Source organism: Sanguibacter sp. Z41_6, assembly GCF_059621145.1.
Window position 1 is genome coordinate 450,656 of the sequence record NZ_JCAQIF010000001.1, and the last position, 111,321, is coordinate 561,976.

At 71.4% G+C, this 111,321-nt stretch carries 113 protein-coding genes and 2 pseudogenes (2 of these 115 only partly in view); 65 read left to right on the top strand and 50 right to left on the bottom strand.

What is annotated here, in order from left to right; genetic code table 11:
- From AC54T1_RS02110 to AC54T1_RS02125, 4 genes are all read left to right on the top strand, one after another.
- A protein-coding gene (locus AC54T1_RS02110; protein WP_496910863.1) for a LacI family DNA-binding transcriptional regulator crosses the window boundary here: on the top strand, positions 1 to 712 show its 3' portion. Its footprint begins 374 nt before the window's first position; the window shows 712 of its 1,086 coding nt (coding positions 375-1,086); its start codon lies off the left edge, out of view; its stop codon occupies positions 710 to 712.
- Positions 713 to 808: 96 nt separating this feature from the next.
- On the top strand, positions 809 to 1,333 hold the full coding sequence (locus tag AC54T1_RS02115) for a hypothetical protein (RefSeq protein WP_496910864.1): 525 nt from the start codon (positions 809 to 811) through the stop codon (positions 1,331 to 1,333).
- Positions 1,334 to 1,644: 311 nt separating this feature from the next.
- Complete coding sequence (locus AC54T1_RS02120) at positions 1,645 to 2,610, top strand: methyltransferase (RefSeq protein ID WP_496910865.1); 966 nt, start codon at positions 1,645 to 1,647, stop codon at positions 2,608 to 2,610.
- Positions 2,611 to 2,619: 9 nt separating this feature from the next.
- Positions 2,620 to 3,012: a nucleoside triphosphate pyrophosphohydrolase family protein gene (locus tag AC54T1_RS02125; protein ID WP_496910866.1), complete on the top strand. Its 393-nt coding sequence runs from the start codon at positions 2,620 to 2,622 to the stop codon at positions 3,010 to 3,012.
- Between the two features lie 68 nt (positions 3,013 to 3,080).
- On the opposite strand, the gene AC54T1_RS02130 is transcribed toward AC54T1_RS02125, so the two are convergent.
- The 7 genes from AC54T1_RS02130 to glsA form a co-directional block, all read right to left on the bottom strand.
- The gene (locus AC54T1_RS02130; protein ID WP_484343695.1) at positions 3,081 to 3,680 is read right to left on the bottom strand and encodes a TetR/AcrR family transcriptional regulator; all 600 of its coding nucleotides are present in this window, start codon (positions 3,678 to 3,680) and stop codon (positions 3,081 to 3,083) included.
- Between the two features lie 18 nt (positions 3,681 to 3,698).
- Positions 3,699 to 4,388 carry an ABC transporter ATP-binding protein gene (locus AC54T1_RS02135; RefSeq protein WP_484343696.1) on the bottom strand — a complete coding sequence of 230 codons (690 nt, stop codon included), beginning with the start codon at positions 4,386 to 4,388 and terminating at the stop codon, positions 3,699 to 3,701.
- Positions 4,385 to 5,515, bottom strand: coding sequence for an ABC transporter permease (locus AC54T1_RS02140; protein ID WP_496910867.1), 1,131 nt, complete (start codon positions 5,513 to 5,515; stop codon positions 4,385 to 4,387). Before AC54T1_RS02140 ends, AC54T1_RS02135 begins: the two co-directional genes overlap by 4 nt.
- A 135-nt stretch (positions 5,516 to 5,650) precedes the next feature.
- Positions 5,651 to 6,265, bottom strand: coding sequence for an RNA 2',3'-cyclic phosphodiesterase (gene thpR, locus AC54T1_RS02145; RefSeq protein ID WP_496910868.1), 615 nt, complete (start codon positions 6,263 to 6,265; stop codon positions 5,651 to 5,653).
- Positions 6,266 to 6,341: 76 nt separating this feature from the next.
- Positions 6,342 to 6,770 (bottom strand): organic hydroperoxide resistance protein, encoded by a 429-nt coding sequence (locus AC54T1_RS02150; RefSeq protein ID WP_484343699.1) that lies wholly within the window; start codon positions 6,768 to 6,770, stop codon positions 6,342 to 6,344.
- A gap of 78 nt (positions 6,771 to 6,848) precedes the next feature.
- Positions 6,849 to 7,292 carry a hypothetical protein gene (locus tag AC54T1_RS02155; protein ID WP_496910869.1) on the bottom strand — a complete coding sequence of 148 codons (444 nt, stop codon included), beginning with the start codon at positions 7,290 to 7,292 and terminating at the stop codon, positions 6,849 to 6,851.
- 1 nt (position 7,293) lies between these two features.
- On the bottom strand, positions 7,294 to 8,226 hold the full coding sequence (gene glsA / locus AC54T1_RS02160; protein ID WP_496910870.1) for a glutaminase A: 933 nt from the start codon (positions 8,224 to 8,226) through the stop codon (positions 7,294 to 7,296).
- Positions 8,227 to 8,576: 350 nt separating this feature from the next.
- Here glsA and nhaA point away from each other — a divergent pair, with 350 nt between their 5' ends.
- The 14 genes from nhaA to hemL all read left to right on the top strand — a co-directional run bounded on the left by nhaA (position 8,577) and on the right by hemL (position 20,724).
- Complete coding sequence (gene nhaA, locus AC54T1_RS02165; protein ID WP_496910871.1) at positions 8,577 to 9,854, top strand: Na+/H+ antiporter NhaA; 1,278 nt, start codon at positions 8,577 to 8,579, stop codon at positions 9,852 to 9,854.
- Positions 9,855 to 9,948: 94 nt separating this feature from the next.
- The gene (locus tag AC54T1_RS02170; RefSeq protein WP_496910872.1) at positions 9,949 to 10,521 is read left to right on the top strand and encodes a dienelactone hydrolase family protein; all 573 of its coding nucleotides are present in this window, start codon (positions 9,949 to 9,951) and stop codon (positions 10,519 to 10,521) included.
- A gap of 120 nt (positions 10,522 to 10,641) precedes the next feature.
- Positions 10,642 to 11,376 (top strand): hypothetical protein, encoded by a 735-nt coding sequence (locus AC54T1_RS02175; protein ID WP_496910873.1) that lies wholly within the window; start codon positions 10,642 to 10,644, stop codon positions 11,374 to 11,376.
- Positions 11,377 to 11,424: 48 nt separating this feature from the next.
- Entirely contained in the window at positions 11,425 to 12,294 is an 870-nt protein-coding gene (locus AC54T1_RS02180) for a uroporphyrinogen-III synthase (protein WP_496910874.1), read from the top strand.
- Positions 12,295 to 12,508: 214 nt separating this feature from the next.
- A complete protein-coding gene (locus tag AC54T1_RS02185; RefSeq protein WP_496910875.1) occupies positions 12,509 to 12,763 on the top strand; it encodes a hypothetical protein in 255 nt (84 codons plus the stop codon).
- Between the two features lie 253 nt (positions 12,764 to 13,016).
- Positions 13,017 to 13,421 carry a hypothetical protein gene (locus AC54T1_RS02190; protein WP_496910876.1) on the top strand — a complete coding sequence of 135 codons (405 nt, stop codon included), beginning with the start codon at positions 13,017 to 13,019 and terminating at the stop codon, positions 13,419 to 13,421.
- Between the two features lie 35 nt (positions 13,422 to 13,456).
- Positions 13,457 to 13,861, top strand: a complete 405-nt coding sequence (locus AC54T1_RS02195) for a hypothetical protein (protein ID WP_496910877.1) — start codon at positions 13,457 to 13,459, stop codon at positions 13,859 to 13,861.
- Positions 13,862 to 13,950: 89 nt separating this feature from the next.
- Entirely contained in the window at positions 13,951 to 14,247 is a 297-nt protein-coding gene (locus tag AC54T1_RS02200; RefSeq protein WP_496910878.1) for a hypothetical protein, read from the top strand.
- Between the two features lie 104 nt (positions 14,248 to 14,351).
- Positions 14,352 to 15,779, top strand: coding sequence for a hypothetical protein (locus AC54T1_RS02205; RefSeq protein WP_496910879.1), 1,428 nt, complete (start codon positions 14,352 to 14,354; stop codon positions 15,777 to 15,779).
- On the top strand, positions 15,776 to 16,471 hold the full coding sequence (locus AC54T1_RS02210; protein ID WP_496910880.1) for an ABC transporter ATP-binding protein: 696 nt from the start codon (positions 15,776 to 15,778) through the stop codon (positions 16,469 to 16,471). Before AC54T1_RS02205 ends, AC54T1_RS02210 begins: the two co-directional genes overlap by 4 nt.
- On the top strand, positions 16,468 to 17,424 hold the full coding sequence (locus tag AC54T1_RS02215) for an ABC transporter ATP-binding protein (RefSeq protein WP_496910881.1): 957 nt from the start codon (positions 16,468 to 16,470) through the stop codon (positions 17,422 to 17,424). The genes AC54T1_RS02210 and AC54T1_RS02215 overlap by 4 nt, the downstream gene beginning before the upstream one ends.
- Entirely contained in the window at positions 17,421 to 18,227 is an 807-nt protein-coding gene (locus tag AC54T1_RS02220; RefSeq protein WP_496910882.1) for a hypothetical protein, read from the top strand. The genes AC54T1_RS02215 and AC54T1_RS02220 overlap by 4 nt, the downstream gene beginning before the upstream one ends.
- 144 nt (positions 18,228 to 18,371) lie before the next feature.
- Positions 18,372 to 19,343 carry a porphobilinogen synthase gene (hemB, locus tag AC54T1_RS02225; protein WP_496910883.1) on the top strand — a complete coding sequence of 324 codons (972 nt, stop codon included), beginning with the start codon at positions 18,372 to 18,374 and terminating at the stop codon, positions 19,341 to 19,343.
- A 46-nt stretch (positions 19,344 to 19,389) separates the two neighbouring features.
- Complete coding sequence (hemL, locus tag AC54T1_RS02230; RefSeq protein WP_496910884.1) at positions 19,390 to 20,724, top strand: glutamate-1-semialdehyde 2,1-aminomutase; 1,335 nt, start codon at positions 19,390 to 19,392, stop codon at positions 20,722 to 20,724.
- Between the two features lie 248 nt (positions 20,725 to 20,972).
- On the opposite strand, the gene AC54T1_RS02235 is transcribed toward hemL, so the two are convergent.
- Positions 20,973 to 22,472 carry a hypothetical protein gene (locus AC54T1_RS02235; protein ID WP_496910885.1) on the bottom strand — a complete coding sequence of 500 codons (1,500 nt, stop codon included), beginning with the start codon at positions 22,470 to 22,472 and terminating at the stop codon, positions 20,973 to 20,975.
- A 197-nt stretch (positions 22,473 to 22,669) separates the two neighbouring features.
- Here AC54T1_RS02235 and AC54T1_RS02240 point away from each other — a divergent pair, with 197 nt between their 5' ends.
- Complete coding sequence (locus AC54T1_RS02240; protein WP_496910886.1) at positions 22,670 to 22,978, top strand: MazG nucleotide pyrophosphohydrolase domain-containing protein; 309 nt, start codon at positions 22,670 to 22,672, stop codon at positions 22,976 to 22,978.
- A 32-nt stretch (positions 22,979 to 23,010) separates the two neighbouring features.
- On the opposite strand, the gene AC54T1_RS02245 is transcribed toward AC54T1_RS02240, so the two are convergent.
- The 3 genes from AC54T1_RS02245 to AC54T1_RS02255 are packed head-to-tail and all read right to left on the bottom strand — an operon-like array spanning position 23,011 to position 24,605.
- Positions 23,011 to 23,304 carry a TfoX/Sxy family protein gene (locus AC54T1_RS02245; protein WP_496911254.1) on the bottom strand — a complete coding sequence of 98 codons (294 nt, stop codon included), beginning with the start codon at positions 23,302 to 23,304 and terminating at the stop codon, positions 23,011 to 23,013.
- A 59-nt stretch (positions 23,305 to 23,363) separates the two neighbouring features.
- Entirely contained in the window at positions 23,364 to 24,128 is a 765-nt protein-coding gene (locus tag AC54T1_RS02250; RefSeq protein WP_496910887.1) for a class I SAM-dependent methyltransferase, read from the bottom strand.
- A 51-nt stretch (positions 24,129 to 24,179) separates the two neighbouring features.
- Positions 24,180 to 24,605 carry a hypothetical protein gene (locus AC54T1_RS02255; RefSeq protein WP_496910888.1) on the bottom strand — a complete coding sequence of 142 codons (426 nt, stop codon included), beginning with the start codon at positions 24,603 to 24,605 and terminating at the stop codon, positions 24,180 to 24,182.
- 385 nt (positions 24,606 to 24,990) lie between these two features.
- Here AC54T1_RS02255 and AC54T1_RS02260 point away from each other — a divergent pair, with 385 nt between their 5' ends.
- Entirely contained in the window at positions 24,991 to 25,311 is a 321-nt protein-coding gene (locus AC54T1_RS02260) for a heavy-metal-associated domain-containing protein (protein ID WP_484343713.1), read from the top strand.
- A gap of 84 nt (positions 25,312 to 25,395) precedes the next feature.
- Here the strand turns inward: AC54T1_RS02260 and AC54T1_RS02265 are convergent, their stop codons facing one another.
- The 5 genes from AC54T1_RS02265 to AC54T1_RS02285 form a co-directional block, all read right to left on the bottom strand.
- Positions 25,396 to 26,445 carry a zinc-binding dehydrogenase gene (locus tag AC54T1_RS02265; RefSeq protein ID WP_484343714.1) on the bottom strand — a complete coding sequence of 350 codons (1,050 nt, stop codon included), beginning with the start codon at positions 26,443 to 26,445 and terminating at the stop codon, positions 25,396 to 25,398.
- A gap of 69 nt (positions 26,446 to 26,514) precedes the next feature.
- Positions 26,515 to 28,032: an MFS transporter gene (locus tag AC54T1_RS02270; RefSeq protein ID WP_496910889.1), complete on the bottom strand. Its 1,518-nt coding sequence runs from the start codon at positions 28,030 to 28,032 to the stop codon at positions 26,515 to 26,517.
- Positions 28,033 to 28,139: 107 nt separating this feature from the next.
- Positions 28,140 to 28,388 carry an RNA polymerase subunit sigma-70 gene (locus AC54T1_RS02275; protein ID WP_484343716.1) on the bottom strand — a complete coding sequence of 83 codons (249 nt, stop codon included), beginning with the start codon at positions 28,386 to 28,388 and terminating at the stop codon, positions 28,140 to 28,142.
- A 50-nt stretch (positions 28,389 to 28,438) separates the two neighbouring features.
- Positions 28,439 to 29,203 carry a 2,3-bisphosphoglycerate-dependent phosphoglycerate mutase gene (locus AC54T1_RS02280; RefSeq protein ID WP_484343717.1) on the bottom strand — a complete coding sequence of 255 codons (765 nt, stop codon included), beginning with the start codon at positions 29,201 to 29,203 and terminating at the stop codon, positions 28,439 to 28,441.
- Between the two features lie 28 nt (positions 29,204 to 29,231).
- Complete coding sequence (locus AC54T1_RS02285; protein WP_496910890.1) at positions 29,232 to 30,434, bottom strand: MFS transporter; 1,203 nt, start codon at positions 30,432 to 30,434, stop codon at positions 29,232 to 29,234.
- 67 nt (positions 30,435 to 30,501) lie between these two features.
- On the opposite strand from AC54T1_RS02285, the pseudogene AC54T1_RS02290 reads away from it, so the two are divergent.
- The 5 genes and pseudogenes from AC54T1_RS02290 to AC54T1_RS02310 all read left to right on the top strand — a co-directional run.
- A pseudogene (locus AC54T1_RS02290) lies at positions 30,502 to 31,104 on the top strand (GyrI-like domain-containing protein); the annotation flags it as partial.
- Between the two features lie 139 nt (positions 31,105 to 31,243).
- Positions 31,244 to 31,402 (top strand): hypothetical protein, encoded by a 159-nt coding sequence (locus AC54T1_RS02295; protein ID WP_496910891.1) that lies wholly within the window; start codon positions 31,244 to 31,246, stop codon positions 31,400 to 31,402.
- The gene (locus AC54T1_RS02300; protein WP_496910892.1) at positions 31,399 to 33,669 is read left to right on the top strand and encodes a heavy metal translocating P-type ATPase; all 2,271 of its coding nucleotides are present in this window, start codon (positions 31,399 to 31,401) and stop codon (positions 33,667 to 33,669) included. The genes AC54T1_RS02295 and AC54T1_RS02300 overlap by 4 nt, the downstream gene beginning before the upstream one ends.
- 14 nt (positions 33,670 to 33,683) lie before the next feature.
- Complete coding sequence (locus AC54T1_RS02305; RefSeq protein ID WP_496910893.1) at positions 33,684 to 34,055, top strand: metal-sensitive transcriptional regulator; 372 nt, start codon at positions 33,684 to 33,686, stop codon at positions 34,053 to 34,055.
- A gap of 11 nt (positions 34,056 to 34,066) precedes the next feature.
- Positions 34,067 to 34,534 (top strand): hypothetical protein, encoded by a 468-nt coding sequence (locus AC54T1_RS02310; protein ID WP_496910894.1) that lies wholly within the window; start codon positions 34,067 to 34,069, stop codon positions 34,532 to 34,534.
- Here AC54T1_RS02310 and AC54T1_RS02315 read toward each other — a convergent pair.
- The 4 genes from AC54T1_RS02315 to AC54T1_RS02330 are packed head-to-tail and all read right to left on the bottom strand — an operon-like array spanning position 34,531 to position 37,740.
- Positions 34,531 to 35,451: an ABC transporter substrate-binding protein gene (locus AC54T1_RS02315; protein ID WP_496910895.1), complete on the bottom strand. Its 921-nt coding sequence runs from the start codon at positions 35,449 to 35,451 to the stop codon at positions 34,531 to 34,533. The two genes, AC54T1_RS02310 and AC54T1_RS02315, sit on opposite strands and share 4 nt — an antisense overlap.
- Positions 35,448 to 36,314, bottom strand: a complete 867-nt coding sequence (locus AC54T1_RS02320; protein WP_496910896.1) for an ABC transporter permease — start codon at positions 36,312 to 36,314, stop codon at positions 35,448 to 35,450. Before AC54T1_RS02320 ends, AC54T1_RS02315 begins: the two co-directional genes overlap by 4 nt.
- Positions 36,248 to 36,931 (bottom strand): ABC transporter permease, encoded by a 684-nt coding sequence (locus AC54T1_RS02325; RefSeq protein ID WP_496910897.1) that lies wholly within the window; start codon positions 36,929 to 36,931, stop codon positions 36,248 to 36,250. The genes AC54T1_RS02320 and AC54T1_RS02325 overlap by 67 nt, the downstream gene beginning before the upstream one ends.
- The gene (locus AC54T1_RS02330) at positions 36,928 to 37,740 is read right to left on the bottom strand and encodes an ABC transporter ATP-binding protein (protein ID WP_496910898.1); all 813 of its coding nucleotides are present in this window, start codon (positions 37,738 to 37,740) and stop codon (positions 36,928 to 36,930) included. Before AC54T1_RS02330 ends, AC54T1_RS02325 begins: the two co-directional genes overlap by 4 nt.
- A 995-nt stretch (positions 37,741 to 38,735) precedes the next feature.
- Here AC54T1_RS02330 and AC54T1_RS02335 point away from each other — a divergent pair.
- The 4 genes from AC54T1_RS02335 (at position 38,736) to AC54T1_RS02350 (ending at position 43,560) form a co-directional block, all read left to right on the top strand.
- Positions 38,736 to 39,770 (top strand): LacI family DNA-binding transcriptional regulator, encoded by a 1,035-nt coding sequence (locus tag AC54T1_RS02335; RefSeq protein ID WP_496910899.1) that lies wholly within the window; start codon positions 38,736 to 38,738, stop codon positions 39,768 to 39,770.
- Positions 39,771 to 40,006: 236 nt separating this feature from the next.
- Positions 40,007 to 41,296, top strand: a complete 1,290-nt coding sequence (locus AC54T1_RS02340; RefSeq protein WP_496911255.1) for a glycoside hydrolase family 27 protein — start codon at positions 40,007 to 40,009, stop codon at positions 41,294 to 41,296.
- A gap of 35 nt (positions 41,297 to 41,331) precedes the next feature.
- A complete protein-coding gene (gene arfA, locus AC54T1_RS02345; protein ID WP_484344239.1) occupies positions 41,332 to 42,840 on the top strand; it encodes an arabinosylfuranosidase ArfA in 1,509 nt (502 codons plus the stop codon).
- Positions 42,841 to 43,053: 213 nt separating this feature from the next.
- Positions 43,054 to 43,560, top strand: coding sequence for a hypothetical protein (locus AC54T1_RS02350; protein ID WP_484343730.1), 507 nt, complete (start codon positions 43,054 to 43,056; stop codon positions 43,558 to 43,560).
- 18 nt (positions 43,561 to 43,578) lie between these two features.
- Here the strand turns inward: AC54T1_RS02350 and AC54T1_RS02355 are convergent, their stop codons facing one another.
- The 4 genes from AC54T1_RS02355 to AC54T1_RS02370 are packed head-to-tail and all read right to left on the bottom strand — an operon-like array spanning position 43,579 to position 46,359.
- Positions 43,579 to 44,388: an ABC transporter permease gene (locus AC54T1_RS02355; RefSeq protein WP_484343731.1), complete on the bottom strand. Its 810-nt coding sequence runs from the start codon at positions 44,386 to 44,388 to the stop codon at positions 43,579 to 43,581.
- Positions 44,385 to 45,344, bottom strand: a complete 960-nt coding sequence (locus AC54T1_RS02360) for an ABC transporter ATP-binding protein (RefSeq protein ID WP_484343732.1) — start codon at positions 45,342 to 45,344, stop codon at positions 44,385 to 44,387. Before AC54T1_RS02360 ends, AC54T1_RS02355 begins: the two co-directional genes overlap by 4 nt.
- Positions 45,341 to 45,646 carry a transcriptional regulator gene (locus AC54T1_RS02365; protein ID WP_484343733.1) on the bottom strand — a complete coding sequence of 102 codons (306 nt, stop codon included), beginning with the start codon at positions 45,644 to 45,646 and terminating at the stop codon, positions 45,341 to 45,343. Before AC54T1_RS02365 ends, AC54T1_RS02360 begins: the two co-directional genes overlap by 4 nt.
- The gene (locus AC54T1_RS02370; protein WP_484343734.1) at positions 45,643 to 46,359 is read right to left on the bottom strand and encodes a hypothetical protein; all 717 of its coding nucleotides are present in this window, start codon (positions 46,357 to 46,359) and stop codon (positions 45,643 to 45,645) included. Before AC54T1_RS02370 ends, AC54T1_RS02365 begins: the two co-directional genes overlap by 4 nt.
- Positions 46,360 to 46,525: 166 nt before the next feature.
- Between AC54T1_RS02370 and AC54T1_RS02375 the strand changes: the two genes are divergently transcribed.
- The gene (locus AC54T1_RS02375) at positions 46,526 to 47,179 is read left to right on the top strand and encodes a copper resistance CopC family protein (protein WP_496910900.1); all 654 of its coding nucleotides are present in this window, start codon (positions 46,526 to 46,528) and stop codon (positions 47,177 to 47,179) included.
- A 2-nt stretch (positions 47,180 to 47,181) separates the two neighbouring features.
- On the top strand, positions 47,182 to 48,003 hold the full coding sequence (locus AC54T1_RS02380) for a CPBP family intramembrane glutamic endopeptidase (protein ID WP_496910901.1): 822 nt from the start codon (positions 47,182 to 47,184) through the stop codon (positions 48,001 to 48,003).
- On the opposite strand, the gene AC54T1_RS02385 is transcribed toward AC54T1_RS02380, so the two are convergent.
- A complete protein-coding gene (locus AC54T1_RS02385) occupies positions 47,905 to 48,786 on the bottom strand; it encodes an HdeD family acid-resistance protein (protein WP_496910902.1) in 882 nt (293 codons plus the stop codon). The genes AC54T1_RS02380 and AC54T1_RS02385 overlap by 99 nt on opposite strands.
- A 189-nt stretch (positions 48,787 to 48,975) precedes the next feature.
- Here AC54T1_RS02385 and AC54T1_RS02390 point away from each other — a divergent pair, with 189 nt between their 5' ends.
- The 3 genes from AC54T1_RS02390 to AC54T1_RS02400 all read left to right on the top strand — a co-directional run bounded on the left by AC54T1_RS02390 (position 48,976) and on the right by AC54T1_RS02400 (position 54,873).
- Complete coding sequence (locus AC54T1_RS02390; protein WP_496911256.1) at positions 48,976 to 49,722, top strand: HAD family hydrolase; 747 nt, start codon at positions 48,976 to 48,978, stop codon at positions 49,720 to 49,722.
- Positions 49,719 to 52,223 carry a glycoside hydrolase family 65 protein gene (locus tag AC54T1_RS02395; protein ID WP_496910903.1) on the top strand — a complete coding sequence of 835 codons (2,505 nt, stop codon included), beginning with the start codon at positions 49,719 to 49,721 and terminating at the stop codon, positions 52,221 to 52,223. The genes AC54T1_RS02390 and AC54T1_RS02395 overlap by 4 nt, the downstream gene beginning before the upstream one ends.
- 73 nt (positions 52,224 to 52,296) lie before the next feature.
- Positions 52,297 to 54,873, top strand: a complete 2,577-nt coding sequence (locus AC54T1_RS02400) for a lysylphosphatidylglycerol synthase transmembrane domain-containing protein (protein WP_496910904.1) — start codon at positions 52,297 to 52,299, stop codon at positions 54,871 to 54,873.
- A 264-nt stretch (positions 54,874 to 55,137) separates the two neighbouring features.
- On the opposite strand, the gene AC54T1_RS02405 is transcribed toward AC54T1_RS02400, so the two are convergent.
- From AC54T1_RS02405 to AC54T1_RS02420, 4 genes are all read right to left on the bottom strand, one after another.
- Complete coding sequence (locus tag AC54T1_RS02405) at positions 55,138 to 57,546, bottom strand: glycoside hydrolase family 31 protein (RefSeq protein WP_496910905.1); 2,409 nt, start codon at positions 57,544 to 57,546, stop codon at positions 55,138 to 55,140.
- Between the two features lie 77 nt (positions 57,547 to 57,623).
- Positions 57,624 to 58,586, bottom strand: a complete 963-nt coding sequence (locus tag AC54T1_RS02410; protein ID WP_496910906.1) for a sugar ABC transporter permease — start codon at positions 58,584 to 58,586, stop codon at positions 57,624 to 57,626.
- A 1-nt stretch (position 58,587) separates the two neighbouring features.
- Positions 58,588 to 60,201, bottom strand: coding sequence for an ABC transporter permease subunit (locus tag AC54T1_RS02415; RefSeq protein WP_496910907.1), 1,614 nt, complete (start codon positions 60,199 to 60,201; stop codon positions 58,588 to 58,590).
- A gap of 132 nt (positions 60,202 to 60,333) precedes the next feature.
- Positions 60,334 to 61,635: a sugar ABC transporter substrate-binding protein gene (locus tag AC54T1_RS02420; protein ID WP_496910908.1), complete on the bottom strand. Its 1,302-nt coding sequence runs from the start codon at positions 61,633 to 61,635 to the stop codon at positions 60,334 to 60,336.
- 224 nt (positions 61,636 to 61,859) lie between these two features.
- Between AC54T1_RS02420 and AC54T1_RS02425 the strand changes: the two genes are divergently transcribed.
- Positions 61,860 to 62,879 (top strand): LacI family DNA-binding transcriptional regulator, encoded by a 1,020-nt coding sequence (locus tag AC54T1_RS02425; RefSeq protein WP_484343744.1) that lies wholly within the window; start codon positions 61,860 to 61,862, stop codon positions 62,877 to 62,879.
- Here AC54T1_RS02425 and AC54T1_RS02430 read toward each other — a convergent pair.
- Together AC54T1_RS02430 and AC54T1_RS02435 are read right to left on the bottom strand one after the other, a co-directional pair.
- Complete coding sequence (locus AC54T1_RS02430) at positions 62,824 to 64,194, bottom strand: YibE/F family protein (RefSeq protein WP_496910909.1); 1,371 nt, start codon at positions 64,192 to 64,194, stop codon at positions 62,824 to 62,826. The two genes, AC54T1_RS02425 and AC54T1_RS02430, sit on opposite strands and share 56 nt — an antisense overlap.
- 38 nt (positions 64,195 to 64,232) lie before the next feature.
- Positions 64,233 to 65,498 carry an MFS transporter gene (locus AC54T1_RS02435; protein ID WP_496910910.1) on the bottom strand — a complete coding sequence of 422 codons (1,266 nt, stop codon included), beginning with the start codon at positions 65,496 to 65,498 and terminating at the stop codon, positions 64,233 to 64,235.
- A 181-nt stretch (positions 65,499 to 65,679) separates the two neighbouring features.
- On the opposite strand from AC54T1_RS02435, the gene AC54T1_RS02440 reads away from it, so the two are divergent.
- Both AC54T1_RS02440 and AC54T1_RS02445 read left to right on the top strand, forming a co-directional pair.
- Positions 65,680 to 66,129: a hypothetical protein gene (locus AC54T1_RS02440; RefSeq protein WP_496910911.1), complete on the top strand. Its 450-nt coding sequence runs from the start codon at positions 65,680 to 65,682 to the stop codon at positions 66,127 to 66,129.
- Positions 66,126 to 66,437 (top strand): winged helix-turn-helix domain-containing protein, encoded by a 312-nt coding sequence (locus tag AC54T1_RS02445; RefSeq protein WP_484343748.1) that lies wholly within the window; start codon positions 66,126 to 66,128, stop codon positions 66,435 to 66,437. The genes AC54T1_RS02440 and AC54T1_RS02445 overlap by 4 nt, the downstream gene beginning before the upstream one ends.
- A gap of 108 nt (positions 66,438 to 66,545) precedes the next feature.
- Here AC54T1_RS02445 and AC54T1_RS02450 read toward each other — a convergent pair whose 3' ends face one another.
- A complete protein-coding gene (locus tag AC54T1_RS02450) occupies positions 66,546 to 66,830 on the bottom strand; it encodes an HU family DNA-binding protein (protein ID WP_484343749.1) in 285 nt (94 codons plus the stop codon).
- Between the two features lie 167 nt (positions 66,831 to 66,997).
- Between AC54T1_RS02450 and AC54T1_RS02455 the strand changes: the two genes are divergently transcribed.
- Genes AC54T1_RS02455 through AC54T1_RS02470 form a run of 4 tightly spaced genes read left to right on the top strand, consistent with a single transcriptional unit; the run spans position 66,998 to position 70,294 of the window.
- Positions 66,998 to 68,206 (top strand): class I SAM-dependent methyltransferase, encoded by a 1,209-nt coding sequence (locus AC54T1_RS02455; RefSeq protein ID WP_496910912.1) that lies wholly within the window; start codon positions 66,998 to 67,000, stop codon positions 68,204 to 68,206.
- Complete coding sequence (locus AC54T1_RS02460; protein WP_496910913.1) at positions 68,203 to 69,228, top strand: DMT family transporter; 1,026 nt, start codon at positions 68,203 to 68,205, stop codon at positions 69,226 to 69,228. The genes AC54T1_RS02455 and AC54T1_RS02460 overlap by 4 nt, the downstream gene beginning before the upstream one ends.
- Positions 69,225 to 69,761 (top strand): GNAT family N-acetyltransferase, encoded by a 537-nt coding sequence (locus AC54T1_RS02465; RefSeq protein WP_496910914.1) that lies wholly within the window; start codon positions 69,225 to 69,227, stop codon positions 69,759 to 69,761. The genes AC54T1_RS02460 and AC54T1_RS02465 overlap by 4 nt, the downstream gene beginning before the upstream one ends.
- Complete coding sequence (locus tag AC54T1_RS02470; protein ID WP_496910915.1) at positions 69,758 to 70,294, top strand: hypothetical protein; 537 nt, start codon at positions 69,758 to 69,760, stop codon at positions 70,292 to 70,294. The genes AC54T1_RS02465 and AC54T1_RS02470 overlap by 4 nt, the downstream gene beginning before the upstream one ends.
- Before the next feature lie 101 nt (positions 70,295 to 70,395).
- Here AC54T1_RS02470 and AC54T1_RS02475 read toward each other — a convergent pair whose 3' ends face one another.
- Positions 70,396 to 70,908: a PGPGW domain-containing protein gene (locus AC54T1_RS02475; protein WP_496910916.1), complete on the bottom strand. Its 513-nt coding sequence runs from the start codon at positions 70,906 to 70,908 to the stop codon at positions 70,396 to 70,398.
- A 10-nt stretch (positions 70,909 to 70,918) separates the two neighbouring features.
- Entirely contained in the window at positions 70,919 to 71,371 is a 453-nt protein-coding gene (locus tag AC54T1_RS02480) for a DoxX-related protein (RefSeq protein ID WP_496910917.1), read from the bottom strand.
- 83 nt (positions 71,372 to 71,454) lie between these two features.
- Here AC54T1_RS02480 and AC54T1_RS02485 point away from each other — a divergent pair, with 83 nt between their 5' ends.
- Both AC54T1_RS02485 and AC54T1_RS02490 read left to right on the top strand, forming a co-directional pair.
- Positions 71,455 to 71,928, top strand: coding sequence for a fluoride efflux transporter FluC (locus tag AC54T1_RS02485; protein ID WP_496910918.1), 474 nt, complete (start codon positions 71,455 to 71,457; stop codon positions 71,926 to 71,928).
- On the top strand, positions 71,925 to 72,290 hold the full coding sequence (locus AC54T1_RS02490; RefSeq protein WP_496910919.1) for a fluoride efflux transporter FluC: 366 nt from the start codon (positions 71,925 to 71,927) through the stop codon (positions 72,288 to 72,290). Before AC54T1_RS02485 ends, AC54T1_RS02490 begins: the two co-directional genes overlap by 4 nt.
- A gap of 42 nt (positions 72,291 to 72,332) precedes the next feature.
- Here AC54T1_RS02490 and AC54T1_RS02495 read toward each other — a convergent pair whose 3' ends face one another.
- Positions 72,333 to 73,274, bottom strand: coding sequence for a cation diffusion facilitator family transporter (locus AC54T1_RS02495; RefSeq protein ID WP_496910920.1), 942 nt, complete (start codon positions 73,272 to 73,274; stop codon positions 72,333 to 72,335).
- 145 nt (positions 73,275 to 73,419) lie between these two features.
- On the opposite strand from AC54T1_RS02495, the gene AC54T1_RS02500 reads away from it, so the two are divergent.
- The 4 genes from AC54T1_RS02500 to AC54T1_RS02515 are packed head-to-tail and all read left to right on the top strand — an operon-like array spanning position 73,420 to position 76,638.
- The gene (locus AC54T1_RS02500) at positions 73,420 to 74,064 is read left to right on the top strand and encodes a hypothetical protein (protein WP_496910921.1); all 645 of its coding nucleotides are present in this window, start codon (positions 73,420 to 73,422) and stop codon (positions 74,062 to 74,064) included.
- A 53-nt stretch (positions 74,065 to 74,117) separates the two neighbouring features.
- Entirely contained in the window at positions 74,118 to 75,218 is a 1,101-nt protein-coding gene (locus tag AC54T1_RS02505; RefSeq protein WP_496910922.1) for an amidoligase family protein, read from the top strand.
- A complete protein-coding gene (locus AC54T1_RS02510) occupies positions 75,215 to 75,865 on the top strand; it encodes a SigE family RNA polymerase sigma factor (protein WP_496910923.1) in 651 nt (216 codons plus the stop codon). Before AC54T1_RS02505 ends, AC54T1_RS02510 begins: the two co-directional genes overlap by 4 nt.
- Positions 75,862 to 76,638: a hypothetical protein gene (locus tag AC54T1_RS02515; protein WP_484343764.1), complete on the top strand. Its 777-nt coding sequence runs from the start codon at positions 75,862 to 75,864 to the stop codon at positions 76,636 to 76,638. Before AC54T1_RS02510 ends, AC54T1_RS02515 begins: the two co-directional genes overlap by 4 nt.
- A 15-nt stretch (positions 76,639 to 76,653) precedes the next feature.
- On the opposite strand, the gene AC54T1_RS02520 is transcribed toward AC54T1_RS02515, so the two are convergent.
- Positions 76,654 to 78,318 (bottom strand): diguanylate cyclase, encoded by a 1,665-nt coding sequence (locus tag AC54T1_RS02520; protein ID WP_484343765.1) that lies wholly within the window; start codon positions 78,316 to 78,318, stop codon positions 76,654 to 76,656.
- A gap of 370 nt (positions 78,319 to 78,688) precedes the next feature.
- On the opposite strand from AC54T1_RS02520, the gene AC54T1_RS02525 reads away from it, so the two are divergent.
- Positions 78,689 to 80,173, top strand: a complete 1,485-nt coding sequence (locus AC54T1_RS02525) for an MFS transporter (protein WP_496910924.1) — start codon at positions 78,689 to 78,691, stop codon at positions 80,171 to 80,173.
- A gap of 156 nt (positions 80,174 to 80,329) precedes the next feature.
- Here the strand turns inward: AC54T1_RS02525 and AC54T1_RS02530 are convergent.
- Positions 80,330 to 80,905, bottom strand: a pseudogene (locus AC54T1_RS02530) (DUF1905 domain-containing protein); the annotation flags it as partial.
- Entirely contained in the window at positions 80,835 to 80,987 is a 153-nt protein-coding gene (locus tag AC54T1_RS02535; RefSeq protein ID WP_496910925.1) for a hypothetical protein, read from the bottom strand. The gene AC54T1_RS02535 and the pseudogene AC54T1_RS02530, both read right to left, overlap by 71 nt.
- A 348-nt stretch (positions 80,988 to 81,335) precedes the next feature.
- Here AC54T1_RS02535 and AC54T1_RS02540 point away from each other — a divergent pair, with 348 nt between their 5' ends.
- The gene (locus AC54T1_RS02540) at positions 81,336 to 82,670 is read left to right on the top strand and encodes an SNIPE associated domain-containing protein (RefSeq protein WP_496910926.1); all 1,335 of its coding nucleotides are present in this window, start codon (positions 81,336 to 81,338) and stop codon (positions 82,668 to 82,670) included.
- A gap of 185 nt (positions 82,671 to 82,855) precedes the next feature.
- On the opposite strand, the gene AC54T1_RS02545 is transcribed toward AC54T1_RS02540, so the two are convergent.
- From AC54T1_RS02545 to AC54T1_RS02585, 9 genes are all read right to left on the bottom strand, one after another.
- On the bottom strand, positions 82,856 to 84,097 hold the full coding sequence (locus AC54T1_RS02545; protein ID WP_496910927.1) for a serine hydrolase domain-containing protein: 1,242 nt from the start codon (positions 84,095 to 84,097) through the stop codon (positions 82,856 to 82,858).
- A gap of 220 nt (positions 84,098 to 84,317) precedes the next feature.
- On the bottom strand, positions 84,318 to 85,550 hold the full coding sequence (locus AC54T1_RS02550) for a serine hydrolase domain-containing protein (protein ID WP_496910928.1): 1,233 nt from the start codon (positions 85,548 to 85,550) through the stop codon (positions 84,318 to 84,320).
- 122 nt (positions 85,551 to 85,672) lie between these two features.
- Positions 85,673 to 87,058, bottom strand: a complete 1,386-nt coding sequence (locus tag AC54T1_RS02555; protein WP_496910929.1) for a dicarboxylate/amino acid:cation symporter — start codon at positions 87,056 to 87,058, stop codon at positions 85,673 to 85,675.
- Between the two features lie 386 nt (positions 87,059 to 87,444).
- On the bottom strand, positions 87,445 to 88,557 hold the full coding sequence (locus AC54T1_RS02560) for a lytic polysaccharide monooxygenase (protein WP_484343771.1): 1,113 nt from the start codon (positions 88,555 to 88,557) through the stop codon (positions 87,445 to 87,447).
- Between the two features lie 80 nt (positions 88,558 to 88,637).
- On the bottom strand, positions 88,638 to 89,870 hold the full coding sequence (locus AC54T1_RS02565) for a MalY/PatB family protein (RefSeq protein WP_496910930.1): 1,233 nt from the start codon (positions 89,868 to 89,870) through the stop codon (positions 88,638 to 88,640).
- A gap of 112 nt (positions 89,871 to 89,982) precedes the next feature.
- On the bottom strand, positions 89,983 to 90,213 hold the full coding sequence (locus AC54T1_RS02570) for a hypothetical protein (protein WP_484343773.1): 231 nt from the start codon (positions 90,211 to 90,213) through the stop codon (positions 89,983 to 89,985).
- Positions 90,214 to 90,278: 65 nt separating this feature from the next.
- Positions 90,279 to 92,231, bottom strand: a complete 1,953-nt coding sequence (locus tag AC54T1_RS02575) for a penicillin-binding transpeptidase domain-containing protein (RefSeq protein ID WP_496910931.1) — start codon at positions 92,229 to 92,231, stop codon at positions 90,279 to 90,281.
- Between the two features lie 87 nt (positions 92,232 to 92,318).
- Entirely contained in the window at positions 92,319 to 93,125 is an 807-nt protein-coding gene (locus AC54T1_RS02580) for an ABC transporter permease (protein ID WP_496910932.1), read from the bottom strand.
- Positions 93,122 to 94,021 (bottom strand): ABC transporter ATP-binding protein, encoded by a 900-nt coding sequence (locus AC54T1_RS02585; RefSeq protein ID WP_484343776.1) that lies wholly within the window; start codon positions 94,019 to 94,021, stop codon positions 93,122 to 93,124. The genes AC54T1_RS02580 and AC54T1_RS02585 overlap by 4 nt, the downstream gene beginning before the upstream one ends.
- A gap of 138 nt (positions 94,022 to 94,159) precedes the next feature.
- Here AC54T1_RS02585 and AC54T1_RS02590 point away from each other — a divergent pair, with 138 nt between their 5' ends.
- From AC54T1_RS02590 to AC54T1_RS02630, 9 genes are all read left to right on the top strand, one after another.
- Entirely contained in the window at positions 94,160 to 95,944 is a 1,785-nt protein-coding gene (locus tag AC54T1_RS02590; protein ID WP_496910933.1) for a sensor histidine kinase, read from the top strand.
- Positions 95,941 to 96,708, top strand: coding sequence for a response regulator (locus AC54T1_RS02595; protein WP_484343778.1), 768 nt, complete (start codon positions 95,941 to 95,943; stop codon positions 96,706 to 96,708). Before AC54T1_RS02590 ends, AC54T1_RS02595 begins: the two co-directional genes overlap by 4 nt.
- A gap of 36 nt (positions 96,709 to 96,744) precedes the next feature.
- Positions 96,745 to 97,218: a heme-degrading domain-containing protein gene (locus tag AC54T1_RS02600; protein WP_484343779.1), complete on the top strand. Its 474-nt coding sequence runs from the start codon at positions 96,745 to 96,747 to the stop codon at positions 97,216 to 97,218.
- Positions 97,219 to 97,326: 108 nt separating this feature from the next.
- Complete coding sequence (locus tag AC54T1_RS02605; RefSeq protein WP_496910934.1) at positions 97,327 to 97,806, top strand: GyrI-like domain-containing protein; 480 nt, start codon at positions 97,327 to 97,329, stop codon at positions 97,804 to 97,806.
- A gap of 325 nt (positions 97,807 to 98,131) precedes the next feature.
- Complete coding sequence (locus tag AC54T1_RS02610; protein ID WP_484343781.1) at positions 98,132 to 98,953, top strand: CPBP family intramembrane glutamic endopeptidase; 822 nt, start codon at positions 98,132 to 98,134, stop codon at positions 98,951 to 98,953.
- Between the two features lie 98 nt (positions 98,954 to 99,051).
- Positions 99,052 to 99,612, top strand: coding sequence for a hypothetical protein (locus AC54T1_RS02615; RefSeq protein WP_496910935.1), 561 nt, complete (start codon positions 99,052 to 99,054; stop codon positions 99,610 to 99,612).
- A gap of 53 nt (positions 99,613 to 99,665) precedes the next feature.
- Complete coding sequence (locus tag AC54T1_RS02620) at positions 99,666 to 100,166, top strand: ribosomal maturation YjgA family protein (protein WP_496910936.1); 501 nt, start codon at positions 99,666 to 99,668, stop codon at positions 100,164 to 100,166.
- A 182-nt stretch (positions 100,167 to 100,348) separates the two neighbouring features.
- Entirely contained in the window at positions 100,349 to 102,010 is a 1,662-nt protein-coding gene (locus tag AC54T1_RS02625; RefSeq protein ID WP_496910937.1) for a DEAD/DEAH box helicase, read from the top strand.
- Positions 102,011 to 102,042: 32 nt separating this feature from the next.
- Entirely contained in the window at positions 102,043 to 102,561 is a 519-nt protein-coding gene (locus AC54T1_RS02630; protein ID WP_496910938.1) for a MarR family winged helix-turn-helix transcriptional regulator, read from the top strand.
- Between the two features lie 13 nt (positions 102,562 to 102,574).
- Here the strand turns inward: AC54T1_RS02630 and AC54T1_RS02635 are convergent, their stop codons facing one another.
- Complete coding sequence (locus AC54T1_RS02635) at positions 102,575 to 103,084, bottom strand: hypothetical protein (protein ID WP_496910939.1); 510 nt, start codon at positions 103,082 to 103,084, stop codon at positions 102,575 to 102,577.
- 101 nt (positions 103,085 to 103,185) lie between these two features.
- Between AC54T1_RS02635 and AC54T1_RS02640 the strand changes: the two genes are divergently transcribed.
- From AC54T1_RS02640 to AC54T1_RS02665, 6 genes are all read left to right on the top strand, one after another.
- Positions 103,186 to 104,367 carry an AI-2E family transporter gene (locus tag AC54T1_RS02640; RefSeq protein WP_496910940.1) on the top strand — a complete coding sequence of 394 codons (1,182 nt, stop codon included), beginning with the start codon at positions 103,186 to 103,188 and terminating at the stop codon, positions 104,365 to 104,367.
- Positions 104,368 to 104,376: 9 nt separating this feature from the next.
- On the top strand, positions 104,377 to 105,837 hold the full coding sequence (locus AC54T1_RS02645; protein ID WP_496910941.1) for a dihydrolipoyl dehydrogenase family protein: 1,461 nt from the start codon (positions 104,377 to 104,379) through the stop codon (positions 105,835 to 105,837).
- 113 nt (positions 105,838 to 105,950) lie between these two features.
- On the top strand, positions 105,951 to 107,150 hold the full coding sequence (locus AC54T1_RS02650; protein WP_484343789.1) for a toxic anion resistance protein: 1,200 nt from the start codon (positions 105,951 to 105,953) through the stop codon (positions 107,148 to 107,150).
- Between the two features lie 34 nt (positions 107,151 to 107,184).
- Positions 107,185 to 107,649: a hypothetical protein gene (locus AC54T1_RS02655; RefSeq protein WP_496910942.1), complete on the top strand. Its 465-nt coding sequence runs from the start codon at positions 107,185 to 107,187 to the stop codon at positions 107,647 to 107,649.
- A complete protein-coding gene (locus AC54T1_RS02660; protein ID WP_496910943.1) occupies positions 107,646 to 108,233 on the top strand; it encodes a TerD family protein in 588 nt (195 codons plus the stop codon). The genes AC54T1_RS02655 and AC54T1_RS02660 overlap by 4 nt, the downstream gene beginning before the upstream one ends.
- Complete coding sequence (locus AC54T1_RS02665) at positions 108,233 to 108,799, top strand: hypothetical protein (RefSeq protein ID WP_496910944.1); 567 nt, start codon at positions 108,233 to 108,235, stop codon at positions 108,797 to 108,799. The genes AC54T1_RS02660 and AC54T1_RS02665 overlap by 1 nt, the downstream gene beginning before the upstream one ends.
- On the opposite strand, the gene AC54T1_RS02670 is transcribed toward AC54T1_RS02665, so the two are convergent.
- Complete coding sequence (locus AC54T1_RS02670; RefSeq protein WP_484343793.1) at positions 108,787 to 109,368, bottom strand: 1-acyl-sn-glycerol-3-phosphate acyltransferase; 582 nt, start codon at positions 109,366 to 109,368, stop codon at positions 108,787 to 108,789. The two genes, AC54T1_RS02665 and AC54T1_RS02670, sit on opposite strands and share 13 nt — an antisense overlap.
- Position 109,369: 1 nt before the next feature.
- Positions 109,370 to 110,491: a tetratricopeptide repeat protein gene (locus tag AC54T1_RS02675; protein ID WP_484343794.1), complete on the bottom strand. Its 1,122-nt coding sequence runs from the start codon at positions 110,489 to 110,491 to the stop codon at positions 109,370 to 109,372.
- A gap of 120 nt (positions 110,492 to 110,611) precedes the next feature.
- Between AC54T1_RS02675 and AC54T1_RS02680 the strand changes: the two genes are divergently transcribed.
- Positions 110,612 to 111,321: the 5' portion of a cytochrome ubiquinol oxidase subunit I gene (locus AC54T1_RS02680; RefSeq protein ID WP_484343795.1), read on the top strand. The gene runs 691 nt beyond the window's last position; 710 of the gene's 1,401 nt are visible here — the first part of the coding sequence; it begins with the start codon at positions 110,612 to 110,614; the stop codon falls past the right edge of the window.

Sequence of the window (111,321 nt, forward strand, 5' to 3'; positions counted from 1 at the left end):
CCTCGACACGGCGCGCCTCGCGCTGCCGCCCGGCGTCCAGGTGGTCGTCGTCGGCTCCGACGCGGGTGCGCACCACCACGTCGTGGACACCGACCAGACCGTCGACACCGATCAGGCCGACGGGACCGCCCGGGCCGTGTCGCACCTGCTCGACCTCGGCCACGAGACGGTCCACCACCTCGCGGGGCCCGAGGTTTCCTACGCTGCACAGCGCCGCGCCCAGGCGTGGCGCGCCACGCTGCTCGACGCCGGGCGCCGCGTCCCCGAGGTCCGTTCCGGCGACTGGACGGCCGAGTCGGGTTACGCCGCCGGGCTCGAGCTCGCCCAGGACCCCGGGTGCACGGCGGTGTTCGCCGCCAACGACCAGATGGCGCTCGGCCTCTACCGCGCGTTCGACGAGTCGGACCTGCGGGTGCCCCAGGACGTGAGCGTCATCGGCTTCGACGACATACCCGAGGCGGCCTCGTTCTCCCCACCCCTGACGACGGTGCACCAGGACTTCGCCGAGGTGGGGCGCCAGTGCGTGCACCGCGTCCTGCGCCAGCTCCGGCGGTCGGTGCGCGAGGGACCGCAGGAGCTGCCGCCCGGCGGCGGTCCGCGCCGGCAGGTCTCCACGGTCGCGGACGGCACCACCCTCGTCCCGACGTCGCTCGTCGTCCGGTCCAGCACCGCCCCGCCCCGGCCGTCCGCACTCCAACGTCACCGCGTGTGACCGACCCGCGTGGTCGTCGGCGACGACCGTGGTCGGAGCCGGGAGGCGACCAAAGGACGTAGCGCGAGCCGGTGGGCTCCGGCGAAGATGGAGTGCATGACGACGACACCCAGCCCCCTGCGCCTCGCCACCGCCCTGCTCTCCGGTATCGCGACCGCCGCCTACTACGCCACCCCCGACCTCATCTCCTCCAAGCGGGCACGGACGTGGGCCAAGACCGGCATCAGCGCCGCGCTCATCGCGGCGTCGATCCCCGACCTGCTCGGGCAGCGCGAGCAGCTGGCAGCGAAGAAGGCCGCAGACACGGAAGCCGCTGCGATCCGGGCGGACGACGCCGACGGCGCCGACGGCACGGCCCCGACCGCCCAGAACGTTGCGGACGTCCGGGAGGACGAGGACGTCGAGCTCTCGACCCGCGGCAAGATCGCCGTCGGTGGAGTGGTCGCCGCCGTGCTTGCCGTCACGATGATCCCGCTCGTCTTCGTGGAGCGGTGGATCTACCGCCACGGCGAGGCACGGGCAGCGGCCGGGAAGTCGTTGGCGCACACCGCCCCGGCGATCGTCTACGGTGTGATCGCCGCGGCTCTCGCGGCCGTCCCGCAGCCCCGCGACGAGAAGTAGCGAGCGTCAGCCCACACCCGGGCACCGGTCACTCGTCGGCCAGCCACGGCTCGAACCAGGACGGAACCGTCATCGCTCCCCACTCGCCGCTCGCGCGCGGTCACCACAGCCCTGCGGCCGGTCAGCACAGCCCGGCGGCCGCGGAGCCTGCGGAACCGCCAGCGCTCGTCACCTGGTCCGGTGACGACGGCGAGACCCGCACGCTCCGGTGGCGGTCGGCCAACGGCCGACCTGCTCCCCAGCGCGTCGAGCTGGTCGACGACGTCCTCACCGCCGACGAGGCCAACCGGAAGGCGTCGCAGGGCATCGCGATGCTGTGGACCGGTGACTTCCACAACGCACGGCAGATCCTCACCGCTCTCGACCGGCGGTTGGGCGACGGCACGAAGAAGCCGGCGAGAGACCTGGCGGACGCCTTCTACCGGCACCGGCAGAGCCGCTCGCACCGGGCCCGGGTCCTCGGCCTCCTCCTCGTCCAGCTCGACCCGGGCCATGAGGTGCCGTTGCGTCGCGCGCCGGACGTGCGCGAGGCGGCCAGGGCGGCCTACGGTCCGGTGGACGAGCCGTCGGCGGTCTCCCTGCACGAGCTCGTCGGTGCCATGGGCGCCCACGAGTGGCGGCGCAAGGGCGTCTACGTCGAGGCCCTGCAGGGCAGGATCCACCCGCACTACGGCACGTTCTTCCCGACCCGCAGCGAGTACGTGGACCTCGTGGCACGCGCACCGTTGCCGCCGGGGGACGTCGCGTTCGACGTCGGGACCGGCACCGGGGTGCTCGCCGCCGTCCTCGCCCGGCGCGGAGTCCGCCATGTCGTCGCGGCAGACAACCAGGCCCGTGCCATCGCCTGCGCGCAGGCGAACGTCCGGGCCCTCGGCGTCGACGACCAGGTCGAGGTGGTTCTCGGCGACATGTTCCCGTCCGGCCGGGCGGGCCTCGTCGTGTGCAACCCGCCGTGGATCCCGGCCACACCGCACTCGTCGCTGGACAGCGCCGTCTACGACCCTGGCAGCCGGATGCTCCTGCGCTTCCTCGACGAGCTCGCCGACCACCTCGAACCGGGCGGAGAGGGCTGGCTCGTGCTGTCGGACCTCGCCGAGCACCTCGGGCTGCGCACGCGGGCTGACCTGCTTGCCGCAATCGACGCCGCCGGACTCCGCGTCGTGGACCGGCTCGACACCACTCCCACGCACCCCCGGGCCGCCGACCGCACGGACCCGCTCTTCGCGGCACGGTCGGCCGAGATCACGTCCCTGTGGCGGTTGGCCTCCGCTCGCTAGGCTCACGTCGTGACTGACCTTCCCCTGCGGTCGATGACCGAGAGTGCGCTCGAGCTCCTGCACGCCTACGACGAGGTGAACCTCCGGCGCTTCGGCCGGGTATGGACCACCGAGGAGCTCATGCTCGGCTTCGCGGGCGACGTCGGCGACCTCTCACGCCTCGTGGTCGCGCAGGCCGGGGTCCGCCACGTGGAGGACCTGGACGAGAAGGTCGCGCACGAGCTCGTCGACTGCCTGTGGTCCGTGCTCGTGCTCGCGGACCGCCTCGGCGTCGATCTCGGGACCGCCTTCCCCACGAACCTCGCCGACCTCCACGCGCGTATCGCCCTGACGACCGCGCGGCTCGATGCCGCGCCGGACGAGGACACCGACGCCGACGCCGACGCGCCAGGAGGAGGCTGACCTTCGGCGGACCTCCGTGAGTCACGGACGCCGCGCCGAGCTGCGACGCCCGGTCTCCTGCGGGCCGCTCAGCTGTCGGCGAGCCCGAGGTACGGGCCGAGGACCCGCCGGAGCGGGGCGAGGGCCGCGGCGCGCTCGTCCGCGGTGCTCACGCGCTGCGTCGCCCGGATCTGCTGGGTGGCACTGAGCAGCATGGCGTCGATCATGTCCGCCATCGTGTCGGGGGCTGCCTCGCCGTGGTCCCGCAGCGCCTCGCGCAACGGCTCCTGGAGTGCCCGGTGGAACTCCTGCATGGGTCCGTGCAGGAGCGCGGGGTCCACGACCGAGCCGAGAGCACGCGCGACGCGCTGCTCCGACCCGCCGAAGAAGGCGACGTTGCTCTCCACGTACGCCCACACCCGCTCGCCCGCGGTCGGCGCGGCGCTGATCGCCGCGCGGATGTGCTCCGCCCACCCCGGGAAGACGTCGGCGACCACGGCGGCCAGCAGGTCTTCCCGGGACCGGGCGTACTCGTAGACGCTCGACCGGGCGAGACCGGCCCGCTTCCCCACCTCAGCGAGGGAGGGCGCGAGGCCGGTCTCGGCGAGCAGGTCGCGGGCCGCGTCGAGCACCGCTCGGAGCTGCTGAGCACGGTGCTCTGCGACGGTCGCGGCGTTGATGCGCGGCACGGAGACCTCCCGGATCGGTCAGGCGGCGGCGCTCAGGCGCCCGTCCATCATGTGCAGGACGCGGTCGCAGTGGTGCAGCACGTCGTGGTCGTGGGTCACCATAACCGTCGCGACACCGTGGCGGTGCGCCTCGCGGGCGAGGAGCCCGACGATCTCCTGGCTGCGCGCACTGTCCAGCGCGGCCGTCGGCTCGTCGACGAGCAGCAGCCGGGGCCGGGTCATGAGCGCGCGGGCGATCCCCACGCGCTGGCGCTCGCCACCGGAGAGCGTGTCGGGACGTCGATCGGCGCGGTGGGACATACCGACCTCCTCGAGCAGCTCGAGCGGGTCCCGGGGGTTCTCGACGCGGCCGAGGTGCAGCGGGAGACGGAGCTGGTCGGCGGCGGTGAGGGAAGGGAGCAGGTTGCCGCTCTGGAAGACGAACCCGATCTGGGTGCGGCGCACCTCGGCCAGGGCTCGCGGTGAGGCGGTGACGAGGTCGGTGTCGCCGACGCGTGCCTGCCCGGACGTGGGCCGGATGAGCCCACCGGCGACGGCGAGGAGGCTGGACTTGCCGGAGCCCGAGGGGCCGACGACCGCGACGAGCTCGCCGGGCTCGACGTCCAGCGACACGGCGTCCAGGGCGGTGACGATCGCGTCGCCGTCGGTGTGCGTGAGGGTGACGTCGGCCAGGTGCAGGCCGGTGCCCGTGGTGACGGTGCTGCTCATCGGTTTCCTCCAAGAGCGGTCAGGGGGTCGACTTTGGTGATGCGCACGACCGCGACGCCGGCGCCGATCATGCCGAGCACGATGAGCAGCACGGTGGCGAGGGCGATCGGCGCCGCCTCGAGGGCGAACGGCATGGCGGTCGCCGAGACGCTCGCGCCGAGCAGGAGCCCGATGCTCACGCCGACGGCGGTGGAACCGAGCAGCAGGATCGCGGACTGGGTGAGGCTGTCGCGGAGGAGGAACCGCTTGCTCGCGCCGAGCGCGCGGAGCACAGCGATCTCCGTTCGGCGCTGGATCGTCACGACGGTGAAGAACGCACCGACGACGAGCGCGGAGATCGCGTAGAGGAACACCTGGATGAGCTGGAGCGTGGACGTCTCGGCCGTGTATCCCGGGGACGCACCGAAGGACTGCTCGAGCGTCATCGAGGTGGTCCCGGCAGCGGCGTCGAGGGCGGCCAGGTCAGGCGTCGCGCCGTCGGCGCTGCGGACGGCGATCGCGGTGACGTCGTCGTAGACGTGATCGGGGACGGGCTCTCCGGCACGCACGCCGGAGCGGATCTCCTGCCACGTGGTGAGGTCGACGTAGCCGACGTCGACGTGCCCGTAGGTGTGCTGCCCGTCGAGGAATCCGACGACCTCGAGCTCGGTGTCCACCTGCTCGACGGTGACGACGTCTCCGAGCGAGACGCCCTCGTCCTGCAGGGTCGCGGGGAGGACGATCTCGCCGGGGCCGGCCATCTGGCTCCCGGAGGTGACGTCGGGGTTGAGCCACGCGTCAGGCTGCACGCCGAACAGCGAGAGGTCGACGTCGAGGCCCTCGCTCGTGCGTGAGTTCACGAGCGTGCTGCCGAACGGCGCCGCGTCCTGGACACCGTCGACGGCGGCCACGGTGTCGGCGGTGGTGACGTCCACCGTGGAACGGGAGAACGCGGCGGTCTTGTCCACGTCCTTCTCGAACGCGAAGGACGTGACGGGCATCTTCATCAGCCCGGACACGCCATCGTTGACGAGCCCGGACGAGAGCCCGGACAGCAGGACCATGAGAACGCTGATGAGCGCTACCACGGAGCCCATGAGGAGGAATCGTCCTCGGGCGAACTTCAGCTCACGCAACGCGAGAAACATGTCTACGCACCCAATCTTGTCGACGGCATGTCGACAACATTACGCGCGGAGAGGGTTTACCGACAACGCGTCGGCAACTCTGTGGGGCGAGTCATAACGTCCGAGCGGGACCCGTGATCCGAGGCCTGGGCGGCGTCAGGTCGGCGCACCGCCCAGCGATACGGTCTCCAGGACCGCATGGAGAGGGCGCCCTTGCGGCCCCTGCCCGAGCCGCGACTCGACGAGATCGAGGGAGTCGACCACCCACTCCGGCCCGCGGTAGACGGACAGGGCGTGGGTCACGTGGGCAGCGTCGACACTCGCTCCGGCGCGGGAGATCGTCAGGTGGACCCGGTTGCGCTCCCGCGGGTCGCGGGCCGTGGTGAGCCGCGCGCCGACGTCCGCGAGGTCGTGCATCGCGCGCACGAGCGGCGCGGTCTCCCCGCTCACGCCCACCCACATGACGGTGCCGCGGAAGACGCCCGCGCCAGCCAGGGCGAGGGCGAACGGCCCGGTCTCCCGGACCGCGGCGGCCACCCCGTCCGCCAGCTCGGGCACGACGCCGTCGGGCACGTCCCCGAAGAAGGCGACCGTGACGTGCCACGAGGAGCGGGGCGTCCACGGCGACCGGAGCGCCGCGCGCCGGGCGCGCCCTCCAGCACCACGGCGGGGGTGCACCGGAGGCGGCGGCACGGTGCCGAGCATCACCAACGCGTTCTCGAGGTGGTCGAGCACCTCGTCCGGTGGGGTGATCGCTGCGAAGAGCCGCACCTGACCACCCTAGGACGCCCCGGACGCGGGCGGAAGGCTTGCCGCCCTCCGCCCGCGCCCGGCCGCCCTGGACCGGTCAGTCGTCCGAGACCGTGATGGTCACGTCGATGTTGCCGCGGGTCGCGTCCGAGTACGGGCACACCTCGTGCGCCGCGTCGGCGATCTCCTGCGCGACGTCGTGCTCGACGCCGGGGAGGACGACCTCGAGGAGGACCGCGAGGCGGAACCCCGGCTGGTCGTCCGGCTTGGGCATGATCTGCACGCGCCCACCGACGGAGGAGTCGGCGACGTCGACCTTGCGGGTGCGGGCGATCATCTGGACGGCGGAGTGGAAGCACGCCGCGTATCCGGCGGCGAAGAGCTGCTCCGGGTTGGAGCCGTCGCCGGAGCCACCCATCGCCTGGGGGATGGCGAGGTCGAGGTCGATCCGGCCGTCGGAGGAGCGCACATGACCGTTGCGGCCGGCACCGGTCGAGAGGGCGTCGGCGGTGTACAGGGGGTCCATGAGGGAGCCTTTCGGTTGCGAGCCAGGGTGTGGTGCGTGTGGTGCAGTGCAGCGCGCGACGGGTGTCCGCGCGACGGGTCAGCGGCGCGAGGGCGGTGAACGCGTCCAGAGTTCCGGCATGCCCTCCGGACCCTGCCGCGCGTCACGCGCCGCAGCCCGGCGGGCGCTCCACATCAGGACGGAGACCGCCACCACAGCACCAGCGCCCGCCCCTGCCACCACGAGCGTGACCGCCCACGAGGGCCCCTGGGACACGGTGCGGCCGTCAGGGAGCGTCCACTCGCACCGGGCACCCAGGGGAACGATCGAGACGCTCGCCGTCCCGGTCAGTCCCTCCCCGCCGACCTCACGGACCTCCGACGGCGCAGCCCGGCCGAAGCACACCGTCGCCCGGTTCGCGCCCAGGTCAGCCGCAAGCGTCCCGACGACCGCCAGCCCGGCGACCATCACGCAGCTCACGACGACGACCATCACCGCACCGGCCGCTGCAGCCTCCCGCAACGCCCGCACGCGCTCAGCCATGTCAGTGCTCGCGAGCGCCGAAGACGTGCAGGCCGACGTCGTCGGAGAAGCGTTCGCACGCCAGGACGCCGCGGACCGAGTTGCCGACCTCGTCGAGCGGCGGGCTGTAGACGCCGATGCCCGCGGTCCACGGGGAGGCCGCGACGAGCCCGCCGGCGACACCCGACTTCGCGGGCAACCCCACACGACGCAACCACTGGCCAGACCCGTCGTACATGCCGCAGGACGCCATGACGCTGAGGACCGTGGTGACCACGGCGCCACTGACCACCTGCTCCCCCGTCACCGGGTTGCGTCCACCGAAGGCGAGCGTCGCGCCCATGAACGCGAGCGCCTCCGCGGTGACGAGCACGGAGCACGCGCGGGAGTAGACGGAGATCGCGTCGTCGACCGAGACGTCGAGGGTGCCGGCGGACCGCATGAGGTGGCCGAGCGCCCGGTTGCGGTCACCGAGGAGGTACTCGGACCGGCTCACGTCCTCGTCGATCGTGAGCTCGCGGCCGGCGAACGCCGAGAGCCCTGCGAGGATGCGCTCGACCCGCTCGTCAGGCGTCGAGCCGTCCACGAGGTTCGCGGTGAGCAGGGCACCCGCGTTGACCATGGGGTTCGGCGGGCGCCCCGTGTCGCTCTCGAGGATGACGGCGTCGAACGGCTCGCCGGTCGGCTCGGTGCCGACGCGGTCGAGGATCTCCTCGCCGCGGTCCGCGAGGGCCAGGGCGTAGACGAACGGCTTGGCGACGGACTGCACGGAGAACTCCCGGTCGGCGTCGGCCGTGGAGCGCAGCGAACCCTCGGCATCGACGACCGCGATGCCGCAGACGTCGGGGTCGGCGGACGCGAGCTCGGGGATGCTGTCGTCGACCTCTCCGTCGGTGGCGGAGAGGAGGTCCGCACGCAGGGCCTCGAGGTCGTAGTCGTGCAGGGAGCAGGTCACCGCCCCAGTGAAACAGTGCTCCACCTCCCCCGCCTGACGAGTCACCCGGCCGCCCAGCGAGCACCCCCGCGCCGAACCAGCGGGCCCACCGCTCGTCGCTAGGATGAACGGATGCCCATCCCCACCCCACGCCGGTCGCGAGCGCGCGTGCGCGCCGCCGAGGCGTGCCCGAAGCGGCTGCTGCGCACGCGGCGTCACTCCGGGACGAACGGGTGGACGAGCTCCTGGGGAACCAACGCGCACGGTGAGATCGCCGGCTGCCCACCGCCATCCCCCTAGCCCAGCGTTCGCCCTCTCGTCGAGACCCGCGGACGCCAGTCCGCGTACCCCTGTGACGAGAGGCACCACCCATGAAGAACGCTGCTACGCCCCTGCCCACCGACCAGCGGCCACCGTCCATCTGGCGCGGCATCCACCAGACCCTCGCCACGGACACGATGGGCGGAGCGTTGCTCCTCGGCGCGACCGTGCTCGCGCTCGTCCTGGCCAACGGCCCCGCAGCCGACCTCTACATGTCGGTGCGCGACGTCCGCTTCGGGCCGGAGCAGCTGCACCTCAACCTCAGCGTCGGTGCGTGGGCATCAGACGGGCTGCTCGCGATCTTCTTCTTCGTCGTGGGCCTCGAGCTCAAGGAGGAGTTCGTCGCCGGCAAGCTGCGCAACCCGCGCAGCGCCGCGGTCCCCATCGTCGCCGCGGTGGGCGGCGTCGCACTCCCGGCGCTGCTGTTCGTCGCGATCAACCTCTCTCGCGGCGGTGCGGCCCTCAACGGGTGGGCCATCCCGGCGGCCACCGACATCGCGTTCGCGGTCGCCGTCATCGCCGTGTTCGGGCGAGCCCTCCCCCCGGCGCTGCGGACCTTCCTGCTCACCCTCGCCGTGGTCGACGACCTCATCGCCATCACGATCATCGCCGTCTTCTACAGCGACGGCATCCAGCTCGGATGGCTCGCCCTGGCACTGCTGCCGCTCGCGGTCTTCGCGTTCGCCGTCCAGCGCGGCGTGCGGGCGTGGTGGGTCCTCGTCCCGCTGGCCGTCACGACGTGGGCCCTCATGCACGCCTCCGGCGTGCACGCCACCGTCGCCGGCGTCCTTCTCGGCTTCGTCGTCCCGGTCGTCGCCACGCGCGGCGCTCGCGTGAGCGCCGGCACCGACGAGACCGGCCAGCCCATGTACGAGGGGCTCGCGGCGCACTTCGCGGACCGGTGGAGCGTGGTGTCCACCGCCGTCGCGGTGCCCGTGTTCGCGTTCTTCTCCGCAGGTGTCGCCGTCGGCGGGCTCGCCGGGCTCCGCGAGTCCCTCACCGACTCGATCGCGGTCGGGATCATCGTGGGCCTCGTCGTCGGGAAGGTCGTCGGCATCACGGGCGCGACGTTCCTCCTCACCCGGCTGCCGGGGATCCGGATCGACCCGTCGATCCGCTGGGTCGACGTCATCGGGATGGCGTTCGTCGCCGGGATCGGCTTCACGGTGTCGCTCCTCGTGGGAGACCTCTCCTACCCCGAGGGCAGCGCGGCTGCCGACCACGTCAAGGTCGGTGTGCTCACCGGGTCCGTCCTCGCCGCCAGCCTCGGCGCGACCATCCTCGGTGTCCGCAACCGGCACTACCGGGCGCTGGGCACCGTCGGCTAGCCCGACACCTTGCCGAGCACGCCCTGCTGAGCACGCAGCGGCCGCCGCTCCTACTGTGGAACCACACGCACGCTCCGTTTCCCGGGAGGTCGCCATGGCTGAGGTCGTCCTGTTCCACCACGTGCTCGGGTTGACGGACGGGGTGCGCGCGTTCGCCGAGGAGCTCCGCACGGCGGGCCACACGGTCCACACGCCGGACCTCTTCGAGGGCCGCACCTTCGGATCGATCGACGAGGGCCTCGACTTCGCCCGGCACGTCGGGTTCCCCGAGACCTCCGCACGCGGCGCGCGAGCGGTCCATGAGCTCCCCGCCGAGATCGTCCCCATCGGCTTCTCGATGGGGACGATCTCGGCGCAGACCATCGCGCAGACACGCCGTGGGACGCGAGCAGCCGTGCTGCTGCACGGGTGCCTGCCGACGGCGGAGATCGGCTCGTGGCCAGCCGGGGTGCCCGTCCAGGTGCACGGCATGGACGCCGACCCGTACTTCGTCGACGAGGGCGACCTCGACGCCGCGCGCGCACTCGTCCAGGAGGCCGACGACGCCGAGCTGTTCCTCTACCCGGGCGACAAGCACCTCTTCACGGACTCCTCGCTGCCCGACTACGACGTCGATGCGGCCGCGCTCGTCCTGGAGCGGGTGCTCACCTTCCTCACGCGGTTCTGACCACGCGTCGACCGGCGCCGCTGCCGGGCGTGCGCGTGCACGTGCGAAGGAACCGAGGAGATGGGTGTGGGCTCGGTGGAGCCACCACGCCCGGGGCGCCAGAGCCCCTACCTTGAGCGCATGCAGACCAGCATCGAGACGAGCGGGCAGAGCGGGCCGGACGAGCCCACGGGCGACACCGACGGGCCACAGGCCACGTCCGACGTCCGTGCCACCCGCCCCGTCCTCGGAGTGTGCGCCCTGGCCCTGGCCGCCCTCGGCCTCGCACTCAGCACGGCGCTCCACCTGGCAGCGGACGACGTCGTCCTCGTCGTCGGCGAGCGGTACGTCGAGCCGGCATTCATCGCACCCCTGACGGCGGTGGCGAGCGTGGCTCTCGCGCTCCGTGGGTGGGCACTCCTGCGCGAGCAGCCAGGTGACCGCGTCTGGACCGACGGCATCACCACCGGCGCCATCGCCTGGTTCGTCCTCGCCGCGTGTGCCCTCGCCTCAGGTATCGGGATCCTCCTCATCTTTGCCGTGCCGCTGTACGAGCAGGCTGTCCTCGGCGCGGCGCTGCTCACCGTCGTCGTGCTCGCCGTACGGGAGGCCGCCCGACGCTCCGGGCGCGACCGCCTGCGGGGACTCGCTGTGCTCTGCGTCGTGGCACTCGTCGTCACGAGCGCCACACTCCTCGGGAGCAGCGCCGTGGCCATAGCCAACAGCGACGTGACGGTCGTTCGCTCGCCGGACGGGAGCGCGACGGCCGTGCGGACGGACCGGATGTTCGGGTACGAGAGCACCTCCACCTGCCGAGCCGCCGCCGGGTCACCGATCGCACACTGCACGCCCGACGCTGGGAGCAGCAGCCGCTAGGCCGCGCCGCAGGTCTCCCGCGCGGGCTGCGCGGGAGAGACTGGACGGGTGACCACTCCCGACAGGACCGCGCCCGGCCCTCTGCACGGCGTCCGCGTCCTCATCCCGCGCGCACCGGGCCGCGGGGCCGGCCTCGCCGCGAAGGTCGAGGCAGCCGGTGGCGAGGCGCTCCTCGCGCCGATGATCTCCCGCGCGGAGATCGACGACGCCCAGCGCGCCGAGGTGCACGACGCCGTCGCCGGGCTCGCGGCCGGGACGTTCTCCTGGGTCGTGGTCACGAGCGTCAACGCGATCGACGAGCTCGTCGCCGCCGCGACCCGCGACGCCTCCCGGCTGGCCGACGTCCCGGCCCGGTGGGCCGCCGTCGGGCCGGCGACCGCGCGCGCCCTGCGCGACGTCGGGATCGAGCCGACGTTCGTCGCGACCGAGAACTCCGCGCGCGGGCTCCTCGCGGAGTGGCCCGACGTCGCGCCGGGTGCGCAGGCCCCGGCGCCCGGCGCCGTGGACGGCGCTGTGGACGGCACCGACGGGCGCTCGGCCGCCCGCGTCCTGCTCCCCCTCGGCGACCTCGCCGAGCCCACTCTCGAACGCGGGCTCGCTGGCCTCGGCTACGACGCCGTACGCATCACGACATACCGCACCGTCGCCCACCCGGCCCCGCCCGCGGTCGTCGCGGACTGGGCGGCGGGCCGCATCGACGTCGTCGTGCTGACGTCCGGGAGCGTCGCCCGGGAGGTCGCGCGGCAGCTCGGGCCGCGCGACGACGTGCGGGCCGTGAGCATCGGGGAACCGACCCGGCGCGCGGCGGAGACGGCGGGCCAGGTTGTGGCGGCCGTCGCAGCCGCAGCGACCGATGACGCCCTGTTCGACGCGATCATCGAGGCACTGCGCGCTGGCGGCACCACCGAGGGCGCCTGACCGCCTTCTGGTCGGCCGAAAAGTCATCGAATTTTCACGTACCGACGGAATGCCAGAAACATACCGGAGGAATGTGAACCCTGCTGAAAGAATCCTTGACGATGGCCCGGCGCGCTGCTACGTTCCACACGTGCCCAAAAGGGACATATCCGCAGGGGGCGAATATGATGGCTGTTGCCTTCAGCTCCCCCTGCCCATCGAGAGGGGACGAGGCATGAACAAGAAAGCTTTCGGATTGATGGGCGTGGTTGTGCTCGGCATGATGACCGCCACCATGGCGCTTAATGCGCTGGGCATCGTCGGCCTGCACGGAGTGAGCGCCGACCGCACGGCGAACGCAATCATGGCAGGAATGGACATCGCCGCAGCACTGTCGCTGTTCGGCGGGGTCACGGCCATTGCAGGATGGGCGCTCTTCCTTCTGAAGAACGCACTGAAGAAGGCGAGCAAGAAGGCCATCGTCGCCTGATCGCTCGACAAGCCGTCGAGGGTCCCGAGCGCCGGAGCTCAATGTCGACAGGACGTGCCCGGGACCCTCGATTCGATCAACCGAAGGACACGTCGTGACCAGGGAACTTGAGCCGGCCGACCGAAAAGCATGGCTGCTCACCTCCGCTCTCGTGGGAGTGCTCGCTACTGGAATCGGAGCCCTCTTCTGGGACGCGGGCGCGCTTCTCGCGGAAGGCCTTTCGCGGCAGCAGGCTCCGGAGACCGGGACGAGGATGTTCCGCTACGTCGTGCAGACCAACGGCGGCACGCTGCTGTGGTGCCTGGCCGGCTGGCTGACATACGGCATCGGCAGCCTCCTCGTCGGGTCGGTCGCAGTGTCAACCGTGGTCCTCGCGATCGGAACAGGCTTCTCGGTGATCGGCGATCGCAGCTGGGGCGCTCTGGGCGTGCACGCTTCCGTGGAGCTGCTCGCCTGCGTCGTGGCGACAGCCGCAGGGACGTTCCCAGCCGTCGCCACCTCTCTGAAGGGACGCGAGGGCGGACTGGTGAGCGCCCGCTCATGGCGGGATGCGTATCTCCAGGGCGTCGTCAGAGCCGCGCCGATAGCGGCCGCTGCCTTCGGCCTCATCGTGCTCGGCGCGGCGTGGGAAGCCTTCGTCGCCGTCCACTACCTCTGATTCCGCGCGAGCGAAGAACCCACGGAAGGTGCATCATGGCTCCCCCCCTGAATCGCGTCGACACCGCGCGACCAGCGCCAGCGGACACACGTCTACGCGGCCTGAAGCAGATCCGGCGAGCGGCGTTCTTCACCGCACTGGCGACCGTCTCGCTCTACACGTGGCTCGCCGCGGACAGTGCGCGCGCCGAGGCCGTCGTCCGGCTCGCCGACGAGACTGCTGCGACCCAGCATCTGGCTGGATCGTTCGCTGTATTTTTCTCCTTCGTGCTGAACATCGGCACCGTGCTGGTGCTGTCCCTGGTCGTCCGGATCGTGACGAGGCTCATTGTCCGCACACGAGGATCGGACCCTCGGTGGCGCGCACTCCCGGACATCACCGTGCTCGCCGTCTATGCGACCATCATCGCGTTCGCCGCTGTGAGGATGGCGCTTCGATGAGGCACCGGTACGCGGCACTCGTAGCATGCGCGTCATTGGCCTGTGGGGCATTCAGCCTGACAAACGCGAGCCTTATCCCGCATGACGTCATGGCGGACTACGTCCGGGTCCTTTCCGGCCTGTGGGTCGCAGGGGGGTTTGTGCAGCTCGTTCTCGTCTTCATGATGCACACCTTGCACCTAGGGCGGGTCTCCTTCTTCGTCGTATCCCTTCTTTTTTGCGCTGGCCCGTGCATGGCCGCGCTTGCGACATCTCTCAACCTTTCTGGCACGGGGATATTCCTGCTGCCCACGGTCGCATGGTTGATCGCCTTCGCACTCTACGTCGCGGATTTCACCGGGATTTTTGGGGGCCTCGGACGCGCAGATAAAGCGGGGAGAAAGTGAAGTTATTTCTCCTGCGGTGCGTCGGGGTCTTTCTTGTCGACCGAACTCTCGCGCTCAGAGAGCTCGACCCGGACTTTCGGTGGAATCGAAAGGTACTCGCAGTCATGGTCTGCGCACTCTTCGTCGCGGCAGGTCTGCTCATCCTCTTACCAGCTGTGACCTTCGCGCTGCTGCCCGGATGGTTCACCGGGCTCGGACTGCGGTCAGCTGATCTCCCTGCGCTCACCTGCGCAGCCTCGGCGGCCGTCATCGTCGGCGCCGTCCTCTCGCTCAGCGGACAGGAGATCCGAGGCGCAGCGCGACCATTCGACAGTGCGATCCTCAACGCTGCTGGCATCACCAAGGCGGAGCTGCTCACTGTCCGCCTCGGTCTCCCTGCCGTCTCGTCGGCTGCGCTCACGCTCTGGGTAGGTATCACCGCCCTCGCGCCCATGTCTTCAGCTTTCCCCGCCGCCATGTTCAGGCCTGCCCTCACCTGTTTCGTCCTCGCCGTGGCGCTGGGGATGATGATCAAGGTCCTCGGTGCCACGGTGCTCTCCGACCGAAAGATCGCCACGGTGAAGGGCGTGGCAGCCCGGTCGCTCGCGGCGCTGGTGCTCGGCATCCTGGTGCCTCCGCTGCTGCAAGCCGCGAGAGGCGACGGGTCAAGCACCCAGTGGGCCACGACCATCCGCGCGGCCGCCGGCACTCTCTCCACACCGACCCGGCTGGTCGTCGGAGCGGTCGTCGAGGCCACGGCACTCCTCGTCCTCCTCGTCCTCGTCGTCGTGCTCCTTCGACACCAGACCGCCGGGGGCGACCCGGGCCGTCGCCACTGGCCGGTGCGCCTTCCAGGCACGACGCGGCCCTGGCAGCTCATCCTCCTCGCCCCGGCACATCGAATGCTGCGATGCACCTCAGGCGACGCGTTGGACGCCCGGCTCGTCATCACGTGGTCGCTGTACGGCTCGGTCTTCGCCATCGGGCTGCGTGTTCTGGGAGTTGATCCACCCGGGGGGCCGGAAGCGGGTGCCCTGCTGAGCGGAGGGGTTCTCTTCACCGCCTACGGGCTCTGCGCCGCCTGTCACCCGCACGCCTCGCTGCTGTCGCACCGAGGCGCCCGCAACGTGCTCTACGGGTCCGCCATGGCGCACCGGTCCGTGTCCGGATGGATCTTGGGCTCTGCGGCTCTTACGGCGTGTCCCGCCGTTCTCGCCGCAGGGCTCAACATCACCTGGTTCGTGCCCGGTGCCGGCGTCGTCCTTGACCTGCTGGTGGGACTCGTCCTGGCCGTCGTGAGCCACTTCGTCGCTGACGCGCTCATGATCGAGACACGCAACGTGTCCCACGACCGCGTCGCCCAGACGATGCCCCAGCGCTTGCTGTCCGTCGGTGTGTTCACCGGCAGCGCGGCGCTGCTGGGCACGGTCTCGAACACGGCAGTCCTCGGAGTCGCCGGCGTCGCTGCCGGTGCCGGCGCACTCGCCGGCGCAGTCCTCCTGGCGCTCCTCGTCGGAGCGACCATCACCCCACGACCCTGGAGCGCCTCATGACGCAGCTCGTGCACGCCGAGCACGTCGCCTTCGCCTACCCCGGAGACGCCCCCGTGCTGGAGGGCGTCAGCCTCACGGTCGAGCCCCACCAGACCCTGCGTCTCATCGGGCTGAACGGCTCGGGAAAGTCGACGCTGATGAAGCTCGTCGCCGGACATCTCCGTCCTCGCACCGGGCGGCTCATGGTGGGTCCGCATCGGGCGACCGATCGCGCGGCGCGTTCCTCGCGATGGTTCATGGAGGCCGACCCGCTCCTGTACGGCTACCTCACGGTGCGGGAGCAGATCGAGTTCTACAGCCGCCTCCACTCCGCATCCCCCCGAGACGTCATCGACGTCACGTTCAGGCTGGGGCTCGCGGACAGGCACGAGACGCTGTGCTCCCAGCTGTCGAGCGGCCAGAAGCGCAAGCTCTGGTTCGCTCTCGCCATCGCCGGGCACCATCACCCCTTGCTCCTGCTCGACGAGCCCTTCAACGACATCGATGTCGACTCGGTCCCGGCGATGGTGTCGATGATCGAGGACTTCACTCGTGCAGGCGGCGCGGTCATCCTCTCGACGCACGTCCACGACGGACTCGTGACTGCACTGCCCGACGTGCTGTCCTACCGCATGCACGGCCCTTCGTCGCACATCCCGGACCACCGGGTATCGCCGAACTCTCGAGTCGCACAGTCGGACAGCGTCGCGTGATCCGTTTCGAGGGCGTGTCCAAGCGCTTCGGGAACGCCCCGGTGCTCGACCAGCTCAGCTTCACGGCCGCCCCAGGAGAGGTGACCGGCCTCCTGGGTCCGAACGGCGCCGGAAAGACCACAGCGCTGCGAGTTCTGATGGGACTGGCCCGCGCCGACGCCGGACGAGCGCTGATCGACGAGCGGGCCTTCTCGTCACTGGCGCGGCCATTGTGCGAGGTGGGTGCCCTGCTGGGCACCACCTCAGCGCACCACCGCCACACTGGTCGCGCTCATCTACGCATCCTTGCCGCGACGCACGGCATCACTCGCCGGCGCGCCTCCGACGTCGGTGAGCTGGTGGGGCTCGGACCAGCGCTTGATCGGAGGATCAAGGAGTACTCGCTGGGAATGCGCCAACGTCTCGGTCTGGCGGCCGCACTCCTCGGCGACCCCAAGGTCCTCGTGCTGGACGAACCCACCAACGGCCTCGATGCGGAAGGGGTCCTCTGGCTCCGGTCTCAGCTCCGCCACATGGCTGAGGAGGGACGGACTGTGCTGATCTCGAGCCACCTCATGGACGAGGTGTCGAAGGTCGCCGACCGCATCGTCGTTCTCGGCCAGGGGCGGCTCCTGGCGGAAGGATCCTTGGAAGCGCTGGTGCGCTCCCACACGGGCTCAGGCACCCGACTGCGATGCGACGACCTCGACCGCGTGCGGCGGGCGCTCGAGGACCGGGGCGCACGGGTCGATCAGGATGACGACAGCCTCCTCGTGCACGGGCTCTCACCGCGCGAGATCGGATCGCTCGTTCTCCAGATGTCGTCGGTCGTAGAGGAGCTCACACCCGTTCGCGCCACCTTGGAAGACCTCTACCTCACACTTACGCAGGGCAGTCTCGAGCACCGCTCCGGTGTGGGAGACCGGTCGACAGCGTCAGTAACGCCAGCTGGCCGGACAGGAGGTGCCAGGTGAGATCCCGGTTCGTCACGAGCACACTCGCACGGCGCCCTGTCCTTCTGCACGCCGTTCATGCCGAAGGGCTGCGGTTGCTCTCGCTGAGATCCTCCTGGCTCCTTCTCGGCTTCCTTCTCGTCACGATGATCGCGGCGAGCAGCGTCATCGCCGCGGCACTCGGAACCGTCGAGACCGACGTCCTCCCCGGCGACCGCTCAGAGATGGTCCACGCGCTGATCACCTCAGTGACAGCGGGTACGTTCCTCGCCGCGCCGGCTCTGGGTTTCCTCGCGGTGGTCGTCGCTGCGAGCGAGTATGAGTCCGGCACCGCCACAGCGACCTTCACCGCCGTAGCCAGGCGGACACCCGTGCTGGTTGCGAAAGCACTCGTCATGGCGCTCGTCGCTACGTCCGTCGCCTGGCTCGGATCATTCCTGAGCTGGGCGGTAGGAATTGGACTGATCACGTCGGACGACCTCTTCGTGCCGTTCACCGACCTGCGGGTCGTCGTGCCGGTGACGGGCTCGATGGTGTTCCTGGCCTGCGTGGCATGGCTTGGCTTGGCTCTCGGGTCTCTGACGAGGTCGTCGGTCCTCGGCTGCGTCCTGCTCGCCCTTCTCCTGTTCGGGATGCCCGTCGCGGCAATGGCTCTGCCGGCGGACCTCGTGCAGGATTTCCAGGCTGTCATGCCCACCGTCGCTGGCCGGCACCTCGTCGTCATGGACGACTCCAGCTGGATCCGCGACGTGTCCGTCCTCGCGGGATGGTGCGGAGCACTCGGCCTGCTCGCGGTGCTCCACCTGCTGCGCAACGACCAGTGAGACGCACCAGGCTCTGCGCCAGCGCCGGGTGACTTCCGTGGCAGCCGGTCAGCGTGTGACCACTGTCGCAGCCGCGGCGACGGACGAGGCGCTGTTCAGCGCGATAATTGAGGCAGTGAGCACGCCCCGCACCCTGGAGGAACCGTGACCCGTCCCCGCCGCCTGCGCACCACCCCCGCGCTGCGCGCCCTCGTCTCCGAGACCCACGTGCACCCGCGCGACCTCGTGCTGCCGCTGTTCATCAAGGAGGGCGCGACCGAGCCCGTCGCCATCTCCTCGATGCCGGGCGTGCTGCACCACACCGAGGAGTCGCTCGCGGCGGCGGTCGACGAGGCGGCCCGGGCGGGGATCGGCGGCGTCATGCTCTTCGGTGTCCCCGAGGTCCGGGACGCGACGGGCTCCGGGGCGGACGACCCGGACGGCATCCTCAACGTCGGCATCCGCATCGCCGTCAAGGCCGCCGCGGGGCGTCTCGTCGTCATGGCGGACCTCTGCCTCGACGAGTTCACCGACCACGGCCACTGCGGCGTCCTCGACGCGCGCGGTGGTGTCGACAACGATGCGACCCTTGACCGGTACGTCGCCATGGGCCTCGCGCAGGCCGCGGCGGGCGCCGAGGTGCTGGGCCTCTCCGGGATGATGGACGGCCAGGTCCGCGCCGTGCGCGAGGGGCTCGACGCTGCGGGGTTCCAGGACACCGCGATCCTCGCCTACTCCGCGAAGTACGCGTCCGCGTTCTACGGGCCGTTCCGCGAGGCCGTCGAGTCGACGCTCGAGGGTGACCGCCGCACGTACCAGCTCGACCCGGCCAACCGCCGCGAGGGCAACCGCGAGGCGGACATCGACCTCCTCGAGGGCGCGGACATCATCATGGTCAAGCCCGCCATGAGCTACCTCGACGTCCTCGCCGACGTCGCCTCCAGCTCCGACGTGCCCGTCGCCGCCTACCAGGTGTCCGGCGAGTACGCGATGATCGAGGCAGCGGCCGCCAACGGCTGGATCAACCGCCGCGGCGCCATCGAGGAGTCCGTGCTCGGCATCAAGCGCGCCGGCGCGGACATCGTCCTCACGTACTGGGCCGTCGAGCTCGCGGGCTGGCTCCGCGAGCAGCGCTGACGCCCGTCCCACACCGCACACCTCCCGCACCGACGAACGGACCACCATGCACGACGACGCAGCGAACCACTCCGCCTTCGAGCGCGCCCAGGGGGTCCTGCCCGGCGGCGTGAACTCCCCCGTGCGCGCATACCGCTCGGTGGGTGGCGACCCGCGCTTCATCGCGTCGGCGTCCGGTCCGTACATCACCGATGTCGCGGGCAACGAGTACGTCGACCTCGTGTGCTCCTGGGGTCCGGCGCTGCTCGGGCACGCTCACCCGGCTGTCGTCGCCGCGGTGCAGGAGGCTGCGGCACGTGGCCTGTCCTTCGGTGCGCCGACCCTCGGTGAGGTGGAGCTCGCGGAGGAGGTCCGGCGTCGGATCCCCGCTGCGGAGCGCGTGCGGCTCGTCTCGACGGGCACCGAGGCGACGATGACCGCGGTGCGCCTGGCCCGCGGTGTCACCGGTCGCCCGCTCATCATCAAGTTCGCCGGCTGCTATCACGGGCACGTCGACTCGCTGCTGGCCGAGGCGGGGTCCGGCGTCGCGACGCAGGCACTCCCCGGCTCGGCCGGTGTCACGGAGGCGACCGCCGCCGAGACCCTTGTCCTGCCGTACAACGACCTCGAGGCCGTGGAGACCGCGTTCGCGGCCCGCGGTCCGGAGATCGCCGCTGTCATCACCGAGGCCGCACCCGCGAACATGGGCGTCGTCCCGCCGATGCCCGGCTTCAACGAGGGCCTGCGCCGCATCACGAGCGAGCACGGTGCGCTGCTCATCCTCGACGAGGTCCTCACCGGGTTCCGGGTGAGCGAAAGTGGCTGGTGGGGCTACGAGACGTCCGTGCTCGGGGCGTCGTTCACGCCCGACCTCTTCACGTTCGGCAAGGTCATCGGCGGCGGCATGCCCGTCGCTGCGGTGGCCGGGGCCGCGGCGCTCATGGACCAGCTCGCACCGCTCGGCCCCGTCTACCAGGCCGGGACGCTGTCCGGGAACCCCGTCGCCGTCGCTGCCGGGCTCGCCACCCTGCGCGCCGCAGACGCCGCCGTGTACTCGCGGGTGAACGACGTCTCGCGCATCGTCGGCTCCGCAGCGTCCGCGGCCCTCGACGCGGAGGGCGTCGCGCACCGCGTCCAGTACTCCGGCAACCTCTTCTCGGTCATGTTCGGCGAGGCCGCCGCAGGCACCGGAACCCGCTCGTACGCCGAGGTCCAGGCGTCCGACACCTTCCGCTACCCCCCGTTCTTCCACGCCATGCTCGACGCCGGGATCTCCCTGCCGCCCTCGGTCTACGAGGCGTGGTTCGTCTCCGCGGCGCACGACGACGTCGCGGTGGACCGGATCCTCGCGGCACTGCCGGGGGCGGCACGGGCGGCGGCTGCGGCGACGCCGGTGCTCTAGTCCCGTCAGGCGTTTCAGGATTGGGGCGCTCGTGAGGTGCGCGTCGTGCGTCACGGCCAACCGTGCTGAGCACACCGAGCAGATGAGTGCCCAGATCAGCGCTCGGCCGGGTCGTGCGCGCACCTCACCCCCGCCGTCATCCCGGACGCTTGAGCCTTGACCTCCGGACTGCTGCTCCGCTATCGGGATGATGCCCTCGGAGCAGCACCCCGATAGCGGAGCCCCATCAGGAACGTTGCTACTTCAGGTCAAGTCGCCTCATTCGAAGGCGCCTGCGGGCCGGAGGCCCGATCTTCGGCAGCGATCTCGTCAGCGGGCGGCCCGACGTCTGGCTCAGCCCGTTCAGTGACAACTGCGCTCTCACTCGGAAGGAAGACCTCGTCCAACTCCTCCCAACCAATGATCTTTCCTACAGTCGTCATTAGTGTTTCGGCAATATCGTCTGCCCGGGACGGGTCATTTAAGCACGCCCGGACCATCGCCAGCAATTGCAAGGCAGATAGCAGACAGTGGCCGCGCTGCTGCGAATAGCCAATCATCTGGTCGGGAAAGGTTGGTTCCGTTCGTTGATCCGGAGACGTATCCCGCCATGCCGCGACGACGAGGATACCCTTAGGCAAGTCGCGTCCCGCAGCGGCTTCTTCGGCCACCCATTTCTCCAACTGGGCAGCGTGACGCTCAGCCGCGCTCTTGCCGAGCCCCTTGACCTCGACGACGACGCTCCTACCGGCCCGGGTCGCGCGCAAGTCGGTCCGCCCGGGCTCGACCTCCTGCATCTCGAACCCGAAGAGCTCGAAAGCGGCAGATACTTGCCGTTCCAGGAGGTCACCTGAGGCGTACATAAGCCGCTTCCACAGGGCGTCTCTTGCTAACTCGCCCCGCACTTCGTCAGCACGTTTTCCAATCTCAGCCCGCTTCTCTTCAAGTGCAGCGACCTCCGCGGATCGATTCGCCTCAGTCGGGAACACATGGCGGCCAACCCAACCAGGCGGCTGGTCTTCACTGGGGGACGTAAGTCCTCGAATCCAGTCGAGAAGTAGCGCTCCCGCCGACTCCTCCACGTCGTCTTGGCCCTGAGCATGCTGGTAGCCGTTGGTCGGCTCGTCAGGGTCGTGCTCGTCACCGTCTTCTTCGTCGTCGAAGTAAATGTGCGGAAGCAGCACGAGCAGGCCGCCACCCTTAATTCGTGCCATCCCACTTACGAGCTTCGAAGTGCCCTTGACGTGCAACAACGGTTGAAGCGGGGGCTCACTTGATTCGACGATTGAGTGATACGCAAGGAAGTCTTTGAGACGACGGTACAACTGAGCAACGATCTCATTGGCGGGGGACATCTCTGTCCCAGCCCCTAAGGCGCGCGACAGTCTCATTGGCAGCGCCCGAAGAATATCAACCTCGCCGACCACGCGAGTGGTCTGCCGGTTTCGACCTGTCCCCGAATAGTTGCGCTCCCCAGTATCGGCGAATACAACGGATTCATGTGGCAACAGTACGACTATTGTGCGCCCCGCTTCGAGAAAGCCAAGGAACTCCGTTCGGCGCCGCTTAATGTCGCGACGCAGGGCCGCAGATTCTGATTCAGAAAGTGAAGTGCGACCCTGGTATACCTCTGAGTACCTGGTGTACGTCGCGACCGATGCGGCAGGCGACCAGACCACGACATCGTAGTCGTAGACTGAGACCGATCCCTTAAAGGTGAACTGATCGACTTCGATGTCGAGCTTGGAATCAAGAGCGAGGACGCGCATAGCCCCTACCCTCCCACCCCATGCCCGTTCGGCGCATGCCGGTCGCTTGACAACTTGTCGCGTTGCCGCGCTGCTTTGCCCCCGAGGGGAGGGCATAGATGTCCGCCCGGATGCACGCATCGAGCAACGAGGCCGCTGGATCCGATCATGTCCTGGTGACGCACCTGCTGGTTGGGTTCTCCGTCGCACAATGTGCCATGGACATCGAGACCCTCACACACGACGTCGAATCCGTGTCGCAGCACTACGCCGAGCGCCACACCATCGACCGCACCAACGACTGGTTGATGCTGAAGCTCCATGAGGAGGTCGGCGAGCTGACCCAGGCGTACCTCGCTCTGGCTGGCCAGAGTCGTGACAAGGGCCGCTCGGCCGATGAACGTTCAGCCGACTTTCGAGCAGAGTTGGCCGACGTGCTCGCACAGGTCCTGTTGCTCGCGAACCGTCACGACGTCAATCTGGTGGACGAGGTCCGTGAGAAGTGGCTCGTTTGGATGCCCTCCTGAGGGCGGATGCGAGTGCGGCGCACCGACCCGGCCTACGTCGTGCGGCCGACCACGCCGATCGCGACCCAGCGCGATAGCGCGTCGTCGTCCTCGATGCGCGCGGCCGGCACGCTGAGCCACCCCGTGCCCCTCGGGCGGTCGTCGCCCATCTGCGCCGGTTCGCCTCCTCGTCGGAGATGGTCGTCGTAGTCAGCGGGATCCACGCACACGAGCAGGTCGCCGTCGCGCCCGGCGGCGACCGCCATGCGCCCGTCCACCATGAGCGACAGGCCACCGAACATCCGGAACTCACGGACCTCGTGGGGCGGAACCAGGATGCTCCTGATCCGCTACGCGAGGGCATCACGGCCTGCGGGGGTGTGCGTCATGGGTCCTCTCCTCTCTCTCACGGCTGGTCGTGACGACCGCCGGCCAGGTCGAAGCGGCTGCACGTCGTCACGTACGGGACGTCGACGTCCTCGGAGTCCCGCACGGCGGGATGCGCGTCGAGGAGCTTTTGAACCTCGGCCAGCACGGCCGCGCGGTCCTGCGGCGACAGGGTGATGACATAGCTGCGGGAGGCGACAAGGTCGAGCACCGCAGGCTTGCTGAGCCGGTGCGTCCATGGCACCTCCAGCTGCTCGCCGGGACCGAAGGGGTTGCCCACCTCCGGGTCGTCGACGTTCCGGGGCTGCCCGACGCCGCGGCTCATGAGGCTGCCGAGCAGGCGCACCCATTCCTCGCGCTCGTCGTGCACGTTCCACAGCAGGCAGAGCCGCCCGCCCGGAGCAAGGACCCGCGCGACCTCAGGGACAGCACGGGTGGGGTCGAACCAGTGCCACGCCTGCGCGACGAGGACGACGTCCACGCTCCCGTCGGGCAGCGGGATCTGCTCCGCGCTGCCCTCGAGCGCTCGCGCGTCGGGCACCATGCGTGCGAGCTCGCGTCGCATCCCGGCGGAGGGTTCGACAGCGTCGACCGACAGGCCGCGTCGCACGAGCTGTCGGGTGAGCTTCCCGGTGCCTGCGCCCAGGTCCAGTGCCGTCGTGGCGCCGTCCGGCAGGAGCCAGTCGAGCGCGGCGTCGGGGTAGGACGGGCGGCTGCGCTCGTACTCCTCGGCGGCAGCACCGAAGGAGGCGGCGTGCCGCGCATGGTCGTCGGGCGATGGCATCGCGCCATCGTGCCAGACGGGCCACCGATGCCGTCGCAGTCGCAGAACGGGTCAGCGCGCCGAACCTGCGAGCGTCCCCACGACCTGCTCGTTCCCGGACCGGACGAGGCAGATGATCTCCCACCCGGCCGACCCGTCCGCCTGCGGGTACGGCGCCGACATGGGGTTGAAGAACAGCGACGACTCCTCGGCCGGGATCCCGATGAAGCCGGGGAACTCGCCCGCGCAGAACGCCTGCGACACGACCGCCTGCTCGTCCCCACCCGAGAACGCGTCCTCCGCGACGACGGTTCGCGCGAACACCTCCTCGTCGTGCGGCCCGGAGCAGGGAACGGTGGGGATCACGTCGTTGAGGAGGTCGTCGTTGTTCAGGCACTCGCCCACCTCGAGTCCCCACCCGGGGGCGCTGGCGCCGTCGGGCACTCCCTCGGTTGCGGTGGGTGCGTCCGTTCCCTCGTCGGGTCCGGGGGACTCCACGGGATCGACCGCCCGCACCGTTTCCGGTTCCGATGTCCCTGGGGACGGCGAGCAGGCTGTCAGGACGATGAGCGTCGCCGCGACGACGGACAGGAGGACCGGTTGTGCTCGCACGGGGGACGCCCTTCGTCTGCGGCCGGGAAGGGCCCGCGGGATGCGATGTGTACCGGTTTGGCCACGTATCGCTCCGCTGAGGGTAGCGCCTCTCGCCAACCTCCGGACAGGGCGCGCGCGGGTTCGCCCCACAGCGCTCCGCCCGTCAAGCGGGCAGGTCCCCGGGGCAGCCGACGGGAGGGCGCGTGGTGTGAGAAGTTAGATCCTGCTGAGCAGCAGCTGCTGCAGCAGCACGTCCCTCCGGACGTCCAGAGCACATGAGGAGCCCACCATGCCTGTCATCACCACCCTCGGGGTCAGCGGGATGACCTGCAGCCACTGCGTCGCCGCCGTCACCAACGAGCTGGAGACCGTGGACGGCGTCGAGCGCGTCAGCGTCGAGCTGCGCAAGGACGAGACCTCCGAGGTCACGGTCCTGTCCCACGAGCCGCTCGATGAGGCCGCCCTGCGCGCGGCGATCACCGAGGCCGGCTACGAGACGACGTCCGTCGACGTCCAGACGAACGGCCTCGCCGCGCAGGCCAAGGAGCAGCACGAGCAGCAGGAGGAGTTCTACTCCCACGGCGAGCAGGGCAGCACCCCGCTCACCTGAGCAGCACCGCCCCCTGCGTGGGACGGGTGAGCGGTCCGCCGCTCACCCGTCCCACGCCGCCGGGCACGGTCGCAGCGCGGCGCGTCAGGGCCGCAGCGCGACCTTGAGCGCCTCACGTGAAGCCATGAGGCTGTAGGCGTCCGCGGCTTCATCGAGGGGGAACTCGGTGTCGAACACGCGGCCGGGGTTGAACTGACCGTCGAGCACCTCGCCGATCGCCTTCCTCTGGTACGCGCGCACGGGTGCGGGGCCGCCCGCCAGACGTGCGTTCTTGCCGAAGAGCGAACCGAAGCCGATCGGCGCCTCCTCGTACTGGGGCACCCCGACGCGGGAGATGATCCCGCCGGGTCGCACGATGCCGAACGCCTGCTCGTACGCGGGCCTGAGGCCGACCGCCTCGAGCACGATGTGCGGCCCCTGACCTCCGGTGAGCTCCAGCACCCGGGCCACGCCCTCGGCGCCTCGCTCGGGCACGACGGCGCTGGCACCGAACTCCCGCCCGAGGGCGGTCCGGGCGTGGTGACGGCCCATGAGGATGATCCGCTCGGCTCCCATGCGGCTGGCGGCGAGCACGGCGGAGAGCCCGACGGCGCCGTCGCCGATCACGGTGACGATCCGCGCCGGCCCCACCTGCCCCATGCGGGCGGCGTGGTAGCCGGTGAGGTAGACGTCCGAGAGGGTGAGCAGGGACAGCAGCAGGTCGCGGTCGGCATCGACCGGGTCGAGGTCGGGGACGGAGACGAGACTCCCGTCCGCGAGCGGGATCCGTGAGTACTCGGCCTGCAGCCCCCCTGACTCGACGGACCCGTAGAAGCCCCCGTTCACACAGGACGTCTGGAGCCCCTCCTGGCAGAAGACGCACGTGTTGTCCGAGTACGCGAACGGCGCGACGACGACGTCCCCGGGCCGGACGGTCAGGACGTCGCTACCGACCTCCTCGACGACACCGAGGAGCTCGTGACCCATCGGGGTGCCCTGCGCGGACGCGGGCATCGACCGGTAGGGGTGGAGGTCGGAGCCGCACACGCACGTCAGGAGCGTCCGGACGATCGCGTCGGTCGGGTGGCGCAGGACGGGGTCGGGCACGGTCTCGACGCGCACGTCACCGGCGCCGTACATGAACGTTGCTCGCATGACACGATCACCTCGGTCCGGGCCGGTACGGTCGATCGGCCCTCCTCCACGGTAGGTCCGTTTTGCCCGTTACCGCTCGTCGACCGGTGCGCTGGCGTTCGCGACGGGCCGCGGCGGACCGCCCTCGACCTTCTTGGGCAGCACGAACACGAGCGCGACGGCGATGACGCTGAACACCGCGCTGAGGCCCATGGCCCATGCCGCGCTGGACGTGAAGGCGTCGGCCAGCGCCTCCGGGGTCCCGCCGCGGGGGTGGAGGGTGCCGAACAGCACGCTGCCGATGACGGCGATCCCGACGGCGCTGCCGATGCGCTGCATGACGCCGATGACACCGCTCGCGGCTCCGGCTTCCTCGCGCTCGACGGTCGCGACGATGAACTGCGCGTTGGGTGCGATGAACAGGCCACTGCCGATGCCGGCGATGAGGAGCGGCGCGAGGAGCTGCCAGTGGTTGAGCGCGCTGGCGTCGGTGAGCAGGAGCACGAGCCACACCCAGATGAGCCCGACCGACACGAGGCTCGCGCCGACGACGAGCACGGTCCGGCCGAGGCGCCGGGCGAGGGTGTTGCTCTGGGACGCCCCGACGATGCTGCCGATCGCGAACGGCGTGGAGACGAGTCCGGACTCGAGGGGTCCGTGGCCGAGGCCCGTCTGCCAGAGGATGGAGATGGTGAAGAAGATGCTCGTGAACGCCGCGAAGTACACGAGCGCGAGGATGACGCCGCCGGTGAAGGCGGGGTGCGTGAACAGGCGCGGCGGGACCATGGCGACGTGCCCGCGGCGGGCGACGGCAAGCTCCCAGCGGGCGAAGACCACGATGAGGAGGGCGCCGCCGACGAGGGAGCCGTAGGTCCACAGCGGCCACCCCTGATCCTGGCCCTCGATGAGCGGGACGAGGATGGCGACGAGCCCCGCGGACAGCAGGAGCAGACCGAACCAGTCGTTCTTCGCCTTCCCCGGCTGCTCAGCCCCGCCGGGCAGCATGACCGCCGCGGCGACGAGGGCGAGGATGCCGACGGGGACGTTGACCCAGAACACGAGCCGCCACCCGCTCTCGTCACCAGCGGCCTCGATGATGATCCCGCCGAGGATGGGGCCGAGCGCGGCCGAGACGCCGATGACGGATCCCATGACGGCGAACGCCTTGCCCCGGGTCATGGGCGGGAAGAGGAGCTGGATCATCGCGGTGACCGCCGGCGTGAACATCCCCCCGGCGAGGCCCTGAACGACGCGCGCGACGATGAGCTGGCCGTCGTCCTGCGCGAGCCCGCAGAACAGGCTCGCGACGGTGAAGAGGGCGAGCCCGGCGAAGAAGACCCACTTGTGACCCACCCGGTCGCCGATGCGCCCGGCGGGCACGAGCGTGAGCCCGTACGCGAGCGCGTAGCCGGAGATGATCCACGACAGCGTGGCCTCGGACGCGTCGAGGCTCGTGCGGATGGTGGGCAGCGCGACGTTGACGATCGTCGTGTCGAGCAACGCCATGAACATGCCGATGAGCAGGACGATGAGCGCGAGCCAGGACCGCCGGGGAACGACGGTGTCACCTCGTCCGGTGGGTGGGGCGGAGGTGGTCGGTTCCGACATCACGGTCCTTTCAGGTCCCGAGAAGTGTAGGACCGAGGGCCGGATCGCACCCGGTGGCGCGTGGCGGAGGCGATCAGACGCGACTGATCAGCGGCGCCGCGCGTCCATCAGCGGGTTCTCGCACCATCGCCGGCCGCGCGACCGCGGAACCGGCGGTGCACAGCCTGGCGGGAGACCCCGAGGGCGGCCGCGATGCCCTCCCAGCTCACGCCGAACGTCCGGGCCTGCATGACGAGGTAGTACTCGCGCTCCTCGAGCGTGCGCCGCTCGTCCGTGAGGTGCCGCAGCGCGAGCAGGGCGTCGGCACCCGTCTGGGGTTCCGGGGCGTCTGCGGTGTCCTGCGCTGTCACGACCATGTCGTCAACATATGTTGACGAGGTGCATCGCGTCAACATGTGTTGACTCGCTACGTCCCGCCCTGGCTCGCGACGATCTCCGCGGCCTCGAGCGCGGCGTCGGGGTCGAGGTAGCGGCCCCCGCGCGGGGACGGGCGGCCGTCGGCGTCGAACGTGTAGACGAGCGGGTGCGCGGTAGGGATGTTGAGACGGCGGACCTCGTCGTCGTCCAGCTCGTCGAGGACCATGCAGTACGCGCGCAGCGAGTTCCCGTGCGCGACGACGAGCACCCGCTCCCCCGCCGCGAGGCGCGGGACGACCACCTCGTCGTGGAACGCGCGGACGCGCGCGACGACGTCGAGCAGGGACTCGGTGCGGGGCAACGCCTCGCTGGGCAGCGAGGCGAACAGCTCGGTCGCGGCGAGCGCGGCGTGCTGCGCGTCGTCCATCGGCGGTGGCGCGACGTCGACGGAACGGCGCCAGGTGCGGAACTGCTCCTCGCCGAACTCGGCGCGCACGTCCTCCTTGGTGCGGCCGGTGAGGGCGCCGTAGCTGCGCTCGTCGAGCCGCCAGTCCCGCAGCCGCGGGGCACCGTGCAGGACGCCGGCGGACTCGAGGAGGTCAGCGGTCGCGACGGCGCGGCGGAACTCGGACGTGACGACGGCGTCGGGAGTGAGGCCGGCGTCGTGCAGCAGAGCGGCGGCGGCGCCCGCCTCGCGGCGGCCCTCGTCGGACAGCGGGACGTCGAGCACGCCCGTGAACAGGCCGGCGGCGTTGGCGGTGCTCTCGCCGTGACGGAGCAGGACGAGCGCCGCGGTCGGCGGGAACACTGCCATGCGGGCCTCCTTCGTCAGGTGCAGCAGCCTACGCAGGCACGCGCGCGGGCGCCGCCTCCTCGGAAGCTCGCCGCGGTCCGACGGACGACGCGAAGAACGCCGCGACGACCACGAGTGCGAGCGGTGCGAGGAATGCGGTGCGCAGGGAGAACTCCTCCCCGAGGAAGCCGAGCAGCGGCGGCCCGACGAGGAACGCGACGTAGCCGACCGTCGCCACGAGCGACACGCGCGCTGCGGGGTTCTCGCCCGAGTCGCCCGCGGCGGAGAGCGCGACCGGGAAGCCCAGCGAGGCACCCAGGCCCCAGAGGATGACGGCGGCCCCCGCGACGACCTGGTTGTCGACGAAGATGACGAGCGCGAGGCCCACGGCTGCGGAGAGCGCGCTGGCGCGCACGACGGCCGCCCGCCCGAACCGCTCGATGAACCACCCGCCTGCGAACCGGCCGACCGTCATCGCCGCGGCGAACACCGCGAACACCGCCGAGCCGAGCGCCTCGTCGAAGCCGTGCCCGTCGACCATGACGAGCGGCAGCCAGTCGTTGGCGGTGCCCTCCGCGAGCGCCATCGCGAGCACGACGACGCCGATGCATGCCAGCCGCGAGTCCTTCCACAGCTCGGCCCGCGGCGCGGCCGCGGCATCCCGGGCGACCTTCGGGGCGATGCCCACCCCGGGCGGGACGTGCCGCACCGCGAGGGGCAGGGCGACCGCGGCGAGGACGGCGACGATGACGAGGTGCCACACGACCGAGAAGTCCGTGGCCGTGAAGACGATCCCGGCCGTGGCTCCGACGACGGTCCCGAGGCTGAAGCACCCGTGCAGCGCGGGGAGGACCGGCCGGGAGATCTGCCGCTCGATCTCCGCCCCCTCGACGTTGAGCGCGATCTCGGCGCCGCCCATCCCGAGGCCGAACAGCGCCAGTCCGAGGGTGGTGACGAGGGACTGCCCGGCAGCGGCTCCGAACCCGATGGTGGGCATGCTGAGGATCACCGAGACGGTCCCCGCGATGATGACGGGCCTCGTGCCGACGCGGGTGACGAGGGCGCCGGAGGACAGGATGCCGATCATCGAGCCGACGGACAGACCGAAGAGCACGACGCCCATCTGCGCGGTCGAGGCATCGAGCAGGTCGCGGATCGCCGGCGTGCGGGTCACCCACGACGCGATCGCCAGGCCGGGGATGATGAACAGGACGAACAATGCTGCTCGTCGACGGAACAGCTCGGGGGTCACTGCGCTCCTCGGATCTCGTGGTGGATCGACAACCGTACCCAGCCGCAGCGACAGGAGCCGACGCGCCATGACGACCGACCTCAAGAACCTCATCGGGACCTACAGCGCGCCGCGGGGTCGCTTCGAGGTCGTCACAGTGCCGCCCGTGCAGCTCCTCATGGTCGACGGCCACGGCGACCCGAACACGTCCGACGCCTACCGGGACGCGCTCGCGACGCTCTACCCGGTGGCGTACACGCTGAAGTTCTTCAGCAAGCGCGAGCTCGGCCGCGACTACACGGTGATGCCGCTCGAGGCGCTGTGGTGGGCGCAGGACATGGACGTCTTCACCAGCACGCGGGACAAGGCCCGCTGGGACTGGACCGTCATGACCGCGGTGCCGGACTGGATCATGCCGGAGCACCTGGGTGCTGCGCGCGAGGTGGTCGCCCGCAAGGGCGACGCCCCCGCGATCGACACCCGCCTCGACGTGCTCGACGAGGGACTGAGCGTCCAGACGCTCCACGTCGGCCCCTACGACGACGAGGGGCCGGTGCTCGACGCGATGCACACCGAGTTCATCCCCGCGCACTCCCTGCGGATGACCGGCAAGCATCACGAGATCTACCTCAACGACCCCCGCCGCACCGCGCCGGAGAAGCTCAGGACGATCCTCCGGCAGCCTGTCGCGCCAGACCCGGACCGGGACCCAGACCCGGACGCAGACCTCGCGGAATACTCCGACGGGGCACCGCGTTGGATCCAGCAGTACCCCATGGGGGTATCCGAGCAGGAGGAGACAGCACCATGAACCCGGAGATCCAGCCGTGATGACGACCGGCACGCGACTCGCGGCGTACGGCGCCGCCCTGCTCGTGACGTTCGGTGCCGCCTACGGGGCCGCCGACGCGCTCGTCCCCGACAGCGTCGTCACGGAGTGGACGCACGAGAGCGACACGCCGTCCGAGCACGAGACGGGCGACGAATGAGCACCACAGCCACACCGCCCGGCCTGAGGAGCATCGAGCTCGAGGTCGGCGGGATGACCTGCGCCTCCTGCGCCAACCGGATCGAGAAGAAGCTCAACAAGCTCGACGGCGTCACCGCGACGGTGAACTACGCGACGGAGAAGGCCCGCGTCACCGTCCCGGACGACTACGACCCCGCACTGCTCGTCGCCGAGGTCGAGAAGACCGGGTACACGGCCGTGCTCCCCACGCCGAAGGTGCGCCGCGACGCCGCGGAGGCCATCTCCGACGAGGACTCGTCCGACCGCGAGCTCACCTCGCTGCGCCAGCGCCTCATCGGTGCGACCGTGCTCTCGATCCCCGTCATCGCCATGTCGATGATCCCGGCGCTGCAGTTCACGTACTGGCAGTGGGCGTCCCTCGCGCTCGCCGCACCCGTCATCGTCTGGGCGGCCTGGCCCTTCCACAAGGCGGCGTGGACGAACCTCACGCACGGCGCGGCCACGATGGACACCCTCATCTCCCTCGGCACCTCGGCCGCGTTCCTCTGGTCGCTCTACGCCCTCTTCTTCGGCACCGCCGGCACCCCGGGCATGACCCACCCGTTCGAGCTGACCATCGCCCCGACGGACGGCGCAGCCAACATCTACCTCGAGGTCGGCGCCGGGGTGACGATGTTCATCCTCGCGGGACGCTACTTCGAGAAGCGGGCCAAGCGGCGGGCCGGCTCCGCCCTGCGCGCCCTCCTCGAGATGGGCGCCAAGGACGTCTCCGTGCTGCGCGGTGGCGTCGAGACGAAGATCCCCGTCGAGGACCTCGCGGTGGGCGACGAGTTCGTCCTGCGCCCGGGCGAGAAGATCGCCACGGACGGCGTCGTCGTCTCCGGCTCGTCGGCCGTCGACGCCTCGATGCTCACCGGGGAGTCGGTCCCCGTCGACGTGTCCGAGGGCGACGCCGTCACCGGCGCGACCGTCAACGTCGGCGGCCGGATCGTCGTGCGCGCCACCCGGGTCGGCTCCGACACGCAGCTCGCGCAGATGGCTCGGCTCGTCGAGGACGCGCAGACCGGCAAGGCCGAGGTGCAGCGGCTCGCGGACCGCATCTCCGGCGTGTTCGTCCCCGTCGTCATCGCGATCGCGGTCGCCACCCTCGGCGCCTGGCTGGGCGCAGGCTTCCCGGTGACCGCCGCGTTCACGGCGGCCGTCGCGGTCCTCGTCATCGCCTGCCCCTGCGCGCTCGGCCTCGCCACCCCGACGGCCCTGCTCGTCGGCACCGGCCGGGGCGCCCAGATGGGCATCCTCATCAAGGGGCCCGAGGTCCTCGAGTCGACGCGCACCGTCGACACGATCGTCCTCGACAAGACCGGCACGGTGACCACCGGGAAGATGGCCCTCGTCGACGTCGTCACCGAGCCAGGCGTCGACCGCACCGAGCTGCTGCGCCTCGCCGGATCGCTCGAGGACGCGTCCGAGCACCCCATCGCGCAGGCCATCGCCACGGCCGCCACCCGGGAGACCGGCGCACTCCTCGCCCCGGAGGGATTCACGAACATCGAGGGCAAGGGCGTCCAGGGCGTCGTCGACGGGCACGCCGTGCTCGTCGGGCGCGAGGCCCTGCTCGCCGAGTGGTCGCTCACCCTCAGCGCACCCGTCGCGTCGGCGAAGGCCCGCGCGGAGAGCGAGGGCAGGACGGTCGTCGCCGTCGCGTGGGACGGACAGGTGCGCGGCATCCTCGTCGTCGCCGACACCGTCAAGCCGACGAGCGCCGAGGCCGTGGCCGGGCTCAAGGCCCTCGGGCTCACGCCGATCCTGCTCACCGGCGACAACGAGGCGGTCGCCCGGCAGATCGCCACCGAGGTCGGCATCGACGAGGTCGTCGCCGAGGTGCTGCCCCAGGACAAGGTCGACGTCGTCACGCGCCTCCAGGCGCAGGGGCGGACCGTCGCGATGGTCGGCGACGGCGTGAACGACGCACCGGCGCTCGCACAGGCCGACCTCGGGCTGGCCATGGGGACCGGGACCGACGTCGCGATCGAAGCGTCCGACATCACCCTCGTCCGGGGCGACCTCCGCTCCGCGGTCGACGCGATCCGCCTGTCCCGCAGGACGCTCGGCACCATCAAGGCCAACCTCTTCTGGGCTTTCGCGTACAACGTCGCCGCCATCCCGGTGGCCGCGCTCGGGATGCTCAACCCCATGCTCGCCGGTGCGGCGATGGCGTTCTCCAGCGTCTTCGTCGTCGGCAACAGCCTGCGGTTGCGCGCCTTCCAGACCACCACGGACCGATGACCGGAGGACCTGCCATGGAGCACACGGAGATCGAGCACGCGGGCATCGAGCAGACGGATATCGAGCACACGGACGTGGCGCACGCGAGCAGCGACGCGCACCACCACGGGTACATCAGCGAGAAGGACGCGTACCTCAAGCGGATGCGCCGCATCGAGGGTCAGGCGCGCGGGATCTCGAAGATGATCGACGAGGAGCAGTACTGCATCGACATCCTCACGCAGATCAGCGCACTCACCAGCGCCCTGCAGGTGGTGGCCGTCGGGCTGCTCGACGACCACCTCAAGCACTGCGTGCTCGACGCCGCCCGGCAGGGTGACGACGAGGCCGCCGCCGCGAAGATCAAGGAAGCCACGGACGCGATCCGCCGGCTCGTCCGGTCCTGACGGACTGCGCGATGATCGTCGACTCGGTCCACGGGGACCCGGACACCCTGCGGCTCGCGGGCGCGGTCGCGCGCCTGTGGGAGCACCCGGCCGGCCGGGCGATCGCCGCCGCGGCGACCGCTGACTCCCCCGCGTCCGGGCGCGAGACGGGGGCCGACGGCGTCCCGATCGGCGCCGACCAGGTGCTCGGCGTCACGAGCACACCCGACGGGGCGTCCGGGGTCGTGCGGGTCGCCCACTCCGGCCTCGCTCTCGCCACCCGCGTGCTCGTCGGCTCACCCGGCTGGTTCGCCCAGGAGCGCGTCCGCCCCGACGACAGGCTGGCAGCGGCGTTCGAGGCGGCCGGGGCCACGGGCGCGACGGCGGTCCTCGCCGGATGGAACGGCGCCGTGCGCGGGCTCGTCGTGCTGCGCGACCGCCCCCGGACGGACCCAGCCGGCGGCGGCGCCGTCGTGGCGCCGCCCCGGCACGAGGACTAGACCAGGCCGTTCTCGGTGAGCCAGTCGGTCGCGATCGTCGCCGCCGGCAGCTGCTCGTCGACGCTGCGGGTGTTGAGCTCCACGAGCCCCTCGGGGGTCATCGCGGCGCTCACCTCGTCGATGATCGCTGCGGCCTCCTCGTCGACGTCGTCGCTCGCCACCGGGACGACGTTCGACGCGAGGAACAGCCCGGCGGTGTCCTCGAGGGCGACGAGCCCGCTGCGCACCAGCGACGGGTCAGCGGTGTAGATGATCGCGAGCTGGATGTCGCCGTCCTCGAGCGCCTTGACCGTGAGCGGGCCACCGCCGTCCTCGATCGGGGAGAACCCGACCTCGATGCCGTACTCGTCCTGGAGGCCCTTCGGCCCGTTCGGCCGCGTCTCCGCCTCGGAGTTCGCACCGAGCGTCAGCGGCGTCGTGACGTTCGCGAGGTCCGCGATCGTCTCCAGGTCCCACTCGTCGGCGAACTCCTGCGTGACGACGAACGCGTCCTGGTCGGACGCGGGCGACGGCTCGAGCACCCGCAGCCCCTCGGGCACGGCGTCCTCGAGAGCGGGCAGCACCTCGTCGGGCAGGCGCGCCTCGGTGTCGGGGACCCAGTACTGCAGCAGCGGGCCCGTGTACTCCGGGAACAGGTCGATGGCGCCCGACTCGATCTCGGGCAGGTACGCCTCGCGCTGGCCGATGCGGAAGTCCCGCTCGACCTCGTACCCGCCGTTCTCGAGGGCCTGGGCGTAGATCTCGGCGATGATCTCGCTCGAGTAGTAGTCCTGGGAGCCGACGACGATCGGCGAGTCACCGTCGGAGGCCCCGGCGGCCGGGCTCTCCTCGGAGAGCGGGTCGCTCGACGAGCAGCCGGCGAGCGCGATCATGGCAGCGAGCGTGACGCCGGTCAGTGCGGTGCGGGAACGCTTCATGGGGTCCGTCCTTCGGGGTGGTGCGGCACCTGTGGGGCGCGGCTCGGGTCGGGTGCGGTCGTGACGGGTGCGGTCGTGACGGGTGCGGTCGTGGTCGTGGCGAGGGCGGTGGGGTCCGGTGGGGTGGGGCGCGCCGCCCCGACGGGCGCGGCGGCCCGGGCGGCCCACCGCTGCAGGGCCGCGAGGACGACGTCGAGCAGCAGGGCGAGGGCTGCCACGAGGAGCGCCCCGGCGAGCATCTGCGGGTAGTCGCGCGCCTTGAGGCCCGCGAAGAGGTACCGGCCGAGGCCGGCGTCGGCGACGTACGCGGCGAGGGTCGCGGTGGACACGACCTGGAGCGTCGCGGCGCGGATGCCACCGACGACGACGGGGGCCGCGAGCGGCAGCTCGACCTGTCGCACGATCTGCATCTCGCTCATCCCCACGGCCCGCGCGGAGTCCACGGTCACGGGGTCGACGGACTCGATCCCGGCGTAGGCCCCGGCGAGCAGCGACGGGACGGCGAGGACGACGAGGGCGATGAGGGGCGCCTCCAGCCCGATGCCGAGGCTCAGCCCGAGGAGGGTGAGCAGGCCGAGGGTCGGCACGGCGCGCGCCGCACCCGCGGTCGCCACGACGAACCCCCGCCCCCGCCCGGTGTGGCCGACGAGCACCCCGGCGGGGATCGCGACGACCGCCGCGACGAGCACCACCGCGCCGGTGATGGCCAGGTGCTCCCCGAGCCGCGTGAGGATGCCGCCCGGACCTGTGCGGTGCGCGGGGTCGGCGAGCCAGGCCAGGGCCTCGGCGAGCAGGCTCATGCGACCGCCGCCCTGCTCCGCCGCGCCCGGCGCGACGAGCGCCCGCTCGTCGCGCGCGTCCACGGCGTGAGCGCCCGGCCGGCGAGCACGCAGAGGCCGTCGAGGACGAGCGCGAGCGCGACGGTCACGACGATCCCCGTGGTCACCTCCGCGCCGATCCCGCGCTGGAACCCGTCGGTGAACAGCGTGCCGAGGCTCGAGATCCCGACGAGCGCGCCGATGGTCGCGAGGGCGACCGTGCTCACGGTGACGACGCGCACGCCGGAGAGCAGCACCGGCGTCGCGAGCGGCAGGTCGACGCGCCAGAACAGCGCCCGGCGCGAGTGACCGAGCGCCACGGCCGCCTGGCGCACCTGCGGGTCGACGGCGCCGAACGCGTCCGCCGCGGTCCGCACGAGGAGCGCGACGCCGTAGAGGGTCAGGGCGACGATCATCGTCGCCTCCGAGCGCAGCGGCAGCCCGAAGATCACGGGGACGATGATGAGCAGCGGCAGTGCGGGGACCGCGTAGAGCAGGCTCGCGGCGCTGAGCAGGACGCTGCCGGCCCGGGGCCGCAGGAAGGCCAACCGGCCGATCGGCACGGCGACGAGGATGCTCAGGACGATCGCGGGGACGGTGAGGACGAGGTGCGCCCACGTGAGCTCGGCGATGAGGCCCCAGCTGTAGGACAGCCACGTCATGGCCGCAGCACCCCCAGCGGCCGGCCCGTGGCGTCGACGACGACGCTGCGGCCGTCGATCTGCGTGGTCGACAGCTCGCGTTCCGCGCGGTCCGCGCCGACGAAGTCCCGGACGAAGCCGTCCGCGGGGTCCGCGAGGATCTCCGCCGGGGTGCCCGCCTGCGCGACGACGCCGCCGGTGCGCAGGACGACGACCTCGTCACCGAGCCGGAACGCCTCCTCGATGTCGTGGGTGACGAGCACGATCGTCTTGCCGAGCTCTGCCTGCAAGCGGGCCATCTCGTCCTGCAGCTCGCGCCGCACGATGGGGTCCACGGCGCCGAACGGCTCGTCCATGAGCAGGATGTCCGGGTCGGTCGCCAGCGCCCGCGCGACGCCGACGCGCTGCTGCTGGCCGCCCGAGAGCTGTGCCGGGTAGCGGTCGCCGAGCGAACGGTCGAGACCGACCCGGTCGAGGAGCCCCATCGCGGCGGAACGGGCCTGGCGTCGTGGCGTGCCGTTGAGGACGGGGACGGTCGCGACGTTGTCGAGGACGGTGCGGTGCGGGAGCAGGCCACCGGCCTGCAGGACGTAGCCGATGGACCGGCGCAGGGCGACCTTGTCGAGCTCCCGCACGTCGCGGTCGTCGATGAGGACGGCACCCGCGGTCGGGTCGACCATCCGGTTGATCATCCGCAGGAGCGTCGTCTTGCCGGAGCCCGAGGACCCGACGAGCGCGACGGTGCGGTGGGAGTCGATGCGGTAGCTGAAGTCGCCGACCGCAACCGTCCCGTCGGGGTACGTCTTGCCGGCCGCCCGGAACTCGATCACGAAGGTCTCCTGCGTCGCCGGACTGTAACGAAGTCGATTCCGCCCCCGTCATGCCGAACGACTTCGGCACCCGTCCACGCTATAACGACAGGGCTTGAATCGCTGGACACGCGCTGTTTCACCGTCGCTCCAGTCGTGGCTTCCAAATCACCACCCTCAGAAGGACCGGCTTCGGCAGGCGCATACTCGCTTCGGAACTGCTGTGACAGGATGCATTCATGTCATCCACTCCCCCAGTCGCGGCGCACGGCGCATTGCCGGGCATCCACATCCATCGAAACAAGAGATGCCGCTGTGGCGAGTGATCCGTGGGCATTCGGCTGGACGGCAATCGCCGCTCTAGCCACTTCTGCTGCTGTCGTCGTAGCAGTGTGGGCATGGAGGATCGATGCCGCTCGGGCAAAGAAGAACAATGCTTCGCTAGTAAGAATTCTCGCAACAAACGAGATGACTGGAATGTCGGATCCCATTGCGGAAACGCGCGTCGACAGAGACGGCACTCGGTGGCACTACGGAGATGACGGCGAAATTCTGAGCAGACAATCGGGCATGGTGATGACGAGGGAGGACGGGCGGGAGGTCTGCGTCTTCAGCCGCCACGTCACTGAGATTCAGAACGGTTCGACCGCTATCGTCTTCGACGCCGTAGGGTCTCCGCTGATTCCGGAGGGGCAAGAAATGATGAACGCCACCAAAGGCCATCCCATATTCGCTCGGGTGATCCCTCCCGGCGCAACTTCGAAATACGATGAGGACGAGTACGCCTGGGTCGGAGGCGCTGGCCTGCGTCTTGACTTCAGGCTGGATGGGACCGAATGGATCGTGACCTCCGAGGGCGGTTTCAGAAAAGCGCGGTTCGGCCGAGCCAGAGGGTTCGCCCGTAGAGCAAAATATGGATGGAAGCGAACCCGTCGGTCGAGCCGCAGCCGCCGCGCCGCCCGACGGTCTCGTCGGGTTCGGTGAAGGAGACAGTGAGAAAGGACGGGGAACCGCTGATGCTCCCCCGGCGCCCCGGCAACGTGACGATGCGCGACGTGGCCCTCCGCGCGGGGGTCTCGACCAAGACGGTCTCGAACGTCCTCAACGGGTACGCGTACCTGCGTCCCGACACGCGCGCCCGGGTGGAGGCCGCCATCGCGGAGCTCGGCTACCAGGTGAACGTCGCGGCCCGGAACCTGCGCCAGGGGCGCACAGGGCTCATCGCCCTCGTCCTGCCGGAGCTGCGCCTGCCGTACTTCGCGGAGCTCGCCGACTCCGTCATCGTCGCGGCGGAGCGCTCCGGCCTGCGGGTGCTCGTGGAGCAGACGAACGCGCGGCGCGAGCGTGAGGTGGAGGTCCTGCGGGGCGCCCTGCGCCACGTCGTCGACGGCGTCATCCTCTCCCCGCTCGGTCTCGGCGCGCAGGACCGTGCACTGTTCGACGTCGACTTCCCGCTCGTCCTGCTCGGTGAGTCCGTGTTCGGGACGGGCGCCGACCACGTGACGATGGACAACGTCGACGGAGCGGCGGCGGCCACGACCCACCTGCTCGAGACGGGTCGGCGGCGGATCGCCGTGGTCGGCGCGCGCCCGGGCGAGGAGATGGGCTCCGGGACGCTCCGGTTGCGTGGCTACCGGAAGGCGCTCGACGCCGCGGGCGTCGCGTTCGACCCCGAGCTCGTCGTCGCGGCCTCGCCGTGGCACCGGTCGACGGGCGAGCAGGGTCTGCACCGGCTGCTCGACTCGGGGACGACGTTCGACGCGGTCTTCACCTTCAACGACGCGCTGGCCCACGGCGCGCTCCACGCCCTGCACACCCGGCGGATCTCGGTGCCGGAGCAGGTCGCGGTCGTCGGGTTCGACGACGTCGAGGAGTCTGCGTACTCCACCCCGACCCTCACGTCCGTGGCGCCGGGCCGGCAGGAGATCGCCGACGCGGCGGTCCGGCTGCTCGTCGAGCACGGTCAGCGGGCGAGCGACGCCGAGCCGCAGCTCGTCGTCGCGCCGTACACGCTCCACGTCCGGGAGTCGTCCGCCCCGGTCGACGGGTGATCCTCGACCGCTGACCAGTCCGCGGGTGGTCGTTGACCACCTCCCCGTGCGACTGTATGTTCTTCTACATCGTTGTTCTACGACGATGTACTACCGCGGCAACGATGCCGCACCCCGTGTCGACGAAGACCTGAGGAGCCGCCGTGCACGCCAGCCACGCGACGTCGACGACCACGGCAGCCCCGACCCTGTCCCTCGCACCCGCTCTCCCTGCCAGCCGCGCCGAGACCCCGCCGATGGGCTGGAACAGCTGGGACTGCTACGGCACCACCGTCACCGAGGCGGAGGTGCTCGCCAACGCCGAGGTCATGCGCGACCGCCTCCTCGCTCACGGCTGGGACACCGTCGTCGTCGACATCGCCTGGTACGACCCCACTGCGCGCTCCCACGGGTACAACACCGGCGCACCCCTCGTGCTCGACGCATACGGCCGCCAGCTCCCCGCGCCCAACCGCTTCCCCTCGTCCGCCGACGGCACCGGGTTCACCGCCCTCGCCGAGGCCGTGCACGCGATGGGCCTGAAGTTCGGCGTGCACGTCATGCGTGGCATCCCACGGATCGCCGTCGAGCAGGACCTGCCGATCCTCGGCACGCAGTGGACCGCGAGCCAGGTCGCCGACCACGAGCACGTCTGTGCGTGGAACCCCGACAACCTCGGGCTCGACCACGACCACCCAGGCGCGCAGGCGTACTACGACTCCCAGGTCGCGCAGCTCGCCGCCTGGGGCGTCGACTTCATCAAGGCCGACGACATGCAGGCGCCCTACTACGACCGCGACATCGCTGCGTACGCCCTCGCGATCGCCCGCAGCGGGCGCGACATCACCCTGTCGCTGTCCCCCGGCACGCACCTGTCCACCCACCACGAGCCGCACCTGCGCGAGCACGCCCAGATGTGGCGCATCTCCGACGACCTGTGGGACCGGTGGGAAGACGTGCACGCGCAGTTCGCCCGCCTCGCCCGCTGGGCGCCCTTCCAGCGCAGCGGGGGCTGGGCCGACGCCGACATGCTCCCGCTCGGCCGCATCGGCCTGCGGGCCGAGCGCGGCGAGCCGCGCGCGAGCCGGCTCACCCACGCCGAGCAGCAGACGCTCCTCACCCTGTGGAGCATGGCGCGGTCCCCGCTCATGATGGGCGGCGACCTCCCCACGAGCAGCGAGGAGACCCTCCAGCTGCTGGCCACCCCGGCCCTGCGGGAGGTCCTCGACACGAGCACCGACGGCCGCGAGATCGTCCGGGAGCCGGTCGAGGGCGGGGAGCTCATCGTCTGGACGGCCAGGTCCGGACAGCGACGCTACGTCGCGATCTTCTGGACGGGCGACGAGCCCCGAGCCACCCGCGTGCGGCTCACCTCCGTCGTCGGGCACGACGCCGCGCCGGGCACGTGGCTCACGACGGACCTGTGGCAGCCGGGCACGCCCGCCGATCCGCTCGACGGATCCGGCCACCTCGACGTCGACGTCCCCGCGCACGGCGTGCGCTGGTTCGCGCTCGACCCGGAACACACCGCGCCTCACCTGACCTGAATCCCGCACACCTCACCCCCCGTGGAGACATGACCATGCAGAACGCACGCGTATCGATCGACCCGAACTTCGTCGTCGCCCCCGTCAACCGCCGACTCTTCGGGTCGTTCGTCGAGCACATGGGCCGCTGCGTCTACACGGGCATCTACGAGCCCGGCCACGAGACCGCCGACGAGGACGGCTTCCGCGGCGACGTCCTCGACCTCGTCCGCGAGCTCGGTGTGACCACCGTGCGCTACCCCGGCGGCAACTTCGTGTCCGGGTACAAGTGGGAGGACGGCGTCGGACCGTTCTCGGAGCGACCCACCCGCCTCGACTACGCCTGGCGGACCATCGAGACCAACGCGTTCGGTCTCAACGAGTTCATGCGGTGGACCGCCAAGGCCGGCATCGAGCCGATGATGGCCATGAACCTCGGCACCCGCGGCATCGCCGAGGCGCTCGAGCTCCTCGAGTACTCCAACCACCCGAGCGGCACCGCCCTCTCCGACCTCCGCATCAGCCACGGCGCGGTCGAGCCCCACAACATCCGCGTGTGGTGCCTCGGCAACGAGATGGACGGCCCGTGGCAGCTCGGCCACAAGACGGCCGACGAGTACGGCCGCCTCGCCGCCGAGACCGCCCGCGCGATGCGCCAGTTCGACAACACCCTCGAGCTCGTCGCGTGCGGCAGCTCCGGTCGCGGCATGGCGACCTTCGGCGAGTGGGAGGCCACCGTCCTCGAGCACACCTACGAGCTCGTCGACTACATCTCCGCGCACGCCTACTACCAGCTGCGCGACGGGGACCACGCGAGCTTCCTCGCGTCGGCCGTCGACATGGACCGCTTCATCGAGCAGGTCGCCGTCACCGCCGACCACGTCGGGGCGCGCCTGAAGTCGGACAAGAAGATCAACATCTCGTTCGACGAGTGGAACGTCTGGTACATGGGCGAGGCGCCCACCGACAGCGCACCGAGCGACTGGCAGGTGCTCCCCCGCACGAGCGAGGACGCCTACACCGTGCTCGACGCCGTCGTCGTCGGCTCCCTGCTCATCACCCTGCTGCGCCACTCGGACCGCGTCACCGCGGCGTCCCAGGCCCAGCTCGTCAACACGATCTCCTCGATCCGCACCGAGCCGGACGGCCCGGCCTGGCGCCAGTCGATCTTCCACCCGTTCTCCCTCATGTCCCAGCACGCCAAGGGCGAGGTCCTCGACCTGCGCCTCCAGGCACCGACCATCACCACCAAGACGTACGGCGAGGTCAGCGCCCTCGACTCCGTCGCGACCTACGACGCCGAGACCGGGCAGATCTCCCTCTTCGTCGTCAACCGTGACCACGAGTCGCCCGTGAGCATCACGGCGAGCCTCGCCGGGTTCGGCGACGTCGAGCTCGCCGAGGCCCTCGTCATCGCCGACGACGACCTCATGGCCGCCAACACGCAGGACGCCCCGGACCGCGTGGTGCCGAAGGCTCACCCGTCGGCCGCGGTCGCTGACGGCACCCTCTCGGTGGAGCTGCCCCCGGCGTCGTGGAGCATGGTCCGCGTCCAGGTGCGCTGACGCAGGACGGCGGAACGCAGGGCGTCGGAAAGGCAGGGCGTCGAAAAGGCAGGGCGTCGTCGCGGCTCAGACCGCGGCGGCGCCCTGCCCTCCGCACGCTGGGGGTGGATCGGGGCCGGGGTCACCGCCCTGGACGTCGCCGAGGCGCTCGTGTGCCCCGTCGGCGTCGCACCCATCATGTACGCGCCGCGAACGGTCTGAAAGACTCCCACCATGGACGACCCGCACGACCTCTCCGTGACACCCGACCACATGCGTCGGGCGTTCGGCATGCTCACCGCGTACGTCCTGCTGCCCGAGTCCAGTCACGAGTTCTCGGAGGAGTTCGTCGAGCTCGGCCTCTCCGACCGGGTGAGCACGCTTGTCGCCGGCCGGCGGCTGTGGCACATCATCGCGGCCGACGCGGCACGCAACGGCGCCTACGACGGGTCCGTCGAGGCCGCCATCCGCGCGAGCGCACGCATGGCGGACATCGAGTTCCAGCTCCTGCCGGGCGCTCTCGCGCTCGCCCACGACCTCGACGCGACCCTCGCGAGCGCGGCCGTCACGATTCCTCTGGGCATCGTCCACCAGATCGCGACGAAGGCGACACGGTCCCTGGACGCGCTCGCATACTTCCTCCGCGCGGCGAGCATCGTCCTGCACAGTGACGCCGAGCAGCGTGAGGTGAGCGTCGACGCGCTCCTCGCGGGCATCGGCCGCGCGCTGGCCGAGGCGTAGCAGGAGGCCTCGCGCGCGTCAGCGGAACCGGCGTCCCTCGTCGCGCCGGTACGCCCAGACGGTGAGCGCCGCGAACAGCACCGTCCAGCCGAGCAGCACCGGGACCGCGAGCGGGTAGATCTCCTCGCCCGTGAGCACGCCGACGAGGATGTCCCGGCCCGCGCGCGTCGGGGTGGCCTGGGAGAGCGTCGCGAGCCAGTCGGGGAAGAACATCGGCGGCATGAACAGCCCGCCCGCGAACGCGAGGGGGAAGAGCACCACCTGCACCACCGCGAGCGCCGCCTTCGCCGTGAGGGAGTAGCCGATCCCGATGCCGAGGAGCACGAACGGCACGGACACGGCGAGGATGACGGCGGCACCGCCGAGGAGCTGGCCGGTGGTGACCGCTGCGTCGGTGAACAGCCACGCGATGAGGACGAGCGGCACGAGGGCCAGCAGGGAGAAGATCGCCCCGTTGAGCACGCGCGCCGCCATCCGCGGTGCCGGTCCGGCGGGCAGGGTCCGCACGTAGGGGTCGAACGGCAGCGCCCGGTCCTCGGAGATCCCGGCGCCGTGCGTGAAGAGGCTCGCGGAGCACACGGCGAACAGCCCGAGGGACGCCACCGCCATGGTCGCCATGACCGGGTCGCCCGCGACGGCCTCCTGCGGGACGACGAAGAAGAACATCGCGAGCGCCGGGAACACGAGGTTGCCGATGACGGCGATGGGGACGCGGACGGTCTCGAGGAACTGGTACTTCAGGTGCAGCCAGGTGAGCCGGGTGAGGGACTGCGCGCGCGGGGTCGCGCGTCCTGTGCCGGCGCTCGCGCCGGGTGACGTCGTGGTCATCGTCCTGCTCCGTCCGTGCTGGTCCTGGGCGCGAACCGCGGGGCCGGGCCCGTGGCCTCGGCGTCGACCATCTGGCCGAACGCCTCCTCGAGGGTGGCGCCGCGCACCTCGAGGCCGTGGAAGTCGATCCCGGACAGCACGAGCTGCCGGACGAGCCCGTCCGCGTCGGCGGTGAGCAGCTCGTACCGGTCGCCCTCGCGAGTGGTCTGCACGACGCCGGGCAGCGTCGTCGGCCCGTCCGACCCGGCGAGCGGTCCGGCGTCCAGCACGGCGCTGGTGTGCAGGACGACGCGCCGCAGCGCGACCTGCTCGAGGATGTGCTCCATCGAGTCGTCGGCCTTGACGACCCCGCGGTCGATGACGACGACGCGCTGCGCGAGCGCCTGCACCTCCTCGAGGTAGTGGCTCGTGAGCAGCACGGTGCCGCCCTGCGCGTGGTACTCGCGGATGGCGTCCCAGAGTGCCTGGCGCGCCGAGACGTCGAGGCCGGTCGTGGGCTCGTCGAGGAGCACGACGCTGGGGCGGCCGACGAGGGCGAGCGCGACGGCGAGGCGTCGTTTCTGCCCGCCGGACATCCCGCCGGTCTGCCGGCCGGCGAGGTCGCCGAGGCCGAACTGCTCGAGGAGCTCGCCCGTCGGGACGGGGTCGGGGTAGTGCCCGCCGATGAAGTCGACGACCTCCCGCACCTTGAGGGTGGAGGGCAGGCCGGTCTCCTGGGGCGTGAGGCCGAGGACGGTCCTGGCCGCGGCGTCGCGCGGGTCCCTGCCTGCGAGGCGCACCGTCCCGGAGTCGGGCTTGCGCTGCCCGCACACGAGGGACAGGAGGGTCGACTTCCCGGCACCGTTGGGTCCGAGGAGCCCGACGAGCTCACCCGCGCCCACCTCGAGCGAGACGTCGTCGAGCGCGACGACGTCGGAGAAGCGGCGGGTGACGCCCGCCACGGACACGATGCTCATCCTGCTGCCCCCTTGAGGAGTTCTCTCAGCGACTCGGTGTAGTCCTCGAACGCCCGCCGCCCACGGGCCGTGAGCTCGATGTACGTCGCGGGCTTGCGGCCCTCGTGCGTCTTGGTGACGGCGACGTACCCAGCGTCCTCGAGCTTGCGCAGGTGCGTCGAGAAGTTTCCCGCGGTCATGTCGAGGAGCTCCTGGAGGCGCGGGAAGGCGATGCGGTCGCCGGGAGCCAGAGCCGCGAGGGTCGCGACGACGCGCAACCGCGCCTGGGCGTGGATGACGGGGTCGAGCTCGGTCTCCGTCATGCCTGCCTCGCGGCACGCCGGCCGTGGACGTGCTCGACGACGGCACCGACGAGGAACCCGCCGCCGCCCAGGAGCGCCATGACGAGGTAGGTGTAGGGCAGGCCCGCGTAGAGCGAGACGGCCGCGACGAGGATGATCCAGATGCCGAGCGCGTACTGGCGCGGCTCCTGCCAGAACGTCCCGCCCGCCATGTAGAGGATGCCGACGATGAGGCAGGCGACGGCGTTGGACGCGAGGGCGACGACCTCGTCGCTCGCCCCGGCGGACTCGAGCCCGCCGATGATGAGGCCACCGCCCAGGAAGCCGATGAACCAGCTCCACCCGTACATCGCGCCGAGCCTGGCGGAGACGCCCTGGATGCCCGCGGTGGCCCGCATGCTGTAGACGATCGTGGCGATGACGGCGACGGTGAGGGCGCCGCCGAACACGGCGAACGCCCACGGGGCGGGGGTCGTGGCGCCACCGTCGATGGGCCGCCCTCCCGGCAGGGACCCCTCGGCCGTGAGGTACAGCGCGAGATACCCGACGAGCCACGCGCACCCCCACATCGCGAAGAAGATGCGGCCGTCAGGGTCGGTCGCGCGGACCTTCGCCGTCTGCGCCTCGATGAGGCGCAGGCTCTCGGCGGGGTCGAGCCGCTCGTCGGCGGTCGCGGGCGGCAGCACCTCGTGCCCGGGCCGGGCTGTCCGGTGGTCCTTCTCGGCGTCGTTCATCGTGCCTCCTCGTCAGAGTGCTTTGCGTTGCAAACTAGTCTGCGAGCATGCCACGGTCCTCCCACCTCCACAACCCCGGGCGCACGTGTCTGCTCCGAGGGCGGGCAGGTCGTCCGGCGGCGGGCCCGGTGGGAGGTTCTCAGGGGGCGTCGTTAGGGTGGTCCCCGTGACGACCTCCCTCGCGCTCCCCACCTCCACCCCGCGCGCGCGCCAGCGCCTCATGCTGCCGGTCATCGCGCTGCTCGCCGGTCTCGCGGCCCTGCTCGCGACCCCGGCCAGCGCCCACGACTCGCTCGTGAGCAGCGACCCCGCGGACGGCGCGCAGCTCACGGCGGCACCGGCAGCCGTGACCCTCACCTTCAGCGCGAACCTCCAGGCGCTCGGCGGCCTCGTCGTCGTCACCGACAGCGCCGGCACCCAGGTGGCCGCCGGGGAGCCCGCCGTCGACGGCACGACCTCGTCGCTCCCCCTGCCCACCGACCTGCCGAACGACACGTACACCGTGGCGTGGCGCGCGGTGTCCTCGGACGGTCACCCCATCGAAGGCACGTTCACCTACACGGTCGCTGCACCGGTCGGCCCCGTGGAGCCGTCCCTCGGGCCGGACGAGGGAGCGGACGAGGAGCCGGGGGAGATGACGACGCAGGAGGCCCCGACGCAGGACGACGCCACCACCGAGGACGACTCGAGCGCCCCGGCCGAGGCCGACGACGACTCGCCCGGTCTCCCCTGGCCCGGCATCCTCGTCGGCGCGCTCCTCGGCATCGTCGCCGGAACCGTGCTCGTCGTGCGGGCGAAGAAGCGGGCACCGAAGGAATGAGCATGACGGGCGACGTCGTCGGCGACGGTCCCGAGCTCTCGGCAGCGGCCGCCGCCCGCCGCGAGCGCTGGCGGACCGGCGCCGAGATCTGGATCGTCCTCGGCCTCAGCCTCGGCGCGTCGGGCGTCTACGCCGTCGTCAACATCATCGCCCGCCTCACCGCCGAGACCGCCCTGCGGGACCAGTCGGCGTCCCTCAACACCGCCCAGTCCCCGCGCCCGTACCTCGACCTCACGTACCAGCTGCTGTCGATCGGCTTCGGCCTCGTGCCCGTCGCGCTCGCGCTCTACCTGCTCTCCGCCCGGGGCGGCGGAGTCCTGCGCCGGATCGGGCTCGACGCCCGCAGCCCGCTCCGGGACACCGGTGTCGGCATCGGGCTCGCAGCCGTCGTCGGTATCCCGGGTCTCGCGTTCTACGTCGCCGGCCGGGCGATGGGCATCACGGTCGACGTCCAGCCCGCCAACCTCGACCCCTACTGGTGGGCGGTCCCCGTCCTCGTCCTCGCGGCACTCGAGAACGGGCTCGTCGAGGAGATCATCGTCGTCGCCTACCTCACCGAACGCCTCGAGGACCTGCGCTGGGGTCCGGTGAAGATCATCGTCACGAGCGCCCTCATCCGCGGCTCGTACCACCTCTACCAGGGCATCGGGCCGTTCTTCGGCAACGTCGCCATGGGCGTGCTGTTCGCCTGGTTCTACCAGTCGCGGTGGGGCAGGCGGCGCGTGCTACCGCTCGTCATCGCGCACACGGTGCTCGACGTCGTCGCGTTCGTCGGGTACCAGTTCCTCCCGGACTCCTGGCTCCGCGCCCTCGGCATCGGCTGACAGGCGGGGGCGCTCGGGCGCGTCGTCGATGTGGATGACGCCGCCCTTGCGACGTTTGGGCTCCTCGCGCGCGGCCGTCTTCGCCGCCGCACGCTCCGCCGACATCCGCTGGCTGTCCTCGCGCCGCGCGACGATCGCGTCGAGCACCGGGCTCTGCCCGGCCAGTGCGCGGTCGAGGTCCTGCGCGACCGACCGCACCGAGAACGCCGAGACGAGGTGGATGGACCCCGTGACGAAGGCGTAGACCGCGAACACGAGGGTCGTCACCTCGAGCATCCCGGTGATGTCCCCCGACCGGGTCACGAGGAGGAACCCGAACAGCGTCGACACGAGCCCGAACGTCAGCAGCCACGGCCACGCGAGGTCCCGGTTGCGGACGAGCGTCGCGGCCCCGATGACGGACTGGACCCCGAGGACGAGAGCCCACACGACGAGCAGGTAGAACAGCGTCGTCGGGGTGAGCGACGGCCACAGGACGATGAGCACCGCGAACACCACGTCGGTGATGCCCTGGACGAGCCACCAGCGCCACCCGGTCTCCTGGCGGCTGGCCAGGCCCTGGAACGCGCCGATGAGACCGTCGGCCAGCAGGAAGGCGGCGAAGACGTACTGCACCCTGCCCATCTCGGACAGCGGCTCGATCATGAGGAGCAGACCCAGCGCGATGAGGACGAGCCCGCGCAGGAGCGGCAGCCACCACGTGGGACGCACCGCCCGGGCGATGCTCGTCGGCGGTTCTGCGTCCCGTCGGTCGGTGCGGGATGCGGAGGTCTTGCGTGCCATGGTCCACCTCGTGAGGACAAGCTCCGTGTGCGGGGCGGGCGCATCTCCCCGAGCGTCCATCGTAGGACCGGGCGTAGGCTCGTGCCCGCCGCCAGAACGCCCGCCCGCCCGGAGAATCTGAGGACATCGACCGTGCCTGATGACCGCACCGCCCTCGACGCGACCGCCCTCGGCGAGCGCCTGCGCACCATGAGCGCGGTCCTCTTCGACCTCGACGGCGTGCTCACCCCGACCGCGGACGTCCACATGCACGCCTGGTCGCGACTGTTCACGCCGTACCTCGAGTCGCACGGGGCCGCCGGGTACACGGATGCCGACTACTTCACCTACATCGACGGGCGCCCCCGGTACGAGGGGGTCCGGGCACTCCTGACGTCCCGCGGGATCGAGCTGCCCGAGGGCCTGCCGACGGACCCGCCGGAGGCTGACACCGTCTGCGGCCTGGGCAACCGCAAGAACGCCGTCTTCACCACCGTGCTCGCCGAGGACGGTGTCACCCCGTACCCCGGGTCCGTCGACCTCCTCGACGCCGTGACCCGCCTGGGCCTCGCTGTCGCCGTCGTCTCGAGCTCCCGCAACGCCGTGCCGGTGCTGGAGGCCGCGGGCCTGCGGGACCGGTTCGACGTCGTCGTCGACGGGGTCCTCGCCGCACGTGAGGGGATCGCCGGGAAGCCGGCTCCCGACACGTACGTGCACGCCGGAGCCCTCCTCGGGCACACGCCCGACCGGTGCGTCGTCGTCGAGGACGCGCAGTCCGGTGTCCGCGCCGGCCGGGCCGGCGACTTCGGGCTCGTCGTCGGGGTGGACCGCGGCGTGGGCGCCCAGGCGCTGCTCGACGACGGTGCGGACGGTGTCGTCACGGACCTCGCCGAGCTCGTCCCCGCGCTCACCGCGCAGGACCGGACACCCGCAGGAACGATCGAGGACAGCCCATGAGAAGGATCGTGTCCGACCCCCTCGACCGCACCCGCTTCCCCATCGACGAGTGGGCGCTCGTCGAGACCATCATCGACCCCAGCGACGCCGGGACCACCGAGACGCTGTTCACCACGGCCAACGGCTACCTCGGGGTGCGCGGCAACGTCGAGGAGGGCCGCAGCGGACACACCCACGGCACGTTCGTCAACGGGTTCCACGAGACCTGGAAGATCCGTCACGCCGAGGAGGCCTTCGGGTTCGCGAAGGTCGGACAGACCATCGTCAACGCGCCGGACGCCAAGGTCATCCGCCTCTACGTCGACGACGAGCCGCTCGTCCTCACCCAGGCGGACATCATCAGCTACGAGCGGCGGCTCGACTTCACCACCGGGGTCCTGTCCCGCCGGGTCGAGTGGCGCACGCCGTCGGGCAAGCGCATCCTCATCCGCTCGCGGCGCATGGTCTCGTTCGTCGACCGGCACGTCGCCGTCATCGACTACGAGGTCACCCCGCTCGACTCGGACGCGTCGATCGTCATCTCCAGCCAGATCCTCAACCGGCAGGACGGCCAGGACGAGTACACCTCGGGGGCGCCGGCGAGCGTCACCACCGCGGACCCCCGCAAGGCCGAACGCCTCGCGGACCGCGTGCTCCTGCCCCGCTTCCAGCACGCCGCGGACGGCCGGTACCTCCTGGGCTACCAGTGCGCCAACTCGAAGATGACGATCATCGCGGGGGCCCAGCACACCCTGCAGACGGATAACCGCTTCTTCGAGACGTCGCACATCGAGAACGACCTCGCGAAGCACGTCTACACGATCCAGGGCCGCGCCGGCGTGCCCATCCGGCTCGTCAAGACGCTGAGCTATCACACGTCGCGCGGTGTCCCGGCGCGGGAGCTGAGCGACCGGTGCAACCGGACGCTCGACCGGGTGGGTGCAGGCGACGTCGAGGACCTCTTCGACGCGCAGGTCGCGTGGCTGGCCGACTACTGGGCCCGCACCGACGTCGAGGTCCACGCCCACCCCGCGATCCAGCAGGCCACCCGGTGGAACCTCTTCCAGCTCGCCCAGGCGACGGCGCGCACGGACGGCAGCGGCATCGCCGCGAAGGGTGTCTCCGGGAGCGGGTACGGCGGACACTACTTCTGGGACACGGAGATCTACGTCCTGCCCGTGCTGACGTACACGTCGCCCCTCGTCGCCCGCAACGCCCTGCGCTTCCGGCAGAAGATGCTCGGCGCTGCGCGGGACCGGGCGACGGAGCTCAACCAGCTCGGCGCGCTGTTCCCGTGGCGCACCATCAACGGTCTCGAGTCGTCCGCGTACTTCGCGGCCAGCACCGCCCAGTACCACATCGACGCGGACATCGCCTTCGCGCTCGCCCAGTACATGCGGGCCACGGGCGACGTCGAGTTCCTCGCCAGCGGCGCGATCGACATCTTCGTCGAGACGGCCCGCATGTGGGCCGACCTCGGCTTCTGGCGTGGCAACGGCGATCCCACGTTCCACATCCACGGCGTGACCGGTCCGGACGAGTACACCACCGTGGTCAACGACAACCTCTACACGAACGTCATGGCGCGGGCGAACCTGCGCACGGCGGCGGCGTCCGTCGAGTACCTGTGGCGGACGGACCGCGCCGCCTGGGAACGCATGACCACGCGGCTCAACCTCGACGACCTCGAGCTCCTCGAGTGGACGCGCGCGGCCGACAACATGCACATCCCCTACGACGAGACCCTCGGCATCCACCCCCAGGACGCGCAGTTCCTCGAGAAGGAACGGTGGGACCTCGAGCAGACGCCCGACAGCCTCAAGCCGCTGCTGCTGCACTTCCACCCCCTGGTGATCTACCGGTTCCAGGTGCTCAAGCAGGCCGACGTCGTGCTGGCGCTCCTGCTCCAGGGAGACCAGTTCACGGCCGAGCAGAAGCGCGCCGACTTCGACTACTACGACCCGTTGACGACCGGCGACTCGACGCTCTCCGCCGTCGTGCAGTCGATCATCGCCGCGGAGATCGGGTACCAGGACCTCGCGATCCCGTACTTCCTGGAAGGTCTGTTCGTCGACCTCGCGAACCTTCACAACAACACCCCCGACGGTGTGCACGTGGCGTCGGCGGGCGGCATCTGGAGCGCCCTCGTCATGGGCTTCGGGGGCATGCGCGACCACAACGGCGTGTTCTCGTTCGACCCACGCCTGCCTGACGCCTGGACGGGGCTGACCTTCCGCATCACCCTGCGACGCACCCGGGTGCGCGTCGACCTGCGCCAGCACGAGATGGTGTTCACCGTCGAGGTCGGGGACACCGCGACGGTCGTCGTGCGCGGCGAGGAGGTGACCGTGAGGTCCGGGACCCCGGTGACCGTCCCGCTCGCCGGACAGGGGCACCACCTGCTCGGCTCGCCCAGCGCCCGAGCGATGGACGGGATCCGCCGGCCCGACGGCTCCTTCATGACGGCCTCGCTGCCCACCCTCGCGCTCGACAACGATCCCGAGCACGCCGAGCACGCGTAGGAGAGGGAGACCCGGACCGCGCCGCAACGAATAACCTCCCCCGGGCGCATCCTCCCGGAATAGACTTCAGAGCATGCCGACCTCACCTCGCCGCCCCCCGGTGGCGCACGACGTCGGCTCCTTCCACCCCGTCGACGAGCACCGGGACGCGGCCGCCGCGGCCCGGAACGACGACACCGACCAGCCCGTGCTCGTCATCGACACCCCGATGAGCCACGTCCGCCAGCCGCGCGACCTCCTCGCGCTCGTGCTCACCGCCGTCGGCGCTGCGATGGTGCTCGTCCTCGCCGTCTACGCGCACGGCACCACCGAGGGCGTGCAGGCGGACGTCCGCAACTTCTCGTCCGTCCTCGCCCGCGTGCTGTTCCTGCCCGTCGCCCTCCTCGAGGGTCTCGTCACGCTCGTCGTGCCGGTCGCCGTCCTCACCGAGATCGCGATCCGACGCATGGGTCGCCAGGTCGTCGAGTGCATCGCCGCCCTCATGCTCGGCCTCGCGCTCTCCGCCGTCACCGAGTGGGCGCTGCTGACCTTCGCGACCCCCGACCTCATCCAGGGCATGTCCGTACCCCTGCGCGGCGTCTACACGCTGACGATCCCCGGGTACGTCGCCGGCATCGCCGGACTGCTCACCGCCGCCGGCCCCCGCACCCGCCGCCGGACCGTCGCGTTCTCCTGGAACCTCCTGTGGGTGTCCCTCGGCATCGTCCTCGTCATCGGTCAGGTGTCCCTCGCCGGGGTGCTGCTCACCCTCCTCCTCGGACGGCTCGCCGGGCTCGCTGTCCGCTACGCGGCGGGAGTCACGAGCGAGCGCGCCTACGGGGACGACCTCGTCGCCGGCGTCCGGCGCGCCGGGTTCCACCCCACGGCGCTCGTGCGCGTGCGGGACGTCGCGGACGCACCTCTGAGCGGGGACGCCCCGGGACCCACCGGTGACCCCTCCCGCGACCTCGGCACCGACCCGTCCGCCGTCGCCATCACCCGCTACTCCGACAACCGCGTCTACGCCCTCACGCAGGAGGACGGCCCGCGCCTCGACGTCGTCGTCCTCGACGGCGACCGCCAGGTCATCGGTTTCCTCACCCGCCTGTGGCGGTCCCTGCGGATGCGCGGGATCGACGGGCGGTCGGCCATCTCGCTGCGCGCCGTCGCCGAGCGCGCCGCCCTTCTCGCGTACGCGGCCCGCGCTGCCGGAGTCCGCTCCCCGGAGCTCGTCGGCATGGCGGAGGCCAGCGACTCGATGCTCCTCATCCAGGAGCACACCGTCGGCACCGTCCCCCTGCGGGACCTGCCGACCGAGCAGATCACCGACGCCGTGCTGCGCGACGCGTGGTGTCAGCTCGAGCTCGCCCACGGCGCAGGCCTCGCGCACCGCGCCCTGACCGCGGACGTCCTCCTCGTGGGGACCGGGCCCGACGGCGCGCCCCAGGTGTGGCTCACCGGCTGGGAGTCGGGCGACGTCGCCTCCTCGACCCTCGCCCGCCGCGTCGACCGGTCACAGCTCATCGCCCTGCTCGCCCTGCGGGTCGGCGCCGAGCGTGCCGTCGCGTCCGCCGCCGCCGTCCTGCCCGAGGAGGACATCGCGGCGCTCGGCCCGCTCCTGCAGACCGTCGCCCTGCCCGCCAGCACCCGCGAGGAGGTCGGCCGGCACAAGGAGGTGTTCGCCGAGCTCCGCACCGCGCTCCTCGCCCGGATGCCCCAGGCCGACGTCGAGCCCGTCAACCTCGTGCGCTTCGGCGCCCGGACGATCATCACGCTCGCGATCACGATCGTCGCCGTCGTCGTCGTCGTCACCACCGTGAACTTCGACCAGATCGCCCGGGCGGTCGCCGAGGCCCAGCCGTGGTGGGCCCTCGTCGCGTTCGCCCTCGGACTCCTCACGTGGGTGGGGGGCGCGGTGACGCTCGTCGCGTTCTCCCCCGTGCGCCTGGCCCTCGTCCGCGTCACTCTCGTGCAGGCCGCCGCGTCGTTCGTCGCCCTCGCCGCACCCGCCGGGATCGGTCCAGCGGCGCTCAACCTGCGGATGCTCACCCGCCGGGGCGTGTCCACGTCCCTCGCCGTCGCGACGGTCGCGCTCGTCCAGGTGTCCCAGCTCGTCGTGACGATCATCCTCGTCGTGGTGCTGTCGGTCGTCACCGACAACGGCGGGGCGCTGCGCAGCCTCCCCTCCGCCACCGTGTTCTCGGCCCTGGCGATCCTCGCTGCCGTCGCCGCCGTCGCGTTCCTCGTGCCCGCCGTCCGCCGCTGGTTGCACACGAAGATCGAGCCGATCGTCCAGCAGCTGTGGCCGAGGTTGTCCGAGATGCTCGGAAACCCGGGGCGGATGGCGCTCGGGCTCGTCGGCAACGCCGTCATGACCCTCGGTTACGTCTTCGCGTTCGACGCCGCGCTCGCTGCGTTCGGCCGGGAGGTCAACCTCATCGACGTGGCTGTCGTGTACCTCATCGGCAACACGGTGGGTTCGTTGGCCCCCACCCCGGGTGGTCTGGGAGCGATCGAGCTCGCGCTCGTCACCGGGCTCACGACCACGGCCAGCGTCTCCGCACCCATCGCGACGTCTGCCGTCGTGCTGTTCCGGGTGGTCACCTACTGGGCGCGCATCCCGCTCGGCTGGATCGCGATGCGCTACCTGCAGAAGAAGGGCGACCTCTAGCGGGTCGCTGTCCGGCCCGGCGACCACGGGGCGGAAGATACGGAGACGTCTCACCCGCACAAGGTGAGACGTCTCCGCACTGCACGGGCCGCCGCAGGCACCAGTGGATCGCACCGGCGGTCCCCCTGGGGCCCGGACGAGGTCTGCACCCCGACGGATCGAATACTAGCCCCACGCGTGGCCGCGGTGGGAGCGCTCCCTTCGTTGACATCACTGACCTCCGGTCAGCGATGGGGAAGCGCCATGCCCCCCGGGGTGTCCTCGTCAGTCAGCCGCGAGAGGGCGCACGGGAGCCGGCCTGGTGCGCAGGGAAGCGCCGAGCTGCTCGGTCAGTGCGGCGAGGAGGGCGGGCTCGAGACCGAGCGCCACGAGCTGGGACAACCGCCCCGCGACGGGCCCCGGTGCGGTCGCGAGCCCGAGGATCCGGGTCTTGAGGTCGAACTCGATCTGCGCCCGGTCGAGGAGCGCGAAGACCCGCTCGGTGACGTGGTTGTCGTGCAGCCCGGGCTCAGCACCGAGCTCGACGACGACCTCGCTGTCGCGCGGCACGTCCGTGACGGTGACGGCGACCCGGGTCCCGGTCCGAGCAACGTGCCCGGTCACCGGACGACCGTCGACGGTCACCGGAATCTCACCCTCGTGCGCCAGCGCAGGGAAGGTCAGGGTCCATGAGCGGACCGCCGGCACGACGTGCGCTGCCCCCGACGCGGGCCGGACCACGACACGGCCCGACGCCTGCTCGTACGTCAGGGTGGTGCACGCGAGGTCACCATCGCGGGTGTCGTCGTCCTCGATGAGCTCGAACGTCCCGTCCGCGCCGACGACGACGAGCACCTCGAGGTGCCGGGGGCTGACCGGGTCGTTCACCGGCACGGCGCTCCCGTCGAGCGGGACGATGGCACCAGCCCGGGCGAGGACCGGCAGCGCCGTGACGTCACGGTGCATCGTGAGCTCACGGTCGCCGTCGTACACAAGGTCCGCCAGGACGTCCACCCACACCCCGGCGGGCAACCACGTCCGCACCTGCGCGGTCCGGGTGCGCGGGTCGCACGGCTCGGTGATCGCAGCCACGACCAGCTGGGAACCGAACGCGTACTGGTTCGGGACCTCGTACGCCTGGGGCGCCTCCGGCGCCGCGTAGTACATCGGCAGCACGAGCGGGGTCCCCGCCGCTGCGCGGTGGTTCATGGTGTGCAGGTACGGCACCAACCGGTGCCGCAGCCGCAGCATGTCGACCATCGCCTCCCGGGTGTCCGTGGGGAACGTCCACGGCTCCTTGGTGATGAACGGGTTGGCCCCCGAGTGCAGACGCGTGATCGGCGAGAACACACCGAGCTGCAGCCACCGCGTCGAGAGCTCGTCGTCCCGGGTGCCGTGGAAGTGCCCGCCGATGTCGTGGCTCCACCAGCCGTAGCCGATGTTGCTCGCCGTGGCGGTGAAGTGCGGCTGGAACGCGAGGCTCGCCCAGGAGATCACGGTGTCCCCGGAGAACCCCACGGGGTAACGGTGGCTGCCCGGTCCCGCGTAGCGCGAGAAGGTCAGCGCCCGGCGGTCCTCGCGGGCGTTGTCGAGGAAGTGGAAGTGGTTGAGCATCCACAACGGGTCGATCCCGGCCACCCGCGAGTGCGGCCCGGACTGCCAGTCGAGCCACCAGAAGTCGACCCCGTCGGCCTCGAGACCACGGTGCAGGACGTCGAAGTACGCCGTGAGGAACTCACGGTCCGTGACGTCGAACGAGATGGGCTCACGCGTCGCCGGGTCGAGACCGAGCGCCCGTGCCATCGCCACGTAGGCGTCCTCGTGGGCGCGCACGCCGTCCGCGGGGTGCACGTTGAGCGTCACCCGGAGACCGCGCTCGTGCAACCACGCGAGGAACCCGGCCGGGTCCGGGAACAGGTCGCGGTTCCACGTGTAGCCCGTCCACCCGCTGCCGAGCTCCCGCGGGACGTCGGTGACGTGCCAGTCCATGTCGATGACGCTCACCGAGAACGGGATGCCCTCCTCCTGGAACCGCGTGATGAGCTGCGCGTAGGAGTCCGCCGTGTAGCGGTGGTACCTGCTCCACCAGTTGCCGAGCGCGTAGCGCGGGAGCACGGGCGTGGGCCCCGACACCGCGTAGAGGGCCGCGAGCGCCTCCGTGTAGTCGTGCCCGTACGTGAACACGTAGAGGTCGTGGCCGCCCGCGGGGCGCGGCGCGACCCAGCCCTCGTCGTCGAACAGCATCGACGACGAGTCGTCGATGACGGCATAACCGTTGCGGGAGACCACCCCGGGCTCGAGCGGCACCGCACCGTCCGCCTTGTCGAGCGTGCGGGCGGTCCCGCCGAGGTCGTCGGCCGGCTGCCCGAACCGCCACACCGAGTGGTACGCGCTGATGCCGCCCTGGACGGCGACGCTCAGGCCGCTCGTGGTGAACGGCCCCTTGTCGTACGTGAGCCGCATCCGGGACGTGACGATCTCGAGGTGCGTGCCTGAGTCGTGGACGGTGAAGTCCGGGACGTCGAGCGCACGGTTGAGCGCGAACGTCGATGCCCGGTCCTCGAAGCGGCCGGTGTCCGAGTACTCGAGGCGGACGAGACCGTCCGTGAGGACGGTGATGCGGTAGCGGTCACCGGCCACCACCGCCCCGGGACGGGCGATCGGGTCGGTGGACAGGCGTCGTGCGCTGGGCATGGGGATGTGTTCTCCGGAGCTGGGACGGGGCGGGACGGGGAGCCGGGACGGGCGGGGCGGTCTGCAGGGAGGGGCTGCTACCCCTTCACCGCACCTGTGGTGAGCCCGCCGACGATGAACCGCTGCAGGTACTGGAAGAGCAGGACCACGGGCAGCGCAGTGAGCACCGCGCCGGCCGCGAAGACACCGAGGTTGTTCGACCGGTCTGATTCGATGATGCCGTACAGACCCACGGCGAGCGTCTTGACCTGGGTGTCGGTGAGGAAGATCGAGGCCATGAGGAACTCCCCGATCACCCCGACGAACGCGAGGAGGGCGGTCACGGCGAGGATGGGCCGCACGAGCGGCAGGATGATCCGGAAGAACACCGTCGCGTGACCGGCGCCGTCCATGATCGCGGCCTCGTCGAGCTCCTTGGGGACGGTGTCGAAGAACCCCTTGATGAGCCACACGTGGGCGAGGGCGCCACCCATGAGCACGAGGCAGTACCCGAGGATGGTGTTCATGCCCAGGCTCGGGAGGACCTCGCCGATCGCGGTGAACATCGTGAACAGCGCGATCACGGCGAGGAACTGCGGGAACATCTGGATGAGCAGGAGGGTGAGCAGACCCATCCGGCGACCACGGAACCGGTGCCGGGAGAAGGCGTAGGCGGCCAGGGCGCTGCACAGCACCTGCCCGACGGTCACGACGAGGCAGACCACGAGGGTGTTGCGCATCCACGTGAGGAACGGCCGCGACGAGTCCGTGAAGAGGGCCTCGAAGTTCACGAGGCTGAACCTCGTCGGGATGACCCCGGTCGACACCACGGTGCCGAGGGGGTTGACCGACGCGGACAGGATGTAGAGCACCGGGATGATCGCGAACGCGACGGCGGCGAGGCCACCGACGTGGCGCCACCCGACCTCCCGCCACCACCGCAGTCCGGTGGGGCGGACGAGGGTGTCGTCGCGGCGGCGCCGACGGGCGGCGGGGCGGCCGCCCGTCGAGGTGGTGGTCCTCCCGTTGGTCGACGCGGCGGTGCGTGGGGTCTGGGCCATGTCAGTTCACCTCTTCGAGCATGCGGGTGGCGCGGAACTGCAGGGCGGCGATGACGCCGGTGAGGATGAACAGGAGCGTCGCGATGGCCGACGCGAAGCCGAACTGCGCGCCGCCCCCGCCGAACGCCAGCCGGACGGTGTAGCTGATGAGGATGTCCGTCCCGCCGGCCGTGGGGTTCTCGGGCGTGAACGGTCCGCCCTTGGTGAGGAGCTCGATGACGTTGAAGTTGTTGAAGTTGAAGGCGAACGACGAGACGAGCAGGGGTGCGACGCTCACGAGGAGCAACGGGAGGGTGATCTTGCGGAACCCCGTCCACCCGTTGGCGCCGTCGATGCTCGCCGCCTCCTTGAGCTCTCCCGGGATCGACTGCAGCGCACCGGTGCACACGAGGAACATGTACGGGAACCCGAGCCACAGGTTGGTGAGGAGGACGGCGATCTTGGCCCAGAACGGGTCGCCGAGCCAGTTGATGTCGAGTCCGGTGAGCTGGTTGATGAGCCCGAAGTCCTGGTTGTAGAACCCTGTCCACACGAGGATGCTGATGAACCCCGGGATGGCGTACGGCAGCAGCAGGATGGACCGGTAGGCCTTCTGGCCGCGCACGCGCCGGTCGTTGAGCATGACGGCGAGCACGAGACCGAGCGCGAAGCACAGGGCGACGGACCCGGTCGCGAAGACGACGGTCCACGCGAAGATCCGCAGGAAGTCCTTGAGGATCCGCGGGTCGTCGATCACCTTGGCGTAGTTGGCGAGCCCGACGTCGGCCTTCCACGACTGGTCCGACAGCCGGGTGCCGTCCGCGGAGACGAAGTATTCGCGGTCGCCCTGCTCCTGCACCGTGTACTCGACGCCGGTCTCGGTGTTGGTGATCGTGTCGCGCGTCTCGTCGTACTGCAGGACGGTGATGCCCTCGTACGCCTCCCGCAGACCTCGTTGCTGGATGGCACCGTTCTCGGTGAGGACGGTCATCTCCGCGAGCGCTGACGACGCGGCGTTGATCTGCTGGGGCGTGAGGAACGTGTAGCCGTCGGCGGCAGTGACCGCGCCGTCCTCGACGGTGACCTCGTCGTCCCCGAGCTCCTCGAGGCCTTCCTCCGTCCCGGCGTAGACCTGACCGGTCTCCGGGTCGACGAGGAAGAACGTGTAGGGCCCGGAGGCCGGGTCGCCGGTGGTGGCGATCGACAGTGCGTACGTGCGGGCGTCGGGCGCCTGGACGATGGAGTTGCCGATGATCCGGCTGACGGTCTCCTCCTTCGTCGAGCGTGTGCCGTCGCCGTAGTTCGTGGTGGACGACTGCACCGTGAAGGCCACGGGCAGCACGATGAACAGGACGAGGAAGATCGACCCGGGCACGAGGTACTTGGCGGGGATCGCCCGGCGCCCCGCGTAGGTGGCGAGGAGCACGGCGGCGAGAGCCCAGACGGCGACGAGGATGCCGTACTGCTCGGCGGCGACGAGCGCGGGGGTGAGTGCGACCGCGGTCCCGAGGATGGTGCCGAGGCTGACCACCTTGATGATGACGGTCAGCGCCCCGGTCGTGCCGCGCGGGCGCCGGACGCGCCGGGGTTCCGCGGACGGGGTACGTCCGGGCGTGGGTGTGAGGGTCTGGGTCACGGCGGTCCTGGCTCTCGGGAGCACGTCGCGCCGGTGGCGCTGTGCGGGCGGGGAGGTGCTGTGCGGGCGGGGAGGTGCGGGCGGGGAGGTGGATGTGGGGCCCGGCGACGGCGCGCCGGGCCCCACGGGGGGTCAGCCTGCGGCGACCGCTGCGCGGATCGTCTCGGCCGTGCTCTGCATCGTCGAGGTGGGGTCGGCGCCACCGACGACCGCGGCGTAGGCCTGGCCGAGCGGGGGCCAGATCCCGGCCATGAACGCGAAGTCGGGCAGCAGGGTGGCGTTCTGCCCGGCCCCGGCGAGCTTGCCCATGTCCGGGTCCTCGACTGAGACGGTCGCGAGGACGTCGGCGTGCACGGGCGGGCGGGGGTCCTCGGCGTACATGGCTGCCATGGCCTCTTCGGAGTTCATGGTGTTCGTGATGAACTCCTGCGCGAACGTGGGGTTCTTGGCCTTGGACATCTGCCAGAAGGCCTGGGCACCGAGGAACGGTGCGGCGGGGCTGCCACCTTCGAACGCCGGGATGGGGCTGATGTCGTAGGGGACCCCGGAGGCGCGCACGTCGGCGAGCGCCCACGGCCCGGTGACGAGGAACGCGGCGTTGCCCTCGGTGAACTGGGCGATGGAGTTGGTGCCGTCGATCGACTGGGACAGGACGCCGGCCTCGCCGAGCGCACCGATCTTCTCCGCGGCGGCGATGGAGCCGGCGTCGTCGATGCCCACCTGCGTGGGGTCGTACTGACCGTCCTCGTCGATGGCGAACAACGAGCCACCGGCCGAGGTGAAGAAGGCGTACATGTGGTACGCGTCGCCCTCCTGGCCGACGGGCAGGCTCAGCGCGCGCTCGACGAGGCCTGCCTCGACCGCGGCCTGGCCGGTGGCGACCATGTCCTCGACGGTGGCCGGGGCGTCCGGAGCGGCCTGGGTGTTGCGGATGAGGACGAGATTCTCCATGCCGTACGGCAGGGCCCAGACCTGGCCGTCGCGCGTCACCGACGCGACAGCGCCCTCGTCGTAGACGGCGAGCTCGTCCGGGGTGAGGGACAGCGGGGTGATGGCGCCGTTCTGCAGGGCGCCACCGAGGAAGTCGTTGGGCAGGGTGAGGATGTCGGGGCCGTTGCCTGCCGCGTTGGCGGTGATGGCGTTGGCCGCGAGGTCCGCGGCGATGACCTGGACGGCGACGGTGATGCCGTTGTCCTCGCCGAACTGCTCGGCGATGGGGGTGATGGCCCGGGCGGCGACATCGGACGTCCAGATGACGAGGTCCGCGTCGGCGCGCTCGGGCGCCTCGCCCTCGGTGCTCCCTGTGGTGCTGGGATCCTGCGTCGGTGCGGGCGCCTCGCTGCTGGAGCACGCGGCCGTGACGGCCAGCACTCCGGTGGCGAGCCCTGCGGTCAGGATCCGGGACAGCCGGCGTGGCTGTGGTCGGGTCGACATCGTCGGGACTCCTCTGGTCTGACGGCCGGCGCGGCGCCGACCGATCGCCGCTGAGCCCGCGGCGTCCGTTGCCGACGAGCCCCGCCGTCCGGACAGCTCTGTCCGGCACCAAACGTAAGCGGTTACGTAGGACCTTCGCCGCTGTCTGCGGTCATTGTCAAGCCCGTGGGATCACAATTCCGCAGCGTCACGTAAACGGTTACGTGCAGCGGTAGGGTGGCGGCGTGTCGAAGACCCCGACGTACAACATGGCTGACCTCGCCGAACGGGCCGGCGTGTCGATCGCGACCGTCTCCCGCGCCCTGAGCGGCGCGCCCGGCGTCTCCGCCGTGACCCGGGACCGCATCCGTGACCTCGCCCGCGAGCTGTCCTACACCGTCTCCCCCGACGCGGCGCGCCTCGCCCGCGGTTCGAGCGGCCGCGTCGCCGTCGTGACACCCAACGTCGCGTCCTGGTTCTTCGCGTCGATGCTCGACGGCATCGTCACGGCCCTGCACGGCTCCGACGTCGACGTGCTGCTCTACGAGGTCAAGCACGAGCGCGAACGCCGCCGGTTCTTCGAGGAGCTCCCCGCGCGCCGCCAGGTCGACGCGGTCATCCTCATCGCCATGCCCATCAGCGCGCGCGAGCGCGACCGGCTCGAGTCGATGGACGTCACCGTCGTCATGGCGGGCGGCACCCTCGGAGACCACCCGCACGTCCGGGTCGACGACGCCCTCATCGCCCGGCAGGCCACCGCGCACCTCGTCCTCGCTGGTCACGAGCGGATCGCGATGATCAACTCCACCGGCACGTGGCGCCTGGAGTACGCGGCCCCGGGTGCACGCTTCGAGGGGTTCCGGGCGGCGCTCGACGACGCCGGCATCCCGCTCCGGGACGAGCTCGTCGTGCGGACACCGTTCGGGTCCGCCGGTGGCACCGAGGGGATGAGCCGGCTGCTCAGCCTGCCCGAACCGCCGACCGCGGTCGTCGCATTCTCCGACGACGTCGCGTTCGGCGCCCTGCGCACCCTGCGCCGGGCCGGCGTCGCCGTGCCCTACTCGATGTCGCTCGTCGGCATCGACGACCACGAGCTCGCGGACATGTTCGACCTCACGACCGTCCACCAGCCCGTGACCGCACAGGGGTCCGCCGCCGGCCGGCTCGTCCACCAGATCCTCGCGGGTGACGAGCCCGAGTCCGTGCACCTCACCCTGCCGACGCACCTCGTCGTCCGCGGGACGACGGGGCCCGCACCGCACTGACGGTTCGCGGCGCCGGGCCCCGGCGTGGGCTGACCGGCACCTCGCCCAACGATCCGGCGCCACCCACCGCGAGCGCCGCGATGGCGGTCGTGATGGGGATCGCCAGGACCAGGCCGATGGACCCGACGAGGGTGCGCACCACCTCCTGGGCGATCTCCCCGGACGTGAGCGTCTGGCCGAGGCTCACGTTGACGAGGCTCACGACGAGCAGCATCGGCAGAGCGGCACCGAGGTACGCGAACGCCACGGTGTAGACGGTGGATGCGATGTGGTCGCGGCCGATGCGCATGCCGCGCCGGAAGAGCTCGAGGCGGCCCATGTGCGGGCTCACGGTCCGCAGCTCCCACACCGCCGACGCCTGCGTGATGGTGACGTCGTTGAGCACGCCGAGCCCGGCGAGGACGATCCCGCACAGGGCGATGCCGGTGAGGTCGATCGTCGGCGCGTACACGGGCAGGAGGCGCAGGTTCTCGTCCGCGAGGCCCGCGACCTTCGCGGCATCGACCGCCCACCCGGCCAGCACGGCGGTGATGACCAGCCCGAGGAAGGTGCCGAGCAGCGCGGTCGACGTCCGTGCGTTGAAGCCGTGCGCGAGGTACAGCACGACGAACATCACGGACGCGGAGGTGACGAGCGCGACCCCGACCGCAGACTCCCCGACGAGGAGGGCGGGGAGCGTGAACGTCACGATGACGGCGAACGCGATGCCGAGCCCCGCCATGGCGGCCAGCCCGCGCCACCGGGCGACGGCGAGCACGACGACGGCGTAGACGAGCGCGAGCATCCCGATGGGGACGTCTCGCTTGTAGTCCATGAACTGGTAGGCGCTACCGGCGGCCGCGGCGGCGGGGATGTGGAGGATCTTGTACTCGTCACTGACCTCGACCCCGGCCTCCACGAACTCCGGCGGGAGCTGGACGAGGACCTCCTCGTCGGTGCCCTGGAGCGTCACCGGGACGAGGAAGTTCTCCTGCGCCGGCCCGGTCACCGTGCCGAACACCATGCCGGCGGTGTTCGCGGTGGGGTCGATCGGCCGCCCGGGGGCGTCGTGCGGCCAGAGCGCGACGAGCCCGACGAGCGTCGCCAGGAGCGTCGGGACGAGCAGCGCGGCAAGGATGAGCCGCACCTGCCGCGAGGCCCGGGGCACCGGCCCGTGGGAATGCCCGTGCACCGCGACGTCGGGCGTGCGCCCGCCGGGCGCCGGCGTACCGGGCGCCGTCTCGTCGGGCGCAATCTCGTCGGGCGCCGTCTCGTCGGGCGCCGTCTCGTCGGGCGCCGTCTCGTCGCGCGCGGTCTCGATCTGCTCGTCTGCCACGGCCCCGATCCTCCCAGACCGCGCGGGCCTCCCCGGGGCTACCTCCGCGCGGCAGGCTCGCCAGCGGCCACGGTGGCCGCGAGCGCGGCCTCGCGCCGACGAACGGTGTCCCTCCGTCCGTGGACGAGGTGGTAGAACCCTGCACCGACGCCGACGAGCCCGGCGAGGAGGAGGTACATCGTCCCGAAGCCCACCTGGCTGAGCAGCAGCCCGAGGACCACGGGGCCGAGCCCGAACCCGACGTCGATCATGAAGAAGTGGGTCGAGATGGCGACGCCGATGCGCCGCACCGGCACGCGGCCGACCGCGACGGACTGCAGGGCGGCCATGAGCGTGCCGAAGCCGAGTCCGAGGAGCGCTCCGGCGAGGACGAGGACGAGGCTGGACCGGGCTGCGGAGAGCACGACGAGGCCCGCCGCGAACGCGACGATCGCGGGGTAGACGACGACGTTGTCCCCGTGGCGGTCCTGCACCTTGCCCGCGACGAGGCGCGAGACGAGCAGGACGGCGGCGTAGACGAGGAAGAACACGCTCGCGCCCGTCTCGAGCCCGCGCTCCTCGGAGAACGCGTTGAGGAACGTCAGCACGCTGGAGTAGGCGAGGCCCATGACGAGCATGAAGGCGGCGACGGGCACGACGTCGGCGTGCAGCATGTCCCGCGGGTGGAACCGGCGCAGGCGCGCGCGCTCCTCGGGGTCGAGCTGCTTGCCCGGTGCCCGCAGGAACAGCGCGGCGACGATGGCGAGGACGGAGGCGGCGATGGACGCGACGAACAGCGCCGGGTAGCCGGGGCCGCGGACGAGCTGGAGGGCGAGGAACGGCCCGATCGCGGTGGCGAGCGTCGTGCTCAGTGCGAAGTACCCGGTGCCCTCCGCGCGACGGGCGGGCGGGATGATCTCCTGGGCGACGGCCATCGCCGCGGTGCTGCCGAGCGCGAAGGCGATGCCGTGGACGGCCCGCACGCCGAGGAGCAGACCGAGCGAGTCGGCCGGGAGGTATCCGACGGCGGCGACGAGGAAGAGTGCGAGCGCGACGAGGAGGACGCGGCGGCGCCCGACGAGGTCGGCGAGGTTCCCGGCGAAGAGACGAGCGAGGGTCGCCCCGATGATGAAGACGCTCGCTGCGAGCCCGCTCTCCGTGTCGGAGGCGCCGAAGCTCACGACGGCGTAGAGCGCCATCGTCGTCATGAGGAGGTAGAAGACGAAGGCGAGGGCGAAGTTCGTGACCCACGCCAGGACGAGGTCCCGGGTCCAGAGGGTGGTCCTCGCGGGCTCGCCGAGGTCATGAGTGGTGCTGCGCGTCACGTGTGATGCCTGTCCTGATGATCGTCGAGCGACGCACGGTTCGCTACGGACCCGAGCGACGGGCCGTCGAACATCTTCGCACTGCGAACGGCCAGATGCCGCCTCTGACGCGTGTGACGGGAACGACGTCGCCGCTCACGACCGATCGCCTTTCCATCATGGAAAGGCTAGTGTTTCCGATATGGAAAACAGCAAGCGACGCCCCAGCCCGGCTGATGCCCGTGCGGCCCTGGACGCCATCGACGAGAGCCGGGCGAGCCTCGCCCCGTTCGTGCGCTCGCCCTGGTGGCTCTACCCCGCGCACGGCGTGTGCGTCGCCCTCCTGCTCCTCGGCCTGCCCCTGAGCACGTCGGACATGGCCCGGGGCTCGGGGCTCATCGTCGCGTCGATCGTCCTCCCCCTGCTGCTGCAACGGCCCGGACGGATCGTCCTCGACGCCTACACCCACCCCGCATGCCGCGTGCCCGCGGTCGCCTACGCCGTGGCACTCGTCGCCCTGCTGGTCATCGCGTTCATGACCACCGACAACGCGGGCGTCTACGTCGCGGCGGGCGCAGGGTTCCTGCTCACCGTGGCCCTCGGACCGGTCCTGGACCGGCGGGTCGAGCGCGCCGTCCGGACGGGACGATGACCGACGACGGGTTCGACGAGCTCATCCACGCACCGGTCCGCCTGCGCATCTGCTCGTTGCTCGCCGAGGTGACCGAGGCGGAGTTCGGGACGGTGCGCGACGCGCTCGCCGTGAGCGACTCCGTCCTGAGCAAGCACCTGCGTGTCCTCGAGACGGCGGGCTACGCCGTTGTGCGCAAGGGGACCGTCAACACCCGGACACGGACCTGGGTGAGCCTGACGAAGGCAGGGCGGGCGGCGTTCGCGCAGCACGTGGCGGCGCTGCGGCTGCTCGCGAGGAGCGCCGACCTGCCGGAACCCGGGGCCTAGCGGGGTCCCACCTCGGCGGCGGGACACGAAGGGCCCGGCCCCGAGGACGTGTCCTCGGGGCCGGGCCCCTCATGGTCTGACCGGGCGTACGCCCTGGTCAGGGATGGATCACTTGGTGCTGACGGCCTTCTTGAGGAGGCTGCCGGCGCTGATCTTCACACCGAAGCCAGCGGGGATCGAGATCTCCTCGCCGGTGCGGGGGTTGCGGCCGGTGCGCGCAGCACGCTCGACGCGCTCGACGGAGAGCAGGCCCGTGACCTTGACGGCCTCGCCCTTGCTGAGCGACTCGACGAGAACCTCCTGGAGAGCGGAGAGCGCGGCGTCAGCGTCGGTCTTGGTGAGACCGGACTTGCCGGCGATAGCCGAGACGAGGTCAGTGCGGTTGAGCGACATGTGGATCCCTTCTTCGGTCCCGTCCCGCACGGTCGGAACCGGTGCGAGGAGACGTACTGTGCCGGCCGTACGGCCGGGCTTCGTGGACAACACTAGGGAATCTACGGGCACATCCGCGATTTTTCGCTATTCCCGTGTCGCGTGGCTCGGATCAGGGACACTGGAGCATGCCCTCCTTGCCCGACACCATCGCGCCGCTCCTCAACAACCTCAGCCGCTTCCCGGACGCCGAGGGGCGGGACCTGCACGGCTTCGACGGCGTCGACCGGCTCCTGCTCGAGGAAGCGATGGGCGACATCGCGCCTGATGAGGTGGGGGCCCCGGGCACGAGCGACCGCCGCGTCGTCGTGCTCGACGACGAGTACGGGGCGCTCACGCTCGGCGCGCTCACTCTCGGCGCGTGGGACGTGCGCGTCCACCAGGACTCCCTCACGGGCGTGCGCGCCCTCGCCAACAACGCCCGGCGTGCGGGCGTCTCCGGGTACGTGAGCGTCGACCCCCCGGCCGCCACGGCCGGGGCGGCGGGCGACGCGCTGCTCGGCGCCGAGCTCCTCGGCGGGGCCGACGTCGTGCTCCTGCGCCTGCCGAAGAGCCACGACGCCCTCGCCGAGATGGCCGACGCGATCGCCCGGCACGCCTCCCCCGGAGTGGTCGTCCACGCCGGGGGTCGCGTGAAGCACATGAGCCGCGGCATGAACGACGTGCTCGCCGCGTCGTTCGGCGACGTCCGCGCCGGGCTCGGACGCTACAAGTCGCGCGTGCTCACGGCCCGCTCGCCGCTGCCGGTGCCGGAGCGACCCGCGTTCCCCCGGTCGGAACGGCTCGACGAGCTCGACCTCACCGTCGTCGCACACGGCGGGGTGTTCGCCGGGACCCGTCTCGACCTCGGGACGCGGTTCCTCCTCGAGTTCCTGCCCCGCATGGACCCGGATGCGCGCGACGCCGTCGACCTCGGGTGCGGGACGGGGATCCTCGCGACGATGCTCGCCCGCACGCGCGAGGGTCTTCACGTCGTCGCGAGCGACACGTCCGCAGCCGCCGTGGCGTCCGCCGCGGCGACAGCACGCGCCAACGGCGTCGAGGCCCACGTCCGCGCGGTGCGCGACGACGCCCTCGCGTCGCTGCCGACCGCGAGCGCCGACCTCGTCGTGTGCAACCCGCCGTTCCACAACGGCACCACCGTCCACACGGCGTCCGCGCAACGCATGTTCGACGGCGCGGGTCGCGTCCTGCGCCCGGGCGGCGAGATGTGGACGGTCTACAACTCCCACCTCACGTACAAGCGGGACCTGACGCGCGCCGTCGGGCCGACGACGATGATCGGCCAGAACGTGAAGTTCACCGTGACGAGGTCCGTGAAGTCCGAGGGCCGGTGACCAGCCGGCGGCGGGCGGTCGCGGCAGGCGCGGAGCAGCGACTCGTCGTCGACGGGACGCTGCTCGTCGTCGCGGCAGCGTGGGGGTCGACGTACTGGGTCGGCAAGGAGCTCGTCACCGCCGACACGGTGCTCAGTCTGCTGGCCGTCCGGATGGTCCTCGCCGCCGCGCTCCTCGGGCTCGTCGCCGCTGCACGCCGCGCACGGATCCACGCCCGGGACCTGCAGCTCGGGACGTTCCTCGGGCTCATCCTTGCCGCGGTGTTCCTCTTCGAGACGTTCGGCATCGCCGGTACGAGCGCCACGAACGCGGGACTCATCATCAGCCTGACGATCATCTTCACGCCGCTCCTCGAGACCGCGCTGGGCGGCGCCCCGCTGAGCCGGTGGTTCTACGGGGCCGGTCTCGTCGCGGTCGTCGGCGTGCTGCTGCTGTCCGGCGGGATCGCCGGATCGTTCCAGCTCGGCGACGGGCTCGTGCTCGTCGCCGCCGTCGTGCGCGCGGTGCACGTGACGACGATGCACAGGCGGTCGGTGCCGCAGAACGACTCGATGCACCTCACACTCGTGCAGATGTCGACGTGCGCCGTCGTGTTCCTCGTCGCGTCGGCGCTCTGGGGCACGTCCGTCCCGGAGTACGCGCAGAGCCTCGACGGCGGCGCGACGACGCAGCTGCTCTACCTCGTCGTGGCCTGCACGGTGTTCCCGTTCCTCGTGCAGATGTGGGCGGTCCGAAAGACGTCCCCGACGCGTGTGAGCCTGCTGCTCGGCACGGAGCCGGTGTGGGCCGCAGTCATCGGGGTGACGCTCGCCGGCGACGCGTTCGGTGCCCCGGGCGTCGTCGGGATCCTCCTCGTCCTGGCGGGCACCCTCTGGGGCCAGCAGATCGAGGCACGACGCCGGACCGCCTTTCCGACGGCGGAGGACCGGAGCGTCGCGGCTGTCATGGACAGGGGGACGCAGATCGCTCCGGCTCCTGCCCCGGTGGCGCCCGTCGTCGTGCCCGAGGAGGCCGCACGGTGACGGGTGTCCTGCGGGCCTGGAGCGCTGCCGACGCACCGGCGCTGCGGGACGCCTTCCTCACCTCGTCCGACCTCGGGGTCCAGCTCGGCGGGGCGGATCTGTCGACCGCGGTCGCGGCTCGTGACTACATCGAGCGCGCGCTCGCCGGGAGCGAGGTGTCACGATGCTGGGCGATCGTCCACCGAGGAGTGGCCGTGGGGAACGTCGCGGCGACGGCGATCGAGCGCCGGCACGACAGCGCGTGGATGTCCTACTGGCTCGCCGCATCAGGCCGAGGACTCGGCCTCGCGACGCGCGCGCTGAGCACCGCCGCGGACTGGGCGTTCGACGCCGGGCTGCACCGGCTGGAGCTGGGCCACCGGGTCAACAATCCTGCGTCGTGCCGGGTCGCGGCGCGGGCCGGCTTCATCGCAGAAGGGATCGAGCGAGCGAAGCTCCGGCACGGCGACGAACGGTTCGACGTCGAGACGCACGCGCGCCTCGCGACCGATCCGGCACCCGACGTCGAGCCTCTGCCGATGGTGATGCCATGACGTCACGGACGACCACCGCCGGGTGCGCCATGCTCGTCATGCTCAGCCTCACGCTGGCGGCGTGCTCCTCCGGCGGTACCCCGGACGGGCCGGGCACGACGACCGGACCGAGCAGCTCCCCGCCCGGTGTCTCTGACGCACCTGTGGCCTCTGACCCACCCATCGTCATCTCCCCACCCATCGCGATCACGCCACCGGTGTTCACACCCGCAGCGGTTCCGCAGGCCGTCATGGACACGAGGATCGAGGGGAAGCTCGACCTCGTCGAGGGATGCTTCGTGCTCCGGGCCGTGCCGGCCTCGACAGACGCGACCACGGAGAACGGCGCCCTGGTCGTGTGGCCGCACGGGTCGGCACGCACGCAGGGCCGTCTCGACGCGGTCGACGTGCCCGGGGCCGGGACCGTCGCGGTCGGGGACATGATCGCCGGAGGCGGCGGGCCGGGTGACGCGACCATGCCGTACCACCGCGCAGCGCAGTGCCCCGTCGCCGAGTTCGACGGCGTCGTGCAGCTCGACTCGATCGAGCCCTGAACCCCCGGCCCCAGGGCTTCGAGGCCCAGGCCGGGCCGCCGAAGCACGACCCGCGGTCGCCTGAGGAGGAGACGGTGGAGGACGTGCGTCGGACGGGCCCCTCACGTGGGGGGTGAGTCGTCCTCCTCGGCGGCATCCGGCGTCGGACGCGGGTCCGGCCGGGGCCGCCCACGGTACCGGCGGAAGCTGTAGACGATCGTGGCCAGGGCGAGGATCCCCGAGACGATAAGGGTGATGCCCGTCGCCCACCCGCCCGGGAGCCACCAGCGTGCGTCCACCGGCCACCATCCGGGCACGGGGAGGCCTGTCCCCCACACGACTCCCAGCCCGACGAGCACGACCGCGCCCGAGACGCTGGAGAGGATCCGGAGCCACGTCTGCACGCCGTCCCACGCCAGGCCGTGCGCCCGGTCCATGACGGGCCGGAGCACGCGCTCCGCCCATGCGTACTGCAACGCCAGGACCGCGAGACCCGCCGCCATGAAGAGGAGTCCCGGTCCGGGAAGGACCAGCGCGGCCACTCCTGCGGTGACGAGCACCCAGCCCACCACCTCGATCGCGCTGCGCCGCACCCACCGCGGGACCGGGTGCCGACGGCGCTCGGGGCGGGTCATCTCCTGTCCCTCATCGCACGTCCCCGCGCTGACCGGCTCGACGAGCGACCGCGAGCGCCCACAGGACGAGCGGGGCCTGCAGCGGGAGCCGCGCCCAGGCGATCCGTTCGCGCGCGGCCCCGCGCCCGCGTGCTGAGCCCGCGTGCCGTCGGCGGGAAGCGGTGGCGCGCACCGCCATCGTGACGTTCCCGGGGAAGACGGCGACGAACAGCGCCGCGGCGGCGAGCGCCCCGGCCCGGCGGGTCGCGGGGTGCGCGACCGCCGCCGCGCAGGCCAGCTCACCGACGCCGCTGCCCAGCACCCAGGCGCGCGGTCGGCCGAGCGCGTGCGGGATGAGGCCCTCGTAGGCGCGGGGGGCGACGAGGTGCGTCGCCCCGGCGGCAGCGAGGACCCCCGCGAGCACGAGGGCGGACGTTGGGGAGGTCGGGCCGGGCGAGATGGGTGGTGTCGCGGTGACGGGCATCCCCCCACGCTAGGCGTCCCACCGGGCACACGGCGATCGAGACACGGGACGCCCAGCGCACACGTGGGTGGGATGCTGTGGTCGTGACCCGGCCCCTGCACCTGCGCCCGCAGCTGGTGCTGCTCGTCGGTGTCGGCGGCGCTGCCGGGACGTCGGCCCGGTACGTCCTCACGGACCACGTCCCCTCCTGGCAGGGGTGGCCGGTGGCGACGCTCGTGGAGAACCTCCTCGGCGCGTTCCTCCTCGGGCTCCTGCTCGAGGCCCTCGTCCGGATCGGGCCCGAGACCCCCCGGCGTCGCCTCGTCCGCCTCGGGCTGGGGACAGGACTGCTCGGAGGGTTCACGACCTTCTCCGCCCTCGCTCTCGAGACCCAGCGCCTCCTGGCCGACGGGGCGGTCGGCACCGCGCTCGGCTACCTCAGCGCGTCGGTCGCTGGTGGTGTCGTCGCGTGCTTCGCGGGGGTCGTCCTCGCAGCGCGCATGCAGCTCCCCCGACGATCGGCCGACGCTGATGCCCACCTGCCCGCCGCCACCGGTCCGCGGGCAGGCTCCTCGTGATCCCCCTCGCGCTCGTCGCCGTCCTCGGTGGGCTCGGGGCCGCCACCCGGTTCGTCGTCGACGGGGCGATCCGCAGGCGGTGGTCGAGCGCGTGGCCCATCCCGACGATCGTCGTCAACGTGGGCGGCTCGCTCGCCCTCGGACTCGCCGTCGGCGCTGGCCTCGCCGGCGCGACGCCTGCCAGCGTCGTGGCGGGGGTCGCCGCGTTCTGCGGCGGCTGCACGACCTTCTCGACGGCGATGGTCGAGACGGTGCGGCTCGTCCAGGCGGGCGACGTCCGGCGCGCGCTCGGCAACGCCGCCGGGACCGCGGTGCTCACGGTCGCGGCTGTCGCTGGTGGCGTGGGACTGGCCCTGCTCTGAGCGGCACGTTCCGCCCGAGCGGTCCGGGCCGACCGCCACGGCTCAGGGGTGCGCCCCGTGCTCGTGGTGCGCGTGGGACGGGGGCTCGACCTGGAACGTCGAGTGCTCGATGTTCACGGGGAAGTGCTCGGCGACGCACTCCTGCAGGGCGTCGAGGATCCGTGGCACGTGACCGTCACGGAAGCATGCGTCGTCGACGACGACGTGCGCGGTGAGCACCGGCAGGTCTGCTGAGATCTGCGTGGCGTGCAGGTCGTGGACGGAGAGCACGTGGTCGAGGGCGAGGATGTGCTCGCGCACGCCGTCGAGGTCGAGGCCCCGCGGCGTGGACTCGAGGAGGACGTCGACGGTCTGGCGGAGCAGCCGCACGGTGCGGGGCACGATGAGAGCGCCGATGAGCAGGGCGGCGACGGCGTCCGCGCCCGACCACCCGGTCGTCGCGATGACGACGGCGGCGACGATCACCGCGACCGACCCCAGGGCATCGTTGAGGACCTCGAGGAACGCCCCGCGCATCGCGAAGCTCTCCGTGCGGGCCGAGGACAGCACGGCGATGGCCGCGACGTTGCCCACGAGGCCGAGCACCCCGAACACGAGCAGCTCCGTCGACGGCAGCTCGGGCGGGGTGACGAGCCGCCGGACCGCCTCGACGACGACATAGACGCCGACACCCAGCAGCACGAGCGCCTGCGCCGCTGCGGCCAGGACCTCTGCCCGCCGGAACCCCCAAGTACGCGCGGACGTCGTCGGCCGCAGCGCGAGGGACGTCGCCACGAGTGCCATCGCGAGCCCGCCCGCGTCCGTGAGCATGTGCGCGGCGTCGACGAGGAGCGCGAGGCTCCCGGTCCACAGGGCACCGACCACCTCGGCGACGAGGATCGTCGCCGTGATCGCGAAGGCGATCCCGAGGCGACGGCGCTGGCCGCGCGTGCGGGCCTCCCAGCCGTGGCTGTGCCCGTCCGCGGGTGTCCCGTGTGCGTGCATGCGTCGATGCTCGCACCTCTGAGGTCGAGACGCCGCTGACAGCAACACACAACCTTCACCTGGTGCGGGCCTGTCGGCCTCCACAGATCACCGTCGAGCGGCGTTCTAAGTGGGCAAGCCCATCCGAACCACCTCAGGAGGACCCATGAATCCCACGACCACCACCCCGGTCCGCTCCCGTCGCCGGCTGGTCACGGGCGTCATCGCCGCCAGCCTCTCCCTCGCCGGGGCCGGTGCAGCCATGGCCGCCGACGGCTCCGGCAGCAGCGCGTCCCAGACGGAGCCGACCGCAGAGCCCACCGTCACGGTAGCCGCCGAGCCGACGGCCGAGGCGACCGTCGAGCCTGGTGCCGAGGCCGCGACGGAGCTCGGCACCGAGCCCGGGCTGCTCACCGCGGACGGCGAGCGCGTGCCGTGGGTCAACGAGCACCAGAAGGAGTACGACGCCCTCTGGGCCGCTGGGTATACCTACGAGGACGTCGTCGCCCTCAGCGACATCTGGGACATCGACACGGGCGAGGTCAAGGTCCGCGCAGGTGCCGCGCTCATCGCTGGCGAGACGCTCCCGGTCGCGCCCGGCTCGACGCCCGTGGCGCCGACGTTCGACGCCGAGGCCATCGACGCCTTCTGGTCCGCTGGGTACAGTGTCGACGACCTCGAGGCCCTCGCGGCCATCTGGGAGACGAGCGACGTCATGGAGGTCAAGGCGCGTGCCGGCCAGCTGCTCATCGACGGCCAGGACGTCCCCGTGAAGCCGTCCGGTCAGACCGTGACCACCGACCAGTCCTGACCGTGCCGCCCGGCACCACCGACCGACGTTTCCTGGCGAGAGAGAGCAACGACGTGGACGAGCTGTCGCTCCGCACCGGCTTCGAGATCGAGCTGCTGGCACCACCCGGGTCCGACCGGCAGGTGCTCGCCGACGAGCTCGCAGCGCGCGTCATGGGGGGCGTGCAGCGCACCTTCCACGCCGACAGCGAACCGTCGGTGGTGCCGGGCGTGGGGGTGTTCCACCACCTCACCCCGGCGTTCGCCGTCGTCGACGAGCGTGGCGAGCAGGTCGCCTCGCTCGTCGACGACATCACCATCCAGGCCGACCTCGTCACGGCACCCGGCGCGGGCAGGGCTGCTCCCTCCCGCGCCGGGCACCGCGGCTGGTACCGGCTGCTGTCCGACGAGCCGCGGCTGCTCCGGCTCGTCGGCCGGCACGCCGACCCCGCGGCACCGCTCGCGACCGTGCTCGACCCCGTGGCCACGCTGTTCGGCGCCACGCCGGAGGTCTACCCCACCGCCGCGCGGGTGAACGACCCGAGCGGCGCGACCATCGCCGTCGCGATGCCTCTGCCCGCGGGGCGTGAGCGCCCGTGCGAGATCGTCACGCCACCCCTGACGTCCGACCACGCGCAGACGCTGGAGCGCGTGCTCGCTCCCGCCCGCGAGCTCGGCTTCACCGTCCCCCGCGAGGCAGCCGTGCACCTGCACGTCGACGGCGCGCCGTTCCGCCACCCGGCGGCGTTCGCGAACCTCGTCCGCCTCTTCACCTCGTGGCGGGACGTCCTCTGGGCGGTGCTCGGCACCAACCCCGCGTGCCGCCGGCTGGCCCCGCTGCCCGCGGAGCTCGTCGCGCTCGTCGAGCAGGAGTGGCGCAGCACCGACGACCAGACCGGCTGGGCGCGCCTGCAGGAGGCGGCGCGAGCGGTCGGGCTGACGAAGTACGCGGACGTCAACCTCGTGCAGCTCGTCAGCAAGCGACCCCTCCGGGACACGGTCGAGGTGCGCATCCTGCCCGGGCTCAGCGACGGATACGAGATCGTTGCGCTGGCCGCCGTCGTCGAGCGCCTGCTCATCCGCTGCCTCGACCCGCGCCCGGTCCCGCCGCCGGCCGTGGACGCCGCCGACGACCCCCGTGCCGCGCTCGACGACCTCCTGGGAGTCCGCCGATGAGCACGTGGACAGACATCCTCAGCCCTGACAGTGCTGCGATCCCCCGGGTCCGACCCGCGACGGACCACGTCACCGACCTCGGCCGGGCACGGCGTGCCCGCCAGTCCCGTCCGGCCGCACACCCTGCTGCCGCCAGCGAGACGACGAACAACGCACCTCTCGACGACGTCGTACGCGCGCACCTGCCCGGCCTGCTCCGCTACGCGACGGTCCTCACCGGCGACGGCCACACGGCCGCCGACCTCGTCCAGGAGGTTCTGCTGCGCGCGCACGTGCGCTGGACGCGGATCTCCATGATGAACCGCCCCGACCTCTACCTGCGGCGCATGGTGACGAACGAGCACCTCTCGTGGCGCCGCCGCTGGCACGAGCGCACCATACGACCGGTCGAGGACGACATCCTCGCGGCGAACACGGCACCCCAGGGCGACCACGCCCACCACGTCGTCGAGGACGACGACATGTGGCAGCGGCTGGCTGCCCTCCCCCCGCGACAACGGACCGTGCTCGTGCTGCGCTACTACGAGGGCCTCGACGACGTGGAGATCGCCACCGTCATGGGGACCTCGGGGGCGACCGTCCGCAGCCACGCCTCCCGGGCTCTCGCCGCACTACGCCAGACCACCACCTCGACGGAGACAGCATGAACGACCACGCCCGTCCAGGGGACGGCCCGCACCCCGAGGACCTGGAGCACCAGATCGCCCGTGCGCTGCGCTCACGCGCCACGGCGGCGCCCGACGCCGAGGCTGTCGCCACCCGCATCGAGGCGCGCCTCGCGGACGGCGTGGTCGGAGACGGCGTGGCGACCGTCGCCGTGCGGCGAGGGCGCCGCGTGATCGTCGCCGGAGCCGTCGGCTCGGCGCTCGTCGTCACCGCTGCAGGTGCCGCCGCCGCCGCCAACCCCTACTCGGGTGTGGCCCGGGTGGTGGAGAACGTGGTGCAGAGCGTCGGCATCGAGTGGTCGGCGATGCCCGACAACTACAGCCGCGAGCAGTACGAGGCGTTCTGGAGCTCCGACTACCCCTACGACGACGCCTTGCGACTGGCCGACGAGTGGCAGGTCGACATGACGGAGACCAAGGCCCGGCTGGGCCAGATGGCCCTCGACGGGCAGCAGATGCCCGAGCCCGCCCCGCGCCCGGACACCCCGGAGAACCGCGAGCTGGATGCCCTCGACGCGTTCTGGGACTCCGGCTACACCGCGGGCGACGTCGAGGAGCTCACCGAGCTGTGGAACGTCGACTTCTTCGAGGCCAAGGCGCGGGTCGGGCAGATGATCCTCGACGGAGAGCCGATCCCCATCGACGAGCCGAACCGACGCGAGGACGTCCCCGTGCGGCCGGACACCCCCGAGGATGTCCCCGTGCGGCCGCAGCCCACCGAGGAGGCTCCCCCGGAGCGTGCGCCGGGCCGCTGACCCGGCGCGTGGCGCTCAGTCGGAGAGGCGGACGGCGTCGCGCCCGTTGCGCTTGACGCTGTACAGAGCGGCGTCGGCCCGCGCGATCATGTCCTCCACAGGCTCCGCGGGCCGACGGACCGCGACGCCGATGCTCACCGTGATGCGCGCACCCGGCACGAGGTCCTGCCACGGGTGGGCGGCGATCGCCCGCCGGATGCGCTCGCACGCATCCGCAGCAGAGACACCCGTCAAGCCGTCGAGGAGGATGGCGAACTCCTCACCGCCGTAGCGCGCGACGACGTCGCTCGCGCGCAGGAGGTCCCGCAGCAGCTCGCCGAACCTCGAGAGGACCTGGTCGCCGACGAGGTGGGACCACTCGTCGTTGACGCGCTTGAAGTGGTCGATGTCGAGCACCGCGCACGCGAACTGGTGCATGGGGTCCTGCGTCCACGTCCCGAGTGCCTGGTCGAGCGCTCGGCGGTTCGGGAGCCCGGTGAGCGGGTCGTGGTGCGCATCGTGGGCCAGGCGGGCGTTGTGCTGCTCCAGCGCGAGCACACGGGCGCGCTCCGCGTCCGCGACACGCTGGGCCTGCTCAGCCTCGAGCCGTGCGCTGAGCAGCTGCGCGCGACGGTCCGCGGTCGCGTCTCCCTGCCGGAGGGTGAGCTCGTGGACCTCCCGCATCGTGCTCAGGGCCGAGGCCAGGTCTCCGCGCCCCTCGTGCGCGTCGACGAGCGTGGTGAGCAGGTCGATGCGCTCTCCGGGCCGGTCGAGGTCCGCGCACAGGTCGAGCCCCTCGACGATCGTGAGGACGGCCTCGTCGAGCCGCCCCACCTGGACGAGCCAGCGGCCGCGCAGCGCGTGGTACGCGATCCGCTGCCGGGCCACCGCGAACGCCGGGAGCATCGCGCCCGCGGCCTCGAGCACCTCCCCGGCAGCTGCGGTGTCACCGGTCTGCATGAGCGCGCCGACGACGGCGAGCCGCGCGTCGATGCTCGTGCGTGAGAGCCCGGCGGCGTCCGCCTCGTCGACGGACTGCCGTGCGGTCGCCAGTGCGTGGCGGGCCGCCGCGACCGCGCCGCGCGGATTCGTCACCGCGAGCCGTGTGCACGTGACGAGATACGCCTTGGCGAGGTTCGTCAGGGCCACCGACGCGTGGTCGGGGTCCCCCGACTCGAGCCAGACCCGGCGCGCCTCGACGAGCATGCGGGCGGCCTGCGGTGCGAAGTGCGGCACACCCAGGTACACGGTGCCGAGGCTGTTGAGGACGGACGCGGTCCCGGCGTCGTCGTCGGTCTCCCGGCGGAGCACGAGGGCCCGTTCGAGCAGGTCGATCGCCCCCTCGACGTCCCCGATCTCGTGGTGGACGAGGCCCTTGCAGACGAGGGCGCGAGACTCCCCCACGAGATCGCCCAGCTCGTGGGCGAGGTGCTCGGCGCGAGCCGCCGCCTCGAGCGCCTCGGAGTCCTCGGCGAGCACGTGGTGCGCGAACGCCGCACAGCAGGACAACCGCATCTCGGCGTGCTCGTCGCCGAGGAGCACGGCGAGGTCGAGCTGTGCTGCTGCGAGCTCGACGCACGCGCGGGGGTCGGTGTCCTGGAGCGTCTCGAGCTCGTCGACGACGGTGTCCCAGTCCGGTGCGGCGTCGAGCAGCACGCCGTCACCCGGCATGGCGGGGCTGAGGTGGTGTGCGTCCGTCATGGACATCGGTCCTGCCTCCACTCACGCAGGGCCCGGGAGCCTGCTCGACGTCCCATCGTCAGGCGCACGCCGGGTGTAAGGAGTGCCCGGGGATTTCAGCGGGTGAGCGGGGGGCGGAATACGCCGGCGGCCGCGCTCGTTGGCGTCGGAGCGCGCAGCAGCGCGTGTTCCGTGACCGCGCGTCCGTCGGCTCGATCGAGCGGAAACGTGCCTGTCACAGTGGCGCTGTAGGGTCGGCCGCCGAGCCGGTGCTGTCTCGCCCGCCTCACCGCCGCACCCTTCTTGGAGAATCATCATCGTCTCGTCCACGCCCCCGGGCACACACGCCACCGACACCCGTGCAGGATCCCCGGACGAGGGCACTCCCCTCGTGCCCGAGGCGGACAGCAGGCCCGGCGACGCCGGACCTGACGGCTCCGGGCCGGCGATCGCCCCGGACCACCCGCGGCGCAGGTGGATCCTGCTCGGCGTGGTCGCGCTCGCCCAGCTCATGGTGGTGCTCGACTCCACGATCGTGAACATCGCGCTCCCCGCGGCCCAGGCAGACCTCGGCATGAGCGACGGCGACCGCAGCTGGGTCGTGACGATCTACGCGCTCGCGTTCGGCTCGCTGCTGCTGCTCGGCGGACGGATCGCCGACTACTGGGGCCGCAAGCGGTCCTTCGTCGTCGGGATGGCCGGGTTCGCCGCGGCCTCGGCCGTCGGTGGCTTCGCGACGACGACGGAGATGCTCCTCGCTGCCCGCGCGGGCCAGGGCCTGTTCGCCGCGCTCCTCGCTCCCGCGGCCCTCGCACTCCTGTCCGTGACGTTCCCGTCCGGCAAGGACCGCGTCAAGGCGTTCGCGGTCTACGGCACGGTCGCCGGGTCCGGCGCCGCCATCGGTCTCGTCCTCGGTGGGGTGCTCACCGAGTACCTCAGCTGGCACTGGTGCCTGCTCGTCAACGTCCCCGTCGCGCTGCTGGCGATCGGCGCCGCGATCCCGCTGGTCCGTGAGAGCCGCGCGGACGGCGACACCCGGTACGACATCCCCGGGGCGGTCCTCATCACCGCCGGCCTCGCGTCGGTCGTCTACGGCTTCTCGCGCGCAGAGCTCGGGTGGGACCGCGCCGACACCATCGGCTTCCTCGTCGCCGGCGTCCTCGCGATCGCCGTGTTCGTCTGGTGGGAGAGCCGCGCGAGCAACCCGCTGCTGCCGCTGCGCGTCATCCTCGACCGCTCACGCGGGGGCGCGTTCATCGTGTCCGTCGTCATCGGTGCCGCGCTCCTCGGTGGGCTGCTCTACCTCACGCTGTACTTCCAGATCGTCCTCGAGATGAAGCCGCTCACCGCTGGCCTGGCCTCGCTGCCGATGACGGCGGCGATCATGATGACCGCGCCCTTCGTCGCGCGGCTCCTGCCCGCCGTGGGGCCGCGCGTGCTGCTCACCGTCGGCCCGGTCCTCGCGGCCGTCGGGGTGCTGTGGTTCACCCAGGTGTCCGTGGACTCGAGCTACGTCGTCCACGTGCTGCCCGGCCAGATCATCCTCGGCATCGGCCTCGCGACCGTGTTCGTCCCCATGCAGAACGTCGCCCTCTCCGGCATCGAGCCGCGCGACGCGGGTGTCGCCGGCGCGGCGCTCACCGCGACGCAGCAGATCGGCGGATCCATCGGCATCGCCGTCTTCACGGCTCTCTACACGACGGCGGCAGCCGCCTCCCAGAGCGGCAACCCGCTCGAGGGCTTCGTCGACGGCTACTCCACCGTGTTCCTCGCCTCGGGCCTCGCGCTGCTCGTCGCCGGGCCGCTCGCGTGGTTCATGGTGCGGGTCGACAAGTCGTCGTTCGGTGGCACGTCGGAGGTCGTCCACCTCGGTTGAGTCACGCGTGCGCTTCCGACGGGGCGTGCCTCTCGCGACAGGGCGTGCGTTCCTGCGCACGTTCTGTCTTGGAAGGCACGCCCCGACGACGATGTCGGCAGTCCTCGGTGATCCCAACGGCGGTGTGTCAGGCGGTGATCGTGCGCCAGCGCCGGTGGGCATGAGCCCGACGTTCATCATCGGCATGCCGTCGACCGTCGCGTCGACCCGGACGGAGCGCCCGGTGCCGAGGAGCTCGACGCCCTCCGGCACTTCGACGCACGCCCACGTCTCGCCGCGCACCTCCACGCCGATCGGAGCGGTGAACGTGTGGTCGAGAGGCCGGGGCTCGGTCATGGACCGACCCTGCCGGATCCGGCCGCGCCCCGACAGCCCTCGCTGGTCGATGTCGAGGCGGACTCGCCCGGACGCTCGAGTCGAGAACTGCGAGGAACTCGCCGCGATCGGGTGGCACGGCGGCCTCGGTCCCCCAGGATCGGGCAAGCGCCGGTGCGCTGATCTTCGACGTCGAGAGTGGATGCGAGAAGTGGGGTTACCACCAACCCACGGCTGGTGACCCGAGGTAGTAACCGTGACATCGATTCTGACGCCGCGCTCTATGCGGCGCTGCCCGGTGGCTTCCCGAGCGGAACCGGTACGGGGATCGATGCCATGCCCCCCCTCACGCGGCGCGCATCGTGACGGAACTGACGAGTAAAACGTCGCGGCTGCCGTGGAAATGGCGCTCGGCATGTCTGAAGCCGACCGTGCCGTGGTTCATCTCACCCTCTTCGGCATCCGTGAACGGCGCGAAGTCCCCCACCGTCTCAGCCACGCGCTAGGACGCCCTCTGAGCAGGACGGGCCCGGGCAATGCTGCGCTTGCCAGCCAGCCTCTGGCCGTCTCGGTCACGACGGGAGCTCGCGATGTGGGTGCTGGGCTCAAGGCCATCGTCCTCGACAGAGTTGCCAGGCGGACTCTTCCCCTCAAGACCGCGCAAACCTCTCACTCTTCGCTCCTTCGTGACGATGACCCCGTAGAGAAACAGGAAGACTGACATGCCCCCCGGGAGAGAACCGATCCGTCGGCTACGCACTCTGCCCGCCCTCATGTCCGGCAAAACTTCGTATCCGCGACGCTGCGCGCGTCGCTGAATCCCTCATCGACTGAGACGAGCCCAGACATGACCGAGCCGTTCGCCCAGCCCTCCTCGTCGAGCTCTGGCATCCCGCTCTTCGGCGCGCGCAAGAAGGCTCGGCAGCTCGCCGACGAGACCGAGACTCTCCGCGCCGAGCTCCGCCGCGTAGGTGCGCTCGACGCGATGCAGATCGAGCAGGAAAGGGTCGCCCTCGGCCGCCGCCACGACGAGGAGGTCGCGTCAATCCAGGAACATCTGTGGCGGTTGCGGCGAGAGGCGGAGCAGGTCGCCAGGGATCTCGAAGAGGCGATCGACCACCTGCGTTCAGAGCAAACGGCCCTGCAGAGCTCCGTCGTCGACATGGAGGAGACGGCGCTCCTCCAGGAGGTCGGCATCTACGACTACGAGCACCCGTTGGCGAACGCTGACGCCTACCGGGACCGGCTCGCTTCCCTGCGGGAGGCCATCAAGTCGATGGCGAGAGTCAATGGCGGAGCCGTCGAAGCCGCCATCGGCTGGACGGTGAACGGCTCCAAGGCTGAGGGAAAGCGAATGGTCAGCCAAACCTCGAAACTCATGCTTCGCGCTTACAACTCAGAGGCAGACTCCCTCGTCCGCAGCCTCAAGCCGTACCGTCTGTCGGCCAGCGTCGAGCGTCTGGACAAGACTGCCGCGACCATCGCCAAGCTTGGCACGTCGATGAGCATCCGCATCTCCCCCAGCTACCACCACCTACGGATCCAGGAGCTGACTCTCACCGCGGACTTCCTAACGAAGGTCGCTGAGGAAAAGGAACGCGAGCGTGCCGCCCGCGAGGAATTGCGCGAACAACGGAAGGCCGACGCCGAGATAGCCCGCGAGCGCCAACGGCTCGAGAAGGAACGGGACCACTACACCAACGCCCTGGCCGCATTACGAGCCAACGGCGACATCGAAGGGGCGGCGCGGCTCGAGGCACAGCTGGCGGACGTCGACCGCGCCATCAGCGACGTCGACTACCGCGCAGCCAACCAGCGCGCCGGGTACGTGTACGTGATCTCCAACATCGGAGCTTTCGGGGACCAGATGATCAAGATCGGCATGACGCGCCGCCTCGACCCCATGGACCGCGTTCGAGAGCTTGGTGACGCCTCGGTGCCGTTCGGCTTCGACGTGCATGCGCTGTTCTTCGCAGAGGATGCCGTGGGTATCGAGGGGGAGATGCACCGCCGGTTCGCGGCAGTGCGCGTGAACCGCATCAACCTACGACGTGAGTTCTTCTACGCAACCCCCAACCAAGCCCTCGAACAGCTCCGCGATCTCGCGGGCGAGGTGCTGTCCTTCGAGGAGATTCCCGAGGCGCTGCAGTTCCGGCAGAGCCTGAACCTGCGGTCCGGATAGAGAACCAATTTGACCGGGAGAACCGCCGGCGACGTCATCACCGTCTAGGGGCGAGGCTCTCGCTCCCACGTCCGTTAGGACCGCGATCCCCGTCGGGGCCACGTGCACAGGGCGGAGCGTGCAGGTGTCCGCACGCTCCGTCCTGGTTATGCCCGGCGACCCGGTTCCAGATCGGTGACGCCTCTTCAGCCCTCCGACGCGCCGCAGATCGCCCCGTCGACGACATCCTCGACGGCCGCGACGTTCTCCATCGACGCCGGCAGGTGCGTCGCGACGACGACTGCACCGCGACCGTCCTCGGTGACCCCGTTGGCGCTGTGGTACCCGAAGATGTCACCGCCGTGCCCCCAGTACTCCCCGCCGCAGCTCAGCGGCGTGCTCGTCAGGCCGAGGCCGTACCCGACCCCTTCGCCGAACTCTTCCGCCGGGACGGTGGTCTGCATCTCCTCGAGCGACGCGGGCTCGAGGAGCTCGCCTCCGACGAGCGCGGAGAAGAAGCGGTTGACGTCGCTCGGCGTCGAGATCATCTGGCCGGCTGCCCACGCCATGGACGGGTCCCAGCCGCTGACGTCGACAAGCTCGCCGTCGGCGTCCGCGTAGTAGCCGTGGACGTACGGTTCGGGGAGCGTCCGGTCACCGACGCCGGGGAACGACGTCTCGGTGAGGCCGAGCGGCTCGATGATCCGCGTCGTGATCTCCTCGTCCACCGGGCGGTCCGTGACCTCCTCGATGATGAGCCCCGCGATGAGGTAGTTGCTGTTGCTGTACGACCAGCCCTCGCCCGGCGCGAACTCCACAGGTGCCTTGAGGGCGCTGTCGAGGAGGGTGCGGGGGTCGACGTACGTGTCCTGCCAGCTGAGGTAGGTGGCCGGGTCCGTGCCCATGACCTCGAGGACGTACTCGCCGAGACCGCTCGTGTGCTGCAGGAGGTTCCGGACGGTGATGGCGTTGCCGTCGATGCCCTCGCCGTGGATGAGGCCCGGCAGGTACGTCTCGACGGGAGCGTCGAGGTCGACGAGGCCCTCCTCGACGAGCTGCATCATGACGACGGCGGTGTAGCTCTTGGTGTTCGAGCCGATCCGCACGTGCCCGTCGACCGGGGGCGGCGTGCCGGCCTCGAGGTCGCCGACGCCGGCCACGTAGTCGCGGATGGTGCCGTCCGCGTCGCGGACCGACGCGAGGGCGCCGGGGGCGGGGTAGTTCCCGTCGGCGATGAGCGCCGTGAGGGACGTCTGGACCGCGTCGTTCTCGCCGACGGTCACGTGGGAGGTGTTCTGGTCGGCGGCTGCCGCGTCGTCGTCGTCGCTCACGGCCAGCTCGATGCCTGCGGAGAGCAGGCTCCCGGCAGCCACGACGCCACCGATCGTCAGCCACAGGGTGCGGCGGGAGCGGAAGGGGGACTGGGTGCGTTCCTGGTTCGTGGTCATACCTCCAACCTAGGGACGGCGAGCACGCGGCTCGATGGCGCTGCCACCCGTCTTCGAGGTGTCCCTCGCTCCCCCTCAGGGGTAGACCCAGCCCTACCCCGCGCGGTCCAGGTGGTCGGAGCCGTCGGACGCGCACCGGCGGACGCGCACCGGCGGACGCGCGACGACCGCGTGGCGACGGAGGTCGCCACGCGGTCGTGGGAGGTGGGGCGCGTGGGGTTCAGCTGTCGGCGGGGGTCTCGCAGAGCTCGGCGTCGATGAGCGCACCGACCTCGAGGATCTTGTCCATGCCCTCGGGGATGATCGTCGTCGACACGACGGCGCCTCGTCCGTCGTCGGTCATGCCGGTGGCCGTGTGGTAGCCGGGGATGTCCCCTCCGTGGCCCCACGCGACGCCGCCGCAGCTCAGCGGCGTGCTGTAGATCCCCATGCCGTACCCGACGCCCTCGCCGAGGTAGTCCGCCGGGACCGTCTGGAGCATCTCGTCGAGGGTCGCGGGCTCCAGGAGCTCACCTCCGAGCAGCGCCGCGAAGAACCGGGTGATGTCGCTCGGGGTGGCGATCATCTGCCCCGCGGCCCACCCCATGGACGGGTCCCACTCGGTGACGTCGACGAAGGGGTCGTCCGGGCCGGCGTTGTAGCCCTGGGAGTGGGGGTCGGGCATCGACTGGTCGCCGACGCCGGGGAAGTGGGTCTCGGTGAGCCCGAGCGGCTCGATGATGCGCTGCTCGATCTGCTCCGCGATCGGCCGGCCGGTGACCTTCTCCACCATGAGCCCGGCGACGAGGTAGTTGGTGTTGCTGTACGACCACTGCTCACCGGCGGGGAACTCCGCTCCCATCGACATTCCGTAGTCGAGCAGCGTGCGGGGGGACACGTACGTGTGCTGGACCGCGAGGTGGTCGGCCGCGTCCTCGCTCATGTGGGGGACGAGGTACTCACCGAGCCCGCTCGTCTGCTGGAGCAGGTCCCGGACGGTGATGGCGGTCGGGTCGATGCCCTCGCCCCGCACGAGCCCGGGCAGGTACGTCTCGATCGACGCGTCGAGGTCGACGAGCCCTTCGTCGACGAGCTGCAGGACGACCACCGCGGTGTACGTCTTCGTCGTGGAACCGATCCGCACGTACCCGTCGGCCGGTGCTGCGTCACCCGTCTCGAGGTCGCTCACGCCCGCGGCGTACTCGCTGATCTCACCGTCGGCGTCACGGACGGCGGCGGCTGCTGCCGGGTAGAGGCCGGTGTCCACGAGGGCCTCGAGGCGCCCCTGGATCGGGTCGTCACCCGGCGCGGCCGTGGCGGCGGGGAGCGTGGGCCGGTCGGCGGCGCTCGCGCCGACCGCCAGCTGCACCCCTGCCGAGAGGAGCGAGCCAACGGCCACGACGCTGCCGATCGTCCACCACAGCGTGCGGCGGGAGCGGGCGGTGGACGGGTGGGACTCGTGGTTCGTCGTCATACGTCCACCGTAGGAATCGGCGGCCCGGGGCTCGATGGGGCTGCCACCCGTCTTCGAGGTGCTCTCCGCTCCCCGTCGACGGGTAGACCCAGCCCTACCCCGGTGCCGCCGATCGGACCTCGTCAGGCGACGACGAGGTCCTTCTCGTCCTGGGTGCCCGCGTCGGGGCCCGCCTCGACGGCCTCGGCCGGCTCGTCGTCGGCGAAGAGGTCCTCGCTCGTCGCGGACCGGTACTGGGCCTCGTCGAGGATGCCCTCCCGCTTGGCGACGATGGTCGGCACGAGCACCTGGCCCGCGACGTTGACCGCGGTGCGGCCCATGTCGAGGATCGGGTCGATCGCGAGGAGCAGACCCACGCCGGCGAGCGGCAGACCGAGGGTGGACAGCGTCAGCGTGAGCATGACGAGCGCTCCCGTGAGCCCGGCGGTCGCGGCAGACCCGACGACGGACACGAACGCGATGAGCAGGTAGTCCGTGATCGACAGGTCGATGCCGAAGATCTGCGCGATGAAGATCGCGGAGATTGCGGGGTAGATCGAGGCGCAGCCGTCCATCTTCGTCGTGGCACCGAGCGGCACCGCGAACGACGCGTACTCGCGCGGGACCCCGAGGTTCCGCTCCGTCACCCGCTGCGTGACGGGGAGCGTGCCGATGGACGACCGGGAGACGAATGCCAGCTGGATGGCGGGCCACGCGCCGCGGAAGTAGCTCGAGATCTTCAACCCGTTGGCCTTGAGGAGCACGGGGTAGAGGACGAAGAGCACGAGCGCGAGCCCGACGTAGACGGCGACGGCGAACGTCGCGAGCGGCGAGAGCAGGTCCCACCCGTACGCGGCGATCGCGTGGCCGATGAGGCCGAGCGTGCCGAGCGGTGCGAGGCGGATGATCCACCACAGGACCTTCTGGATGATCGTCAGGGCCGAGCGGTTGAACGCGAGGAACGGCTCGGCCTGCTTGCCGACCTTGAGGGCGGCGATGCCGATGACGAGCGCCATGACGACGATCTGCAGGACGTTGAAGGACACCGAGGTGCTCAGGCTGCCGTCGTCGCCGGAGGACGTGCTCGCCCCGAGGCCGAGGAAGTTCGCGGGCAGGAGGCTGTCGAGGAAGTCGAGCCAGCTGCCGGTGCGGCCGGGCTCCTGACCGTCGGCCGCGCTGAGGCTCGTGTTCTCACCCGGCCGGAAGATCAGCCCGAGCGCGATGCCGATGGACACGGACACGAGGGCCGTGATGGCGAACCACAGGAGGGTCTTCCACGCGAGGCGCGCGCCGTTGGCGACGTTCTTGAGGTTGGCGATCGACGCGACGATCGCGGTGAACACGAGCGGCGGGACGATCGTCTTGAGCAGCAGGACGAACGACGACCCGATGGTGTCGAGGGTGGTCGTCAGCCAGTTGGCGCCGCCCTCGGGCGTTCCGTCGTCGACGGTCCCGATGGACAGGGCGGCCCACCCGAGCAGGACGCCGAGGACGAGCGACGCGAGGATCTGGACGCTGAACGAGGGCATCCGCAGACGCCGACGGGTGGTGCTGCCCGACGCTGCGGGCCTGGCGTCCGAAGGACGCGCGGAAGGTGTGGTGGGCACAGGTGTGCACCTTTCGAGAACGGTGGGACGAGGAGGTCGAGCAGGGTCAGCGGGCGGGTCGACAGCCCTGCGTACACCCGGCGCCCGGCACGGACAGCGCACGCACCGCGTGCGCGTCGTCGTGGTGCGTGGTCTCAATCCACCCCTGGATCACGGCGTTCTCCTGTGCTCTGTGCGCGTGCGTTGTCGCACGTGGTCTGTACGTCAACCGGACGTGCCCCGCAGGTATTCCACCACGCACGGCCCGGCCCGGACCGTCGGTGGACGGTCCGGGCCGGGGCGACGTGCGGTGATGCGTGCGGCGTGGGTCAGGTGGTGGCGCAGGTGACCGTCGGTGTGCCGGGGGTCCCGCTGCCGATGAACCCTGCGGTGACCGTCTCGCCCGCAGCCAACGAACCGTTCCAGCTGGCGTTGGTGATGCGGGTGCCGGTCAGCGTCCCGCCCCACGCCTGTGTCGGGGTCACTCCGGAGAGCGCCGCGCTCCAGCCGCTGATGGCTGCGTCACCGGCAGTCACCCGTACCTCACCCTGGTATCCACCCGGCCACGTGTTCGTGATCCGGACGACGGCGACGCACTGGTCAGTTCCCGGCACGGGGTCGGTCGGGTCCGTGGGATCCGTCGGGTCCGTGGGGTCGGTCGGGTCGGTCGGGTCCGTGGGATCCGTCGGGTCCGTGGGATCCGTCGGGTCCGTCGGGTCCGTGGGATCCGTCGGGTCCGTCGGGTCCGTGGGATCGGTCGGGTCCGTCGAGCCGTCGCCGCCGATGTTGATGTCGCTGCACAGGTAGTAGGGCTGGTCGAGGTGGCTCGCCTGCCAGACCGTGAACAGGACGGCTCGGCCGCTGCGGTCGGCGGGGATCTCGACGTCCGCGCGGTAGGGGGAGCTCGTCGGGTAGGACCCGGTCTCGGTGAGCAGCTCGAGGTCGTCCCAGCCGAGAGCCTCGGTGGTCGGGTCGAACCCTTCCTCGGACACGTAGATCCGCAGGTAGTCGGCTCCGTGGTTCGCGCCGTCGGTGAGCGTCAGCGTGAATTCGTGCTCGACGTCGGTCATCACCCACTCGCCCGGGGTGTCCATGTAGTTGTAGCGACCGTTCTCGGTGCGGCCGCCGCTGCACAGCTGGCCGTTCGGCACGGCCGCCTCGTGGTTGCCGCCCACGTTCTCGCGGTAGAGGCCGTTCCAGTTCCACATGGCGTTGGGGTCGGCCTCCCACGCGCCCGCGCACATGGGGTCCGTGTCCGCCATGTTCGGGTCGAGGTGGTTGTCTCCCCAGCGCTCGAGACACCCGTAGTTCCGGGTGGGCGGGTCGGTGACCGACCCGTGTGCGGCCGCGGGTCCGGCCGTGAGGGTCGCGACTCCCAGGGGGACGACGAGGGCGAACGGTAGGGCGACGGCGACTCTGCGCGCGCGGGCACTGACGGACATGATTGCTCCCGGTGTGAGTGTGCGGTGGTGCCCACACCGTCACACAGGTGTCCGTTTGAATGCCATGGGTCCGTTTGGTGTTAAACGTTTCGCCTGCGGAGCCGACGCGGCGTGGGGGTGTCGAGCGCGGCCACCATGCGCTCGACGGCCTCGGTGAGGATCGCCCGCGACGTGGCGAGATTGACCCGCGCGAACCCCTCGCCGCCGGCCCCGAACGGCAGGCCGGAGGTGAGTGCGACCCTCCCGCGCTTGAGCAGCTCCCGCGCCGGATCGTCCCCCAGGCCCTGCCCTGCGGCGTCCCGCACGGCACGGAGGTCGACCCAGGCGAGGTAGGTCGCGTCGGCCGGCTGCACGACGGCGTCGGGCAGGTGCTCGGCGAGGAGGCCGGTGAACAGCGACCGGTTCGTGTCGACGGCGGTCGTCACCTCGTCGAGCCAGCCCCGGGCATGGGTGAGGGCTGCCGAGTGGGCGATGGCCGCGACGTGGCTCGCACCGTGGTCGGCGATCTCGGCGATGTCCCGGACGTCGCGCGTGGCCTGCGGTCCCCCGATCGCGAGCGCGGCCTTGAGGCCGGCGAGGTTCCATGCCTTGGAGGCGGAGACGAGGCTGATGGCGTTCTCGGCGCCCGGGACGGTGAGGATCGGCGTGAACACGGACCGGCCGAGCTCACGCTCCGCCGCGGGCGACGTGATCGGCGCGTGGATCTCGTCCGCGACGATCCGCACGCCGTGCCGACGGGCGAGCGCGGCGACCGCCGTGAGCTCGTCCACCGTGTGCGCGACACCGGTCGGGTTGTGCGGGTTGCACAGGAGGTACGCGCTCGCCCCGTCGGCGAACGCCGCCTCGAGCGCGTCGAGGTCGATGCGCCCCTCCGGCGTGAGTGCCGCCGTCGCGACACGGCGGTCGATGCCGCCGACGAACGAGTAGAACGGCGCGTACACGGGCGTGTTGACGACGACGACGTCGCGCGGCTGGGTGACGACCTTGAGCACGTCGGTGATGCCGATCATCACGTCGGTGAGCATCCGCACCCGCGACGGGTCGAGGGACCAGTCCCAGCGGTCGGCCGCGAACCCCGCGAACGCCTCGGCGTACGCGTTGCTCCCCGGGTAGCCGGTGTCCCCGCGCCGCATCGCGTCATGCACCGCCGCGACGACCGGCTCCGCCTGCGGGACGTCCATCTCCGCCACCCACAGCGGCAGCACGTCGGGCGGGTAGGCCCGCCACTTCTCGCTCGTCCGTGAGCGGAGCTCGTCGAGGGTGAGGGTGTCGAAGATGGTCGGGGCGGCGCTGGTCGTCGGTTCGGCACTCATCCTTCGACCGTATCCCGGGCCGACGACACACGATCGCCGGACGAGCGTCCTGCCGCGTCACGCCGGTCACACCCGACCACGCGGCGGTGCGCAGCGATGAGCACCGCGACGGTCAGGGCAGCGGTGCCGAGCGGTCGACGAGCTCGTGGGCGCGGACGATCTCCGCGTCCGTCGCCTCGGCCGCGTCGGTCTGGTCGAGCTCGGTGAGGAGGTCCACCAGGGCCTGGCGCTGCGCGGGATGCTCGAACGGCAGCAGGTCGAGCTCGGTGTTTGTCAGCCAGAAGTGGAGGACGACCGCGTCCGCGCGCCACAGGTCGAGCCTGAGCACGGGGAAGTCGGTCATCCGACCAGCATCACCCTGTGGACAGGTTCACACAAGAGGGCGGAGGGCCAAGTAGGCCAAACGGGCTACCCTACGCCAACAAAGAACGATTCGAGAAGGGGTCCGGCCGTCGTCGAGCCGTACTCACCCGTCTCCACGAACACCGAGACCGCGAGATCCCCCCTCGTCGCGATCATCCATGCGTGGTTCGTCGTCCCGTCGCCGTACTGGGCCGTCCCGGTCTTCGCGGCGACCTCCCCGGGCAGGTCCGCGAGGAATGCACCGCCACCCTCTGTCACCACGGCGCGCATGAGCCCGTGGAGCTGCGCGGCCTCGTCGGCCGTGAGCGGAGCGGGCGCGGCGGTCGGCAACGAGGAGGGCTCGGCCGGGTCCGGGACGTCCTGCGCGAGGAACGTCGGGCGGACCGTCGTCCCCGCAGCGACCGACGCCGCGACCCCGGCCATCGCGAGCGGCGACGCCTGCACCTTGCCCTGCCCGATCATCGAGGCCGCGTGCTCCGTGCCTGCCGAGTCCCGCGGGACGGCGCCCGTGAACACCTCCGGCCCGGGCTGCTGGGCGAGCCCCAGCCCCAGGGCGGCTGCGGCGTCGGCCAGCGCGTCCTGCGTCACCTGCCCGCTCGCGTTGATGAGCGCGGTGTTGCACGAGTTCGCGACGACGGTGCGCAGCGGCACGTCGCCCAGGGCGGACGCCGGGTAGTCGGGGAAGTTGCGGAACGCCCGACCGTCGACGACGGCCTCGGGCGTGCAGCTCAACGGTGACTCCGGTGTGACACCGGTGCGCATGAGGGCGAGCGCCGTGACGACCTTGAACGTCGAGCCGGGCGCGTACATGCCTGCGGTCGCCGTGGAGAGCCCGCCTCCCGCGGGGCCGCTGGCAGCCGCGAGGACCTCGCCGGTCGACGGACGGATCGCGACGATCGCGCTCGGCACCGTGGTGGCCGCGAGCACGGTCTCCGCGGTGACCTGAATCGCGGGGTCGAGCGTCGTGCGCAGGGGCTCACCGGCGACGGGTTCCTGCCGCAGCGCGTCCCGGACGCTCCCGTCCGTCGCGACGATCTCGACGACCCGGCCGGGGGTCCCCCGCAGCTGGGCGTCGTACTGGCGCTGCAGGCCCGACAACCCGACGACGTCCCCGGCGACGACCGCGCCGTCGGACGCCTCGACGATCTCTGCCGTCGCCTCCCCGGCCCGGCCGAGGATCGGCGCCGCGAACTCGCGCGTCGGCGCGAGCGGGATCGTGTCGTCGACGAGCAGCACGCCGGGAACGGCCGCGAGCGCGGTCCAGTCCTCGTCCGTCTCCGCGCGCAGCACGATGGCCTCGACGAACGCCTTCTCGCCCGCGGCGGCGACCTTCCCGGCGTACGCCTCGGGGTCCATCTCCAGCAGGCCCGCGAGGGCGCGCGCGGAGCTGTCCCACGTCGAGGCGTCGGCCCGGGTCTTGTCGATGCCCACGCGTTTGACCGGGCGCTCGGTGACGATCGGCTGGTCGCCCGCGCCGAGCACGTCGCCCCGGTCCGCCGCGGTCCGCGACGTCTGCAGCCGCTCACCGGGCGCGAGGCCGGGGACGAGGATGTCCGGCTCCCAGGCGACCCGCCACTCGTCGGCCTCCTCGTCGAGCGCGAGGTCGGCCGTCGTCGTGTACGTCCAGGGGGTCCCGCCGATCTCCCACACGTGGTCGAGCTCGGCGGTGGCCGTCGTGCCGTCCTCGGCGACGACGACCGTGCCGGCCGTCACCTCGTGGCTCGTGGCGTCCAGGGGTTCGACGACGGCGTCGCGGTGCGCCGTGGCGTCCGCCCCCGACACGCCGTCGAGGGGAACCGCCGCGAAGTCACCGCCCGCCATGGCAGCGGCGAGGGCGTCGACCGTGGCGTCGGGCGTCGGCGTGTCCGAGCCGCAGGCCGTCAGGCCGAGCCCGGCGAGGCTGAGGACGACGAGCGTCGCGACGGTCCGGGCAGGGGGGCGGGAGGCACCGCGGGCAGCATCGGTGCGCGCGCGGGCGGGCGCGGTGCGGAGGGACATGGGGTACATGGAACGCCGCCCGGCCCCCTCATGTCCACCTCGTCCCGTTCCGCCCGCGCCCGACCGGGCTACGTGATCTCGGCCCTGCTACTTGATCTCGGCCCTGTGCACCCGCCACCAGCCGATCGCGATGGGCAGCAGGACCCAGACGACGGACGCGACACCGAGCTTCGCCCAGTCCTCCCCGGACATCGAACCGCTGAGCAACGGCATGGTGGCGCCGTCGAGGTTGAGCCACTCCGCCGGCTGCCGCATCCAGGAGATCAACGAGGTGACGATGCTCCAGGCCGTCGGCAGGACGTAGTACGTGACGATCGCAGCCGGTGTGTTGAGCAGGATGAGACCGAACGCGACGCCCTGAGCAACGACGAGGAGCTCGAGCATCGTGAAACCGCCGAGCATCGCCCAGTCGACGGCCCACGAGCCGTTCCCGTCGCGTGCGACGGAGCCGACGACGTTGACGACCGCTGCGAGCACGAGCGCCGCCGCGACCGCCGCGAGCGCCACGAGGAGCGCGCCGAGGATCTTCGCTGCCACGACACGACCGCGCCGCGGCTCCTGCGTGAACGTCACGAGGCCGGTGCGCTGGCTCCACTCGCTCGTCGTGGCCATGATCCCCACGACGGGCAGGAGGAGCATCTGGGGGATCGCGGCGGCCTGCGCGAGGTTCTGGAACGTGATCTCCGCGGGGTTCGCGTTGAAGACGAAGACGACCATGACCAGCGCGGTGATCGCGCCGATGAGGACGAGCAACCATCGTCCGGCCCGGGTGTCGACCTGCTTGCGCAGCTCGACGTGCAGGAGCCGCTGGAACGGGATCCCGACGAGGGGAGCAGTGGGCGGGCGCAGGGCCTTGCTCGGCGCACCGGGGGTGTGGTCCGTCGTGGTGGTCATGCCGCCACCCCCTCACGGCCGTGCTCGGCTGTGAGCTCGAAGAAGAGCTGTTCGAGGCCGTTGCTCTTGGCCACCCCGAGGTTCGTGAGGACGACGCGGGCGTCGAGCGCCACCCGCCCGACCTCCTCGGGCGTCGCGGAGGTGCTCAGACCGCCGCCCGGGTGGGCGGAGACCTCGACGCCCGCGCGGCGCAGGGCCTCGGCGAGCGCGACGTCGTCCGTGCTCGAGACGACGGACCCGGCGACGGACAGCAGCTCCGTCTTGCTGCCCTGGGCGACGATGGTGCCGCGACCGATGACGATGAGGTCGTCGGCGACGGCCTCCATCTCGAGCAGCAGGTGCGAGGAGAGCAGGACGGTTCCGCCCGCTCCCGCGAAGTCGTGCAGCAACGAGCGCATCCAGCGGATCCCCGCCGGGTCGAGGCCGTTGACGGGCTCGTCGAGGACGAGCATCTGGGGGTCACCGAGCAGCGCGTTGGCGATGCCCAGGCGCTGGCGCATGCCGAGGGAGTAGTTGCGCACGCGCCGGCCCGCCTCCTTGGGGGTGAGCCCGACGATCTCGAGGACCTCGTCGACGCGGCGCCGCTCGACGCCCATCATGAGAGCGCTCAGGACGAGCACCTCGCGGCCGGTGCGGCCCGCGTGCTGCGCGGAGGCGTCGAGGAGGACACCGACCCGCCGTCCGGGGTTGGCGAGCGCGGCGAAGGGTTTGCCGAACACCCGCGCGCTTCCCGACGTCGCCGGGGTGAGCCCGCAGACCATGCGCAGGGCCGTGGACTTGCCGGCCCCGTTCGGTCCGAGGAACCCGGTGACTCGGCCGGGCTGCACCTCGAACGACACGTCGTCGACGGCCGTGAAGCCGCCATACCTCTTGGTGAGTCGTTCCACTGTGATCATGGGACCAGCCTGGCAGCAGCACACGGGCTGCGACATCCGGCTCACGTAGCGTGTCCTGCAACTTTGGTCGCGGAGGCGGCGGCCCTCCCGCGACCTGCGGCCCTCCTCTGCCCGCTGCCACGCACCTAGGCTGTGCGGGTGCCGACTCCTGCGCCTCCCGCTCCTCCAGCGCCCACGGGCTTCTGGGGCGAGACGTGGCGCGTCCTCGTCGCCCTGCTCATCGGGCTCGTCGGCCTGCACTTCACCGCGAACGTCGCCGACTACGATCCGCAGGGCGCGGTGATCCCGCGGCCCGACTGGCTGCTCCCGATGGATGTGGCCCTGGGGATCGTCGCCATCGTCCTCATGACGCAGCGGCGCAGGTGGCCCCTCGCCGTGGCCGTCGTCCTGGCACTCCTGTCGAACGCCTCCGGGCTGAGCAGCGGCGCCACGTTCATCGCCTTCGTCTCCCTCGCGACGCGACGCCGCTGGACGGAGATCGTCCCGGTGGGTGTCCTGTGGATCGGCGCCGGGTATGTCTACGAGCACACCGTGGGTCCGCACACGGGCAACCCGTGGTGGGAGCTCGTGGTCGTCGCCGTGCCCACGTACGCCGCCCTCGCCGGGACCGGCGTCCTCATCGGTGCGCGCCGGGCGCGCGCCCTGGCCGCTGGAGTACCTCAGCGCACGGTCGGTGCGGCGATGCGTGACGGCCTCATCCGCCTCGCCCAGCCCCTCCCGACGTACACCCCGCCCCCGCTCACCGGGTGGGGATCGACCTGGCGGATCATCTTCGCGGTCGTCGCCGGGCTCTTCGGGCTGCTCTCCTCCGTGTCCGCGCCGGTCGCCGAGGAGGTCGCCGACACGATCGGGACGCGGGTGGCCCCCGGATGGGTGCTGCCCGTCGACGCCGTGCTCGGCATCGTCGCGATCATCCTCATGACCCGCCGTCGCCAGGCCCCGTTCGCGACCGCACTCACCATCGCCGCGATGTGCGCCCTGTCGGGGTCGAGCGGGGGTGCGCTCATCGTCGCCGTGATCTCCCTCGCGACGCGGCGTCGCTGGAGCGAGCTCCTGCCCGTCGGCGGAGTATGGCTCGTCTCCGCGTACGCCTACGAGCTCGTCCTCGGCACCCCATGGTCGAGGCTCGGGTGGGTGCCGCTCGTCGGAGTCCTGCTCGGCTTCAGCTTCTGCCTGGTCATCGGCTTCTACGTCGGCGGGCGCCGCGAGGCCCTGGCGAGCCTCCGGGTGCGGGCGGAGACGGCGGAGCGCGAGCAGGCTGCCCGCTCCGAGCAGGCGCGGACGGCGGAACGGTCCCGGATCGCCCGGGAGATGCACGACGTCCTCGCGCACCGGATCTCCCTCGTCGCACTCCACTCGGGCGCGCTCGTCTACCGCGACGACCTCGACCGGATGCAGACCGTCGAGGCCGCGACGATCATCCGCGACAACGCGCACCTGGCCCTCACCGAGCTCCGTGAGGTGCTCGGTGTGCTGCGCGACCCGTCGGGCGCACCGGGCATCGCGGACCGTCCGCAGCCGACACTCGCCGCCCTGCCCGACCTCGTCGAGGAGACACGCGCGGCGGGTCACCGGGTGCTGTGCGCCGTCGCGCCCGGGATCGAGGTGGCGCTGTCCGGGCTGGCGGACACGGTGAGCCGCAGCGCGTTCCGCATCCTCCAGGAGGCGCTGACGAACGTCCGCAAGCACGCGGCCGGGGCGCCGGTGCGTATCGACATCGGTGGGCGGCCCGGCGGGCGCCTCGAGCTGAGCGTCCGCAACCCCGTTCCCGAGCCCGACGCGACCGGGCTGGTGCTGCCGTCGTCAGGCCTCGGGCTCGAGGGGCTGGCAGAGCGCGCCAAGCTCGCCGGGGGCGAGCTGGAGCACGGCCTTGACGTCGGAGGGCAGTTCACCGTGAGAGCCTGGGTGCCGTGGCCGACATGACCGACAACACCGACACCCGCACCGACCGCCAGACGGACCGCGACGAGGTTCGCCCCGCACCCCACGCGCCGGGCGCGGCGAGCACACGGGACGCGCCGGGCACCCCGCCCTCGCCGATCCGCGTCGTCCTCGTCGACGACGACGCCCTCGTCCGCGCCGGGCTGCGCCTCATCCTCGGCGGGAACTCCGGGATCGACGTCGTCGCCGAGGCGGGGGACGGGCTGCAGGGTGTCGCCGCCGTCGCGACGCACCGCCCCGACGTCGTGCTCATGGACATCCGGATGCCGCGCCTCGACGGCCTCGCCGCCACGGAGCGCATCCTCGCCGCACACCCCGACGTCCGCGTCATCGTGCTCACGACGTTCGACGCCGACGACCTCGTCCTCTCCGCGCTGCGCATCGGCGCCGCCGGGTTCCTGCTCAAGGACACCCCTCCGGAGCAGCTCGTCTCCGGGGTCCGCACGGTCGCCGCCGGCCAGCCGATGCTCTCGCCGAGCGTCACCGCCCAGCTCATCGCGTCCGTCACGCACGACCCCTCCGGCGGGCGCAGCCAGGACGCCCAGGCACGCCTCGCGACGCTCACCGAACGGGAGCGGGAGGTCGCGATCGCGATCGGCCAGGGGCTGTCCAACGCGGAGATCGCGACGTCGCTGTTCATGTCCGTCGCCACCGTGAAGTCCCACGTCGGACGCCTGTTCGCGAAGCTCGGCGCCGAGAACCGCGTCCAGGTGGCCATCTGCGTGCACGACGCGGGCCTCACCTGACATGCTCTGCCCGCACGTCTGACCCGAGGAGCACGCATGAACGACTGGATCCCGCTCGAGGAGATCGCCCGCCAGGAGCACGAGCTCCAGCTGCCGGCGTTCACGCACGACGACGCGTGGGAGCTCGGCAGCGCGCTCGTGCGGATCGCCCGCGAGCAGCACCTCCCCGTGACCATCGACATCCGCAGCGGTGACCACCAGCTCTTCCACGCAGCGATGCCGGGCGCCACGACGGACCACGACTCGTGGATCGACCGCAAGGGCCGCGTGGTCGACCTCCTCGGGCACAGCACCTTGTACGTCGGCCAGGAGTGCCGCGACGCCGGGACGACGTTCGAGGAGCGGTACGCCGACCTCGACCCCGAGCTGCACGTCGCCCACGGCGGCGGTTTCCCGCTCGCCGTGCGCGGTCAGGGACCCGTCGGTGTCCTCGTCGTCTCGGGCCTGCCCCAGGTCGACGACCACCGGCTCGCCGTCGCGGGGCTGCAGGCGTACCTCGACGCCGCATAGCGGCACCGGCCCGGGGGCTTGACGACCACCCCGGGGTGGGGAGGACGCTCGTGGTGCGATCCCGGCCGGGCCACGACCGGGGGGTGCGGACGACCAGGAGGAACCGCGATGTTCGAGATCACCGTCCGGGACGTGCCGGGCCAGCGCGTGCTCACCGAGCAGGGAACGATGCTCGCCGACGCCCTGCCACTGTGGATCGGCCAGACGCTCGGCCGCCAGCACGCGGCCCTCGTCGAAGAAGCCGTCGTGGAAGAGGCCGTCCGCAGCGACGCGCCGCCCTTCGTCGTCTACCACGGAATGGTCACGGCTGAGCAGGCGGGTCTCGTCGAGGCGTGCACGCCGGTCCCCGACGCGGTGGGCGCCGGGTGGGTGACCCGCGACGAACCGGCGCACCGTGAGGCCTTCGCGAGGATCACGAAGAGCCAGGTCGCGTTCCCCGAGATCCTCGACGCGTACGCCGCCGTCGAGCAATGGATGAACACCCAGGGCGTCACGCCGGCCGGCCCGCCACGCGAGGTGTACTTCGGCGACTGGGACGCGGCGGGTCCCGACGACGCGGTCGTGGACATCGCGTTCCCCATCGCCTGACCGGATCCACTCGCCTGACCGGCCGGCGCCACGCACGTCTGACGACGGCACAGGAAAGGCCCCGCCCCGTCGACCAGGTGCTGCCGGACGGGCGGCATCTCGCCCCCACCGAGCGTCATGCTGCCCACCCTCCCGGGGTGGCCCGCTCTCGCGGGACCTCGACCGGCCGTACCTCGACGGCGCGGGGCCTTCCTGCGTGATCCGTGGGACTGGCCCGGGATCGTGGTGTGCAGACAGTATGGAACGGACATCACGCCCGCGCATCCGGAACACCTCGCCCTGAGCGCAGGAGCGACATCCCGGTGACATCTGGGATCCTCGTCCTGTGCAACCGACCCACCCCCCGGCCGACGTCGTCCGCAGCGCACCGCTGAAGCTCCTCCCGGCGGCAGGCGTCTCCCTGTCCGCGTTCCTGCTGTTCGGGGTGCACCTACGCCCCCTCGGGTACGTCGTGCTCGTCCTCAGCCTCGTGGTGGCGTTCCTCGTCGAGCGGGGCCTGGGCAAGGACCTGTCGCTCATCGGTCTCGGCATCTGCATCGTCAGCACGACGTCGATGGCCGCGGACGTCTCCTGGCCGCGGTTCATCGCGATCGGCACCGCGCTGACGCTCGCGGTCGCCGTGCCGTTCCTCGTCGACCGGTTCGTGTTCCGGCGCGAGGCCATCAGGTTCCCGTGGCGCACCGGCAAGGAGTGGCCGCGCATCGAGAAGGCCTACCTCGTCGCTGTCCCGCTGCTCGGCTGGGCGATCCTGCCGTTCTACTTCATCCGGTCCGGGGCGTACGAGAACTGGCCGACGCTCACCGAGACCGACGAGCTCGCCCGGTTCTTCGTCGGCGTCAACGCCGTCGGCACGTGGGACGAGCTGTTCTTCATCTGCATCTGCTTCACGCTGCTGCTGCGGCACTTCCCCGCCTGGCAGGCCAACGTGCTCCAGGCAGTCATCTTCGTGTCGTTCCTCTGGGAGCTCGGGTACCGGTCCTGGGGCCCGGCGCTCACCATCCCGTTCGCCCTGCTCCAGGGCCTGATCTTCACGCGCACGAAGTCGCTCACCCTCGTGCTCATCGTCCACCTGCTCTTCGACGCGATCGTCTTCATGGCGATCGTCCACGCCAACGTGCCGTCGCTGTTCGGGATCTTCGTCTACTGACGCGACGCTGCTCGCGAGCGCCAGCGGAACAGCACCGGAGAAGTTCGTGCGGAAGATCTCTGGACACGACCCCGACGGGGGCCGCTACGCTGCGGGCCATGCGCATCCCCCGCGTCGCCGTTGCGACCCTGCTCACCCTCACCCTCGTCGGTTGCTCCGGCGACTCCACCAGCACGGAGTCGAGCGACGCTCCGGAGCCGACCTCGAGCAGCACGGCTGACGCCGACACCGGGACGGAGGACGAGGCCGGGACGGAGGAGGACTCCGAGCCCGAGGCCGAGGAGCCCGGCACCGAGGACGTGCCGGACGAGGACGCGGCGGACGAGGACGCGAACGCGGCGCTCGACAGCTATGTCGAGGCCGAACGCGCCGCCCTCCCTGCGGCCCTCGAGGCGTACGCGGGGACGTACTCGAGCGCCGAGGTCACGGCGGTCCACCCGGACACGGTCGCGTTCGACTACGTCTTCGCCGAGACCGTCGACGTCGCATCCGCGGTGCCCGCGCTCGAGGCTGGCATCCCGACGATGCAGTCGGCGATCGAATCCGGCGTCTTCCCAGCGATGGAAGCCGCTGGTGTCACGGGTGACCTCAAGGTCACCTACTCGTACTACAACCCCGACGGAACCCAGATCTGGACCTACACCGCCCTCCAGCCGTAGCTGACCCCTTCGCGCTCGCTCGGCCGCGTCGAGCCGGAGTGGGAAGATCTAGGGTGACCCGACGCCGCGCCCTCGCTCTCGCAGCGGCCGTCACGACGGCGCTCGGGCTCGTCGTCCGCACCGTCGGCGACGGCCTGGCGTCCGCGGTGGCCGGGGACGCGCTGTACGCGGCCCTCGTCTACCTGCTCGTGGCGTTCGTCGCGCCCCGGACCCGACCGGCCACCGTCGCCGTGGTCACCTGGGGGATGTGCACGGTCGTCGAGCTCGCGCAGCTCGTGGGACTCGCGTCGGTGGTCGTGGACCACTGGGACCCGGCGCGCTGGGTGCTCGGGACGACGTTCCACGCCCCGGACCTGCTCGTCTACGCGCTCGGCGCGCTTGCAGCCGGGTTCGCGGACGCCGCCGTCACGAGGCACCGCCCCACGGCGGACCACCAGACCACGGGCATGGTGACCCACGATGTCGCCATCGCGACCCTTCCACCCTCGGCCTCGCTGGTCGCTCGTGTGACGAGGTCGGACGGTGGAGGAGAATCATCGACGTCGGACGAGTGACAGCTAGAGAAGATGGGGCGAGCATGCCCGAGAAGGTCGACGAACCCCCGAGCAGACGTGGGAGCACGACGCCTGCCCCCGCTGTGGCTCGGGGTCCGGTCTCCGCTGCGGCACGCCCACCGCGCCCGGAGCGGGGCGTCGGGGCCAGTGGCGACACTCCGGCGGGCGACGGTGAGCCGACCATGGCAGAGGCCGTCGCCCTCGCCCTCACCCAGGCGCCCGGGTCCAACGCGCGCGAGATCGCGCTCTGGCTGCGCCGCAACGGGCATCCGGACGCCACGAAGTCGACCGTCAACGTGCTGCTCTACCGCGAGACGGCGACGTTCCAGCGTGACGACTCGTCCGTCCCGCGGTGGTCCCTCGCAGGGACCGACAGCGCCACCGTCGACGGCGCGGTGGCTGCCCGGCGGTCGGAGCGCCTCGTCGCTGAGCACGACACGTACCGCGACCTCGTGCTCGCCGCGCCGACCACTCCGCCACCACCGCCGCGCCCCAGCGCCGCCGCGCGCCCGGCCCCCGCGGAGGTCCTCGCCCTCCTCGAGTGGCAGCGCGAAGCGATCGCGGACTGGTACGCGAACGGGTGCGAGGGCATCGTCGAGGCCGTCACCGGGACGGGGAAGACCCACGTGGGCCTCGAGGCCGTCGCGCACGCGGCCCGGGACGGCCAGCGTTCCACGGTGCTCGTACCCTCCATCGACCTCCAGGACCAGTGGGCGGAGCGGTTCCGCCAGTTCCTTCCCGGCCTGCGCGTCGCCCGCATCGGCGGGAAGAGCGGCGGCGACCCGGCGAGGTCCGACGTGACCATCGCCGTCGTCAACTCGGCCGCCAGGACCGATCTCGGTGGTCTCTCGGACGACTCGCTCCTCGTCGCGGACGAGGTCCACCGCTATGGCGCGACGGAGTTCCAGCGTGCACTGCGCAGCGGGTACCGGCGCCGCCTCGGGCTCACCGCGACGCTCGAGCGGTCCGACGACGGCGTCGACGGCGCGATCCGCCCCTACTTCGGTCGCACCATCCTCACCGTGGGGTTCGACCGGGCGATCCGCGAGCGCGTCGTCGCGCCGTTCCGGCTCGTCCTGGCGCCTGTCGCCCTCACTGACGAGGAGGGTGCCGCCTACGAGAAGCTCGGGCACACGATCTCGAGCTCGCTGAAGACGCTCCGCGGCGCGGGGGCGCTCGGTGGCGCCGGCGCCGGCCTGTCGCAGGAGCTCGCGCGGTTGTCCGGGATCCCGGGACGGATCGGGATCGCTGCCCGGACCGCGACGGCCGCCATGCGCGACAGGCGCACCCTGCTCGCGCAGCTCACGGGCAAGCTCGACGCCGTCGAGCAGCTCGGCGACGCCATCCGCGCGAGCCAGGGCGCGGTCCTGTTCACGCAGTCGAAGACGACGGCCGAGGAGGCCACGCTCCGGTTGCGCGGGCTGGGCGTACCGGCGTCGGCCCTGCACAGCGACATGGACCGCCCCGAGCGTCTCGACACGCTCGACGCGCTCCGCGACGGGCGCCTCCAGGCCGTGGCGGCCCCGAAGCTCCTCGACGAGGGCATCGACCTGCCGACCGTCGACCTCGGGGTCGTCATGACGGCGAGCCGCTCCCGGCGCCAGATGGTGCAGCGCCTGGGCCGCGTCATCCGCAAGAAGGCCGACGGGCGCCCCGTCGACTTCGTCATCCTCTACGGGCAGGACACGGTGGAGGACCCGAGCACAGGCACCCACGAGGGGTTCTTCGACCTGGTCGGAGAGGTCTCGACGACGACCACACAGCTCGAGCCCGGGTGGACGGCCGAGGACCTCACCGGCGCGGGTGCTCCATCCGACGGTCGAGGGCTGACCCGCGTTACGTGAACCATCAATCGACGAGGCGTAAAGTGGGCTCCATGTCCTATGCCACCACGCCCGCCGCCGGGGAGCCCCGCTGGCTCGACGCTGACGAGCGTGAGACGTGGTTGCTCTTCTCCGAGCTCCTCATCCGGATGCCCTCCGCGCTCGACTCGCAGCTGCAGCGCGACGCCGACCTCAGCTTCTACGAGTACATGGTCCTCGCCATGCTCTCCGAGCAGCCCGAGCGCAGCCTGGGCATGGGTGAGCTCGCGCGCCTGACCAGCGGGTCGCTGTCGCGGCTCTCGCACGTCGTCAAGCGCCTCGAGCGCTCCGGGTACGTCGAGCGGCACGCGAGCACCCAGGACCGTCGGTTCACCAACGCCGTCCTCACCGACGCCGGACTCGAGAAGATCCAGCAGAGCGCCCCCGGGCACGTCGACCACGTCCGTCATCTCCTGTTCGACGCGCTCACCCCCGAGCAGGCGCACCAGCTGCGCGAGGCGGCCCGCGTCATCCGCACGCAGATGGACCCGACCGGAGCCGGGAACCTCACCGGCCACCCACCGCGCGCGTAGCGGCGCGACCGGGTCAGGCGCTCGGGGTCTGGTCGTCCTGCGCCTCGAGCGCGGTCCCGCGCACCTGTGCGAGGAGCGCGTCCACCGTCGCGTAGTGGTCCTCCGCCTGGGCGATGTAGGCGTCGAGCTTCTCCTCGTCGAACCCTGCGTCGGCGGCGTAGACCTTGAAGGTCCGCCAGCCGCTCTCCTTGCCACGGATGGCGCTCCGCAGCAGCTCGAGCTCGAGCAGGGCGCGCAGCGGCGAGGAGCTCGCGACGCGCCCGTTGGGCTTGAGCCTGGCGAGACGTTCCCCGACGGCGGCCGCGGCGATCTTGTACCGCTGCACACCGACGCCCAGTCGCTCCGCCTGGGCGAGGAGCCACTGCCGCTCGTCCTCCATCTCCCGCGCCAGGCGGGCCATGGGCGCCGCGAGGGACGTCCCCTCGTAGTTGTGGGTCATGTTGCGCAGGCGGCCCACGCCGCCCGTCGCGCCCGTGATGTGGTCGTTCAGGTACACGCCCAGCAGGTTCATGTCGACGGCCATGCGCGCTCCTCGGGGTCTGGGCGTGCCCGGGCACGGGGCAGCGCTGTGAGGCGACGCTACGTCGCCGGGCGGCACGTCGCATCCGCACGTACCCTGCCGGGATGAAGGCCTCGCCCAGCGCGTCCGAGCGCGCAGCACACGCATCCCTCGCTGCTGCGCCCCACGACCTCACCCCGCCGCCCGGGGCCTCGCGGAAGGCGTCACCGTGGGCCGACTCCCTCGGCCGCGCCTCGATCCGCAGCGCACAGGTGCTGCTCCTCCTCGCGCTCGTCACCTGCGCGATGATCGCCCTCGTCCAGCTCAAGCTCGTCGTCATCCCGGTGCTCATCGCGACCGTCATCGCCGCCGCCGTCAGCCCCGTCGTGACGTTCCTGCGCCGCAAGGGGCTGCCGAGCGGCGTCGCGACATGGGCGGCGATGCTCACGGGCATCGGTGCCCTGAGCGTCACCCTGTGGCTCGTCGGTCGCGGGATCCGCAACGAGTGGGACGAGCTCGTCACGTCCGCGAGCGAAGGGCTCGACGAGCTGCAGACGTTCCTCACCGAGGGGCGCCTCGGTATCACCGACGAGCAGATCACCTCGGCGCGCGAGTCCGCGGTCGACCTCCTGGGCAGCGACGCGTTCCAGAGCGGTGCCATCACGGGCGCCACCGCCGCGTTCGAGGCGGTCGCGGGAGTTCTCCTCGGTGTCGTCATCCTCTTCTTCCTGCTCAAGGACGGCCGGTCGATCTTCGAGTTCCTCATCCGTCCCATCGAGGCCCACAACCGCCACCGCGTGCAGCGCATCGGGGTGCGGTCCGTGCGGGTGCTCGGTGGCTACGTCCGCGGGACGGCGCTCGTGGCGCTCGTCGACACCATCCTCATCGGGCTGGCGCTCCTCATCCTCGGGGTGCCGCTCGCCCTGCCGCTCGCGACGATCGTCTTCCTCGGCGCGTTCGTCCCGCTCGTCGGCGCCACGGTCGCGGGCGTGCTCGCCTCCCTCGTCGCCCTCGTGACGAACGGGCCGGTCACGGCGCTCATCGTGCTCGTCGTCGTCATCGTGGTGAACCAGCTCGAGGGTGACCTGCTCGCCCCCGTCGTCATCGGCCGGGCCCTGTCACTGCACCCGCTCGTCATACTCCTCGCCCTGACCATCGGGACGATCCTCGCGGGCATCGTCGGCGCCCTGCTCTCCGTCCCCGTCGCGGCCGTCGCATGGACGGCCATCAAGGAGTGGAACGCGACGTCCACGCATCCGGCCGTCCCACCGTCCGAACCCGCCGACGACGACGCCGAGCCCGCCTAGGAGAACGTCATGAGCCACCCGGACACCGAGCAGCCACGCCTCACCTACGACGTGGTCGTCGTCGGTGCCGGGGCCGTGGGGGAGAACGCGGCGGACCGCGCCGGGCGGGGTGGCCTGAGCGTCGCCGTCATCGAGGCGGAGCTCGTCGGCGGGGAGTGCTCGTACTGGGCGTGCATGCCGTCGAAGGCGCTCCTGCGCCCGGGCGCGGTGCTCGCCGCCGCCCGCGCCGTGCCGGGAGCGGCGTCAGCCGTCACCGGGCCGCTCGACCGCGCCGCGGTCCTCGCCCGCCGCGACACCTTCGCGTCCGGGTGGGACGACGCGAGCCAGGCCGAGTGGCTCGACGGCGCGGGCATCGATCTCGTCCGCGGCCGCGCCCGGTTCACCGCGCCGCGCACGCTGGCCGTCACCGACGCCGGGGGGCGGGTGACGACCGTCGTCGCGCGGCACGCCGTCGTCGTGGCGACCGGGTCGGTGCCGGTCGTCCCCCCGATCGACGGGCTCGCCGGCGTCGAGCCGTGGACGAGCCGCGACGCCACGTCCGCACAGCACGTCCCGGAGTCACTCGCGATCCTCGGCGGCGGGGTCGTCGGCGTCGAGATGGCGACGGCCTACGCCGACCTCGGCGCCCGGGTCACGCTGCTCGTGCGCGGCGAACGGGTGCTGTCCGGCTTCGAGCCGTTCGCCGGCGAGGCGGTCCGACGCTCGCTCGAGACCCTGGGTGTCGACGTGCGCCCGGGCACGGAGGTCACCGCGGCTCGCAGGGACGACGACGGGGTCCACCTCACGACGTCGGACGGTGCGGAGGTCCTCGCCGAGGAGGTCCTCGTCGCGACGGGTCGGCGCCCGGCCACCGACGGCCTCGGGCTGGACGAGCTCGGGCTCGCGGGACCGCTCGAGGTCGACGACGCCCTCGAGGTGCAGGGCGTGGACGGCGGGTGGCTGTTCGCTGCGGGTGACGTCACGGGCCGTGCGGCCACGACGCACCAGGGCAAGTACGAGGCACGAGTCGTCGGGGACGTCGTCGCCGCCCGGTTCGGCGGGGACGACGACACGAGCCGGGACGAGGAGCGCGCGGCCGCTGACTGGTCGAGGTTCCGGGCGACCGCCGATCACGGGGCCGTCCCCCAGGTCGTCTTCACCCGGCCCGAGGTCGCGAGCGTGGGCCTCACCGAGCAGGCAGCGCGCGACGCCGGCCGGCCCGTCGTCGCGGTGACGTACGACCTCGGGTCCGTCGCCGGGGCGGCTGTGAGCGCCGACGGGTACGAGGGCACCGCGCAGCTCGTCGTCGACGTCGAGCGTGGCGTGGTCGTCGGTGCGACGTTCGTCGGGCCGGACGCGGCGCAGATGCTGCACGCGGCGACGATCGCCGTCGTCGGCGAGGTCCCCCTCGACCGTCTGTGGCACGCCGTGCCGGCCTACCCCACGGTGAGCGAGGTGTGGTTGCGGCTCCTCGAGAGCGCCGGGCTGTAGCGTGCGACGCCCGGCGAGAGGCCGCGTTCTCGCTGCGCCGCACCCGCCCGGGCGGGTGGGCGGGCCGGTACCATCGGGCGTAGCACCCCGGACGACGACGAATCGAGAGACCGATGAGTGAAGCCCAGCCCCTGACCCCGCCGAGCGCGTCTCTCGTCCTCCAGCCGCCGCAGCCCGTCGCGGTCGTCGAGCCCCAGCAGGCGGGTGGCATGGTCCCCGTCGACGAGACGCGCAAGAAGGAGCTCGCCGCGACCGCCGAGGCCTACGCGCAGGAGCTCGCCGGCCTCACGCCCAACAGCCCGCAGATGCAGGCCAAGATCACCGAGATCACCAACCTCGGACGTGACGAGATCCAGGTCGCCGCGAGCTCCGCGAACCGCATGCTCGAGCGTCCCGCGTCGGCCCTGGCCGCCGCGAAGGGCAGCTCTGGCGGCGGGGACGCCCAGGCGCGCGTCGCCAAGACCCTCACCGACCTCCGCGGGCAGGTCGAGGACCTCACGCCCAACCGGGCGGACCTCACCGGGACCCGCAAGATCCTCGGGTTCATCCCCGGGGGGAAGAAGATCGCCCGGTACTTCGACAAGTACCAGTCCGCGCAGGCGCAGCTCGATGCCATCACCCGCTCCCTGCAGGCAGGCCAGGACGAGCTCCGCAAGGACAACGCGAGCATCGAGCAGGAGAAGCTCAACCTCTGGAAGACGATGGGCGACCTCTCCGAGTACACCGTGCTGCTCGACGGCCTCGACCGCGCCGTCGAGGCGAAGATCGCGGAGCTCGACGTCACCAACCCCGCCCAGGCGTCCGCGATGCGCTCCGACGTGCTCTTCACCGTGCGCCAGCGTCGGGAGGACATCCTCACGCAGCTCGCCGTGTCCGCACAGGGGTACCTCGCGATGGACATGGTCCGCGCCAACAACGTCGAGCTCATCAAGGGCGTCGACCGTGCCCGCACGACGACGCTCTCCGCGCTGCGCACCGCCGTCATCGTCGCCCAGGCCCTGACGAACCAGCGCCTCGTGCTCGACCAGATCACTGCTCTCAACCGCACGACGAGCGACCTCATCGCGTCCAACGCCGAGATGCTGCGGACCCAGTCGGCGGAGATCAACCGTCAGGCGGCGTCGTCGACCATCGAGATCGAGAAGCTCGAGAAGGCGTTCCAGGACGTCTTCGCCACGATGGACGCGATCGACACGTTCCGCGCCGAGGCGGCGTCGAACATGTCCGTGACGATCTCCGCCCTCGAGGGGCAGATCGCCCACGCCAAGCCGTACCTCGAGCGCGCGCAGTCGCGCACCGAGATCACCGGCTGACCCCGGAGCGACGAGCAGCAGGAGGCGCACCGGCATGGCGCGGTGGTTCGGGCGGTCGCGGGACCGGCGGGAGGACGCCGTCGCGCCCACTGCTCCCGAGCCCGTCGCGCCCGCCGGGCCCTTCACGGAGACGATGGTGCCGCTCGTCCGGGGGATCGAGCGTTCCACCCGGTTCTACGGCCGCGCCCTGCCCGTCCAGGCGTCCATCCAGCTGTTCTCGATGGTCGACACCCTCGACGCGCTCGCCCGGCACCTCCTCGTCGCGCCACCGAACATCGACGAGCAGCTCGCCATCGAGTTCATGCTCAAGGACTACATCCCCTCCACGGTCAACGCCTACCTCGCGTCGCCCGCGGACCCGGCCGTCAAGGACCCGCTCCTGCTCGAGCAGCTGAGCTTGCTCGACGACAGGGTCCACACGATGATGGACGCCGTCTACGCTCACGACAGCGCCCAGCTGGAGATCAACGGGCGATTCCTCCGCGAGAAGTTCGGGTGAGTGACACCGCTATGACCCCCACCGTGCTCATCAAGGGCGCCAACGCGTCGGTCTCCGGATCCCTGCCCGTCGCACTGAGCGTCACCGTCGGCTTCTCCTGGTCCGTCGTGCAGGGCAACGGGCCCGCGACCGAGATCGTCCCCTGCGCCATCGTCTGCGGGGCCGACGGCCGTGCGCTGTCCGACGAGCACGTCGTGTTCTTCAACCAGATGCTCAGCCCGGACGGCGTCGTCGAGTACGACGCGGACGGGTCGCTGCCGGGTGGTGACGCCGAGCAGATCGAGGTGAACCTCGCCGACGTGCCGTCGAACGTCGCGCGCATCGCCTTCGTGCTCTACATCAATCCCGACCTGCGCAACCCCGGGACGTTCGACAGCATGCGCGACGGTGTCGTGCGCGTCCTCGACCGTGCCGGGACCGAGGTCATCCGCTATCCCATCGACACGAAGGACCTCGGCTCGACGAGTGCGCTGTTCGCCGGCGAGCTGTACCGGCGCCGCGACGAGTGGAAGTTCCGCGCCATCGGTCAGGGGTACGCCCGGGGCATCGCGGACGTCGCCGAGGACTTCGGGTTCCGGCTCTGATGGCGGGCGACGCCGTCCCCTACCTGCGCCGTCGGCCCCCGCGACGCACCGCCACGGCGGTCACCTCGCCCACGCCGAGCCTCTCGCTGCGGCGCCCGGAGCCCGAGCGCACGATCCGCCGCATCCCCCTGGCCCGCGACACCCGCCGGCTCGATGCCCTCACGCCGATGGTCGTCCTCGACCGGCTCCAGTCGGGCATCGGATCGCTCGAGGTGCTCGTGGGGGTCCCGCTCGCCCGGACGGGGGTCCTGTGGGAGCTCACGGACGGTCGCTCCGGCACCGGGGCGGACGTGCGGCTCGACGCCGGGCGACGCCCGTACGTCTCGCCCGGCCGCGAGGGGCAGTACATCGTGGGGCTCCGTCACGTCCGCGCCCTGCGGCGCCTGCTGTTCTTCGTACCCGCCCCGTCCTCCGTGACGGTGGCCCTCGGCTCAGGAGCGACTCTGCGGTGCTCTCCGGAGCTTCGCGTCCTGGCCATCTACCAGCGCGACGGCGAGCTGTTCCTGCGGTACGACGACGAGCCGTACCGGACGCTCGAGTCCGTGGGTGCGTCCTACGGGTTCTGATCTTCCTCGCGCAGGCGCGGCTCCGTGCGACGCGCGGGGGTGTGCCCGGCCTTGTCGGCGTAGAACGCGCGCACGACGTCCATGTCTGCCCGGACGTCGCCCGTCGGGTGGAACGTCAGTCCGAGCCCGGCCGTCATGGTCGTGCGGTCGACGTAGCCGAGCGTGATGGGCAGGTCCGCCTCGAGGGCGATGCGGTAGAAGCCCGACTTCCAGTGGGTGCCCGCGCTGCGCGTGCCCTCAGGGGTGACGACGAGGTAGAACTCCTCACCGCGCCGTGCGGCCTCGACGAGCTCGTCGACGACGCCGGTGGGGTTGCGCCGGTCCACGGGGATCCCACCGAGGGCCCGCATGAGACCGCCGAAGGGTCGCTTGAAGAGCGTGTGCTTCCCGAGGTAGCGCGCCGAGACGCCCGCTCGCGCAGAGATGGCGAGCATGAGGACGAAGTCCCAGTTCGACGTGTGGGGCGCCCCGACGAGGATGCCGCCACGGCCCGGGGGCAGGGGCTCGCTCACGTACCGCCACCGGCTCACTGCCCAGAAGGCGTCGGCCAGGGCGCGTCGCACCCGCACGTCAGACCGCGGTGGGCGTGGCCTGGGAGTCGTACTGCTCCCGGGCACCGGCGTACGCGTTGTCGGCCTCCTCGGTGCGCCCCGTCGCCTGGTACAGGTCTGCGAGCCCGACGAGGCAGTCACCGGCCAGCCGCGGCAGGCCGAGCGCCCGGTAGCCGTCGAGCGCGGCGCTGTACGCCTGCTCGGCCTCGGCGGGGCGTCCTGCGTCCTGGTAGGTCCCGGCCAGACCGAGCGACGCGTCGGCCACCTGACGGTCGAGGCCGAGGCCCGAGTACAGGTTCCGGGAGTCGACGTACGCCACCTCGGCCTCGTCGTACCGCTCGAGCTCCCGGTACACCAGGCCGAGACCGATGGTGCAGTCGGCGACGCGCTGGCTCAGTCCGTGCGACTCGTAGTACGAGCGCGCCGCGAGGTACGCCTCTTCCGCGATCGCGTAGCGACGCGAGCTCGCATAGATGCCGGCGAGGCTCACCGTCGCGCTGGCGACCTCACGCTGCAGACCGTGCGCCTGGTAGTACTCGCGGGCCTGCTCGTACGCAGACTCCGCCTGGGCGAGCTGCTGGGTCCCCCAGTAGACGAGCCCGAGGTTCATCCGGCTGTCGGCGACCTGGCGGTGCAGCTGGAGGGCCTCGTAGTACTCGAGCGCTGAGGTGTAGGCGCGCTGGGCGTCGCCCGCGCGGTCCGCCTCCCAGTAGAGGTCCCCGAGGTTCACGGCGCACGTGGCGGCCTCGTGGTGGAGGTCGTTGCCCTGGAAGTAGTCACGGGCCTCACGGAACGCCCGCTCGGCCTCGGCGTGGCGACCGCTCGCCTGGTACACGTTGCCGAGGTTCGCCGTGCAGTTCGCGACGAGCCGGTCCATGTCCTTCGACCGGTAGAAGTCGCGGGCCTGGACGTAGGCGACCTCCGCCTCGTCGTACCTTCCGGTGGCGCGGTAGACGACCCCGAGCTTGACGGTGCAGTCGACCGCTCGCTCCTCGAGCCCGACGTCGTTGAACTCCTCCTGCGCGCGCAACCAGTCACGCTCGGCCCGCTGGTGGTCTCCGGTCGTGAAGGCCTCGATGGCGAGCTGAAAGTTCTCTTCGGCTGCGCGTCGTCGCGCTACGGGGTCCAGGGTGCGCTCCATGGCGCTGACTTTACGGGTAAAGGCGGGCACGTAGGGAGATTCAGCGGGTGATGAGGGGATGGAGTTTGGGTGGCCACCGTCCCGGGTGGCACGTTCTCGGGCACAGCGTAGTTTCGGACAATGGAGACAATTACCGCACTCCTCGGGGCGGCTGCCGAACCAGCGGGTCTGCTGCCCGCGCGTCAGCAGATGGCCCTGTCCCTGGGCTGGCACATCATCCTCGCGTGCTTCGGGGTCGCCTTCCCGGCCATGATCTTCGTGCTGCACCGGCGTGGGATCTATCGGGACGACGCGGCCGCGCTGGCGTTGGCCCGCCGGTGGGCCAAGGTGGCGGCCGTGCTCTTCGCCATCGGCGCCGTGTCCGGGACCGTCCTGAGCTTCGAGATGGGTCTGCTGTGGCCCGGACTCATGGGACCTTTCGGGGACGTGCTGGGCCTGCCCTTCGCCCTCGAAGGACTGTCCTTCTTCACCGAAGCCATCTTCCTCGGCATCTACCTCTACGGCTGGGGGCGGATGCCTCCGCGCCTGCACATGATGATGCTCGTGCCAATCGCGATCGCCGGCGTCGTGGGCACGTACTGCGTCGTCTCCGTCAACGCCTGGATGAACGAGCCCGCCGGGTTCCGCCTCGTCGACGGCGAGGTGACCGACGTCAACCCGTGGGAAGCGATGCTCACCCCGCTCTCCTTCCTGCAGTTCGGACACATGTGGGTGGCCGCCTTCATGGTCGTCGGGTTCACCGTCTCCGGCGTCTACGCCGTCGGCATGCTGCGGGGCCGGCGCGACGACAGGCACCGCCTCGGCTTCACCGTCCCGTTCGCGTTCGCGAG

Bases quoted from the DNA above. Each gene is read 5' to 3' on its own strand.
- AC54T1_RS02115 (WP_496910864.1), top strand. From the start codon at position 809: ATGACGACGACACCCAGCCCCCTGCGCCTCGCCACCGCCCTGCTCTCC.
- AC54T1_RS02120 (WP_496910865.1), top strand. From the start codon at position 1,645: ATGCTGTGGACCGGTGACTTCCACAACGCACGGCAGATCCTCACCGCT.
- AC54T1_RS02135 (WP_484343696.1), bottom strand. From the start codon at position 4,388: ATGAGCAGCACCGTCACCACGGGCACCGGCCTGCACCTGGCCGACGTC.
- AC54T1_RS02140 (WP_496910867.1), bottom strand. From the start codon at position 5,515: ATGTTTCTCGCGTTGCGTGAGCTGAAGTTCGCCCGAGGACGATTCCTC.
- AC54T1_RS02150 (WP_484343699.1), bottom strand. From the start codon at position 6,770: ATGGACCCCCTGTACACCGCCGACGCCCTCTCGACCGGTGCCGGCCGC.
- AC54T1_RS02155 (WP_496910869.1), bottom strand. From the start codon at position 7,292: ATGGCTGAGCGCGTGCGGGCGTTGCGGGAGGCTGCAGCGGCCGGTGCG.
- nhaA (WP_496910871.1), top strand. From the start codon at position 8,577: ATGAAGAACGCTGCTACGCCCCTGCCCACCGACCAGCGGCCACCGTCC.
- AC54T1_RS02170 (WP_496910872.1), top strand. From the start codon at position 9,949: ATGGCTGAGGTCGTCCTGTTCCACCACGTGCTCGGGTTGACGGACGGG.
- AC54T1_RS02175 (WP_496910873.1), top strand. From the start codon at position 10,642: ATGCAGACCAGCATCGAGACGAGCGGGCAGAGCGGGCCGGACGAGCCC.
- AC54T1_RS02185 (WP_496910875.1), top strand. From the start codon at position 12,509: ATGAACAAGAAAGCTTTCGGATTGATGGGCGTGGTTGTGCTCGGCATG.
- AC54T1_RS02190 (WP_496910876.1), top strand. From the start codon at position 13,017: ATGTTCCGCTACGTCGTGCAGACCAACGGCGGCACGCTGCTGTGGTGC.
- AC54T1_RS02195 (WP_496910877.1), top strand. From the start codon at position 13,457: ATGGCTCCCCCCCTGAATCGCGTCGACACCGCGCGACCAGCGCCAGCG.
- AC54T1_RS02200 (WP_496910878.1), top strand. From the start codon at position 13,951: ATGGCGGACTACGTCCGGGTCCTTTCCGGCCTGTGGGTCGCAGGGGGG.
- AC54T1_RS02205 (WP_496910879.1), top strand. From the start codon at position 14,352: ATGGTCTGCGCACTCTTCGTCGCGGCAGGTCTGCTCATCCTCTTACCA.
- AC54T1_RS02210 (WP_496910880.1), top strand. From the start codon at position 15,776: ATGACGCAGCTCGTGCACGCCGAGCACGTCGCCTTCGCCTACCCCGGA.
- hemL (WP_496910884.1), top strand. From the start codon at position 19,390: ATGCACGACGACGCAGCGAACCACTCCGCCTTCGAGCGCGCCCAGGGG.
- AC54T1_RS02235 (WP_496910885.1), bottom strand. From the start codon at position 22,472: ATGCGCGTCCTCGCTCTTGATTCCAAGCTCGACATCGAAGTCGATCAG.
- AC54T1_RS02240 (WP_496910886.1), top strand. From the start codon at position 22,670: ATGGACATCGAGACCCTCACACACGACGTCGAATCCGTGTCGCAGCAC.
- AC54T1_RS02250 (WP_496910887.1), bottom strand. From the start codon at position 24,128: ATGCCATCGCCCGACGACCATGCGCGGCACGCCGCCTCCTTCGGTGCT.
- AC54T1_RS02260 (WP_484343713.1), top strand. From the start codon at position 24,991: ATGCCTGTCATCACCACCCTCGGGGTCAGCGGGATGACCTGCAGCCAC.
- AC54T1_RS02265 (WP_484343714.1), bottom strand. From the start codon at position 26,445: ATGCGAGCAACGTTCATGTACGGCGCCGGTGACGTGCGCGTCGAGACC.
- AC54T1_RS02270 (WP_496910889.1), bottom strand. From the start codon at position 28,032: ATGTCGGAACCGACCACCTCCGCCCCACCCACCGGACGAGGTGACACC.
- AC54T1_RS02275 (WP_484343716.1), bottom strand. From the start codon at position 28,388: ATGGTCGTGACAGCGCAGGACACCGCAGACGCCCCGGAACCCCAGACG.
- AC54T1_RS02280 (WP_484343717.1), bottom strand. From the start codon at position 29,203: ATGGCAGTGTTCCCGCCGACCGCGGCGCTCGTCCTGCTCCGTCACGGC.
- AC54T1_RS02295 (WP_496910891.1), top strand. From the start codon at position 31,244: ATGACGACCGGCACGCGACTCGCGGCGTACGGCGCCGCCCTGCTCGTG.
- AC54T1_RS02300 (WP_496910892.1), top strand. From the start codon at position 31,399: ATGAGCACCACAGCCACACCGCCCGGCCTGAGGAGCATCGAGCTCGAG.
- AC54T1_RS02305 (WP_496910893.1), top strand. From the start codon at position 33,684: ATGGAGCACACGGAGATCGAGCACGCGGGCATCGAGCAGACGGATATC.
- AC54T1_RS02310 (WP_496910894.1), top strand. From the start codon at position 34,067: ATGATCGTCGACTCGGTCCACGGGGACCCGGACACCCTGCGGCTCGCG.
- AC54T1_RS02315 (WP_496910895.1), bottom strand. From the start codon at position 35,451: ATGAAGCGTTCCCGCACCGCACTGACCGGCGTCACGCTCGCTGCCATG.
- AC54T1_RS02325 (WP_496910897.1), bottom strand. From the start codon at position 36,931: ATGACGTGGCTGTCCTACAGCTGGGGCCTCATCGCCGAGCTCACGTGG.
- AC54T1_RS02335 (WP_496910899.1), top strand. From the start codon at position 38,736: ATGCTCCCCCGGCGCCCCGGCAACGTGACGATGCGCGACGTGGCCCTC.
- AC54T1_RS02340 (WP_496911255.1), top strand. From the start codon at position 40,007: ATGGGCTGGAACAGCTGGGACTGCTACGGCACCACCGTCACCGAGGCG.
- arfA (WP_484344239.1), top strand. From the start codon at position 41,332: ATGCAGAACGCACGCGTATCGATCGACCCGAACTTCGTCGTCGCCCCC.
- AC54T1_RS02350 (WP_484343730.1), top strand. From the start codon at position 43,054: ATGGACGACCCGCACGACCTCTCCGTGACACCCGACCACATGCGTCGG.
- AC54T1_RS02355 (WP_484343731.1), bottom strand. From the start codon at position 44,388: ATGACCACGACGTCACCCGGCGCGAGCGCCGGCACAGGACGCGCGACC.
- AC54T1_RS02360 (WP_484343732.1), bottom strand. From the start codon at position 45,344: ATGAGCATCGTGTCCGTGGCGGGCGTCACCCGCCGCTTCTCCGACGTC.
- AC54T1_RS02365 (WP_484343733.1), bottom strand. From the start codon at position 45,646: ATGACGGAGACCGAGCTCGACCCCGTCATCCACGCCCAGGCGCGGTTG.
- AC54T1_RS02370 (WP_484343734.1), bottom strand. From the start codon at position 46,359: ATGAACGACGCCGAGAAGGACCACCGGACAGCCCGGCCCGGGCACGAG.
- AC54T1_RS02380 (WP_496910901.1), top strand. From the start codon at position 47,182: ATGACGGGCGACGTCGTCGGCGACGGTCCCGAGCTCTCGGCAGCGGCC.
- AC54T1_RS02385 (WP_496910902.1), bottom strand. From the start codon at position 48,786: ATGGCACGCAAGACCTCCGCATCCCGCACCGACCGACGGGACGCAGAA.
- AC54T1_RS02390 (WP_496911256.1), top strand. From the start codon at position 48,976: ATGAGCGCGGTCCTCTTCGACCTCGACGGCGTGCTCACCCCGACCGCG.
- AC54T1_RS02395 (WP_496910903.1), top strand. From the start codon at position 49,719: ATGAGAAGGATCGTGTCCGACCCCCTCGACCGCACCCGCTTCCCCATC.
- AC54T1_RS02400 (WP_496910904.1), top strand. From the start codon at position 52,297: ATGCCGACCTCACCTCGCCGCCCCCCGGTGGCGCACGACGTCGGCTCC.
- AC54T1_RS02405 (WP_496910905.1), bottom strand. From the start codon at position 57,546: ATGCCCAGCGCACGACGCCTGTCCACCGACCCGATCGCCCGTCCCGGG.
- AC54T1_RS02410 (WP_496910906.1), bottom strand. From the start codon at position 58,586: ATGGCCCAGACCCCACGCACCGCCGCGTCGACCAACGGGAGGACCACC.
- AC54T1_RS02420 (WP_496910908.1), bottom strand. From the start codon at position 61,635: ATGTCGACCCGACCACAGCCACGCCGGCTGTCCCGGATCCTGACCGCA.
- AC54T1_RS02440 (WP_496910911.1), top strand. From the start codon at position 65,680: ATGGAAAACAGCAAGCGACGCCCCAGCCCGGCTGATGCCCGTGCGGCC.
- AC54T1_RS02445 (WP_484343748.1), top strand. From the start codon at position 66,126: ATGACCGACGACGGGTTCGACGAGCTCATCCACGCACCGGTCCGCCTG.
- AC54T1_RS02450 (WP_484343749.1), bottom strand. From the start codon at position 66,830: ATGTCGCTCAACCGCACTGACCTCGTCTCGGCTATCGCCGGCAAGTCC.
- AC54T1_RS02455 (WP_496910912.1), top strand. From the start codon at position 66,998: ATGCCCTCCTTGCCCGACACCATCGCGCCGCTCCTCAACAACCTCAGC.
- AC54T1_RS02470 (WP_496910915.1), top strand. From the start codon at position 69,758: ATGACGTCACGGACGACCACCGCCGGGTGCGCCATGCTCGTCATGCTC.
- AC54T1_RS02475 (WP_496910916.1), bottom strand. From the start codon at position 70,908: ATGACCCGCCCCGAGCGCCGTCGGCACCCGGTCCCGCGGTGGGTGCGG.
- AC54T1_RS02480 (WP_496910917.1), bottom strand. From the start codon at position 71,371: ATGCCCGTCACCGCGACACCACCCATCTCGCCCGGCCCGACCTCCCCA.
- AC54T1_RS02495 (WP_496910920.1), bottom strand. From the start codon at position 73,274: ATGCACGCACACGGGACACCCGCGGACGGGCACAGCCACGGCTGGGAG.
- AC54T1_RS02500 (WP_496910921.1), top strand. From the start codon at position 73,420: ATGAATCCCACGACCACCACCCCGGTCCGCTCCCGTCGCCGGCTGGTC.
- AC54T1_RS02510 (WP_496910923.1), top strand. From the start codon at position 75,215: ATGAGCACGTGGACAGACATCCTCAGCCCTGACAGTGCTGCGATCCCC.
- AC54T1_RS02515 (WP_484343764.1), top strand. From the start codon at position 75,862: ATGAACGACCACGCCCGTCCAGGGGACGGCCCGCACCCCGAGGACCTG.
- AC54T1_RS02520 (WP_484343765.1), bottom strand. From the start codon at position 78,318: ATGACGGACGCACACCACCTCAGCCCCGCCATGCCGGGTGACGGCGTG.
- AC54T1_RS02540 (WP_496910926.1), top strand. From the start codon at position 81,336: ATGACCGAGCCGTTCGCCCAGCCCTCCTCGTCGAGCTCTGGCATCCCG.
- AC54T1_RS02545 (WP_496910927.1), bottom strand. From the start codon at position 84,097: ATGACCACGAACCAGGAACGCACCCAGTCCCCCTTCCGCTCCCGCCGC.
- AC54T1_RS02550 (WP_496910928.1), bottom strand. From the start codon at position 85,550: ATGACGACGAACCACGAGTCCCACCCGTCCACCGCCCGCTCCCGCCGC.
- AC54T1_RS02555 (WP_496910929.1), bottom strand. From the start codon at position 87,058: ATGCCCTCGTTCAGCGTCCAGATCCTCGCGTCGCTCGTCCTCGGCGTC.
- AC54T1_RS02560 (WP_484343771.1), bottom strand. From the start codon at position 88,557: ATGTCCGTCAGTGCCCGCGCGCGCAGAGTCGCCGTCGCCCTACCGTTC.
- AC54T1_RS02565 (WP_496910930.1), bottom strand. From the start codon at position 89,870: ATGAGTGCCGAACCGACGACCAGCGCCGCCCCGACCATCTTCGACACC.
- AC54T1_RS02570 (WP_484343773.1), bottom strand. From the start codon at position 90,213: ATGACCGACTTCCCCGTGCTCAGGCTCGACCTGTGGCGCGCGGACGCG.
- AC54T1_RS02575 (WP_496910931.1), bottom strand. From the start codon at position 92,231: ATGTCCCTCCGCACCGCGCCCGCCCGCGCGCGCACCGATGCTGCCCGC.
- AC54T1_RS02580 (WP_496910932.1), bottom strand. From the start codon at position 93,125: ATGACCACCACGACGGACCACACCCCCGGTGCGCCGAGCAAGGCCCTG.
- AC54T1_RS02585 (WP_484343776.1), bottom strand. From the start codon at position 94,021: ATGATCACAGTGGAACGACTCACCAAGAGGTATGGCGGCTTCACGGCC.
- AC54T1_RS02595 (WP_484343778.1), top strand. From the start codon at position 95,941: ATGACCGACAACACCGACACCCGCACCGACCGCCAGACGGACCGCGAC.
- AC54T1_RS02600 (WP_484343779.1), top strand. From the start codon at position 96,745: ATGAACGACTGGATCCCGCTCGAGGAGATCGCCCGCCAGGAGCACGAG.
- AC54T1_RS02605 (WP_496910934.1), top strand. From the start codon at position 97,327: ATGTTCGAGATCACCGTCCGGGACGTGCCGGGCCAGCGCGTGCTCACC.
- AC54T1_RS02615 (WP_496910935.1), top strand. From the start codon at position 99,052: ATGCGCATCCCCCGCGTCGCCGTTGCGACCCTGCTCACCCTCACCCTC.
- AC54T1_RS02625 (WP_496910937.1), top strand. From the start codon at position 100,349: ATGGCAGAGGCCGTCGCCCTCGCCCTCACCCAGGCGCCCGGGTCCAAC.
- AC54T1_RS02630 (WP_496910938.1), top strand. From the start codon at position 102,043: ATGTCCTATGCCACCACGCCCGCCGCCGGGGAGCCCCGCTGGCTCGAC.
- AC54T1_RS02635 (WP_496910939.1), bottom strand. From the start codon at position 103,084: ATGGCCGTCGACATGAACCTGCTGGGCGTGTACCTGAACGACCACATC.
- AC54T1_RS02640 (WP_496910940.1), top strand. From the start codon at position 103,186: ATGAAGGCCTCGCCCAGCGCGTCCGAGCGCGCAGCACACGCATCCCTC.
- AC54T1_RS02645 (WP_496910941.1), top strand. From the start codon at position 104,377: ATGAGCCACCCGGACACCGAGCAGCCACGCCTCACCTACGACGTGGTC.
- AC54T1_RS02650 (WP_484343789.1), top strand. From the start codon at position 105,951: ATGAGTGAAGCCCAGCCCCTGACCCCGCCGAGCGCGTCTCTCGTCCTC.
- AC54T1_RS02655 (WP_496910942.1), top strand. From the start codon at position 107,185: ATGGCGCGGTGGTTCGGGCGGTCGCGGGACCGGCGGGAGGACGCCGTC.
- AC54T1_RS02665 (WP_496910944.1), top strand. From the start codon at position 108,233: ATGGCGGGCGACGCCGTCCCCTACCTGCGCCGTCGGCCCCCGCGACGC.
- AC54T1_RS02675 (WP_484343794.1), bottom strand. From the start codon at position 110,491: ATGGAGCGCACCCTGGACCCCGTAGCGCGACGACGCGCAGCCGAAGAG.